Genomic DNA, 113422 nt, shown 5'->3' on the forward strand with positions numbered 1-113422 from the left:
CCCGCTTCGGGGCTTTTCGTTCTGTGTGCCCCGCGCTCTCGCGCCGGGCACTTTTACTACGTTACCTTACCGTCTCGGCCGTGTCAAACCGTGTGTCCCGGTCTGTCATGCTTCGTGCGGCTTGGCGCCGGCGCACTCACTCAGCGGCGAAGCCGCTGAGTCAGGTCGTCGGATTTGGCAGGCCGGCCGCTGCGGTGTCCCACAGTCGCGCCCGGTGCCCTGCCGGTCGTGAACCTTACCCGGTCGGCTTCGCTGCACCAAATCCGCCTCGCGGCCGATTCGGCGAGCCCCGCCCGGACCGTGTCTGGCAGAAGCGAACCCCTGTCTGACCCGGCTGCCAACCCGTTTCGGTGCCTCAGGACTTTCGTCCCGTTTGCCCCGTTCCGCGCTGGCAGAGAGAAAGTTACGCGTCCGCGGGTTTGGTCGTCAAATCCGCAGGACGCGTCCCGCGTCACACTCGCAGCCGAAGCGGTTTCCCCAGGTCAGGGCAATCCCAGGCCAACCTCCGTTGCCGACCACGTCGCCAGCATGAGAGTTGGCGGCCAGATCGCGAGCGTCCAGGCGCGCTGATCCACTCCAGGTCGGCGATGTGGGGGTGTCACGACGGGCGCGATACCGCCTTCTCGCCGACCTGGTGTCGATCACCCGCGCTCCGCCCGCGCCGACCGGCGGATCGGCGGACCAGACGGCGCTGCCAGGACCAGGGAACGACGCTCCCCGCGCGGACAGCCCCGGTCGCGAGGGACGCTCGGCCTGCCGCGAGAGCTGCCGGCACCCGGAATTTCCTCACGGCCGGTCCCGTGCTGCCGGAGTTCCACCGCCGGTCTTGGTGTGAGGTCTGGTCGCGAGGAAGGTCAGGACGCCTGCCGCCGGCGGGCGGCAACCCAGGCCCGGATACCGAGTGCCCCGACGGTGGTACCGATGGCCAGGGACGCGGCAATCAGTAGCGCGTGCACCCACAAGAAGCTGGTTGCCGCACCCTCCGCCACCGTGCCGGAGGCCCAGGACCGCGGGTCCTGCCAGATGGCGACTGCGAACCTCGGCCAGATCACCCAGGTCCAGACCCCGACTCCGACCAGGAATACCGACCACCCTCGCGAAAGCACCATGGCAGCCGAGTATGCCAGCGCGCCCGTTCACCAGAGCCGGTTGCCGACGCACCGTTAACCAGGCCCGACGCACACGCGAACCTGCCCGATGCGGAGACGGACCCGGCCTGGCCGGGGGCCAGATGCGGACCCCAAACCTGCCCGGACACCAAGGGCCGGATACCCACGCCAAACCTGCCCAGACACCAGAGGCCGGACACGCACACCAAACCCGCCTGGTCACCAGCACCGGCGCGGAGCCGAGCCCGCCGGGCGGGCCATCCGACGACGAGGCGACGGCCACCGATCGAGCTGGCCCGACTGGCACCGCTGGTCGTGACCGCCGCCAGCGAGGGCGAACCCGTCGCCGTCGCGCCACAGGCGGACACCGCCCACCAGCCGGAGCCGCCGGCGAGGGCGGCGTCGACGGCCCGGCCGAGGGCCGCGGGTAGCAGCCGCGGGTAGCAACAGTTCGGCGGCCGCGCCGCCGGTCAAGCACGCGAACCGGTCGTCGACGTCGGGACCGGAGCTTCCGTACGGGAGCTGATCTGCGTCGATCTGTTTCCAGTGCCTGCCGGGCGGGCACTGCGAGACAGGACAGCTGAGGACCGTCCCCCGGAGGTGCCGCATGCAACCCTCGATGTTCGATCCCTGGGCTTGGCGTGACCCGTCCGCCCTCGCTGGTGGGTACACACAGACCACCCCGTCGGCCACGCCGCCGGACGGTCCGGACGGTGGCCACGACGCCCCGGATGCTCCCGGACCCGGCACGCCTGTTGACCTGGTCGGCTATCACGTGCAGGCGACCGATGGGCGCATCGGCACCATCGACGAGGCGAGCAACGACGCAGATGCCGGGCACGTGGTCGTGGACACCGGGCCATGGATTTTCGGTCAGAAGGTGCTGCTGCCCGCCGGCACGGTGGCGCACGTGGATCACCAGGAACGCGTCGTGCACGTCGACCGCACTCGGCAGGAGATCAAGGACGCGCCGCCGTTCGATCCGGAGTCAGCCGACGCGGAGTACCGGGAGCGCGTGGGCAACTACTACGCCGACAAGTACCTGCCACCTCCGGGAGCGACGCCGCGGGTAATGTGAGGGCGTGGTCCGGACAGGTGTCTGCACAGCGGAGGCGGCCGACGTGTTTGTCGACCTCCCGCTCGGTGCGGTGCCCGGGGTCCCGACCAGCTCCGCTGATGGCCGTGAGCAACTTCTGAGCGTCCTTCGTGCCGGTGGTCTGCGGTACCGCGCCGGCGCGCGATGGCGGACGGCTTCCTGAGCCGATCCCGCTGACCGACAGGGCTGAATCCGCCCTGCTCGGCGCGCGTCCACGCGTTACCCAACCTTCCGCACGAAAGGCGCATCACCATGTCCGTCGCACGAATGCTCACCGGTGACCGGCCGACCGGCCGCCTGCACCTCGGCCACTACGTCGGCAGCATCGCCAACCGGGTGCGGTTGCACCGGAGCTACGAGAGCTTCTTCATCATCGCCGACCTGCACATGCTCACCACCCGCAACCGCCGCGAGGACATCGACCAGGTCTCCGGCAACGCCCGCGAGATGGTGACCGACATCCTCGCCGCCGGCGTCGACCCGGAGCGGGCCACTTTCTACCTGCAGTCGGCCATCCCTGAGGTCGGCGACCTCAACACTCTGCTACAGAACCTGGTGACCGTTCCCCGGCTGGAGCGGGTGCCGTCACTCAAGGACATGGCCCGTGACGCAGGCAAGGAGGAGATGCCGTACGGGCTGCTGGGGTACCCGGTGCTCCAGGCTGCGGACATCCTCTGCGTCAAGGGGGAGGTGGTCCCGGTCGGGCGGGACAATGCCGCACACGTCGAGGTGACCCGGGAGATCGCCCGGCGGTTCAACCACCTGTACGGCCCGGTCTTCCCGGTTCCCGAGCTGATCTCGGCGGACACGCCGAGCCTGGTGGGCACCGACGGCGCGGCCAAGATGAGCAAGAGCCGCGGCAACACGATCGCGCTCTCCGACGATGCGGCCACGGTGCGTCGCAAGGTGCTCGGCATGTACACCGATCCGAACCGGGTGCGGGCCGATGTGCCGGGCACGGTGGAGGGCAACCCGGTCTTCGCGTACCACGAGGTTTTCAATCCGGACCGGGATGAGGTGGCCGAGCTGGCCCGGCGTTACCGGGCCGGGCGGGTTGGTGACGTGGAGGTCAAGGAGCGGCTGGTCGTCGCGCTGGAGGGGTTCCTGGCGCCGATTCGGGAGCGCCGGGCCGAGATCGAAGCCGACCGGGGGTTGGTCGACCGGCTGATCGTCGAGGGCACTGAACGGACCCGTCAGGAGGTACGCCAGACCCTGGTCGAGGTGCGGCGCGCGATGGGGTTGACCGGCGCGTACCAGCAGGTGCGGCGGCGGGCCGAGCGGAGCCGGCGCCGGACGGACGCCTCGGCCTGAGGCCGGGGCGTCCGGTCGACGACGTGCCGCCGGGTCCGCTGCCGCGCCCACCGCTGGTTTCAGCGGATGCGGACGTCCGCCAGGTCCAGGGTGATCGGTGTCCAGGAGAGGTCCGGAGTGCGGTCCTCCTGGCGGATGTGGATCCGGCGTCGCGTCGGTACGACCAGGCCGTCGACCTCGGTCGTCCCGCTGACGTAGTGCGCGGTCGGGGAGAAGCCGTTCGCCGCGGGCTGGTAGTCCATACGCCGCAGCAGCCCGCATGACCGCCACCGCCGGGCGGGGGGACCCCATGAGCCCGACATGCCCTCGATTGTGGCGCAGAATGCGAGGATGAAGGGGATTTTCGGCGTTCGTCCGGTGCCGGCTGCGGAGACGCACCGGACCACGATGTTCGAGATCTTCTTCGACCTGGTCTTCGTCTTCGCGCTCACCCGGGTCATCACGTTCATGGCGGGCTCGCCGAGCGCGCTCACCCTGGCCCAGGGGCTGCTCCTCCTGCTCCTGCTGCTCTACTCCTGGTCGCCGTACATCTGGGTGGGAAACCTGGTCCGCCCGGACGTCGGCCTGGTCCGCGCGGCCACCCTGGTCGCGATGGCGGCGATCTTCGTGGCCGCGCTGGTGCTGCCGGGTGCGTGGCAGCAGGGTCCGGAACTCTTCGACGCGCCGCTCACCCTCGCCCTCGCGTACGTGGTCGGTCGGGCCGTGCAACTCGTGATCCTGTTCTGGGCGAGCGCGACGGACCCGCCACTGCGCTCGACGCTGCGGTTCTTCACCGTGCCGGTGATGCTGGGGTGGATCCCGCTGGTCATCGGTGCGCTGCTCGGCGGCACTGCCCAGACGGCGCTCTGGACGGTCGCGTTTCTGCTGAATGTCGGCGGTGCCCGGATCGCATCCACGTTCCGGCCGTGGCAACTGCGCAGTGTGGATCACTTCACCGAGCGGTTCGGCCTGGTGCTCATCATCGCGCTGGGCGAGTCGCTGATCTCCGCCGGTGCCGGACCACGGACGATGGCACCGGTCGGCGCCGCGGTGCTGGCCGCGCTGCTCGGCCTCACCAGCACGGTCTGCCTGTGGTGGCTGTACTTCGATCGACTGGCGCCCGCGGCGCGGCGGGCCGTCAGCGACGTGCCGGGTGAGCGGCGGGCCAGCGTGGCAGGTGACGCGTACGGCCTCGGGCACTCCACCCTGATCATCGGCGCGATCTACGTCGCGCTCGGGATCGAGGAGGTGATCGGTCAGCTCACCGAGAAGTCAGCCCATCCCCACGGGCTGGGCTGGGAAGCGGCCACCGCGCTCTACGGCGGCACCACCCTCTACCTGCTCAGCAGGTTGGTCTTTCGCCGGCTGACCATCCGCTCGGTGCACCCGACGCAGGTTGTCGCCGCGCTGCTACCGCTGCCCCTGCTCCCGATCGGCCGATCCCTGCCTCCGTTGGCGGCGCTCGCCCTGCTGACCGTCTTCCTGATCGGGGTGACCTGGTTTGAGCGGCGAGTGGACCGACGCGACGAGCGGACCGCGACGGCGCAGGCACTCCTCCCGTGACCCCGGGCGGGAGAACACCAAGCCCGGGCGGGCCGACAGGAATTTCGGATGCCGTGTCGATATCCCCGGCCTCCGATCGTCGTCATGCTGTACGGCAACCCGCCGCACCGAGAGGAGCCGAAACGTGAAGTACATGCTGCTGTTCATGAGCCCCGCGAACGACGAGGCTGGCAACGGGTGCACCTTCGAGGACTGGATCCGCTACGACCGGGAGATGAAGGATGCCGGGATCTGGGTCTCCGGGCATCCGTTGCAGGACCTGACCACCTGTACGACGGTGCAGGTCGGCCCGGACGGCGAGCGCACGATCACCGACGGGCCGTTCGCCGAGACCCGTGAGGTGCTCGGCGGGTACGACATCATCGACGTGCCGAATCTCGACGTCGCGTTGGACTGGGCGGCTCGCAGCCCCGGCGCCACCGGCAGTGGGTCGGTGCAGGTCCGCCCGGTCGCCGAGATCGAGGTCGAGGTCTGACTGTGCCGGGTCGGGAGGCGGCAGCCGGTTCGGTGGAGGCGGTGTTCCGGGAGGAACACGGCCGGCTGCTCGCCTCGCTCGTGCACCGCTTCGGCGATCTCGACCTGGCCGAGGAGGTCGCGTCCGAGGCGATCGAGGCGGCTCTGGTGCACTGGCCGACCGACGGCGTTCCGAGTCGGCCGGGCGCCTGGCTGCTCACCACGGCCCGCCGCCGTGCCGTCGACCGGCTGCGCCGCGACCGGGTGTTGGCGACGCGGCTCGCCGTACTCCGGGCGGAGGCCGAGCGGGCCGACCCCGCCCCGGCCGCCGACGCGGACCGCGACCTGCCGGACGACCGGCTGGCGCTCTTCTTCACCTGCGCACACCCGGCGCTGGCCGCGCAGGACCGGGGTGCGCTGACCCTGCGGTTTCTCGCCGGCCTCACCACGACCGAGGTCGCGCGTGCCTTCCTGGTGCCACCCGCGACCATGGCCCAGCGACTCGTCCGGGCCAAGCGGAAGATCCGCGACGCTCGCATTCCGTTCCGGGTGCCGGGCGCCGACGAGCTGCCCGAACGCCTGCCCACGGTGCTCCAGGCCGTCTATTCGGTCTTCACCGAGGGGTACGCCGCCAGCTCCGGCCCCGACCTGCAGCGGATCGACCTCGCCGAGGAGGCCATCCGGCTGACCCGGATCCTGCGCCGGCTGCTGCCCGCCGAACGCGAGGTCGCCGGTCTGCTCGGGTTGCTGCTGCTGGTCCACGCTCGGCGGGCCGCCCGTACCGGACCGGACGGCGCGGTGGTCCTCCTCGACGACCAGGACCGCGGACGCTGGGACCACGCGATGATCGACGAGGGGCGTGCGCTGGTGCTCGTGGCGTTGACCGGTCCGGCACCCGGGCCGTACGGGGTGCAGGCCGCCATCGCCGCGCTGCACGACGAGGCCGCCGACGTGACCAGTACCGACTGGCCCCAGGTGGTGGCGCTCTACGACGTGCTGCTCGGCATGGTTCCGTCACCGGTCGTGGCGTTGAACCGGGCCGCCGCCGTGGCGATGCGGGACGGGCCGGACGCGGGGCTCGCGTTGCTGGACGAGTTGGCCGACGATCCGCGTCTGCGTGGCTATCACCTGTATCCGGCCACCAGGGCCGACCTGCTGCGCCGGCTCGGCCGGTTCGACGAGGCCGCCGTGGCGTACCGCAGCGCGTTGGCGCTGGTCGGGACCGAGCCGGAACGGGCGCACCTGCTGCGCCGGTTGGCATCGGTCACTGCCGACTGAGCGGATCCGCCGGTCGCGGGACGCCGCTGTACCCTGCTCGGGTGAGTCTGCCTCTGCCATCCGGTGAGTTCGCGGCGTACCTGTTCGACTGCGACGGCACCATCGTCGACTCGATGCCGCTGCACTACGTGGCCTGGCAGCGGGCCCTGGCCGAGTGGGGTTGCGAGTTCCCGGAGGATCTTTTCTACGCGTGGGGTGGGCGGCCGACCGCCGACATCGTCGTCGCCCTGAACGAGCAGCACGGACTGGCCATGCCGGTGGCGACCGTCGTCGAGCGCCGGGAGAGCTACTACGAGGAGTTGCTGCCGCAACTCGCCGCCGTGCCCGACGTGCTGGCGCACATCCACGACGCGCACCGCCGGGTCCCGTTCGCCGTCGTCTCCGGCAGCACCCGGGCCTCGGTCACCGCCTCCCTCGACACACTCGGTCTGCTGGACCGGTTCGACGTGCTGGTCTGCGCCGACGACTACACCCGTGCCAAGCCCGACCCGGAGGCGTTCCTGCTCGCGGCGCAGCACCTCGGCGTACCCCCGGCTGCCTGCCTGGTCTTCGAGGACACCGACCTGGGCATCCAGGCCGCGACCGCGGCCGGCATGGCATCGGTACGCGTGCCGCAGCAGCGCTCGCGCTGAGTCTCAGCCGACCGTCAGCAGCAGCTTGCCCGCGTAGGACGTCTGCAGGCGCTTGTGCGCCTCCCGCACCTTGCCGAGCGGGAACTTCTCCGCGACGTGCACCACGAACGGGCCCGCCTCGATGAGTTCGTTGAGGCGCTGCAACTGTCGCGGGTTCGATACGCCGTCGTACGCCCGGACCACGACGCCCGGCCGCTCGCGCGGCTCCGGCTGCACGCCGTGGGCGTACGCGACAACGCCGCCGTCGGCCAGCGCCTCGGTGAGCCGGTCCAACGTCTCGCCGGCGGCCATCGCCAGGATGGCGGGCACTCCGGCCGGCGCCGCGTCCCGGATCCGTGCGAGCACGTCGGTCAGGTCGCCGTGGCCGTCGAGGGACACGTCGGCACCGAGGCGGGTCACCAACGCGACGCCGTCCGCGCCCGAGGCAACGGCGATCACGTTCAGCCCCTGCCGCTTGGCCAACTGCACGGCCAGGTGACCCTGACCGCCGCTCGCCCCGAAGATCAGCAGCCAGTCGCCGGCCGACAGGCTGATGGTGTCGAGCCCGGCCAGCGCGGTCAGCGCGTCGGTCGACATGGCACCCGCGTGCTCCGCCGGTACGCCGTCGGGCAGCTTCGCCGCGTACTCCGCCTTGACGGCCGCGTACTCGGCGTAGAAGCCGCCCTTCGGTCGGGCGGTGGCGGAGGCGTAGACAAGGTCGCCCACCACGAGGTCGGTCACCTTCTTGCCGGCCGCGATGACGGTTCCGGCGCCGTCGGAGCCGGGCACGATCGGGAGGGCTGAGCCCTCCGGCACCAGCACACCCTGCCGCTCGTACGCGTCCCACACCCCCACGCCGGCGCTCAGCACCTTGATCAGCACCTCGTCGTCGGCGACCTGCGGAATCGGCAGTTTCCGCAAAGTGATCACCTCCGGCCCACCGAACTCGTCGAAGGCCGCGGCCTGCATCCGCTCTGGCACATCCCCGTCAACCATGTGGATTCCCCCTCCGTGCCGGCGTCACCGTCGCAGCATGCCGGCTCGGGGACCGCCGTGGTCCGGAGCTGAGTGCCGTTCACCCACAAGGGCGACCGCCAACGGCCGCGACCAGCGGCACTGACCGGGCCGCGATCAGGACGTCCGCGGCTCCTGACCACGCAGCGCCTGCTCGACGGCGTCGCGTACGCGGGCGTCCTCGCGCGCCTTGCGCTGCGTCCGGTTGCGGCGTCGGTAGAGGTACGCCCCGACGAGCACGGCGATCAGCACGACGAGCGCCAGCACCAACAGCCAGGGCAGGGCCCAGCCGTGCGCGGTGACCTGGACCGGCTTGAGCGGGGTGGTGGAGCCCGAGGCGTCGGTGAGCAGGGGCGTGAGGGTCGCGGTCGCGGCCAGCGAGACGGTGGGCGCCACACCGTGCAGGGGCACCGTCACGTTCCAGCTCTCACCCGGAAGCAGCTCCGGCGGCGCGGCGATGTCCTTGGCGCGCACCCGCAGCAGCCCGAACGGACCCGAGACCGACACCGCCTGCTGCCCGGACAGAGCGGCGTTGCCGACGTTGTGGATCTTGTAGGTGATGGTGGCGTCACCCTTGCTGAACGGGTTGGAGGGACCGGCGTACTTCACGTGGAGGTCCTCGATCGCGAGGTTCGGCTTCAGGTCGCCGCCCACCCGCATCTTGATCCGGATACCGAGACGCCGGTCCACGTTGATGCCCTCGGCCTGGTCGGCCTGGGTCAGCGTGGTGAGGATGCCGCCGACGTAGTCACCCGGCGTGGCGTTGTCCGGGACGCTGATCTTGAAGGGGACCTGCGCGGTCTTCCCGGGCTGGACCACGACACTGCCGGCATTCGGCTTCACCCAGGCGCCGATCGCGACGGACTTCTTGTCCTTGCTGAGGAGATCGAGCTGGCCCGCGTCGGTCGTGAAGCCGTCGGCGGCGTACACGGACAGGGTCAGCGGCGCCTTGCCGCGGTTGGCCACGACCATGGCGTCCTCGACGGAGCCACCGGGATTGACGTTGTAGCTGTAGCTGGACCGGGCCTCGCCGTAGCTGTTGGAGGCCGTCCGGACCGTCCAGGCGACGTTGCCGTCCGCCGCCAGGGCGGGGCCGGCGCCGACGCCGGCGGCCGCGACGGCGGCGAGCAGGGACAGCGCGGTCGTACGAAGGATTGCGGCGGTCGTGGTCTTCCAGCGAGTTACGGACGGTTGCATTTCAGATCCTTGAGGTGATCTTGAGAGGGGGCAAATGGGTGGCGGGGTAGGCACCCGAAGGTGCCTACCCCGCCCGATGGAGCTGTTCGGTCAGCTGCTCAGCGCAGTGATCGTGAGGGTGGTGCGGTAGCTACCCACCGCGATGCTGTCCGGGATCTTCAGATCCAGGTCAGCACCGAGCCGGGCGCCGCCCCGCGGGTGACCCTGCACGGCCGCGGCGAGGCCGCTGGAGACCGAGAGGCCCTTGCCCTGGTCGTCGAAGGACGACAGGACCGGGGCACCGGCCTCGGCACCCGCGCCGCCGTCGAGCACGTACGGGGTCCAGCCCAGGTAGGAGCCGGCGAACTTCTTGTCGGCGTCCTGGAAGTCGCCGACGTTGGCCGAGATCGACCACGGGGCGAGCGAACGCCGGCTGTCGGTCACCAGGAGCGGGTTGATCTTGCCGGTCGCCTCGAAGGAGGTACCGTTGCGCTCCTGAGCGGTGCCCAGGTTGACCAGGCCGTTGTAGCCGTCGATCGTCCAGCCGAACTCACCCGGAGCCGGGTTCGGCACGTTGACCTGGATGGCCTGACCGTCACCGTGGTACGGGTGGATGGTCGTGCTGTCGACGATCGAGCCGACCGGCTGACCCTCCGGGGTGTTGACGCAGGAGAGGCCCTTCTCGACGGCCGCGTTCGGCGCCGCGCAGGTGCCACTGCGGAGGTTCTCGAGCACCAGCTTGTCGGCCTTGACCGACACCTTGACGTAGCTGCGGACGTGCTCCTGGTTCTCCACCGAGTTGAACCAGTAGTTGCTCGGGTTCAGCGGGTCCGGGCCGAGGCCGTCGGGACCGGTGCCGGTGGTGCCCGGCTTCTTGATGTCGTAGTACTTCGAGCCAGAGGCCGAGTTGGCCGTCACGTAGATGACGCCACCCGGGCCGGGGAACACGTCGGCAGCGCCCGGCTGCTCGGCCGGGTTCTCCTTCTGGCCGTTCTTGATCGAGTAGCTACGGGTGTAGACGTGGTCGTGGCCCTGCAGCACCATGTCGATGCCGAGGTCGGAGAACGCCGTCGTGAAGTCCTTCCGACGGGCCGCGTTGTCCCCGTCGGTGGAGTGGGTCGCCGCCGAGTAGATGGAGTGGTGGTAGACCAGCACCTTCCACTTGGCCTCGGAGCCGTGCTTCTTGACCACGTCGGTGACGTACGAGACGTGCGCCGCATCGCCGCCGGCAGAGCCGTCCGCCGGGTTGGCGTAGCTGTTGCTGTTCAGGTCGATGAACAGCACGTCCTTGTAGATGTACCAGAAGTCGCCGCCGGAGCGGGTCGCCTGGTCCCCGGTGTAGTACTGGGCCGAGCGGTCGGTGTTCGGCGTGAAGTGGTGCTGCTCCCAGGACTTGCCGCCGACATCGTGGTTACCGATGGTGGCACCGAGGGGGTACTGACGCAGCTGGTCGGGGGCCAGGAACGAGTCCCACTGGCTCTCGTCGTTGGCGCTCTCGACGTGGTCACCGGCGGAGACCAGCAGCTCGGTGTTCGGGTTGGCCGCGGTGGCGACCTTCAGGGTCTCCTCCCAGCCGGCCTGGTCCTTCAGCCGGTCACCGGAGGCGCCGATCTGCGGGTCGCCGAAGAAGAGGAAGTCGTAGTCGCCCTCGAAGGACCGCGTCTTGAAGGAGTACGCCGGCGACCAGCTGCCCTCGGCGCCGACCCGGTACGAGTACGTGGTGTTCTCGCGCAGGTCGCTGATCGTGGCGTGCCGGTTGAAGCCGGTGGTGGAGGTGTTCGCCGCGCCAACGGCTTCGAAGCTGACCGCGCTGGCCGGGAACTCGCCGTTGACGATCTCGGCGGTCGGGGCGAGCTGGATCTTCTGCGCGGTGTCTGCAGAGGAGTACCAGGTCACGATGCGCTGGGTCTCGTTGGCACCGACGCCGAGGACCACACCGGTGATCGTGGTGGACTCGGCTGCACTCGCAGTGGCCATGAGACCACTACCGAGGGCCGCGCCCATTCCCAGGAACCCGGCTGCGACCCCGGCGACCAGGCGCCGCCGCACGAGCCCGGGGGCCCGTGTCGAGGTGCTCAATGTCATCGACATTGTTCCCTTTTCAAATAGAGAAATGGATTGTGTCTTCCCCGACGCTGGGGAAGTAAATCCACGCTTTCGCTGCCTGATGAACCAACAATGAACGCGATCTTGCGAAAGCCTGCACTTCGCGAACTACTTAGCCCTACTCAGGACCCGGAAACGCGCTGTACAAACCAGATGAGGCCCATGACGGACACTGCTGCGGAAACAACGCCGGTCGCCCAGAGACCAGCTTTCGGCGCACGACGACGCAGCACGATCAGCAGCGGGAAGACGAGAGCGATAATCGTCAACTGAACGGTCTCGATGCCGACGTTGAACACCAGCAGCGACCACAGCAGGGTCCACGACCAAGCCTCGTCGATGCCCAGCGCGCCCGCGAAGCCCAGCCCGTGCACCAGGCCGAAGCCGAACACCACGCCGAGGCGGATCCAGCCGGCCCGGTCCAGGCTGAAGTGACCCTGCCTCGTCGTCTCCAGGTCGGTCGCGTGCCCACCGCGCCGCCAGATCCCCCAGAGGTGCCAGCCCGCGACCACGGCGATCGACAACGCGATGACCGGCTCCACGATCGCCCCCGGCACCTCGACCAGGCCGAGTGCCGCGAGCATGAACGTCACCGAGTGCGCCAGGGTGAAGCTGGTGGCCGCGAGCACGATCTCGCGAAGACGCCGCGACCCGGCGATGAGCGCCAGCAGGAACAGGATGTGGTCGATCCCGGTCAGCAGGTGCTCGGCGCCCAGGAGGAAGAACTCCCCGAACCGCTCGTACCAGGCCTGCCCGGTCGAGAAGGAGGGGTTGGCGGTGTCGAGCGCCGCGCTGCCCGAACGGCCGTCGATCTCGTAGGTGACGATCGTCTTGGTGCCCTTGACGTAGCCCTCGTCATCAGGGAAGAGACCGCTGCGCACCTCGTGCTCGGCGACCCGCTCGGGGCAGGTCCAGTCCAGCAGCAGAGTCGCGTACGGCACGCCGTCACGCTCGCCCATCGTCGCGTCGCCCACCTGGGTCGGCCGGCAGTCCGCGCTCCGCGCGCGCACCGAGAACCGGTCGGAGACATACGTGAGAACCGTCGACGCATGGCTCTTCAACGCTGCGGCCTGAGCGTCGGCGTCACCCGCCTCAAATGCGGCCGTCCCCGCCTGGAAGAGCGGATCATCGTCACCGGAATCAGCGGCAGACACGATGAGGAGGTCGTATTCGAGCTCCAGCGCCGTGCGGATGTGACCCTCGTCTCCGCCGGATATTTTCGCGTACACGGTCGACGAAAAACCGTGCGCCGACGCCGTTCCGGCGCCCAAAAATGGGATCACCGCCGCAGCGATCCCGACAGCGATGACGATAACGGTACGGCGGACGCGGCCTAACATGCGACTCCCTCGGTTGGCCAGTGCACGTTGCACGTCGCGGGTGAACACCAGCCCCCGCACCGACGAACCGCCGGAAAACAAAGACCCCGCACGACCGCCCACGGCTAATCGGCGGCCGGAATTGAGATAGGAATACAAAGAAGTACGCGGACTCTTCCGCCACCACTCGAAAGGACGACCACCTTGCGTCCCCCGCTTCGGGCCGTCGCCATGCTGGCCGCGACCGCCGCGCTGCTCACCGCCTGCAGCTCCGGCGACGACTGGTCACAGCCGCACCCCACGCCCAGCGCCGTCGGCGCACTCGGCCCCGGGTTCGTCGACCCCTCCACGACGCCCGCCCCGGAGGCGACCATCAGGCCGAAGCCCGGCTCGTGGACCGATGTCCACCCGCCGAAGGACTACCGGGTGGTGCTGCTCACGGTCGGCGACGACAACCCGACGAAGGCGCTCGTGACAGCGGTCAAGGACTGGGCCGACGACGAGCACGTCGACCTCAGGACGATCGTCGTCGGCGACGCGCAGGACCCCCTCCCCAGCATCACCAAGGCGATGGAGATGGGCCCGGACCTCATCGTCAGCGCGGGCAACGACCTCATCGACCCCCTCGCGCTGGTCACCCCGAACCACCTCGACGAGAAGTTCCTCGTGGTGGGCGCGGAGTTGGCCGAGCCCACCCACAACGTCACCTCGGTCGACTGGGACGGCGCGTCGTTCCGCGGGGAAGGGCTCGGCATGTCCTCGACGTACGACCCGAACTCGTTCAGCGCCGAACGCTGCGGGGCGGCGATCAGGGCCGGCGTGGCGGCGGTTCTCAACAACCTGACCGGGATCGTGGTCTGGCTCTGACGATCGGGGGGGGCCGTCCGCCGCGGAGCCGACAGGACCCGGCGCGGAGGCTTTCGACCTCCGCACCGGGCCTGAGGGGTTACGCGGCCGAGCAGGTGGGGGTCACTCCCGCACCGGTGCCGGTGCCCTGGTAGCCGAATTCGGTCGACTGGCCAGCTCCGATGGAGCCGTTGTAGGCGACATTGGTGAACTGGACGGTGCCGGTGGTGCCGCTCCGGTTGGCACTCCAGATGTTGGTGACGCTGGCTCCTGGCGGCAGGGTCATGGTGACCGTCCAGCCGTTGATCGGCGCCGCGCCGGCGGTCACCCGGACCGCGGCGACGAACCCACCCGTCCACTGGTTGACCGACACGGTCGCCGTACACCCACCACCGGTGGGCGGCGGCGTGGTCGGAGGGAGCGTCGTCGGAGGCGGCGTCGTCGGAGGCGGCGTGGTCGGAGGCGGCGTGGTCGGGCCGTCGACGAGGACTGGCGTCTGCCAGTCCCGCCAGTCGGCCAGCCGGCCGAGCGCCTTGCTGTGCATCCGGATCACGCCCGGCTCGTTGCCCGTCTTCAACAGGAACTTCCGGATGTTGTTCTGCAGCGGGGTACGCCACTCGGGGCGGTTGGCGCAGTGGCTGCCGTCCTGGACGTCGGACCAGTAGGTGATGTTGTCGCCCGCGCCGAGCGCCTTGTAGACCTCCGCGCCGCCCAGCGCCGCCACGCTCGCCGACCGGGGGCCGAGGTTGGCGATGTGCGGGTTGTCCATGATGAACAGGCCTCGCGGCGCCACCATGGCGACCATCTCGTGCGTGTCCACCGGGAGTCGGTTCGGGCTGCCGGTGAAGGAGCCGAAGGCGTCACCCAACCAGGGCTGCTCCCCGTACGCGCTGCTCAGGCTCTGGGCGCCCTCCCCGGGGATACCCCGGAAGATGGGAACGCCCGCGCTGCCCGACTCGATCGGCATGGTCAGAGCGATGCGCTGGTCGAACACACCGATCGCGAAGGCGCCCTTGCCGTAGCGCGAGCATCCGGTGACGCCCATCGCGTCGGGCTTGAGGATCGTGTTGCCGGACTGCTCGATGACGTCGATGATCCGGCTCACGCCCCAACCCCAGGCCGCGAGCAGCCCGGTGCCGCTCGATGAGCCATAGATGCTGTAGAACGCGCCCTGCTTGTTGTTTCGGGGTGTGCCCTCGCGACCAACGGCCAGCGGGTCGTAGCTGATGACGGCAGCACCCGCGGCCTTGATGGTGGCCGTGTCCGCACCGAACCCACCCACGACCACGACGGCCGGGAACGGGCCGGTGCCGCTCGGCAACTCGACGCGGGCCGAGAAGGTGGAGTTCCTGCCGTTGTGCGACACGTTCACGGTGATGTTGGTGGTCGAGACCGTCCCCGTGACGGTGGCCGGCTTGGCGGGCTTCTCGCCGAAGACGAATTTCTCCGCCAACTCCTTGATCTCCGCCCGACGACAGCGCCAGTCGGACTTGGCGGTGATGGCCGCGCCGTTCAGCTTCTTGAAGGGATCGGGGAGCTTGGCGTTGGTCGGCAGCGAACCGAGGTCCGGCAGACCGGACACCGCGCAGTCGGCGCCCTCGTCCTCCACGGCTGCGGCCGCCAGGACGCCTGCGGCGGCCTGCGCGGTTGTCGTTCTTGCTACTACCGATACCGATCCGGCGATCGTGAGCGCGGCTACCGCCAGCGCGACGAGCACAGAGCGGGTGCTTGAACGGCCCGAGCGGATGATCACCAGGGCTCTCCTTCCGAGGGTGGTGGTGGGAAGGAACGAAACGCGATCGATGATCACGTATGCCAGCCGTGTCAAGCTTGAGCGTCGACATCGTAAGGTGTCAATGAGATTCCGAAACTTTCGGTGCCACTTGCCGCTACCCGACAAGCAATCGCCTAGGGTGTGCTGCTCGGTGCATGCCGAACACCGCCGAGCAGGCGGCTGGCCTCGCCGCTGGTTTCGGAAATCTTTCGACAATCAGGAAGTGCTGAAGCCGAGCGGGGCATCTGTCAGAGGGCGTTCGGGCCGACCGGCTCCGGAGCGAGTGCCGTCAGCTCCGCCACCTCGGCGTCGGTCAGTCGGATCTGCGCGGCGGCGAGGTTCTCCCGGAGATGGGCGAGGCTGGTCGTACCCGGGATCGGAAGCATTGCCGGGGACCGGTGCAGCAGCCAGGCCAGCGCGATCTGCTGCGGCGTCGCCTCGTACCTGGCCGCGATCGGCGCCAGGGTGCGGGCGACCTCGTCGGCGTTCTCCCCACCATCGCGAAGACTGATGGGGTGCCAGGGCGAGAACACCGCGCCCGACTGCTCCGCGGCCACCAGCAGGTCGGCGCCGGTGCGGTTGCCGACGTTGTACAGGGCAGTCACCGCCGCGATGTCCGTGATCGACCGCGCCGTCTCGTACTGCGCGGCCGTGACGTTGGACAACCCGATGTGCCGGACGTACCCCTCGTCCTGCAACTTCTTCAGCTCACCCACCTGGTCCCCGAACGGGGCATCCGTGGCATAACCGCTGTGCAGGTAGTACAGGTCGATCCGCTCCAGGCCCAGACGGCGCAGGCTCAGCATGGCCGACTGCCGGAGGTACGCCGGGTTACCCACCCAGCCAAGGGTGGAGTAGTCGAATCCGCCCCGGACGAAACCGCCCTTGCTGGCGATGACGACGCCCTCCCGGTAGGGGTGCAGCGCCTCCCGGATGAGCAGCTCGTTCGTGTGCGGCCCGTAGACGTCGGCGGTGTCGATGAAGGTCACCCCCTCGTCCACGACCGCGCGCAACAGCGCCACCCCGCCGTCATGGTCGGGGTACGGCCCCCAGACCTGCTCGCCGGTGAGCTGCATCGCGCCGAAGCCAACGCGACCGACGCGAAGATCCCCGCCGATGCTGATGGTGGGCAGTGCGGACGCGGGTTGCACTTCCATGGTCGTCTCTATTCATCGATAGACGGGAGATCGATCACTTCTTGACGGCGTGGGCCGAGCTTCCTCCAGTCGACCAGAGTGCGGGCGGGGCGCGAGACAGAATCCGAACAGTCCGTACGGCTCAGCGCGGGGCACTTGGACGTGGCGCTTGCCCTGGAAGATCGAGTAGCTGCCGCCCGGAACCTGGTCGATCCGGAAGAGCTGCGTCGCGGCAGCCGGATCGCACACCCGGCCCCGTACGCTGCCCGGCGCGGCGTCGTGCACGACTGTCATACAGACCGCGCTGCCGCCGGAAGGCGCTGGGCCGACGACAGCCGGCGTGTCGACGTCGGCTCGTACCTGCAACAGGGCGCGCCGCCCCGGACTACGGCGGTGACCGAGGACACGGTGCACTGACTCGTCCGGCAGGGTGGAATCAGAGGTGTGCGCAGAGCAGGCATCGGCGAGTGACGTCGTGAAGTTCACCCTGCCGACCGGCGATCCGGGGTTCTCCACCGCTGGCACCGTCTCCGCACCCGACGAACCGGTGCGGGCGACGGCAGCCCATCGGCAGCGCTGGGCGGTGGACACGATGGCTGTCGCACCCGACGACCAGGTGTTGGAGATCGGCTGCGGTCGGGGGGCGGCCGTCTCCCTGGTCGCCAGCCGACTCACGACCGGCCGAATCGTCGCCATCGACCGAGCAGCGACGATGGTGCGGCTCGCGACCGAACGGAACCTGAGCCACATCAACGCCGGCAGAGCCGAGATTCGATGTGCCGGATTCGAGGCGGCCGACCTCCCGGCCCACCGCTTCACCAAGATCTTCGCGGTGAACGTCAGCCTGTTCTGGCTGGGCGACGCCACGCAGCCGATCGACCAGATGCGGAGTCTGCTCGCACCGGGAGGGCGGATCTACGTGTTCGGCGAGCGGCCCACGGCCGCCCACGCCACGGCGAACCTCACCGCGACCGAGCTCCTGCTCGAAGCCCGCGGGTTCACCACGGCCAGGTCGAGCGCCATTCGTGGTCAGGGCCAGGTGCTCACCTGCGTCAGCGGCACACCGATCGGATGATGCTGCGGTCGGGCGGGCCCGGCAGCAAGCCGAGCCCGCCCGTTCAGTTCCGCTCGATCCTGATCTCACCCATTTCGGTGTACGGATCGTCTGACTCGGAGCTGGGTCACGCCTTCATCGTTGCAGGGTCAGCAGACCCGGCCGGTACGGCAGGAGCCCGTAGTCGACGCCGTCGGAGCTGGGGGAACGACCCTGGTAGAGCAACTGCAGGTTGCAGGCGTCGACCGTCATCGTCTGGTCGGCGCTGGTCCGCAGCAGCTCACCGTGGCTGATGTCATTGGTCCAGGTGGCACCGCTGTTGACCTTGCCCGCGAACGGGTTGCTCTGGGAGGCGGCCTGCGGCGTCCACGAACCGTTCAGGCTGGTGGCCGTGAACGAGCGGAAGTAGCGGCCCGTCGAGCCGATCGCCTCGACGATCATGAGGTACTTGTTCAGACCCTGCAGCTTGTAGACCTGCACGGCCTCGAACAGGTTGTTCGTCGAGTCGCTCATGATGGTCGTGTAGCTGCTGCCGAAGTTGCCGGGGAAGTTGCCGATCGGCATGCTGGCCCGGTAGATCTTGCCGTTGTCCCCGGCGAAGAAGAGGTACATGTTCGTACCGTCACCGATGATCGTCTGGTCGATCGGCCCGGTGCCCGAACCCGTGATGCTTCCGGTGAACAGCGGCTGCGCCGCCGACCAGCCATTCGCGTTGGTCGGGTTACTCGAGGTCCGGTAGGAGAAGGCAGTCCCACCCCACTGGTAGGTGAGCACCCAGATGTTCTTCGGCGCGAAGTAGAACAACGACGGCGCGACGGTCCCCGAGTTCATCCCGGTCTGGGTTGCCGAGGCCATCTGCGAGTAGTTCGAGAAGAGGCTGAAGTTCATCGAGCCCCAGCTGCTCCCGAAGTCGTGCGTGGTGGCGTAGACCAACTGCTGGCCGTTGTAGGGGGCCACGGTGAAGTCCTTGAGCGACACCCATCCCGACTTCGGGGTCGCCAACACGCCCGTCGACGACCAGCGGTACGTCGAGGGAAGGTCGCAGGTGCCGCCCGTCGGCGGCGGCGTGGTGGGGTTGCTCCCACCGTCGACGCGGACGAACTGCCACTGCTGGTTGGCGCCGTTCCAGTCGTCGTACTGCACGATGTTGCCGCCGTCGGCGGTCGAGGCGCCCTGCACCTCCATCACCTTGTTGCTGTTGCGGTTGATCAGCCGGACGTAGCCGCTGTCCGAGTCGGCCAACCGGAACTGCTGGTTGGTGCCGTTGGTGTCGGACCACTGCACGATGCTGCCGCCGTTGGCGGTCGAGAAGCCCGAGACATCCAGCACCTTGCCCGACAACCTCGACTTCACCCGGTAGTAGCCACTCCCGGAGTCGACGAACTGCCACTGCTGCTGGTTGCCGTTGTTGCGGGCCCACTGGGTGATCCGGGCGCCGTCATTCGTGGCCAGGTTGTACACGTCCAGGGCCTTGCCACTGTTGCGGTTGATCAACACGTACCACGCGTTCGTGTCGACGGTCGCCGCGGCGGCGGGCGACGACACCACCGCTACGGCAGCACCGCCGACCGCCACCGCCGCGACGCCAGCGGCGAAAACCCGTAGCAACCATCCGCGTCGCCGCGGCGGCGCGATCGATGGAGACCTATCGAGGGCAGACATGATCCTCCTTCAGAGACCAAGAGCCGAACGGTCTGCCCGAGGATGGGCGCACCGCGACGCGTGGCCGGGAGCATGCTTCGAGAACGTTAGCGCTAACAACGCGTCCGCATGCCCTGGCACACGCCTGATTCGAGGTCGACGAAGCAGGCTCGCCCGGTAAGCCAAAGGTGTCGTCGTCCTTAGCCATCGACTGTGAGCGATAACATGGCGTTCGTCAAGTCGTAACGTGCTGGGAACATCAGCCGGTGGCGTACCGCGACCCACGGCACGACCGCTCCGCGCCGGACAACCCGCAGGCCATCACCCCAGCCACCCGCGCGGGACTCCGCCGGGCACTTGAGGACCACGATTCGTTGACGCTAACATCGACGACTGCCCATGACCATCGTCCGGTGCCCGTCGAAAACCCGGCGGGCACCGGGGACGAGGCTGTTACCGCTTCGCGGCCCAGAAGGCGTAGACCGCGCCGTACGGCACGGCAGCCGTCGCACCGTCGGTGCACGCGCCGACCGGAGCGACGCCACCCGAGGTCAGCAGGCGACTGGCGTACGCGACATTGCTGAGAATGCCGGTGCCGGTGCGGCTGTCCACCGTCAGCAGCAGCTCGGGAATCGCCCCCGCCAACCATCCGCCATCGATCTTCGTGATCAGTGCGACCTTTGGGACATGGGTAATGATGATGGTGTAGCAATCGCAGCACCGACGGGGGAAGCACAATGATTCGAGGCATCCGAGACTGCGCCGATCAGCTTCAATCGCCATCCACACCGGACGGTCTGGTGGTGGCGTACCTCGACCGGAGGTCGATGGTGTCGTGGCCGTGCCGGTAGTCCCGCCACCGAATCCGGACGAGGCCCGTAGCACCGCGGAGTTCCTCGCCGCCCTGCGCCGGCTGAGAGCCTGGTCGACGCAGACCTACCGACAACTCGCGCGGCATGCCGAGGCTGCCGGTGACAGCATGCCCGCGAGCACCACGGCGACCATGCTCAGCCGTTCCAGCCTGCCCAGAAGCGAGCTGGTCTCGACGTTCGTCCGGGCGTGCGGGCTCGACGCCACCGCCGCCGCGCGCTGGGTGGCCGTACGTGACGCCCTCGCCTCCACCAGCACCGTCGGTGACGCCGCACCCCCGGCATTGCCGGAAGGCCCGTGGCAGGCGCCTGCCCGCAACCTCGTGCCCGCCATGCTGCCCACGGACATCGCCGACTTCACCGGCCGAGAAGAGCACGTGACGACGCTGTACCAGCACCTGACCGGCCTGGAGCACGGCAACCGGCACCACAATGCGACACCCATCGCGGTCATCAGCGGTATGGGCGGCGTCGGCAAGACGACCCTCGCCGTGCATGTCGCACATCGGCTGGCCGTCGCGTACCCGCACGGCCGGCTGTACGTGAACCTGCGGGGAGCCGAATCGTCACCGCTGCCCTCCAGCGACGTCCTGGCGAGGTTCCTGCGCGCCCTGGGCCTGGACAGCCGGATGATTCCGGCCGACGAGACCGAGCGTGCCGAACTCTTCCGCACCCACCTCGCCGATCGTCGGGTGCTGCTGCTGCTGGACGACGTTGCCAGCGAGGCGCAGGTCAGACCCATCCTTCCGGCAACGGCGACGTGCGCGGTGTTGATTACCAGCCGGTCGCGTCTGACGGGCATCGAGGGAGCCCGCCGCCTCGACCTGGACGTGTTTCCCACCGACACCGCGCTGCGGCTGCTGGCCAGTGTCGCCGGCGCCGACCGGGTCAGGGCCGAGCACCACGAGGCGACACAGATCGTCAACCTGTGTGGCGGCCTACCGCTCGCGCTACGGGTGGCCGGCGCCCGCCTGGCCGGGCGACCAACATGGCGACTCGGACAACTGGCGACGATGCTCGGCGACGAACGCCGACGCCTGGACCATCTCACGGCTGGTGACCTGGCCGTCCGCCCTTCACTCACACTCAGCTACCAGGCGCTCGAGCCGAAAACACGTCGACTTCTCCTCCTACTGAGCGTCTTCGACCTGCCGGACTTCCCGGTTTGGTTCGCCGCGGTCGTGCTCGGGACCACGCTCGACGACGGCATGGCGCACGCCGAAGCACTGGTGGATGCGCAACTACTCACCGCCGTCGGCACCGATGTCTGCGGCCAGCACCGCTACCGGTTTCACGACCTGGTGCGGCTGTTCGCCAGAGAACACGCCACCCTGGAGGAAACTCCGGAGGCGACAGCGGACGCCCTGTGCCGAGGACTCGGGGGCTGGCTCGCCGTCGCCGAGCGGATGGCCAGGTACATGCCGGGGCCCTGTTACGCGGCGATCAGCGGGCCTGCCACGCGTCCGCGGATGGACTGGTCCCATCCGTACCTGTCGGATCCTGACCCGGCGCGATGGTTCGACGCCGAGAAGGCGACGCTGCTCTCGGCAGTCCGGCAGGCCTGCGTACTCGGTTATGACGACCTGGCCTTCGACCTGGCCGGATGCATGGAGAAATACTTCGACGTGCGCGGCATGTACCGCGACTGGGCCGACATCAACACCGCGGTCCTCTCCGTCTGCAGAGCCGCCGGCAACCGTCTTGGTGAGGCCGTCATGCTGCGCGGGCTCATCGATGTGACGACGTGGATCGACGATCGGCCCTCCGGCGACGCCATGTCCCGTCACCACGACGAAGCGCAGCGGTTACTGGCCATGTTCACCAAGCTTCGACACGAACCGGGCATGTCCGACGCCGCCGTGATGTGCGCGTGGGCACTCGCCGCAGCCGGCGACCACTCCGCGGCGGCCGCCTATGCCACTCAGGCTCTGCAACTCGCCGATCGGTCGGATCACCGAGGCGGTCGTATCCGGGCTCGGCTCGCGCTGTCAATCGTCAGTTACGAACAGGGGCGCTTCGCCGACGCCGCGTCACTCATCGAAATGTTGGACGAGGCACGCGCACTGAACAACCCGCGTTGGGTCGCGACCGTGCTGCAGTTCGCCGGCATCGCCCACGCCGACCTCGGTGACTTCGCGCGCAGCCAACAGATGCTGTACGAGTCGATGAGCATCGCCCTACGCCACGGCGACACCTACACCCACGTGTTCACGCTCATCGCGTTGGCCCGCCTGGAAAAGCGACGTGGCGCCTCTACCGCACGGGCGACGGTCGAAGCAGCGGTGATACTCAGCCGCGAGTACAACATGGCCCACCATCTGGCCGAAGCGCTCATGGTGCTGGGCGAGATCGAGTTGGCGGAGGATCGCCCCGCAGACGCGATCGAGCACCTTGAGGAGTCCGTCGCGCTGTGGAGGACACGTGGTTGGCATTCCATGCATGCCGCGGCGCTGGCAAGCCTCAGCCACGCCTACGCACGCACCGATTCGCCGGCCGCCCGACGAGCACTCGAAGAGGCCAACGCGATCTCCGCCCGCCTCGGTGCCATTGCCAAGGCGGCTCCACCACCTGCTCGCCTACCCACAAACGGCCGACATCGATACTTGAGCATCTGAGCCGCATCTGGCCCTGGGATTTCTCAGTGTGCCGGTGGCTCCCACGGGTGGCTTCCCAGTAGCCTCGCGGAATGAATTCAAGCTGGCCGATGGTCAGATGGCCCAGCCTGCTGTGGATTCCCGCAGAGCTGTTCCTGGTGCTGTTCGCGCACGGATCACGTGTCGAGTACCTGCCGATCGAGGCCCTCACCGCCACCGTCTGGGCGGCGCTCCTCGGCCTGGGTGCGATCCTGGCGAGTCGGCTCGCGAGGTCGGGGCACATCACTCCCGTAGCCCTGGTGCTGACCGTCGCATCAGCAGTCTTCATCGCCCCCATGGCGCGGGCGCTGTTCGGACGTCGTCAGGCCAGCCCGGAGCTCGGGCCGGGGCGGGCCTATTCATAACGCCAGGACCGCCACCGCGGAAAGCGCCCCGGACCGGACTTGCGGCCCGGGGCGCTGGTGCGTCAGGCCCGGCGGAGCCAGAAGGTCAGACCGAGCGAATCATCGTTGAACGGCTCGGGGTCCGGCCAGGACGGCTCACCCTCCGCGCAGTCGGCGGCGAGCACCTCCTCCGCGACCACGTTCCGGTGCTCGACCAGGGCGAGCGCGGTGTCCTCCCGCGTGGGGACGTACCGCAGCACGACCCGGTCGGTGACCTCCAGCCCGCTGGACTTCCGGGCCTCCTGGATCTGCCGGATCGCGTCGCGCGCGACGCCGGCCCTGCGCAACTCGGGCGTGAGGTGCAGGTCCAGCGCCAGGGTCGCGCCGGCGTCGCTGGCGACCGTCCAGCCCTCGCGGGGCGTCTCGACGACAACGACCTCGTCCGGGCCCAACAGCACCGGCTCGCCGCCCACCAGGACGGTCGCCGCACCCGATTCCCTGAGCGAGTCCTTCAGCGCGGCGGCGTCGGCCGCCGCGATGGCCGACGCCACCTGCTGCACGGTCTTCCCGAACCGCTTTCCCAGGGTACGGAAGTTGGCCTTCACCGTGGTGTCCACCAGCGAACCGCTCGTGTCGCCAACCGCGCCGACCGAGCCGACGTTCAGCTCGGCCGCGATCTCGGCCAGCAGGTCGGCGGGAAGTTCCCCGAAGCCGCTGGCCGAGACCAGTGCCCGCCGCAGCGGCTGACGTACCTTCACGCCGGAATCCGCCCGCGCCGCTCGGCCCAGCTCGACCAACCGCCGGGTGAGCGCCATCTGACCGGACAGCGCGGGTTCGATCAGCGACTCGTCGGCGGACGGGTACGCGGCCAGGTGCACCGACTGCGCGGCCTCCGGGTCCACCGCGACGACCAGGTCCTGCCAGACCCGCTCGGCGATGAACGGGGTGAGCGGCGCCAGCAGCAAGGTGAGCGTGGAGAGCGCCTCGTGCAGGGTGGCGAGCGCCGCCCGGTCGCCCCGCCAGAAGCGCCTCCGGCTACGTCGGACGTACCAGTTCGACAGGTCGTCGACGAACGCCGCCAGCAGCCGCCCGGCCTGGTGGGTGTCGAACGCGGCCATCGCGGCATCGACCTGCTGCACAAGCATGTTCAGCTCGGAGAGCACCCACCGGTCGAGAACCGGCCGCTCCGCCGGCGCCGGGTCGTCGCCGGACGGCGACCAGCCTGCGGTCCGGCCGTACAGGGTTTGGAAAGCGACGGTGTTCCAGTAGGTCATCAGGACCTTGCGGACCACCTCTTGAAGCGCGCTGTGCCCCACCCGGCGGGCCGCCCACGGCGAGCCGACAGCAGCCATGAACCAGCGGACGGCGTCCGCGCCGTGCTGGTCCATCAGCGGGATCGGTTCCAGGATGTTGCCCAGGTGCTTGGACATCTTCCGACCGTCCTCGGCCAGAATGTGGCCCAGACAGACCACGTTCTCGTAAGGCGAGCGGTCGAAGACCAGCGTGCCGATCGCCATCAGGGTGTAGAACCAGCCGCGCGTTTGGTCGATGGCCTCCGAGATGAACTGAGCCGGATAGCGTTCGGCAAACAGTTCCTGGTTGCGGTGCGGATAGCCGAACTGCGCGAAGGGCATGGAACCGGAGTCGTACCAAGCGTCGATCACGTCCGGCACCCGGCTTGCCGTCGCACCGCAGTGACAGGCGAACGCCACCTCGTCGATGAACGGGCGGTGCGGGTCGAGGCCGCTCAGGTCTTCGCCGGTCAGTTCGCTCAACTCGGTCAGCGAGCCCACGCAGGTCAGGTGCCCGTTCTCGCAACGCCAGATCGGCAGTGGGGTGCCCCAGTAGCGCCGCCGGGAGAGCGCCCAGTCGACGTTGTTGTTCAGCCAGTCGCCGTACCGACCGTGCTTCACCGTGGCGGGTTGCCAGTTGGTGCGCTCGTTCTCGCGCAATAGAGCGTCGCGTACCGCGGTGGTCCGGACGTACCAGGAGGGCTGCGCGTAGTAGATCAGCGCGGTGTGGCAGCGCCAGCAGTGCGGGTAGCTGTGCTCGTACGCGGTGTGACGGAAGAGCAGCCCACGGGCGGTCAGATCCTCCACCAGAGGGCGGTTCGCCTCCTTGAAGAAGAGGCCACCAACGAGGGAGAGCTCCGGGAGGAAGCGGCCGTTGGGCTGCACCGGGTTCACCATCGGCAGGCCGTACGCGCGACAGCTGGCGAGGTCGTCCGCACCGAAGGCCGGCGCCTGGTGGACCAGTCCGGTCCCGCTGTCGGTGGTGACGAACGGCGCGAGGATGACGATGTGCGCGTCGCTGACGTCGAGCAGGTCGAATGGGGCTTGGTAGCCCCACCGCTCGAGCGCCTTGCCCGTGAACGATTCCCCGGTCAGCTCCCAACCATCGCCGAGCGCCTGCGCCAACAGCGGTTCGGCGACGACGACCTGCTCGTTGCCGTCCGTCGCCACCACGTACGTCACATCGGGGTGGACGGCCACCGCGACGTTCGACGGCAAGGTCCACGGCGTGGTGGTCCAGACCAGCAGCGACGCCCGTCCGGCCAATGGGCCGGAGGTGAGCGGGAAGCGGACATACACCGACGGGTCGACGACCGTCTCGTACCCCTGGGCCAACTCGTGGTCGGACAGGGCCGTCTCGTCCTTGGGACACCACGGCGCGACCCGGAAGTCCTCGACCAGCAGCCCCTTGTCGAAGATCTGTTTCAACGACCACCAGACGGACTCGATGTACTCCGGGTCCATCGTCCGGTAGGCGTCGTCCATGTCGACCCAGTAGCCCATTCGCTCGGTGAGCTGGGCGAACGCGTCGGTGTGCCGGGTCACCGACTCGCGGCAACGAGCGTTGAACTCGGCAATGCCGAACTTTTCGATGTCCTGCTTGACGGAAAAGCCCAGCTCCTTCTCGACGGCGAGCTCGACCGGGAGCCCGTGACAGTCCCAGCCCGCCTTCCGGGCGACGTGGAAGCCCTTCATCGTCTTGTAGCGCGGGAACACGTCCTTGAACACCCGCGCCTCGATGTGATGGGCGCCGGGCATCCCATTGGCAGTTGGCGGCCCCTCGTAGAACACCCACTCGGGGCGGCCATGGGACTGCTCCAGGCTGCGCCGGAAGACGCTGTTGGCCTGCCAGAAGTGCAGGATCTCCTGGTCGAGAGCAGGCAGGTCGACCTGTGTCGGTATCGCGCGGTACATGGTTCCTCCGTCGGCCGATGGTGCTCCGGCGGAGGGACGAGGCCGAGGCCCCGCGGTACCACCCTCCTTGACCGCGAACGGCCCTCTCATTTGAACTGCGGTCGGTTCTACTCGGCCTTCGGCCTTTCTTCCGACAGCTCCGGGGTGATCTTCCCGCCGCGCACACCCCCGGGCTTCCACCAACCCCAGGTCGCTTCTGGCTGCGTGCGGCGGTACTCGTCCCCTTCGACGCCTCGCCCGAGGATGCTAACGCAGCCCGCGTCAGGGAGTCGCAGAGCGATGCCTGATGCTGTCGCCTGCGGGTGGTGGTCGCCTCGCCCGGCACGCCACGACTGCTCGTCCCCGTCCGGGATCACCGGACGCTGCTGTCCATGCGGCCCGACTTCGATCGGCTCGCAACCGAGTGCCGCAGACTCGGGTATCTCGGCTGCTTCGGGTTCTACGGGATCAACTCAGCCATGGAAAGCGCCTCGTCCAGCCGACCAGCGGCCAGGTCGTCGTGACGGATCACGAAACCGCCGTCACTGCGGTAATAGAGCTCGTTGTCTACGGGAAAGCGGGCGAGCGACACCCACTCACTCGTCAGCCGGTGCGTCTCCCTCTCCACCTGGGAATACCATTTCGCGACCGGGACGACGATCTCGCCGATCTTCTCGCGCCACGCGAGGGTCTGCTCCGCAAAACTCTTGATTACCTCCCCGTCGGCATACCCGCCGATATAGGCGCTGGCGTACCCGTTGTCAGGCGGCCAGAGATCGTTGGCCAGAGCACAGAGTTCGTCCAGGTGCGGCAGGTCACGCTCGAGGTCACCGGCCAACTGCTGCTGGAAGGGCGACAGGTCGTCCTCGTCCTCGTCCTCGTCCGCCCCGAACCAATCGGGGAACTCGGCGCGCAGCGTGGCGCTGACGTCGTACTGCTCGCCGACGAACGCGTCGTCGGTGGATCCTGTCGCCACCTCGGTATCGGTGCCGGCCGGCACATACACGACTCGCCCGTACCTTCGCTCCCCGGTGGCGGCGGCCTGCTCGTGGTTGAGGAAGAACAGCAGCGAGCCGTCTGCCGGCAGGCCGAAGCCGTCGACTCGTGGCAGCGCCGCACAGTCGATCGAGAAGATGAACGGCAACGGACTGACGCCGTCGGACGGCCAGTCCACGCCCAACGGCAGCCGGGGCAACCCACCGAACTGCCCGACCGGGACACCGCTGGATCTCCCGCTCAACCGGATCGACAAACGGAGGTGCTGGATGAACCGGCTGACCTCGTCGTCCGGGATGCCCAACGCGAGCGCTGCACGACGAAACTGCCCCTGATGATCCATAGCGCACCATGGTGCCACGTGGCGAGCCCGGCGACCGGGGGCCGACGGCGCCCGGCTCCTGCCGCCCCTGGACCTCTGGGGCCCGTCGCGCATCACCTGGCGGAGTTGCGTCGCACATCCACTGTTGGGCGCACTCTGTGATCCGACAACAGATCCGCGGCACTCGTCCGCCAACTGGTGTGCGACAGATCCAGCGACCTAGGGGCGGCAGGTTGGCCGCCGACGAAACGTCCTGTCATGGCCGATGAGCGCGCGTCCTGCGGCTAGCCGTCTTCCTTTTCGATCGCTTCGCGTACGGCCGGGGCGATCTCCCTGGCCCAGCGGCTGAGGGAGACGATGTCCGGCGTGCCGCCGCCTGGTGAGAAGAGCATGAAGCCGGACGCGCCGTGCTCCAGTACGGCCCCGGTCAGCTCCTCGATCCACTGGCCGACGGAACCGCCAATCCAGCGGCCGTCGCCGTCACGGGTGGCGGCCATCGGCCGGTCGGTGATGCGTCCGGGGAAGTTGAAGACCGTCCGGATCTCGCGCGGATCGCGGCCCACGGCCGCCGCCGCCTCGTCGACGACCGGCCGCGACACCTTGTATCGCTCGCTGAGCCAATCCGCGGCGTGGCCAGGGATCCAGCCGTCGGCCACCCGGCCGGTGGCGGCCAGGGATTTCCGGCCGACCGATCCGGTCCACACGGGGGGCGCGGCCACCGGGGCCGGCTCGATCTGGTTCACCTGGTAGTGGCGGCCCCGGTAGGTGACCGGCGGACCGCCACCGGACAGCATCTTGACCAGCACGATCGCCTCCTCGAAGGCGTCCACCGCTTCGGCCGGTGACAGCCGCGGCACTCCCATGTCGGCGATCCGCTCCCACAGCCCGCCTGCGCCCATCCCGAGCACGATGCGGCCGCCGGAGAGCGCCGACAGCGACGTCACCGTCCGCGCCAGCATGGGAGCGGGCCGGGTCGGCAGGTTGGTGACGTTGGCGAAGCCCGAGATGCGCTGCGTACGGCCGAGGATGAATCCGACGGTGGCGTACGCGTCCAGGCGCCCGCCGAGGTAGGGGTGGTCCGACAGCGAGAAGAGATCAAGCCCGTCCCCGTCGGCCTGTTGAGCCATGCGCAGCAGCTCCGGCCCATCGCTGATGTCGCTGTGCGCGCCAAAGCCGAAGACGAGTTCCTGTACAGACAATGCTCTGCCTTTCATTCGAGGGGATGATCACCAGGCGTACGCCTCGGGCGCGGGCTTGGCTCCGTTCGGACCGGGCGGCGGGAACAGTTCGTCCAGCCGGGCCAGCACGGAGTCGTCGAGCCTGATCGTGAGTGCGCGCAGCGAACCGTCGAGCTGCTCGACCGTCCGCGGCCCGATGATGGGTCCGGTCACGCCGTCCTGCGCGAGCAGCCACGCCAGTCCGACGTGGGCCGGGTCCTCGCCGATGTCGGCGCACAGCTTCTCGTACGCCGCAATGGTCTCGCGGTGCTGGGCGAGCACGCCGACCGAGCGGCCCGTGCTGCCGCGCGAGGCGCTGCCCTCCTTCTGCTTCCGCAGGACGCCACCGAGCACACCGCCGTGCAGCGGCCCCCACGGGATCACGCCCAGCCCGTAGTGCCGCGCTGCGGGCAGCACCTCCAACTCGATCCAGCGCGTCATCAAGCTGTACATCGACTGTTCGCTGACCAGCCCGAGGAAGTGCCGCGACCGCGCGGCCTCCTGCGCCTGCGCAATGTGCCAGCCGGCGAAGTTGGATGACCCGAAGTAGAGCACCTTGCCCTGCTGGCGAAGGACGCTGAACGCCTCCCAGATCTCCTCCCACGGCGTGTTCCGGTCGACGTGGTGCATCTGGTACAGGTCGATGTAGTCGGTCTGGAGGTGCTTGAGCGACGCGTCGCACGCGCGCCGGATGTTCAGCGCGGAGAGGAAACCCTCGTTGGGCCAAGCGCCCGTCGGGATGTAGACCTTGGTGGCCAGGACGGTCTTCTCGCGCCGGCCGCCGCCGGAGGCGAACCACCGGCCGATGATCTGTTCGGTGGCGACCTCGCCCGGCCTGGTGCCGTAGACGTTGGCCGTGTCGATGAAGTTGATGCCGTGCTCATGTGCACGATTCATGATCGCGTGACTGTCCGCCTCGGAGGTCTCGGTCCCAAAGTTCATGGTGCCGAGTACGAGCCGGGAAACGGAAAGGCCGCTGCGACCAAGGTGGGCGTACTCCACGGGTTCCAACCTTTCAGGCGGTGCGGCCGAACTGCTCGATGAAGCGGCCGGTGAACAGATCTGCGCCCTTGAACTCGGAGACCATCGCGGTCGGGGCGACGAACGGGCCCTCGGGAGAGGGCAGCTGTCCGACACCGCCGTTCGGACCGAGTGGGAGCAGGATCATGGGGAAGGGCAGGGGCTGGTAGGTGGCCGTGGGCTGCTCACCGTTCAGCCGGGCGGTGATGTTCTTGGCGACCACCTCGGCGTGCTGCATCGCGTACCCGGCCATCTTGGCCTCCGCGACATCCGTGATGTCGCCGACCGCGTAGACGTGGTCGTGCCCCTTGACGTTCAGAAATTCGGTCACGGGAACCTGGCCGTGCGGCGTACGGGTCGTGAGCTTGCCGTCGGCGAGGTAGTCGCTGTTGGTACTCGTCCCGTAGGCGCGGAACCAGATGTCGGCGGTGATCTCGTCACCGCCGGTGGTGGTGACGGTGCAGGTCTCCGCCAATCCGGGCTCGGTCGTCGGGGGCACCCTCAGATCGGTGCCCAGCCGCAGCTGGATGCCCCGTTCGTCGAGCTGCCGGTGCAGGTCCTGGCGCATCTCCGGCTCAAAGCCGGGGAGCAGCTGCTCGGCCGGGTCGACGATCGTCACCTGCTTGTCCGGCCAGACTTCCTTGATTTCCCCGGCCAGTTCCAAACCGACCGGCCCGGCACCGAGGATCAGCACCCGCTCGGCGTCGACCAGTTCCTTGTGGGTCTGGCGCAGATCGTCCAGCGCCTCGCTGGTGCTGGTGGAGTTGGCGTTGGGCTTGGCCGGATAGGCGTAGCTGGAGCCGGTGGCCAGGACCAGATAGTCCGCCTCGACCCGCTGACCTGAGGCCAAGGTGACGCCGCCCGGGTCCGCCGAGACCGCGCGGTCGCGAATCACCGTGCCCCGCGTGAGCAGCGTGTCGAAGGGGAAGAACATGTTGGGCGCCCAGTCTGGCTGGGCCAGCGCCCGCAGCGATCCCGCCGAGTTGACGAACGCGTCCCGGGGATCGATGAGGACGACGTCGGCCTCGGAGCTCAGCGCCTTGGCGACCGCCGACCCTCCGTAACCTCCGCCGATGACCGCGACAGTACGACCCATGATTTCACGCTCCACATACAACCGGGGTTCAGTTCGTTGCACGAACCATATTAGTTCGTGACGCGAACTGCAAGCCCAGTCTCGTGGGTCACGAGATCCCGGTCCTAGTTCTTGCGAGCGGTGGAGGCTCCTTCGTCCGGCTCCAGGAAGACCACCGGAACCTCGTTGTCCAGCACGACACGGCCGAGCAGGCCGGCGAGCGTGGCACGTTCGGCGGCACTGAGTCCCACCGGCAGCTTGTCGATCCGCCGGCAGGTCTCGGCATAGAACTCCTCTGCGAGCCCGTCGCCATGCGGAGTGAGCGCGACCCGCACCGCACGCGCATCCTGCGGGTCTGGTTCGCGCCGGACCAGGCCGTTGCGCACACTGCGGTCCACCAGGCCGGTAAGGCTCGACTTGGCCAGCCCCAGCACCGCACCCAATTCACCCATGCCGTACGGCCGCGCCATCAGCACGCACAGCAACTGCCCCTGCTGCGGCGTCAGGCCGTACTCCTGAGCCGACTCGGCGTACACGGCATTCACCAAGAACGTGGACCGCACCAGCGCGGCCACAACCCCGATCTGGCCATCATCATGCTTACCCACTCAGCCAGGGTACATCAGAGCGCCCTATAATTCGGGAGGCGAACTTTCTGGCTTTGTGCATCCTCAATTGTCGCGATCAGCGCGCTGAGGCGGTCGACGTCGGCGGACGGGAAGATCGAGTCCGGGCCGGAAGGCGCACCATCCCCGGGCAGGGGCGGACGGGCAGCGTCCCAACGGCTGTCTCTGGCCACTCCCCGTCACGGTCAACCAGCGTCAGCCCGGGGCGCGCGCCCATGGGCGCGCGACAAAATACCCCTCCGTCGATGGACGGAGGGGTATTTCCCTGGTAAACCGTTGTGCGCCCGAAGGGACTCGAACCCCTAACCTTCTGATCCGTAGTCAGCAAAAGCCGGTTGGCGTGACCTGCGGCTACGCGATTTGTTCACATACGGCATGTAGCACCATCGACAGAGCGTGACGCTAGGCGACCTTTTCGGCCCCTGACGTGAGCCCATGGGCTCACGCTCGCTTGACGGGTGGCTTTGGCTGTTCAAGTCATTACGCTACGGGCGGCTTTCACCGAATCGAGGATTTGAATTAGGCGGCCCATGTCGAGAGACGGAAAATCGAACCATCCCCACGAGGGCGATGACGCTGCGCGGCGAGCCGGAAGCTTTCGGGCGCGTTGAACCGTACGCTTTCGGACGCGTTGAAGTCGTATTGGGGAGGTGGGCGATGATCAGCCTCACAAGTTGTCGGGCCCAGTAGGAGCGCGGCCGGTCTCGAAATCGCCGCACGCCTCGCATCGGCCTTGCTCCGGAGTCCAATAGAGCGAGCAAACAGCCCGTGGCCCGGGCCTGGTCGACGATGACACCCATAGCAATGAACACGCATCGCTGCCTGCGGCGATGTCAGTCGCGTCAACGGAATCAGGCAGAGGAAATTTCAATCGGTACGGTTACGCCTACTTGTTGGGCGACCGGTGTCCAGATGTCGACATCTTGGTCCGGGGTCTCGATGGATACCACGAGGGCGTAGCGGACACCCAGGTTGCTGCGGTCACAGTTCTTACTATCTTTCCACCAGCCTGTCACAGGATAGACAGCGAGGACACCGCGGTTAGCGAGATCGACGGCCGTGCCTTCCCATATGTCTGCGTGGAGAGAGCCGGGGGTACGTAGTGTGGGGCCGAGAGTCCAGCGGCCTGTGTCGGCGGCGCTGACGGGCCGTTTTTCTTCCCCGTCGAGGGCGCGATCATTCACCCTTTTACGAAAATCGGTCGTTGACTCCGTAGCACGGCGGACGTCAAAACGCAGGATGTGGGAGGCGTAGCTGTATCGGCGCTTCCAGCCGCGGCGGCCAGGGTTGGGTTCGATGAAATACGAAAGGGTGACGCGCATTCGCACAGTAGTGTGGCCAAGGTCGGCGAGGATGTCGGCGGGCCACGGCAGGTCGTGCAGATGCATCTCACGCATCGTTCCGTCGTGGAACGGGTGGATTGTCTCCTGAGCGATCAGGGTAAGCGCGTCGTTGGCACTGCGGGTGGCCCGGCCAAGATCGGGCACGCCCATACCGTAGCGGCGATGGACCGCGCGCAGGTCCACCTTGCTCGTGGTCTGGTCGACATGCTTGCGCATGGCGTCGGTCCACTCAGCAGAGTGCACAATCAACGCACGTACTGTCTCAGGCCACAGCGAGGGATAGTCGGCCATGATCGAGGCAGCGAGGTGTGAGGCCTGTGCCGTTGCGGCGCTGGTAGCACAGGTAACGGTGAGTAGCCGACTATTCGTGAGTGGCGCCTTGGTGGTGAGCAGTTGCAGCTCTTCTGGGGTGTCGAAGCTTGTGCCGGCGGGAGAACGGGCGACGTTGCCGCCTTCAAGCACGACGTCCGGCTTGACTGGCCAGGTGGAGTGACACGCAACGGACGTGCGTGAGTGCGGTGATAACTCGCCACGTACGGCGAGGGGCGTCCAGTCAGCCCAATGGGAACTGGCGGCCGACAGGCTATCCATCTGCGTATAGGCACCTACAGTGAGAGCGTTCCACGCCTGTGCGGGATCCTGGACCGCTTCGAGGTCACTACGCTGCAGGTGGTCGTCTTGGAAATTGGCGGAACTGACGTTTCCAGCGGAGACGACAAACAGTCGGTGCGCGTCACTGTCGGCGTCGTCGAGAAACACAAGTCCGTCTTGATCCGTCGCGATGGCACGACCAGCGGCCAGAGCGTCAATGGCTGCGGACCACGACGTCGGTTGCCCGACCATGATCTCTGAGCTTACCCCGGGACCTGCGTCCGTGTCGTTCGCGGTGATGGCCAGGGAAAAAGCCCGCCGCCGTTGTGGTGCAGTAATTTCCGCCAGGCTGGTGGCGGTAGCGGTTACGGCGCCATACAGCTCCGGCGGATTCGACGCTGGTGGCGGCGGGGCCAGTTTGACTGACTCAAGGCGATGGCCCAAGCGAATCTGACCGCTAGCGAGCAGTGCCTTACCCAAATCGCCGTACAGCGCCAGCCCAGCCATCTCGGTGCCGTGCCCACCGTGATCATGCGGGCCCCAGGTCGGGTCGCAAGCGTGGCAGTCGGCCTGGTCAAGCGAGCCCGCCAGCAGAGGATGGGCTCGGTGGACGCCGGTGTCGAGTACGCAAATCGAGGGCGCATCCGCGTCAGCCGGCTGCATGCGCCTCGCCAGCTGATCTACCCATTCTGCCTGCTCGACTGCGGACTCCAGCGCGACGATTTGTGCCAGTTCGTGTGGTCGCCGCAGTTCAGCCAGGTCGTCTAGCACACCAAGCGCACCGACCAACTGTTCTGCCGTAGCTTGCGCGAGGATGACTGTGCGCTCGCTGAAGCCGAGGGTGCGGGAGCCGAGTCGGACGCCGGTTCGCTGGGCGAATTCTTGGAACCGGCCCACCTCGTTGCCGTCGCGACGCCGCAGCCACACTTCCCACCACACCATTGCTGACGGCTCTGGAAACGCGTCGGGCGGATCGGTCCATAGCGTCTCGATTGTCGCTAGACCGATCGCCCGGATTCGGTCGACGAGGTTACCGTGCCTCGGCTTGTCCTGCTCGGCCGTCTCGGCGTACTGCTGAAGGCGGGACACGAAGTACCCGAGGGTTCCGTCGGGCACGAACACCGTTGCGTATTCCACCACACCGTCGGCGGTGGGGACGTCTTGAACGGACACCAGTTCTGGGTGCACCTGACCGACGCGAGAGTCTAGCGACTCCACGGCTAAGCGGACACCGGGGAAGCTCTCAAACGTGAGGTACGTGCCGTCCACTGCACCTATGACTGCATACTCTCGCTCGGCGCGTTGCTCCGTGGCTGTGCTCTCCGCTCGACGAAGCTGCTCCTGCAGTTGACTCGCGTGTCGCTGCCGATCTGACGGTACCGGTACCTGCTCGCCGTCACCGCCACCCCCGGGACGGCGGTAGGGCTCAGCGATTGCGCCAGCACGCAGGATGAGGTGAGGGCGATTCCGAGCTGGCATGGTTACGAAGTGCTCGGGGCGGCGTTTTGACGTTCCTGCAGAGCCGCAACCAGCGCTGCAGTGGTGATGTGCTGCTGACCGGACAGGATGGCCTCCTTTGCCGCCAACTCACATGCGATCGTGATTTCGGCGTGGCTTAGCCCGGCGGCCGCTTGGTCGACGCGGTCCCAGGCCCATCGCCGTGGGCTCATCGTCGCGAGCCGGCTGCGAACTACTGCGCGTGCGACGTCGGGTGTCGGTAGAGGATAATCCACCACCAGTTCAAACCGGCGGAAGAGGGCACGGTCGAGAAGCTGCGGGTGATTCGACGCTGCAACAAGCAGGCTCGGCGAGTCAGGTTGGTCGAGGAACTGCAGGAACGAGTTGAGCACTCGACGCATCTCGCCGACGTCGTTGCCGATTGCACGCTCACCGGCAAGCGCATCGACCTCGTCGAAGAGATATACGCCGCGGGTTTGCCCGAGCGCGTCGAAGATGACACGCAACTTCGCAGCCGTCTCGCCCATCATTTTCGTGATCAGGCCGTCGAGACGGATGGTGAATAACGGCAGCCGAAGCTCGCCGGCGAGCACGTTGGCAGTCATCGTCTTGCCAGTGCCGGGCGGACCGACGAGCATCAGTCGTCGCAGCGGGTGGAAACCCTTCTCCCGGAGACGGTCCTGCTGGCGCTGTTCGAGCAAGACGCGATCTAGCCGTTGGCGTACACCTGCCTCCAGACATAGGTCTGTCAGGCGGCCGTCGGGGTAGACGACGGTGAGCAGGTCAGCGAGTTCGCCGCGCGGACGAACTACCGGTACCGGTCGACTCGGAAATGCGGCGGCCGCATGTGTGCGGAGACCGTCTACAAGTTCGCGCATCTCTTGCGCGAACTTGCCCTGACCGCTTCGCGCAGCGTGCGCGGCAACTTGCAGCGCCACCGAGTAAAAGCGGGCATCATCGCCCTCGCCATGGCTCTTGACCAGCGCTTTTACTTGATCTGCCGTTGCCAACCGACGTCACCCCCTTCGCCCGCACGGCCCTCTCAGGCTCTGCATACATCGTGCCCCACGTAACGGGTAACGGCTGACCGGGCGACGTTGGGGCGGCTTCTCTCGCCCCGGCGTCTGACTATACCTATGCCAGTAGTAAATCTTGACCGGTAAAATTTTATCACTATCCTGGAAGCTGTGCCAGTAGGGCGCAGCAAAAGAGGTGACAGCCGGTTCCGCGACCAAGCGAACCGGCTGTCGGCGCGGCTTCGCTCGGCGCGCATCGAGCGAGGACTGACTCAGGAGCAACTTGCCGCTCGCGCTCAAGTAGCCGTGTCGACACTGAGAAAGATCGAATCAGGCCAGGTGGTCGAGCCCGGCTATTTCACTGTGCTCTCGCTGGCGTCAGCGTTGGCGCTTGGGTTAGGTGACCTGCAGGACGCCTGCGAACCAACGCCTCCGTACCGTGAAGACGATCATCGCCAGCGGCCACGCTCAAGCAGTGGTCTGCGCAGTTCGACGCCGGCGCGAACCACGCCCACGGGAAAGTAATAGACGGAGCGCCACCGGGATAAGTAGGAGGGTGGGGTGACCGCGCCACTGGGCGGCGAAGGCGGCAGGTTGCTTAGAACCGCCGGGCAGAGCGAGCAGGCCCATTGCGCGTCGCGGCTGGGGCGTGTGGATGGCGGCCAGGATGCACCTCGCCAGCGACAGTGACTCAGAGTAACGGTGCAGTAGTTCCAAGCGGCAGGCGTGAGCCCATGGGCTCACGCAAAACGCCCCCCTAGTCGACGATTATCGATGACCAGAGGGGCGTTGACCTGCTCAAACCCTGTGCGCCCGAAGGGACTCGAACCCCTAACCTTCTGATCCGTAGTCAGATGCTCTATCCATTGAGCTACGGGCGCTCGTGCTCAGCCAGTCTACACACCCGGCTTTCGCGCGGAGACTCCGGGATTCGAACCCGGGAGGGGCTTTAAGACCCCAACCGCATTAGCAGTGCGGCGCCATAGACCAGACTAGGCGAAGTCTCCCAGGTGGCCCGCAGACCACCGCGCCCGAGAATACAGGTCGCTACCCGCCGGGAGCAAAACGACTTCCGGGGTACGCCCACCGTGGCCGCCCGCACCCGTGTTTCGACGCTGTGCGGCAGCGTGATCGGGACTACGCTCCATCGATATGCAGGAGCAGCCGCCCAGCGAGTCGACCCGTCGAGAGCCTGCTGAGAGAGCGCGTCGTCGCTCCCCGCGAGCCACCTTCACGCCGCCGGCCACCGCCGAGCAGCCCACGGAGACGGCGGCACCGCCGGCAGCCGTTCCGGCGAGCCAGCGTCCTCGACGGGCCAAGGCCGCCCCGGCGGTGCTCTTCCAACCACCGGAGCCGGACCGCCCCCTGCCCCGACAGCCGAGCCGCCCGTCGACCGACCCGACCGGCGAGCAGCCAAGCCAGCCGAGCGGCGAGCAACCCAGCCAGCCGAGCGGCGAGCAACCAGACCCGCGGATCGGCGAGCGACCAGGCCCGCCGGCCCGCGACCAGCCAGGCTCACCGACCGCCACCGAGGGCAGCGGCAGCAGCCAGCCGGGCCCGACGGCAGTCCAACCGGCGAAGGCGCGGACCGCCCCCGTTCGTAAGGCCGCTGCCAGGAAGGCAGCCGCCACGTCGGCCGATGTGACCCCGAGCACACCGGCCGCGACGTCGGCGCCATCTCCGCGCAAGCGCGCCCCGAGCCCCACCAAACGGACGACGCCCGCTCGAAAGAGCACGACGCCGAGAGAGCCCGCGCCCGGACCCGTGGCACTGGCAACCCCCGCCACGACGCAGACCGTGCCGGCTCTGGGGCGTACCCAGGAATCGGAGCTGCGGGCGGTCGCCGCCCGCGTGCTCGACCACCCCGGCTTCGCGCCGGAGCTGTTGGCTCTGGCTGCGGTGCGGTCGCTCGGGCCTGGCGCGGCCGAGTGGGCCGAGCGCCTGCGGACCCGGTACCCGGACGCGTCGGCGGACGGCCTGGCCCGGTTGGCCACCCAGCGGTTCGTCCGCTCGGCGGGCGCGGGCGGGGCGACTGCGGCGCTGGCCGGTCTCTTCGCGCCGCTGGCCGAGTTGGCCTCGGTGCTGTGGACGCACGCGAACCTGGTGCTGCACCTGGCTGCGGCGTACGGCAAGGATCCGGCCGATTCCGCCCGGGCCGTCGAGTTGTTGGTGCTCACCCAGGTGCATCCGGACCCGGCGAGCGCGCGGGCGGCCCTGGCTGCCGCAGAGACGGCGGGTGATCCGATCGAGGGGGCCTGGCCGCGGGCGGCAGAGGCAGCCTGGCGGCTGGCCGCGCCGCTCACCGCACAGGCCGGTGGCTGGGTCGCGTTGCGGCTGGTGGCCCGGCTACTACCGGGCGCGGCGGTGTTGGCGGCGGCGCTGGGTGACGCGGCGGCGGCCGACCGGCTCGCGGCCCGGACGGTGGCCGCCTACCGGCCCCGCCGGGCGCTGACCGGTCAGAGCCAGTCGAACCATTCCCGGGGCAGCAGCGCGTAGCCGACGAAGGCGACCACGTCGAGCAGGGTGTGCGCGATGACCAGCGGCAGCACCCGCTTGGTGCGCAGGTAGAAGAGGCTGAACACGACGCCCATCACCGCGTTGCCGACGAACGCGCCGAAGCCCTGGTAGAGGTGGTAGGAGCCGCGGAGCAGCGCGCTGGCCGCGATGATCGCGGCGAGCCGCCACTGGAGCTGACGCAGCCGGGTGACCAGGTAGCCGACCACGATCACCTCCTCCAACACGGCGTTCTGCACGGCGGCGAGGATCAGCACCGGGACCGCCCACCAGACGTCCGGCAGCGCGGCCGGCACGAGCGTGGCGTTGAGGCCAAGCTGAGCCGCCACCCAGACCAGGGCCAGCCCGGGCAGGCCGATCAGCGCGGCCAGGCCAGCGCCGCGGGCCAGATCCTGGCCGGGCCGCCGGGCGTCCAGGCCGAGGGTCCGCGCGGGGTCGCCGGGGTCGCGGGTGAGCAGGTGTACGGCGAGCAGTACCGGCAGCAGCGCGAACACGATGCCGAGCAACTGGTACGTCAGGTCCAGCCATTGTCGGGTCGACGCCGAGGTGTTCAGCGAGGCGGTCTGCTTGGAGAGCGGACCCTCGGCGGTCAGCTTCGCGATGATCGAGACCACCGCGTAGACCGCGGACTGGCCGAGGGAGAGGCCGAGGACCAGCAGCGTCTCGGTGCCCAGCAGTCGGCGGGACACCGGGCGGGTCAGCTCAACGGTCACCGCACCACTCTGCCCGACGGGCGGCGCCGCTGACACGGCTGACCGGCCAGCATGAGCCGATCGCACATTCTGTGCGACCAGTCGACACTCTCCGTGGACATTCTATGGGCGCCCGATCCGCTGCCGACTGGAGGAGGAGCGCCGCATGGACAACCTCGCGCGGTTGCTGAAGGAGAGTTGGACCCTCGTCGAAGACGACCGGGCTCGACTGAGCGGCCACTTCTACGCCCGGCTGTTCCTGCTCGACCCCGCCCTGCGGCAACTCTTTCCGGTACAGATGGCCGACCAGGGCGACCGCCTCCTGGAAGCGATCATCACGGCGGTCCACACCGTGGATGATCCGGAGAACTTCGACGAGTTTCTCCGGGCGCTGGGCCGCGACCACCGCAAGTACCACGTCGACGACCGGCACTACGCGACGATGGGAGTTGCGCTCTTGGATGCGCTGCGCAGCACCGCCGGCGACGGCTGGAACCTGGAGTACGACCAGGCGTGGCGGGAGGCGTACGCGGCGATCGCCGCACTGATGATCGCCGGGGCCGCGAACGACGAGAATCCGCCCTTCTGGCACGCCGAGGTGCTGACCCACCAGCGGCACGGCCCGGACACCGCCGTGCTGACCTGCCGGGCGTTGCAGCATCCGCTGAACTGGCGGGCTGGGCAGTACGTGAGCCTGGAGGTTCCGCGCCACCACCCCCGGGTGTGGCGGAACTACTCGGTGGCGAACGCCCCGAAGGGCGACAACGTGCTGGAGTTCCACGTGCGGTCCCCGGGGGCCGGCTGGGTGTCCGGCGCGCTGGTGCGTCGGGTGCAGCCTGGTGAGTTGCTCCGCCTGGCGGCGCCGATGGGGTCGATGACCCTGGACCGCGCCTCGGAACGGGACATCCTCTGCGTCGCTGGCGGGGTCGGCCTGGCGCCGATCAAGGCTCTGGTGGAGGAGTTGGCCTCCTACAACCGGACCCGGTGGGTGCACGTCTTCTACGGCGCCCGGCATTCGGCGGACCTGTACGGCCTGGCCAGGTTGCAGGAGTTGGTCGCCGTACATCCGTGGTTGTCGGTCACCGCGGCGTGCAGTGACGACCCGGACTTCGACGGTGAGCTGGGCGACATCCCGGACGTGGTGGCCCGGTACGGCCCGTGGACCACGCACGACTGCTACGTCTCCGGCTCGGCCCGGATGGTCCGGTCCACGCTGCGGGTGCTGGCCGCGGACGCGGTGCCGCCGCCGAACATCCGCTACGACACCTTCGGCGACCTCTAGACGTTCCTCCCCCCACACCGGGGCGCGTGCCCCTGCCCCCTGGGGCACGCGCCCCGGTCCCCCCTCTGGTCAGTAGCGCCAGGGGTGCCCGGTCTCGCGGTATTCCTCCACCGGCACCAACGGCACGCCGGGTGTCATCCGGTCGACGTAGAGCTTGCCCTCCAGGTGGTCGATCTCGTGTGCGACCAGCCGAGCCATGCCGAACTCGAACGAGGTGATGATCCGGCTGCCGTCCCACTGGGCATGTTCCACGTCCAGTCGCAGCGGTCGGGGCACCAGACCTCGGTGATCGAAGAAGGACAGGCAGCCCTCGTACTGCTCGTCGGTGTCCGGGTCGGCGTCGACCACCCGTGGGTTGAGCAGCACCACCGGTTCGGCCGAACGGTCGGGGGGCCGCAGCACGGCCGCCGCCCGGCCGACGCCGAGTTGCGGGGCGGCAATGCCCACCCCCTTGCTGAACGGGTGCAGCTCGTCGAGCCGGGTCAGTGCCCTGGTGAGCCGGTCGACCACGTCCCGGGCGATCTGCTCCTCTCCGGGCAGGTCGAACGGGCGGGCGCGCTGGCGCAGCAGGTCGGCACCGCGTTGCACGATGCCGAGGCCGCGCATCCGGTCGCTGGGCCGGACCCGGACACCGCTGGGCACGCTGTCCGGGTTGGTCTCCGGGCGGGCACGGAAGCGCCACTGCATCCGGTAGCGGGCGTTCAGCGGCGGGTCGTCGGTCTGCCAGTCGTAGATTGCCCGGTCACCCTCGTCGTGGCGTTGCGGGGCCGTTCGCAGTGGGCCCTCCTCCGCCGAGAGCGAGGTCTCCTCGCCCCAGACCTGCGGGTCGAGCGCCGCCGGCAAATCGAGGCGTACGGCGAGCTGCCGGGTGGGTAGCCGGACGGCCCGCTGGAACCAGGGACCCCACTTCTCGTGCCCGACGCTGTACGCGTACTCGATGGTGGCCCGGTCGCCGGGGTAGAGCGGGAAGCGCCGCTCTTCGTTCTCGAAGAGCAGCCAGATCTCCTTGAACGCGTCCCGGTCGTGTTTGGCTCGCCAGTGCATCGGTTCCGGGTCGCCGCCGCCGTCGTCTCGGCGGGCCTGTAACTGCAGCTCGGCGAAGGTGAGCTGGTGCTCCCGATGGTGCCGGTTGGAGCGGCCGGGATCGTTCGGGTAACGGTCGACGGCGACCCGGACCAGGTAGCGGGTGACCGGCTCGGTGCCGGCGTTGTACAGCTCCCGGTGGATGACGCAGCGGTAGCCGTCGTCGGTGTGGGTGAGGGTGGCGAGTTCCCGTTCCACGACGAGGCCGGTGCCGGGCGGCAGCCACTGTCCGGGCAGGTACGGCTCGCGGTGCGGCTGACCCGCACGGGCGTGCCGTAGGTCGTCGTACTCCCGGAAGCGCTGCCAGATCGCGCCGCCGGCCTCCAGGACGGCCTCGGCGCGGCGGGCGAAGTCTTCGGTCGGGCGGTGCCGGCGCCCTTCGACGTGGCTCACGTAGGACGGGTCGAACCCCATCAGGACGGCCAGTTGTTTCTTGGACAGCCCTCGCCCGGTCCGTTGTCGGGCGAGCTCGGCCGCGAAGGAGTCGGCAGCCCGTTCGAGGGGTGAGGTCGTCATCAGCTTCCTCGTGGCCGGGGCTATAAGTTTCACGTTCTGTACGCGAGCGCACACGCAACTGGCACCTTTTCGACACACCGCTTGACAAGTCCCCGACGATCACCAATGCTGCCGCCGTTTCTCACCGTTGACGCCGGGTAGTACGCCGAGCACGGTCCGCTGCTTTCGCCGGGAGGCGGGGTGACCTGGACCTCTGGATCGAACCAAGGTGAGGCTTCCCTTAGACCGGACGGCCTGGTTAGGCTAGCCTTAGCTCAGGACGGCGCTTGTCGTCCGCCGGGGCACACTCCTCGGCCACGCGCATGGGGGGACGATCAGGTGACAGCGGTGATGCCCAGGCGGGACACCATCGCCACCCCGCTCGCCCCCGTCACCGCGGCGCTACGGGCCATGTTCGGCACCGACGACGTTCCCGGGCTCGCCCGGGGCCTTCTGGTCGAGGACGAGTTCGGCTGGGCACCCGCCACCACCCTGATCGACGGCAGCCGACTGCCGGAGCTGCTGCGCGGCGCCGCCACCCGCTGGGGCGGCACCCCGCACGCCTGCGCGGCGCTGGCCTGGAAGTCGTACAGCTACTGGACCGCGCTGCCGGTCGTGCTCGGCTGGGCCTCCGCCCGGCGGGTGCCGCTCGTCGATCCGGCCGACGTGCTGATCCACTTCGAGGACCACCGGCAGTTGTTCACCCTGGGCCTGCGCCGTGGCACCACCGTGGCCGTGCTGCCGAGCGACCCACTGGCGCTCGCCAGCCTGCCGGAGGTGCGGGTCGTCGCCGACGAGGCGGAGCTCCTGGCCGCGCTGCGCGCCGCCCTGCTCGACGCCCACCTGGCGCCGCTCATCACGGCGATCCAGTCGGAGGTCCGGGTCGGCACCCGGACGCTGCTCGGCTCGGTCGCCTCCGGCATCGCGCACGGCATCCTGCGGGCTGCCGACGGGCTGCCCGGCTCGACGGTGCAGAGCATCGACACCCTGCTCGGCGCGCTCGACCTGGCCGACCTGATCGAGCTGGTGCCGGGGCCGACCGGTGAGCCGAGCGTGCAGCGGCGCACCTGCTGCCTCGCCTTCACCCTGCCCCGACCGAAGGTCTGCCAGGGCTGCTGCGTCCGCTAGCTGTCCCGCCCTGGGCCTCGCCGCTCAGTCGGTCAACGATCGGACGTCCCACACCCACACACCGCCGGTGAAGACCGGCTGGATCCCGGTCAGCTCCGTCATTCCCCGGCGCAGCGCGGTCTCGTGCTCGTGCGGCCCGAGGACGACCACACCGGCCCGCCAGAATCGCAGGTCGTCGACCGCCTGGACCCGGCCCTGCGGGGTGATCGGCGGCACCGCCCCGGTGCGCCGGATGGTGGCGAAGAAGTTGCTGGTGGGGCGGGGCGGCGCACCGAACAACGCGACCCGTGGGGCCTCGGCGTTCGGGCGGGTGTCCGGGCCGAGGAAGTAGCCACGGGCCAGCGGCATGTCCAGCCGGGTTGCCGCCGACCACCGCAGCGGCTCCGCGTAGGTGCTGTCCGGCAACGGCAGGGCCACCACGCTGCGCCCACCGGCCACGTACGGACGCCAGGCCCCACTTGTCACGAAGGTGGGGACCGGGTTGAGGTGGGCCACGGGCAGCGGAGTGGGGACGATCGGCAACAGGGCCATCGTGAGCACGGTCGCGGTGACGAAGCGGATCTGCCCCCTCGCGTCCGGGTGCGAGCTGGCCAGTTCACGGGCGCGTTCGGCACCGTAGGCGAGCAGCAGCCCGATGATCGGGGTGATCGCCAACGCCCACCGGGTCGGCACCACCGAGTGCAGGATCGGCAGGTTCTCCAGCGCCGCCCAGGGCCCCGGCACACCCGTACCCCGGTTGTCGAAGCGAACCTCCCGGCCCAGCGAGAGCACCGCGAAGAGCAGCCCGAGCGCGCCCAGCGCGAGCACCACGACCGAGCGGCGTAACCACCAGACCAGGGCGATCACCAGGACCGCCAGCGCCCAACCGAAGAAGCTGTTCTCCTCGGTCGGGTTCTTGGCCAGCCCGGCGGCGGTACGCGGGCTACCGGCAAGAGCCTCCCGGGAGTACGCGACGAACGAGGCCAGGTCGCTGGAGTAGCCGCGGATCAACCGGGACAGCCCGGAGTACGCGTCCGGCCCGAAGAACTGCACGTACAGGGGGTACGCCAGCAGCAGCGCGGCGATCCCGGCGGCGACGGCGAGACCGGCGAGGAAGGGCCGGGCCCGTGCGCGCAGATCGGCACGGCCGACGGCGAGCACGGCGATGATCACGCCGAGCCCGATCGCGGTCATCAGCAGGATCTCCAGGTTGAGGAAGGCCTGCCAGACGATCACGAGTGCGAGAAGGACCCCGTTGCGCAGCCAACGGCCCGCCTCACCGAGTCGCAGCGTGCGCCAAATGATCAACGGGACGACGAACTGCGACACGATGTTCGGGTGGCCATTGGCGTGCGACACCATGGCCGGCGCGAACGCGCAGAAGCCGCCGCCCAGCCACGCTGGCCCGCGGGTGCCGATCAGGACCCGGGAGAGAAGGAAATACCAGGCAGTGGCGGTGGCAATCATGCCGGCGGTGAGAAAGACCAGGAATGCCACCCGCGGCCCCAGGAGCAGGGTGACCGGCGTCAGTGGCAATGAAATGGATAATACGGACGTATTGGCCATCAGATTCACGCCGTCCGGAACGTTCATCTGATTGGAATGGAACGGGTACGCAAAATGCGTAACGACTCGCGCACCGTGCGCCATCATCCATTCGAACTGCGACTGATCGGACTGGTTGTCCCGCACGCCACTGCCGGGCTCCAACCAGAGGCGGCCGGTCACCCACAGGCCGAGCACCACGAAGCTCAGCACGGCGGCCAGGTCGACCCACTTCCCCTTGCGGGAAGGCCGAACGCCACCAGAGACCCCCCGCACCGACGACGCAGCGGCCGGACCGTCGCTGTCGCTGGGTTTGTCCGGTTCAGGAGTAGTCATGACAATTCATAGGGTAGTCAGGGCATGGCGCTGCCGTGACATGTTTCGGGGTACTGCCGTACTATGTGCCGGGTTCGCCGACCGCCGATCACGAACCCACCCCCCGACCACAATTCGGCCACCCCCGATGCCCCGATTCTTCTGCCGTCCCAGCGGATGATTCACTCTGTCGGTCCAGGCACGGGTCGAGTTCATATCGTGAGGAATCGACGCATGGCAGAAATCACTGGGGATCAGCGCGTGCAGTCCGAGGTGCTGGAAGGCCTGGCGACCGCTGTCAACCACCGCCGCTGGTTCATCGAACTGGCCCTGCCCTACCTCGGCGACGACCCGATCGAGATCGGCAGCGGTCTCGGTGACTACGCGCTGGAATGGTCGGAGCTGGTGCCCCGGTTCACCGCCACCGAGGCCGACCCGGACCGGCTGGTGCAGCTCAAGGAGCGCCTCGCCGACCGGCCGAACATCGACGTCCGGCAGATGCTGCTGCCGCACAACGACCGGGGCGACTACAGCGCGGCGGTCTCGTACAACGTCCTGGAGCACATCGAGGACCACGTGGGCGCGCTGGGCAGCATGCGCGACCTGGTCCGCCCCGGTGGCAACGTGATCATCATCGTGCCGGCGTTCCAGTTCGCGATGGGCCCGGCCGACATCGCCACCGGGCACGTCCGCCGCTACACGAAGAAGACGCTCAGTGCGGCGATGACGGAGGCCGGCCTGACCGTCGAGAAGATCCACTACGCCAACGCGCTCGGGTTGATCGGCTACTTCATGGCCACCAAGGTCTTTCGGCTGATGCCGAAGGAGGGCCCGATGGTCAAGGTCTACGACACCGTCGTCCTGCCCGCCACCAAGGCCGCCGAGCAGCGCGTCCGCCCCCCGTTCGGCCAGTCGGTCTTCGCCGTGGCCCGCGTCCCGTCCTGAACCCCACCCACCCCGCGATCTTGCACTTTCGGTCGCCCTCTTGTCCCTCATGTCAGGGATGCCGGGACAGCAAGTGCAAGATCGCGAGGGCTGGGGGTTAGCCCTTGATCTGGTACGTCGGGCGGATCACTGCTCGGGCCAGGGTGTGGAACGTGAGGTTGAAGCCGACGTAGGCGGGGCTGGCATCCGGAGTCAGGTCCAGGTGGTCGACATCCACGGCGTGCACCGCGAAGACGTACCGGTGCGGGCGGTCGCCGGGCGGCGGAGCCGCACCGCCGTAGCCCTGCTCGCCGTAGTCGTTGCGGACCGAGAACGCCCCACCGAGGTCGGTCCCCGCCGCGCCACCGGCGCCGCTGGGCAACTGCGTGACCTCGACCGGCACGTTCACGAGCACCCAGTGCCAGAAACCGCTGCCGGTCGGCGCGTCGGGGTCGTAGCAGGTCACCGTGAAGCTCTTCGTCTCGGCGGGAAAGTCCGACCAGGTCAGCTGCGGCGAGACGTTGTCACCCCCGGTGCTGCCATGCGCGTGCCGGGCATCCATCGGCTCGCCGTTCTGCACGTCGTCACTTGTCAGCGTGAACGAGGGCAGCGTCGGCAGCAGCTCGTACGGGTCCGGGGCGATCGGTCGTTCCAGGGTCATCGGGACGTGTCCTTCCGGTGTGCGGAGATACCAGCCTCTTCTTACCCCGTTCGGCGGCGGTCGACGACCGGTTGGCCACTGTCCGGGAGGCACCCGACAAAAGTTATAGTTGTCGCCGCAACGTTCCACGAGGGGAACTCTTTGGCCGGCATCTGGCGCGACTTCCTGATCGCCGCCGTCACCGCCGCACGGAAGCCCGCCGTGCGGAAGCCCGACACTCAGTCGCTCGCCCGGGAACGCCGACGCGCCGTCGAGCGGCTGGCCGAGGAGACGATTCGCGAGCACCGGCTGGCCGCAGACCCGCCGGAGTGACCGGGCGCGCGTGACGATGCTGCTCGGCCGTGATCGACTCCAGGTCACCGACGTGGCGGTATCCCGCGCTGCGGACACCGCAACATCGCCGAAGCGGAGTGGATCAGGGCGGAGGGTGTGGGATTCGAACCCACGAAGACATCGCTGCCTTACCGGTTTTCAAGACCAGCGCCATCGGCCACTAGGCGAACCCTCCCGGACCGCAACCCGCAGGCGTACGGCCACGCATAGTCTGCCACGGCTCGCTCCGGGCGGCCCGGCGTCCCTCCCCGGTACGCCAGCCAGGCGTCCTGCCGCGTCCACAGTGGGCTGGAGGGTGCGCCTGCGGCACCCGACGAGATCGGGAAGACTGAGCTCATGCGAGCCATCACCATTCCGCAGCCCGGTGGACCCGACGCGCTGGTGTGGGCCGAGGTGCCCGACCCCGAGCCGGGGGCCGGCGAGGTGATCGTGGATGTGCGGGCCAGCGCGGTCAACCGCGCTGACCTGCTGCAACGGCAGGGGCACTACCCGCCACCGCCGGGCGCATCCGCGTACCCCGGCTTGGAATGCTCCGGGGTGATCACCGTGGTCGGCTCGGAGGTCGCCGGGTGGGCGGTCGGGCAGCAGGTCTGCGCGCTGCTGGCCGGCGGGGGTTACGCCGAGCGGGTCGCGGTCCCCGCCGAGCAACTGCTGCCGGTGCCGGCGTGCGACCCGGTCGACGCGGCAGCGCTGCCCGAGGTGGCCTGCACGGTCTGGTCGAACCTGGTCATGGGGGCGCGGCTCGGCGCGGGCGAAACGCTGCTCGTGCACGGTGGGGGCAGCGGGATCGGCACCTTCGCGATCCAGCTCGGGACGGCGCTCGGCGCCACCGTCCTGACCACCGCCCGGGAGGCCAAGCACTCCCGGTTGCGCGAGCTGGGCGCGGCACACACGATCGACTACCGGGAGCAGGACTTCGTCGAGGAGGTCCGGCGAGTCACCGATGGTCGTGGCGCCGACGTCATCCTCGACATCATGGGCGCGTCCTACCTGGGCCGGAACGTCTCCGCGCTGGCGACCGGTGGGCGGCTGGTGACGATTGGTCTGCAGGGTGGGCGCACGGCCGAGTTGGATCTCGGCGCGCTGCTGACCAAGCGGGCGAGCATCGCCGCGACGTCGCTACGTTCGCGACCGCTCGCGGAGAAGGCGAAGATCGTCCAGGGCGTACGGGACGAGGTGTGGCCGTTGATCGAGGCCGGCATGATCCGACCGGTCGTGGACCGGCGGCTGCCGATGACCGAAGCCGCGCAGGCGCACCGGCTCGTCGAGTCGAACGATCACTTCGGCAAGGTGCTGCTCATGCGCGTGTGACGCGGGCGGGGTGCCGGCCGTCAGGCGAGTGAGTCCGCCGGGGTCGACTCCTCCGGCGCTCGCGGCAGCATCAGGCGGGCGCCCGGCCCCTCGCCGGCCAGGGTGTCCCCGGGGTTGTTGAGCATGCAGCGCTGCAGGGAGAGGCAGCCACAGCCGATGCAGCCATCCAGGTCGTCGCGGAGTTTGGTGAGCAGGCGGATCTTCTCGTCCAACCGGCCCCGCCATGTCTCGGAGAGCCGCGCCCAGTCCTGCGGGCTGGGCGTACGGGCTTCGGGGAGCGACTCCAACGCGGCCCGGATCTCCTCAAGCGAGACGCCGACCTGCTGGGAGATCCGGATGAAGGCGACCCGCCGCAACTCGGCGCGGGCGTACCGGCGCTGGTTGCCGCCGGTACGGTCGGCGCGGATCAGCCCGAGTCGCTCGTAGTAGCGCAGCGCCGACGGCGCCACGCCGGAGCGGACGGACAGCTCGCCGATCGTCAGTAGATCCTGCATCACCAGGTCCTTGAGTTGAAGTGCACTTCAACTCACACAGTAATGGCAGGGCCACCACACCGACCACCGATCGGTTCCCGGTCTGCGGCGGTCGATCAGAGCGCTTCTGGGATCAGCGCGCGGATGAGGCGGCGGGGCGGCGGCGGGCGCGTTCGCGACCGAGGATCCAGATCGCCTCGACGCCGTCCTTCCAGGTGATCTTCTTGCCCTCTTCCCGGCCGCGCGCCCGGTAACTGATCGGCACCTCGTACGGGCGGATTCGTTGCCGCAGCAGCTTGCCGGTCACCTCGGCCTCCATGCCGAAGCCGCGCGAACGCACGTCGAGCGACCGGTAGAGCGCCACCGGCATCAGCTTGAAGCAGGTCTCAAGGTCGCCAATGTACGAGTTGAACAGCACGTTGGCCGCCATCGTGACGCCCTTGTTGCCCATCACGTACCAGAAGCTGTAGGCGCTGTGGCTGCCGAAGGTGCGATTGCCGTAGACGACCTTGGCTCGCCCGTCGAGCACCGGGGCGAGCAGCTTGGGGATGTCCTGCGGGTCGTACTCCAGGTCGGCGTCGAGGATGACCATGTAGTCGCCTTCGGCGCTGTCGACAGCCGTCTTGATGGCGGCACCCTTGCCGGCGTTGCGCTGGTGGGTGATGACCCGCAGGCGGGCGTCATCAGCGCGACCGAGGACCTCGCCGGTGCCGTCCCGGCTGCCATCGTCGACGACGACCAACTCGATCTCGCACGGATAGTCCACCGCCAATGCCTGCTTGAGGGCATCCGCGATGCGTTCTTCCTCGTTGAAGACCGGCATGAGGATCGAGAGCTTCACGGGAATCTCCACGGTGGCGACGACACGTCGGGCATAGCCTAGCCTGGCTGGTCAGCCCGACGTCTGCCACCACCATCGGGCAGTCGGCGTGGCGGCTCCAGCCCGATGGTGTTTACTTCCCGCCATGTCGGCTGCCGGCTCCCTGCTCGCGGCGGTTCCTGTCGCCGCGGTGCTCCTGCTCACCGTCGCGACGAGGCCGCACGAGGCCGGCGCGGTGGCACCGCTGCGGCTCGCCGTGGTGCGCGCCGCCCTGCTCAGCGGGGTGTACGCGGTGCTCGTCGTGGAGGTGCTCGGCGCGCTGCACGCGCTGACCCGGCCGGCGTTCGCCGTCGCCTGGCTGCTCTTCCTGGCCGCCGCCGCGACAGCAGTCGGGGTGCGGCGGCGACGGGCGACCCTTCTCGCGCAGCCGCGCACCGCCGCATCGCGACCGGTGCCGGTCGGCGCCGTGGTGTCCGGCTCCGAGGCCCCCGAACCGGCCGTCGTCCCCGGCGCGGCCGAGTCCGGCCCCACGCCGACCCAGGCCGGTCGGGCACCCTCCGGCCGGCTCGCTGTGGCGGTCGACGCCTGGCGTACGGCGGGTCGGGGCGAGCGGCTGCTCGCCGGCACGATCGCCGGGCTGGTGCTGGTGGAGTTGCTGGTCGCGCTGCTGGCCGAGCCGAACAACTTCGACTCGCAGACCTACCACCTGCCGAAGGTGGAGCACTGGGTGGCCCAGGGCGACCTGGAATTCTGGCCCACCGCGATCCACCGGCAGGTGACCATCCCGCCCGGAGCCGAGTATCTGCTGCTGCACCTGCGCCTGCTCACCGGCGGCGACCAGTTGTACAACCTGGTGCAGTGGGCGGCCGGGGTGGTCTGCCTGCTGGTGGCCGCACGGATCACCGCACAGCTCGGCGGCGGCCGGAGGGCACAGTTGCTCACCGCGTTCGTGCTGGCGACCACGCCGATGGTGGTGCTCCAGGCGACCAGCACGCAGACCGACCTGGTCTGCGCGGCGTGGGTGGCCTGCGCGGCGACCCTGGTGCTGGACGGGCTGCGTCGGCGGACCGGCTGGGGCACGCTCCTCGGCCTGGGCGCGGCCACCGGGCTGACCGCGGTGACCAAGACCAGCGGCCTGATCGCGGTCGGCCCACTGCTGGTGCTCTGGGGGCTGGCCCAGCTCCGGCTGGCCCAGCTCCGGCTGGCCCTGGCCGAGCGGGCGGCATCGCCCGGCGCGCCATCGCCCGGTGTGGCGACAAGCAGCGCGGCGACGACCGGCGGGGGTCGGCGGCCTCGGCCGGTTGGCGGGCTGGCCCGTACGGTCACCGGCTCGGTGCTGATCATGCTGGTCGCGGCCGTGGTGGTCGGCCCGTTCCTGGCCCGGGTGACCGCCGAGTTCGGGCACCCGCTGGGGCCACCCCGGCTACGCGAATCGATCCCGATGGAGCGGCACGATCCGCCGTCGATCCTGGTCAACGCCCTGCGGATCGGGCACACCGCGTTCGACACGCCGCTGGCACCCCTGCGCCGGGCCGGAGCTGAGGCGATCATCGGCGGCGCTGGCGCGATCGGGGTCGACCCGCAGGACCGCGCGATCACCTTCGGTCGGGAGATCTTTCCGGTGCCGGCCTGGTACCCGGACGAGGATCGGGTGGCGTTCCCCCTGGCCGGGGCGTTGGCGTTGATCGGCGCGATCGTCGCGCTCGCCCGTCCACGCCGGATCGACCCCGAGCGGACCGGGCCGCTGCGCGCGTACGCGGTGGTGGTGCTGGCCGCCGTCCTGCTGCACACCTCGATGATCAAGTGGCAGCCGTGGGGGAACCGGCTGATCCTCTACGCCCTGGTGCTCGCGGTGCCGCTGGCCGGGCTCTGGCTCGACGCGCTCCTGCGCCGCCACGCGTACCCGGGTCGGGTGGGGGCACGGCGGTCGGTGGCCACGCTGGCGGCCGTCACCGTGCTGGCCGCCTCGGCGCTGGCCGGGGTGCTCGCGGTGTCGTACGGCTTTCCCCGACGGTTGGTCGGCACCGGCTCGGTCTTCACCACCTCGGACTGGGACACCCGGTTCGTGCGTCGCCCGGAGTGGGCTGACGAGTTCCGCTGGGCCGCGGCGGCGGTCCGCGACAGTGGTGCCCGTCGGATCGGGTTGGCACAGCAGAACGACAACTGGGAGTACCCGTGGTGGCTGCTGCTGCGGCAGCCGGACGGGCGTTCGCCGGAGCTGGTGTCGCTGCAGTCGGTGCTGCCGGAACGACCGCCGGCGGACCCCGCATCTGTCGACGCGATCGTGTGCACCGGCAGCAAGCCGGCCTGCGCCAAGCTCGTTCCGGCCGGCTGGCGGCTGGAGTTCCGCGGCTACGTCGGCTACGCGCTGCCGCCGGGTCGCTGACCCGGCGAGGCGACGACCGCCCGGCTGGTCCGATCCGGGCGGTTCTGCGGCTACTGACCGAGGCAGGGGCCCCTGCTCGACACAGGGGCCCCTGCTCTCACTTCGTCCGGGGGATGAGGATGAGGCGGGCCACGGACTTGTCGCCGTCCTTCGCACCGGCGACGCCGAGCGTCGCGCCGACCTTCACCTCGCTCGGCTGCACGGTGGCACGGCGCTCGACGACCCGCAGGTCGTCACCGAAGGTCCAGGTCATGGTGAAACCGTCGGTGGACTTGACGGTCATCGAGTCGCCGTCGATCGCGGTCACCTCGCCGCGCTGCACGGCGACGGTCTGCGTACCGCTGTCCTTGGTCTGCACCACCGCCTCGCCGTGCAGGGTGTTCTTGCGCAGCTGCACGCGGGCCTGGCGGCGCTTGCGCCACTCCTCGCCGCGCTTGTCCCGGGCCTTCTCCTTTGCCGTCGGCGAGGCGCCCGGGGTCGGGGTGGCCGGGGCGGCGACGGTCTGCACGTCCAGGTCGTCGGCGTCGAAGCCCATCGCGGCCAGCGCCTGGCCCTCCACCCCCATCGCGGCGGCGACCTCGACCGCGGCCTCCCGGGCGGGTTGGCTGGCCACCTCGGCGGCACCGCAGCCGGTGAGGCCGAGCGTGACCGCCGCGAGCAGTGCCGTGGTGCCGGTGGCGAATCCCCAACGTGGCATGGCTTTCCCTCTCGTCCGTGGAGCCCTGAGCATTCCCTCCGACGACGAGCGGACCGTCAGGCCAATGTTCGGGCCAGGTAAGGATCACCGGGCAGCCGGACCGTGAAGGCGGCACCGCCCTCCGGCGCGTGCCCGGCGGCGATCTCCCCGCCCAGGCGACGGACCAACCCGGCAGCCAGCGCCAACCCCAGTCCGCTGCCCACCTTGCGCACCCCCCGGTAGCGCTCGTGCAGCGCACCGCGTTCGAACGCCACCGCCAGGTCGTCGTCGGTGAAGCCGGGCCCGCCGTCGCGGACCTCCAGCACACCGCCGGAGGCCGGGCCCGCGTCGGCCGGCCGGACCGCGAGCACCACCGGCGACCCCGGGGGTACGACCCGCAGCGCGTTCTCCAGCAGCCCGTCCAGCACCTGCCGGATGCGCCCCGGATCGGTGTACGCGGGCACCGGCTGGCCGGGTGTCTCCACCCGGAACGACACGCCCACCGCCGCGCACCGGCCGGACCAGGTCGGCTCCGCGTCCAGGGCCAGCCGGGTCAGGTCCACCGGCACCGGTTCGAGGGGGAAGTCGGCGGCCTCCAGACGGGCCAACGCCAGCAGGTCGCCGATCAGCCGGTCCAGGTGTTGGGCTTCGGCCAGCACCGTCCGGCTGGTGTCGACCGTGTCGTCCGCGCCGAGCACCCCGTCGGCGAGCGCCTCGGCGTACCCGCGGATCGCGGTCAGCGGGGTGCGCAGCTCGTGCGAGACGGACAGCAGGAACTCCCGTTGCCGCCCCTCACTGGTGGCCAGCGCGGCGGCCAACCCGTTCAACGCCTCGGCCAGGTCGGCGACCTCGTCCGGCGACTCGACCGGCACCCGGACCGCACGGTCGCCGGCGCGCAGCCGGGCGGCGGCGGTGGCCGCGACGCGGATCGGCCGGGCCAACCGCCGGGCCAGCAGCAGCCCGGCCACCACACCGGCGGTCAACCCGGCCAGCAGCGGCAGCCACAGACTAAGCAACACCTTGGCCCACAGCCCGTTCGCCGCCGGACGGGAGAGCACCACCCCGTTGCCGTTGGGGAGGGCCCGACCCTCGACCAGGGCACGTTCGCCGTTGACCGGGCGGCGGACCGACACGTTGCGGCCCTCCTCGATCCGCTGCACCACCCGGGCCGGCAGGCCCGGCCGGTCGACCGTTCCGCGCCGGATCAGGTACGCGTTGATGCCCTGGTTGCGCAGTTGCTGGATGAGCCGTTCCTCGTCGGCGCTGCGACCCCGGTCCAGGCGGGTCCGCAGCACCTCGGCGGCGAGCCGGGCCTGCGCGGCGAGCGCCTCCTGATCGCGGCGCTCCGCGCCACGGATCGCCAACGGCACGGCGACGATCGCGGTGACCAGCACCGACACCAGCGCCACCGCACAGGTGACAAGCACCGCCCGGGCGGTCAGCGTACGGCCGAACCGGCCACGTCGGAGTGCGTTCGGCGGGCCGGTGCCGACCACCGGCAGGGCCACGGTCGGCGAACCGGTGCGCCCGGGGTGATCAGCCATCGACCGCGTACCCCACGCCGCGGTGGGTGCGGATCACACTGGCCGGCCCGAGCTTCGCCCGCACCTGGGCGACGTGCACGTCCACCGTCCGGGTGCCGGCGTGCGCCGCGTAACCCCAGACCCCGGCCAGCAACTCCTCCCGGGTGAAGACCCGACCGGGCCGGGCCATCAGGTGGGCCAGCAGGTCGAACTCGGTGGAGGTGAGCTGAACCGGGGCGCCCGCCACGGTCACCGTCCGGCGAGCCGGGTCGAGCGTCACCGGGCCGACGACGCGCGGCCGGTCCGCGCCCTCCGGGCCACCGGCGGAGCGGCGCAGCACCGCGCGCACCCGGGCAACCAACTCCCGGGGGCTGAACGGTTTGGTGACGTAGTCGTCGGCACCCAACTCCAGGCCGACGATCCGATCCACCTCGTCGTCTCGGGCGGTGAGGAAGATGACCGGGGTCCAGTCACCGGCCTCGCGCAGCCGGCGGCAGATCTCCGTGCCGGGCAGGCCCGGCAGCGCGATGTCCAGGACGCAGGCCACCGGGCGCAGTCGGCGGGCGGCGCTCAGGCCGGCCGCACCGTCCCGTTCCAGGTGGACACCGAACCCGTCACGGCTGAGGTAAAGCCGGACCAGGTCGGCGATGGCCGGCTCGTCCTCGACCACGAGGACGAGCCCGCGGTGCGGCGGTTCGACGGTCACCGGCCCATGATTGCCGACCCGGAGGGCTCGGCGCGATCGACGGGTGTTCGAGTTCGGTAAAGGCGAGGTGAAGCCAGAACGGCGTCAGCTCACCACTGCGGGACGGAACACGCTGGGGCGCGCGGCGGCCGGCGCGTCACCGATGGTGGCGACGATCCGCTCACGGGGCGCCCGCAGGCGGGTGCGGAACGCGTGGTTGAGCAACGCGTCGAGCTGCCACACCCGCTTCGGGTGAGTCGTACGGATCAGGAACCGCTCACGGATCCCGTCGATCGCGGTGGCCGCCAACTCGACCGAGTGCAGCCGCGGGTCCGGGCTCCAGGTCACGTTGCTCAGCTCACGCAACTCGGTGTTGAGGTGCAGACGCAGTCGGTGCAGCAGCCGGGTCTGCTGGGTCACCACCAGCCGGCGGTGGGTGAGCAGGATCAGGTAGTCGCCGGTGACCGGTCGGTCGGGGCGGCTACAACGGGTGACCAGGATGGTGGCGTCACCGGAGCCGACGCAGCGCCGGAAGACCGGCATGTGCCGGCTCACGGTCTGCACGGCCAGGCCAGCCTCGGCGGCGGCCGGAAGGAACGTTCGGGAGAAGACGTCCATGACCTGCCCAACGACCTCCCTTAGCGGGGTGACGTGGGTCACGGGGGATTTTTGGAAGTTCCACGTGGAGGGTCGCACTCCCTGTCCGATTTCCGACTTCGACGGATCATGGTCGGGAGTCGGGCTGGAGCGGACTTGCGGCGAACAGCTCCCCCAGCCAGCCGGGCACCGCGTCGGCGTACTCGGCGCGGGACTCCTCGGCGGTGTCCAGGGCTCGACGCCAGGACAACGACCGGCTCACCGCCCCCAGGTTGATCGCGAGGTCGGCGGCCTCGACGAGGGTCCGGTGGTCATACCTGTCGGTCCACGCCTCCAGGTAGGCGTCGCGCAGCCGAGCCAGCCGGGCGTCGTCGGCTGCCAACTCCTTCACGTACCGGATGGAGCGCAGGGTCACCAGCAGCGTGCCGAACGGGTGCGCCACCGAGGCGTCTCCCCAGTCGAAGTAGCGGCACCCGGCCCGGCCCGCGAAGACGTTGCCGTCGTGCAGGTCGTCATGTTGCACAGTGGCCGCAATGCCGATGTCGGCGAGCCGGCGGCACCGCTGCGCGTACGACGGCAACTCGGCTCGCAGCCGCTCGTACAGGTCCGGGCTGAGCCCGCCCTCGGCACCGATCAGCAGTGACTCGCGGTCGTCGAGCAGCTCGGCGAAGAGCCCAGCCAGCGCCTCGGGGCGGTGGTCCGGCACGCCCAGGGAGACCAACTCGTCGGCACGCGGCGCGGTGGCCAGTTGCAGCGCGGCGTACCCGGGCAGTGCCCGCTCCCAGTGCGCCAGATCGGGGTCGCGCGCCAGCACGTCGCGCAACGACTCGCCGCCGTCGGGCAGCAGCGACCAGCCCTGCTCCGGGTCGACCGCGATCGGTGTCAGCACCCGCTCGGGCGTCAACTGCGCGAGCGTCGCGATCAGGACGGCCTCGTGCACCGTGCCCCGGTTGTTGGCCTTGAACCAGACCGGGCCGTCGTCGGTGGGCACGCGCCACACCAGCGACCAGGGACGCAGCCGGGGCTCCACCAGCCCGGTCACCCGCCGGCCGGCCCGGCTCAGCTGCGCCTCGACCCAGGACCGGGCCCGCGACTGCCACTGCTCACTGGACCAGTCGAGGCCGTGCCCATTCGCGTTCGTCGTCACGCTGGGCACCTTAAGCGGCCCTCCGGCGCCGGGCCATACGTTTCCTGGCCGGGGTCAGACCAGCTCGACGATGGTGGCGTTGGCCATGCCGCCGCCCTCGCACATGGTCTGCAGGCCGTAGCGGATCCCGTTGTCCCGCATGTGCTGGAGCATCGTGGTCATGATCCGGGCACCGGAGCCACCGAGCGGGTGACCGAGGGCGATCGCGCCACCGCGCGGGTTGAGCCGCTCCGGGTCCGCCTCGGTCTCCGCCAGCCAGGCCAGCGGCACCGGGGCGAACGCCTCGTTGACCTCGTACACCCCGATCTCCTCGATGCCCAGCCCCGCGCGGCGCAGCGCCTTCGCGGTCGCCGGGATGGGCGCGGTGAGCATGGTGACCGGGTCGTCGGCGGCAACCACGGCGGTGTGGATCCGGGCAAGCGGCCGCAGGCCGTGCCGGCTGGCCCATTCGGAGGTGGTCACCGCGAGGGCCGCGGCGCCGTCGGAGATCTGGGACGCGGACCCGGCGGTCACCACGCCGTCGGCACGGAACGGCGTGGCCAGCTCGCCGAGCTTGGCCAAGGTCGTGTCCCGGCGGATGCCCTCGTCGGCGGCGAACTTGCCGCCGTCGCCGAGCGGCACCGCTGCCAGCTCCGGGTCGAAGGCGCCAGCGTCCTGTGCGGCGGCTGCCTTCTCGTGGCTGGCCAGCGCGAACTCGTCAAGCTGGGTACGGGAGAGGCGCCACCGCTGGGCGATCAACTCGGCCCCGACGCCCTGGTTGAACGGCAGGGGCGCGTCGTCGGCGAAGCCCTCGACACCCCGGTAACGGTCCCGGAGCTGGTCACTGAACGGCATGCCGTCGGCCACACTGGAGCCCATCGGCACCCGGGTCATCGACTCCACCCCACCGGCGACCACAAGGTCGGCCTGGCCGGAGAGCACCGTCGCGGCGGCGAAGTGCAGCGCCTGCTGGCTGGAACCGCACTGCCGGTCCAGCGTCGTGCCGGGGACCGTCTCGGGCCAACCGGCGGCGAGGACGCCGTTGCGGGCGATGTTCCACGACTGCTCGCCGACCTGGGACACGCAGCCCCAGAAGACGTCGTCGACCTGCACCGGGTCGAGCCCGGTGCGCTCGGCGAGGGCGCGCAGCACGTGCGCCGACAGATCGACCGGGTGGACGCTGGCGAGACTGCCCCTACGCCGCCCGACCGGGGTGCGTACCGCGCCGACGATGACCGCGTCACTCATGTTTACTCCCCGGTAACTTGGGCTGCCCCGATCTTACGTCCTCGACCGACTGACTGCCCCCGGGGCTGCCCTCCCTCTACCGGCACACCGGTGCGCGCCCGCGCCGATGATGCGGGGCGCTCGCGGACCGGGCCGGGACTGCCGGAAGCCGGAAGCCGCTGGCATGCTGAGCGCGTGGATGAGATCTCCCCGGTCCGGCAGTGGCGAGTGCCGGCGAGCCTACCGGCTGCGAAACTGGCCGGTGCCGTCCTGCTGGTCGCGCTCGGGCTGCTCTTCGCCGACGGCGACCCGGTCCGCCTGGTGGTGGCCGTCCTGGCCGCCGTCGCGCTGGCCGCTTGGGCGGTACGCGACCTGATCGCACCGGTCCGACTGGCGGTGGATCCGGCGGGGCTCACCGTCATTCACGGGTTCGCTGGTCGCCGACTGCTGCCCTGGCCGGCGATCGAGGCGATCACCGTGGACCGGCGACCGCGACTGGGGCTCACGTCCGAGGTTCTGGAGATCGACGCGGGCGAGTCACTGCACCTCTTCAGCCGATACGACCTGGGCTCCACCCCGGAAGAGGTCGCCGCCACGCTAAGCGCCGCCCGCCGCTCCTGACACCCGGAGATCTTGGAAGGAAACCGCCCCTCCGGGGGCACCTTCCTTCCAAGATCTCGATCGAGCTGTCAACCGAGCAGGGCGGCGCTGCGGAAGAGAGCCAGCGCGAGCAGGACCAGCACGATGATCGCAGCGCCGGCGACCTGCACCAACGTGCGCCGGCCACGCGGCGCGTACGCGAGCACCAGCGCCATCAGCGCGCCGACCACCAGACCACCAAGGTGCCCGGGGATCGAGATGCCCGGTACGGCCAGCGTGAACACCAGGTTGATCACCAGGACCGGAATGATCTGGGAAATGTCCCGGCCCATCTTGCGCTCGACGATGAGCAGCGCGGCGAAGAGCCCGAAGATCGCCGTCGACGCGCCGACGGTGGACGCGTTCTGAGCGCTGAACAGGTAGGCCGCCACGTTGCCGCCAAAACCCGCGATCAGGTAGAGCGCAGCGAAACGCACCCGCCCGAGGCTGGCCTCCAGCGACCTGCCGAGCACCCACAGGGCCCACATGTTGAGCAGCAGGTGAATCACGCCGTAGTGCAGGAACATCGCGGTGACCAGCCGGTACCACTGACCCTCAGCGATCCCGCCGACCGTGCCATCAGGAAGGAACGCCAGCCCGAGCACCGACCCCCAGTTGGTCAGCGGCGTACTGCCGCCCATCAGGCCGCCGAAGCCAGAGCCACCCACCGCTGCGTCCCCACCCCGGTCGGAGGCGATGGAGAGCAGCATGAGCAGCAGATTCAGAGCGATCAGCGCCTTCGTGACGTAGCCCTGCCGGCCGGCCGTACCACCACCGAAGGCGGTACGCGCCGGCCGGACACTGCGACGTCCCTCGTTGACGCACTCCGGGCACTGGTGCCCGACGGACGCCTCCCGCATGCAGTCCGGGCAGATCGGCCGGTCGCAGCGGGTGCACCGCACGTAGGTCTCCCGGCCGGGGTGCAGGTAGCAGACCGGGGCGGTCGGCGGAGACTCGCTCACCGGGCCGACCCTCCGTCCGCCGCCGCACGAACCACCGGCGCCGGCCGGTGCGGTGCTCCGGAGCGCTCAATCATGCGAGCAAAGGTACCTCGCCGGTCGGTCAGGCAGCAGACCGCTCGATCTCGACCCGCTCGATGACGACGTCCTGCAGCGGACGGTCGCTCGGGCCGGTCGGGGTGTTCGCGATCGAGTCGACGATCTTCACCGACTGCTCGTCGGCAACCTGGCCGAAGATCGTGTGCCGGTTGTTGAGGTGCGGCGTCGGGGACACGGTGATGAAGAACTGCGAACCGTTGGTGCCCGGTCCGGCGTTCGCCATCGCCAGCAGGTAGGGCCGGTCGAACCGCAGCTCCGGGTGGAACTCGTCGGCGAACTTGTAGCCCGGCCCGCCCCGACCGGTGCCGGTCGGGTCGCCCATCTGGACCATGAAGCCGCTGATGACACGGTGCGAGATGGTGCCGTCGTAGTACGGACCACTGCCCGGCTGACCGGTGCGCGGGTCGGTGTACTCCCGGTTGCCCTCGGCCAGGTCGACGAAGTTGCGGACGGTCTTCGGCGCGTGGTTGGGGAAGAGCTCCAGCCGGATCGGGCCGGCGTTGGTGTGCAGGGTGGCGTAGACAGCCTCGGCCACGGGTACTCCTCACTCGATGGTCAGTTCCATGCGGATCCTCCCATGTGCCCGATCTGGCATCGCGGAGGCATCCGAAGGTGGAGGATGACGAAGGAACAACTCCCAGGAGGTAGGACCGTGTTTGGATTCGGGCGGCGTAAGTCCCAGGGGCAGTTGGCCAAGGCCGAGCTGAACCAGAGCATCAGCCACCTGATGCAGGCAGCCAACCACGCGGCGAAGGGCGCCGGTGCGACCGTCGGTCCGCGGGTCCAGGTGGCCCGGGGCTACGTCGGGCCGGCCGCGGCGAAGGTTCGCGACCAGGCGTCGACCGGCTGGGGGACGACACTCACCACGCTGGCACCGCTGGCTGCGGCGGCCCGTGACGGCGCCGCGCAGGCAGGGCCGCTGACCAGGAAGGCCAGGTCGAAGACCATGCGGATCACCGGTAAGAAGAAGCAGCCGCGCCGTCGCGGCTCGATGATGACCGGCCTGCTGGCAGCAGGCGTCGTAGCCGGGCTGGCCGGCGCGGTGGCCATGCGCCGCCGCCGGGAGCAACAGGAGTGGGCCGAGTACGACCCGACCCGCAGCCTCGATCCGATGCGCGACGAGGTCGACTCGATCGAGGTGCGGACGCCGTCCACCGCCAAGGGGACCGACGGGGCCGCCATGACCGGCGCGGCCGGGATGACCGGCGCCGGTAGTTCGGCGGTCGCCGGCGGCACCAGCGCGAGCACCACCGGCACGGCCAAGCAGAGCGGTGTCCGCCCGACCGACAAGGTCCCGTCGGTCGCCGAGGGCGCCACGGACGTCTCCGGTCGGCCGACCGACGACCTCACCAAGGCGCTGAGCAAGGACACGGCCCGCACCAACGGCCGCCGCTGACCCGACGACAGCGCGGCGAGCGCCGACGACGTGGGGTTCACCACCCACTCGTCGGCGCTTCCGCATGCCGGCGCCCCGACGTGCCGGCGTCCGGCTTCGCGTCAGAGCCAGCCGTTGCGGCGGAACCAGCGGTAGAGGGCCAGCGAGACGCCGAGCATGAGGGCCAGGGCGACCGGATAGCCGTACGTCATCTTCAGCTCGGGCATGTTGTCGAAGTTCATGCCCTCCACGCCGGCGATGGAGGTCCAGACCGCCGCGATGGCCGCCCAAGCGGCGATCTTGCGCATGTCGTTGTTCTGGTCGACGGTGACCTGGGCCAACCGCGCCTGGAGGATCGAGTTCAGCAGGTCGTCGTAGGAGTTCACCTGCTCCACGGTGCGGCTCAGGTGATCCTGGACGTCCCGGAAGTAGCGCCGGATCTCCTTGGGCACCTCGCGGTTGACCTGGGAAGTCAGCGTCATCAGCGGCCGCTGCAACGGCACCACCGCCCGCTTGAACTCCACCAGCTCCCGCTTCATCTGGTAGATCCGCTGGATCCGCCCGTGGCCGTGGCGGTCGAAGACCTCAGCCTCCAGCACGTCCAGGTCGTCCTCGATCTGCTCGGCAACCTCCAGATAGAGGTCGACCACCCGGTCGGTCACCCCGTACGCCACCGCCCACGGGCCCTGGAGCAGCAACTCCTGCTTGGTCTCCAGGTCGGCGCGGATCGGGGCGAGCCGGCAGGCGTCACCGTGCCGGACGCTGATCACGAAGTTCGGGCCGATGAAGAGCATCACCTGCCCGGTCTCCACGACCTCGGAGTTCTCGGTCAGCTCGGCGTGCTCGCAGTACCGGGCGGTGCGCAGCACCAGGAAGACGACGTCGCCGAACCGCTCCAGCTTGGGGCGCTGCTCGGCCTTCACCGCGTCCTCGACGGCGAGCTCGTGCAGGCCGTAGGTCTCCGCGATGGCGGTCATCTCGGCCAGCTCCGGCTCGTGCAGACCGATCCAGACGAAGCCGTGCTCCTCGCGACGGGCCGCGGCCAGCGCGTCCGCGTACGTCCAGTCGCCGGGTTGCCGCTTACCGTCGACGTAGAGCGCGCAGTCGACCACCGCGCTGCGGCCGGTGCCGGCGGGGGCCGGCGCGGGCGGCGAGCCGTCGGCGTTGAGCATCCGGGTCATCGCCCGGACCGGGGACGGCCACGCCCGAGGTCGCAGCACCCGACCGGTGGCGGACGGTGCCGTCCGGTCCCGCTCTGTCCGATCCGTCATCGCGCCACCTCCCACGCTCAGCTGCGGCTTGCAGGCTACGCCGACCGCAGTCGAGGACACGTGTGACGGCGGTCGCGTGGGCGTCGCCGGGCAGGCCGGCCAGGCCTTGTGAAACAGGCCCTTGGGGCGGCGCCGGGCGGGCCGGGCCGCATCGGGGGGGGGGTGCGGGGACGACACGGCCCACCCGGCGCCAGTGGGGGCGGGAGGTTGTGCTGCCGCGTCACCCGGGCTGCGGCCGGCCCGAACGTCGGCGGTGATCTCCGCTACGTCTGACGGGTGACGCTCGCAGCATTGTGGGCCGCCGGCCGCCCGGAACGGGAGTCCCGGGACGGCCGGCATCGTCGTTCTGTCGGGAACCCGACAGATGATTCAGCTCCGGACGGCCTCGACGGCCTCCGCGAGCCGACGGACGCCCTCGTCGATCCGGTCGACGGTCACCGCCGAGAAGGCCAGTCGCAGGGCATGTCGCCCACCGTCCAGCACGAAGTCGCTGCCCTTCACCACGGCGACCCCACGCTCGGCCGCCGCCGGGGCGAGCCGGTCGACCAGCACGTCCTCCGGGAACTCCACCCAGAGGAAGTAGCCACCGTCGGGCTCCACGAACCGGGCCTGCGGCAGGTGCCGGCGCAACGACTCGGCGAGCACCCGGGCCCGCTCGCCCAGCGCCGCACGGACGGTCTCGATCGAGCGGTCGATGTCACCGGACACGCAGAACTGGTGCACGATCGCCTGGGACACCATCCCGGGCGAGATGTAGAGGCTCGTCGCGTTCTTGGCGATGTCGGCGACCAGACCCGCCGGGCCGACCAGGTAACCGACCCGCACGCCCGGGCAGACCGTCTTGGTGAAACTCGACGCGTGCACCACCACGTTGCGGGTGTCCAGCGAGAGCATCGACGGCAGCGCCTCACCACGGAAACGGATGTCCGCGTACGGGTCGTCCTCGAAGATCGTGAACTCGTACTCGGCGGCCAGGTCGAGCAACTCCCGACGCTTCTCCAGCGAGAGCGTCATGCCGGCCGGGTTCTGGTAGTTCGGGATGACGTGGGCGAGCCGGGGCCGGACCCCGGACTCCAGCAGCTTGCGCAGCTCGGCGGTGTCCAGGCCATCCGGCTGGACCGAGATGCCGTGCAGCTCACTGCCCATCCGCTGGAGGTTGAGCAGCGTCCGGTCGTACGTCGGGCGTTCCACCACCACCGCGTCGCCCGGACGGACCAGGTGCTCGAAGAGGAACGCGTCGGCCTGAAGCGACCCGTTGGTGACCAGCACCTGGTCGGCCTGGACCCCGTGCTTCTCGGCGATCCACTTCCGCAGCGGAAGGTAGCCGACGGAGGTGCCGTATGCCGTGACCCCTGCGGGGTCGGCGTCGAAGGCGCGGACGGCGGCGGCCTTGAGCCCCTCGACATCGACGATGTCCAGCGAGGGAGCCCCACGGGCAAAGGAGATCAACTGCTCGGCGGTCATGGATGTTGAGCGTACGGGCGGCGGTGGGGGACGCGCCGACGGCACGGCGATGTCCGCATCCTGAGCCACCGGGTCGGGTGACCCGACTCCGCCGGTCGGCGACAGATCAGACCGGAAGGGCGAGCGCGTCGTGCTGCGCTGCGCGGGAAAGTCCCTCCAACTGCACACCGAGCGCGTCGAGGAGCTGGCTCCAGTCGAAGTAGGAACGCCAGGCGACGATCCGGCCCTTGCGAGCCCGGACCACGTCGGCCACCTCCCAGGTCACCGTCCGACCGGTGGGCGCGACGGTGCCGTACGGCGAATGCAGCGTGCCGGTGTGGGTGCCGGTCAGGCGCAGCTCGACCGCCGCACCACCACCCGTGCGGACCGCGCCGACCGGGTCGACCCGTAGGTCTGGAAAAGCGCCGGTCCAGGTGCGCAGGAGCGCGGGCAACTCGATTGGACGGACCGTCACACCCGGCATGGCGTAGAACGCCTCCGGGGCGTAGAGATCCGGTAGACGGGCCACGTCCCGACTCAGGAGCATGGCGTACTGCTGCTCGACCAGGCGCTCCGCGTCACGCATCGGGCCCTCCCGCGCGGGCCACGGCACCTCCGCGCCCGCAGGGGATGTCTACCCATCGATCCGGCCCGGCACACCACCCCCGGTCAGCTCGTGGCGACCGCCTGGCTCTCCGCCCAGACCCGCATGATGTCCCGAACGGAGATCACCCCCGCCACCTCCCGGCCGTCCAGCACCACCAGGTGCCGGAACCCGCCCCGGGCCATCGCGGCGGCCGCCTCGGCCACCGTCCATTCCGGGCCCGCGTAGACCACGTCCCAGGTCAGGTGGGCGCCGGTGCGTTCCACGTCGCAGTCGAGGCCAGCGCCGATCGCCTTCAACACGTCGCGTTCGGTCATGATCCCGACCCCCTCGGAATCCGGGTCGATCACGACCGCCGACCCGACACCGCGGGCCGACATCATCCGGGCCGCCTGGCGAAGCGTGTGCTCCGGACCGACGACGAGGACCTCGCTGGACATCGCATCGCGTACCTGCATCACCCATCACTCCTTCGGGACGGCGGCATTCGGTACGGACATCGTGGTCCGTGGATGTTTCCGGGACAAGTGCGGCATCGCAGTTGCAGCGGGCGCTCGCTACTGTCGGACGGGTGTCCACCGAGCCTCTGCGCTGCGCCGGCGCGCTGATCGCCGACCACGACGGTCGCATCTTCTTCCAGCGCCGCTCACCGCACCGACGCCTCTTCCCCGACTGCTGGGACATCGTCGGTGGCCACCTCGAACCGGGCGAGGACATCGACGAGGCACTGCGCCGGGAGATCACCGAGGAGACCGGCTGGGTCCTCTCGCACGTCCTGGGCCAGGTGGGCGAGTACAGCTACGTCGGTGCCGACGGCCTGGCCCGGACCGAGTACGACTTCCTGGTCCGGGTCGACGGTGACCTGGACCGCCCGACGCTGGAGGCCGGCAAGCACACCGAGTTCCGCTGGCTGGCCGAGCACGAGGTGGCCATGCTGGACGAGCACCGCGACGTCGACGACGGGCTGATCCGACGGATCGCGGAGGAGGGCTTCGCCGTCCTGCGGTCGATCGGTCGGTGAACACCGTCGAGTTGGCACCGCACCGCGTCGCCGGGCTGCTCGCCCCGGCCGTGGACCGGGTCTTCCGCGCCGGCATGCTGGCCGGCCGCGACGGCGGAGGCGCCGAACTGAGCCAACGCTACGGCGGAGTGACGGCGACCGGTTTCCTGGTCGACCTGCGTACCCGGCTGGCCGCACCCGGTGGCACTGTCGACGGGCCTGGGTTCGCGGCGATCACCCGCTACCAGGACCCGGTCGCCTGCCGGCGGACCGTCGACAAGCAGGTGGCGCACGGAATGCTCCACCGCCGCCCGGACGGCGCGCTCTCCGCCACCGAGCGGGGCGCGGCCTTCCTCACCGAGCTGTACCAGGTGCACGCCGAGGTCACCGAGGAACTGTGGGCCGGGCAGGACGAGCGGGTGCTACGGCTGGTGGCGGCGCTCGGCCGGGTGCTGGCGTACGCCCTGGTGTTGGCCGACGAGGAGGGCGACCAGACGGGCTCCGCGTTCGCCGCGCTGGCGCCCCCGTACGAGCCGGACGGCGCCGCAGCGGGCGTGCTGCTGCTCAACCGGCTCGGCACGCTGCGCTACCACCGGGCCGACGCGCACGCCGCTGCCTGGACCGCCGCCGGGCACACCGCGTCGAGCATCGCCGCCCTACCGCCCGGCCCCGAACGGGTCGCCATCGAGTTGGAGACCGACCGTCGGGCCGCCGGACCGTACGCCGCGCTCGGCGCGGACGAGCGGCTGACCATGCTCGCCGACCTGGCCGCCCTTCCCGGCTGACCCGGTTGACCGGAGCGGCCCGGCCAACCGGCGCTATCCTCCAGCGGTGACGGGGAGCAGGACTAGGGAGGATGTCGCGATGATCGGAATGGTGCTCGCGGCCGGAGCGGGACGCCGGCTGCGCCCGTACACCGACACCCTGCCGAAGGCGTTGGTGCCGGTGGACGGCGAGACCACGATCCTGGACATCGCGCTGGGCAACCTCGCCGAGGTCGGGCTCACCGACATCGTGATCGTGGTCGGCTACGCGGCGGACGCGGTCCGCGAGCGGCAGGCCGACCTGGAGAAGAAGTACGGGGTCACGCTCACCCTGGTGCACAACGACAAGGCCGAGGAGTGGAACAACGCCTACTCCCTCTGGCTGGCCCGGGAGTACTTCGCACGCGGGGTGCTGCTGGTCAACGGGGACACCGTGCACCCGGTGAGCATCGAGAAGACCCTCCTCGCCGAGCGCGGCCCGGGCATCCTGCTCGCGGTGGACACCCTCAAGCCGCTGGCCGAGGAGGAGATGAAGACCACCTTCGACGCCGCCGGCCAGCTCACCCGGATCACCAAGATCATGGACCCGGGCGAGGCGTACGGGGAGTACATCGGCGCCACGCTTATCGAGCCGCAGGTCGCCGACGCCCTCGCCGACGCGTTGGAGGCGACGTGGCGGCGGGACCCGAACCTCTACTACGAGGACGGCTACCAGGAGTTCGCCGACCGGGGCGGGGAGGTGCGGGCGGCACCGATCGGTGACGTCCCGTGGGTCGAGGTCGACAACCACGCCGACCTGGCCCGCGCGCGGGAGATCGCGTGCCGCTACTAGCTCGGAGCGTCCTCACCCCGCTGCACATCGACGTGCGACGGGGGGCGGTGGCCGACCTGGCGGCGATCCTGGCCGACGGGCGAATCTCCTCCGGCGGTGACGTCGCGGTGGTGGTCGGCCCAGGTCAGGGTGCCCAGATCGCCGAGCTGATCCGACCGTCACTGCGAACTGCCGACGTGTTCACCGTCTCCGGGGGGACTCTGGACGCCGCCGACGACCTCGGCGGCAAGCTCCGCGCCCGGTCGTACGACGCGGTGGTCGGCATCGGCGGCGGCAAGACCATCGACGTGGCCAAGTACGCGGCGACCCGCCGAGGGCTTCCGATGGTGTCGGTGGCGACCAGCCTCGCCAACGACGGGATCGCCTCCCCGGTGGCCAGCCTCATCACCGACGGGATCAAGGGCTCCTACGGGGTGCACATCCCGATCGCGGTGATCGTCGATCTGGACTTCGTGGAGAGCGGCCCGGACCGGCACAACCGGGCCGGCATCGGCGACGTGATCAGCAACATCAGCGCGCTGGCCGATTGGGAGTTGGCCCGCCAGGTACGCGTCGAACCGTTCGACGGGCTCGCCGCCTCCCTGTCCCGGGCAGGCGCCGAAGCGGTGCTCAACCACCCGGGCGACATGGCCGACGACGCCTTCGTCACCGTGCTGGCCGAAGCGTTGATCTCCAGCGGCCTGGCCATGGCCATCGAGGGCACCAGCCGCCCGTGCAGTGGCGGATGCCACGAGATCATGCACGCCATCGACGCGCTCTTCCCCGGCACCGCCTCGCACGGTGAACTCGCCGGGTTGGGCGCGCTGTTCTGCACCTGGCTGCGCGGGGACCTGCGCCGCTTCAGGGAGATGTCGGCCTGCCTGACCCGGCACGGTCTGCCCCGACTCCCCGCCGAGGTGGCGCTCACCGACGACCAGTTCGTGGAGGCGGTGCAGTTCGCGCCGCGTACCCGACCGGACCGGTACACGATCCTCGAACACCTGGCACTGTCGCCTACCGAGACCCGGGAGCGGCTGGCAGACTACGCCGGTGCAATCCGCGACCAGCTTGGCTGACCCCCGTCCCACCGTCGCCGACTTTCACCGGGTGAACCGGGGCGGCGGCCTGTTCAGCGAGTCGATCAGCCAGTGGCTGGGTGCCGTCTTCGCGTTTGTCGCCCAGCGCCTCGGGTTGCGCCCGACGGCGCTGACCATCACCAACCTGGTGCTCGGCCTGGCCACCTCGGTCACCGTGGTGGCACTCGCCGGTCCGGTCGCCGACGGCGACGTACCGGCCTGGATGGTCGGCCTGCTCGCGCTGATCGGCTGGCAGGTGGCGTACTCCCTGGACTGCGCCGACGGGCAGCTCGCCCGGGTGACCGGCCAGGGCAGCGCGGCCGGGGCCCGGGTCGACGTGCTCTGCGACGTGGCCGCGCAGATCGCCCTGGTCGCCGCGTTGGCCGCCACCGCCGTGGCGCAGGAACCGTCCACCCCGACCTGGCTGGTGGCGACGTTCGCGGGCACCTGGATGGTCAACCTGGTCACCTCGGTGATGCAGGCCGGCCCGAACGCCGCCAGCATGGTCACCTCGACCGCACTGCCGGTCCGCCTGGTCAAGCTGATCCGCGACTACGGCGCGGTGATCTTCGTGGCCGCCGTGGTGCTGGCCGTGGCCCCCGCGCTGGTCCTCTGGGTGATTGTCGCCTTCACGATCGTCAACGGTGGCTTCCTGCTGGCCAGCATCGCCTTCTCCGCCCGCGCCTCGCTCCGCTGACGCCGCGCCCCGCGCCCCGCGCAGCCGACGGTCACTCGAGCCCCACCCTGCTCGCCCACACCGCCCCGCTGCGCCTCGCAAGATCCACACAACTTCCCCGATGTTGCTGCTTCCGAGAGCCGGGAGGCAGCAACATCGCTGATGTTGTGTGGATCTTGCCGGGCAGATCCGCCGCGCCGGTCCGTACCTTTGCCCTGCCGCGACAGCCGCCGCCAAGATCGCGCTCGATCCACGAAGTAGGGCCATCCCGCTACCGCGAGACCGCTACATCCTGGATCGAGCGCGATCTTGGCGGCACGGCACGGGCACGGCGCGGCACGGGCGCGGGCGCGGCACGGACGCGGGCGCGGCGCGGCGCGGCGCGGGCGCGGCGCGGCGCGGGCGGTTCAGGTGTGGCTGGGGGTGCGGGCCACGCCTGCGTAGATGTCGATGAGCTGCTTGGTGACGACGTCGGGGTGGAACATGCGCTCGTAGCGGGCGCGGGCGGCCAGAGCCAGCCCGGCCGCACCAGCGCGGGCGACCGGCAGGGCGGCCGCGAGCGCGGCGGGCTCGGGCGCGACCACCCATCCGGCCTCGCCCAGGCCGATCCCCGCCGGCATGGGAGACCCGCCACCCCCGGCGACCGCGGATGCGACCTCGGCCGGGCCGGTGCCGGCCGGTTCGTGCGGGGCATCCGCCCCGACCAGGTACGGAATGCCGCCCAACGCCGTGCCGAGCACCGGCCGGCCGCTCGCCAGCGCCTCGATGATCGCGGTCGGCAGCACGTCGTGCCACATGGAGGCGACGATCACCACCGCGCTCGCCTCGACCGCGGCCCGCACGCCGGCCCGGTCGAGCTGACCGAGGTAGACCACGTCGGGTCGCTCGGCGGCGACCGCCTCCACGAGTGGGCGCAGCTCGCCGTCGCCCGCCACGCGTAGCGTGCCCAGCGCACCCACCGGGTGTCGACGCCAGGCGTCCAGCAGCAGGTCGACGCCCTTCTCCGGGGAGAGCCGGGCCAGGTAGAGGAACCCGTCACCGAGCGGGGTCGGCCGACCCGGGTCGGGCACGGAATTCGGCTTCACCACGACCCGTTCGTCCGGAATGCCGTAATCGTGGAGGTGGTCGGCGATGGCCGAGGTGAGTGCGATGTACCGATCCACCGAGCGCCAGGTGCCCCGGTGCACGGCCAGGGTGGTCGCCATCAACGCGCTCTGCGCCGCCGAGTCGCGGTAGCAGCGGTGCTTGATCGCCGGCACACCCAGCGCCCGGCCCTTGCAGTCCTGACAGATCACGCCGTCCCGGAAGTAGATCCCCGACGAACAGACCTGCCGGTAGTTGTGCACCGTCTGCACCACCGGCACGCCGTGGCGGTGCGCGGTCCGAACCACCCAGGGCGACAGCAGAGGGTACGGATTGTGCAGGTGCAGAACGTCCGGTCGATGCTCGGTGAGCAGCCGGCTCAGGTCGTGCTGGGCGCGCGGCGCCCAGATCGGCGAGATCGGCAGCAGCGCCTTCGCCACCTTCGACATCGACGGGATCTCGTCGGAACTCCGGAGGAAGGGCAGCACCTCGACGCCGGCGGCGGTGAGCTGGGCGATCTCCGCGTCGACGATGATGTTCTCGCCGGAGGGCTGAGCTTCCCGGTACCGGTTGTGCGCCACCACGATTCTCACGGGAAAGAAGGCTACCGTTGGCTGGTGCCCGAACTACCGGAGGTTGAGGCGCTCGCGGGTTACCTGCGCCAGCGCGCGGTGGGGCGGCGCGTCGATCGGCTGGAGATCGCCGCGATCAGCGCCCTGAAGACGTACGAACCGGCACCCACCGCAGTCGCCGGTCGGGCCGTGGTCGACGCCAGCCGACACGGCAAGTTCCTCGACGTGCTCTTCGAGGGCGACCTGCACCTGGTGGTGCACCTGGCCCGGGCGGGCTGGCTGCACTACCGGGAGGCGTTCCCGGCCACCACCCCGCTGCGTCCCGGCAAGGGCCCGATCGCGGTGCGCGTACGCCTGGACGACGGCTCCGGCTTCGACCTCACCGAGGCCGGCACCCAGAAGAAACTGGCCGCGTACCTGGTCACCGACCTGGCGGCGGTGCCCGGAGTGGCCAAGCTGGGCCCGGACGCGCTCGCGGCCGACCTACCCACGTTCGCCGAGCGGCTGCGTAGCCGGCGGGGGCAGGTCAAGGGGGTGCTGACCGATCAGTCGGTGCTGTCCGGGGTGGGCAACGCGTACTCCGATGAGATCTTGCACTCCGCGAAGCTGTCCCCGTTCGCGATCACCGATCGGCTCACCGACGCCCAGATGGCCACCCTGCACGCGGCCACGCGGCAGGTCCTCGGCGACGCCGTCGAGCGGTCCCTGGGTCAGCGGGCGGCTGAGCTGAAGGGCGAGAAGCGCTCCGGGTTGAAGGTGCACGCCCGCACGGGGCTGCCCTGCCTGGTCTGCGGAGACACGGTGCGCGAGGTCTCGTTCGCCGATTCCAGCCTCCAGTACTGCCCCACGTGTCAAACCGGTGGAAAGCCCCTCGCTGACCGACGGTTGTCCCGCCTCGTACGGTGAGTAATTCCACTCGGTGACTACGGAGCGGAATCGTCCCGAGTGAGCGGAAGCTCCGGTCCGCCGCTCTCGCCTCTCGCGCATCCATCGGTATAGTGGCCCGGTCCCCGGCTTCTGAAATGGTGCGGAGCCGGCCAGATCCCGCCGGCACCATCGGTCGCCAATCTCCTTCGGGCGGCGACTGGTCGGAGCCCGCGTGGGAGACTGGGACGGTGGGCGACCCGGGCCCTCACGCCGAGTGAGCGGCCCGTGTCATGCGGGAGGACATGGGTGAGGTGACGGCAAGCCTCCAGCGCCCGGTAACCGACGAAGGCCGGAGCAAACTCGTGCGGCACGTGGACAGCTTCGAGATCCAGCCGCCGACGCCGCCGTCGCACAACGGCGTTCCTCGGTCGGCGTGGACCAGGGCGCGACGACGTGTCTCCCGCTGGCACCGGCCCTACATCGCGACCCTGCTGCTGCTCGACTTCGCCGCGGCGGCGTTCGCCAGCTGGATCGCGATCCAGCTCTTCGACCAGGCGCCCTCCGGCTTCTCCGGCACGCACAAGGACCTCACCTGGTTCCACACCGTCTCCTACCTGCTGCTCCCGCTCGGGTGGGTGGTCATCCTCTGGAGCAACCGGGCCTACGACCGGCGCTACCTGGGCCTCGGGCCTGACGAGTTCAAACGCGTGATCCGGGGCGCGGTGACAGTCACCGCCACCCTCTCCTTCCTCGTCTTCTCCACCAAGACCGCGCCGTCCCGGTGGACGGTGGGCACGGCGCTACTCGGGGCGCTTCTGCTGATTCTCTGGTGCCGGTTCGTGGCTCGTTGGGCGCTGCACTACATCCGTCGGCGGGCCGGTCAGGCCGCGCATCGGATGGTGCTGGTTGGCACCCTGCCGGAGTGCCTGGAGGTCTACGCGGCGGTCACCCGCAACCCGAATGCCGGGCTGGTGCCTGTCGCCATCCACATCACCGACGGCTACGCGGCGGCGCGGGGAATGCCGACCCCGGTGCCGGTGTACGCCGGGCGGGACGTCCTGGCCCTGGTCCGCGAGGTCGGCGGGGACACCATCGCCGTCTGTGGGTCGGCCAGCGCCGAGCCCGGCGAGCTGCGCCGGCTGGCCTGGCAACTCGAAGGCTCCGGCGTCGACCTGGTGGTCGCCCCGCAGCTCACCGACATCGCCGGCCCCCGGGTGCACATCCGGCCGATCGAGGGCCTGCCACTGCTGTACGTCGAGGAGCCGACCCTCTCCGGGCCGGCGCTGCTGGCCAAGAACCTGATGGACCGGGTCGCCGCCGGCCTGGGCCTGCTGCTGCTGATCCCACTCTTCGTGATCATCGCCGTGGCGATCCGGATCTCCGACCGTGGGCCGGTCTTCTTCCGCCAGCCCCGCGTGGGGCACGAGGGGCGCACGTTCCGGGTGTGGAAGTTCCGGACGATGTACGTCGACGCCGAAGATCGACTGGCCAGCCTGGTCGACCGGAACGAGACCGACGGCATGCTGTTCAAGATGAAGCAGGACCCCCGGGTCTTCCCGGTGGGCGGCTTCCTGCGGGCCTCGTCGCTGGACGAACTGCCGCAGCTGATCAACGTGCTCTGGGGTGAGATGTCGCTGGTCGGGCCACGTCCGCTGCCCGCCGACGACGGCGACTTCCTCGGTGACGTGCGCCGTCGGCTGCTCGTCCGCCCCGGCATGACCGGCCTGTGGCAGGTCTCCGGCCGCTCCGACCTGTCCTGGGACGAGTCCGTCCGCCTGGACCTCTACTACGTCGACAACTGGTCGTTGGCGTACGACCTGAGCATCCTGTGGCGCACCGTCGGGGTGGTGCTCGCCCGCAAGGGCGCGTACTAGGGGGTTGGCGCGCTGGCTCGCAGCGGCAAGGATCGCTGCGTGGGTGCCAACCTCTCCGCCGTGGTCGGCGTCGTCTCCCTCGTCACCGCGCTGACCGCTGCCCTGTTGGCGGTGCTGCGGCTACGGGCCCGCCGTGGCATCGCCACCGCCACCCAGCGGGCCACCTACGAGGTGCTGCACACCGCCGGCCTGGCCGCCGAGCCGCTGCGGGCGGGGCTGAGCGAGGCGGGGGCGGCGAAGGCCGTACGTCATCTGCGGGCCCTGGTGGGCGCGGCCGGGCTGGCGCTCACCGACGCCGACCGGGTGCTGGCCCTCGATGGGCGCGGCACCCACCACGGTGAGCAACTACTCTCGGCCGCCCGACGGACGGTGGACACCGGCCGTTCGACGGTGCTCGGCGAGCAGGAACTGCACTGCGACCGGGTGGACTGCCCGGTTCGAGGGGCGGTGGTCGCGCCGCTGCAGGGGGCGGACGGCCGGGTGGTTGGCGCGCTCGTGGCCATCGCCGACAGCCCGCCGGCTCCGGGCCTGGTGCAGGCCACCCTGGAGACCGCGCACTGGGCCGGCAACCAGCTCGCCCTGGCCGAGTTGGACTCGTCGCGGGAACGGCTGGCCCGAGCCGAGGTCCGGGCGTTGCGGGCGCAGATCAGCCCGCACTTCATCTACAACGCGCTGACCGCGATCGGCTCGTTCGTCCGCACCGATCCGGAGCGGGCCCGGGAGCTGATCCTGGAGTTCGCGGAGTTCACCCGGTACTCGTTCCGGGCGCACGGGGAGTTCACCACCCTCGCCGAGGAGCTGCGGTCGATCGACCGCTACCTGACCATCGAACGGGCCCGGTTCGGCGACCGGTTGCAGGTGCGGTTGCAGATCGCCCCGGAGGTGCTGCCGGTGATGCTGCCGTTCCTCTGCCTGCAGCCACTGGTGGAGAACGCCGTCCGCCACGGGTTGTCCCGCAAGCCGGGCACGGGCATGGTGAGCATCGAGGCCCGGGACGCGGGCGCCGAATGCCACATCACGGTGGAGGACGACGGAGTGGGAATGGACCCGACCACGCTGACCGCCGGCATCGCCGAGCTGGCCAGCGGCACCGGCGACCCTGGTGACGACACGGGCCAGCATGTCGGCCTCTCCAACGTCGACGAGCGGCTGCGGTCGGTTTTCGGGGATCGGTTCGGCCTGGTCGTGGAGACCGGGCTGGGCTCGGGTACGAAGGTGAGCATGCGGATCCCGAAGTTCCACGCTGGCGTGCGGGCAGGGTCGTGAGCGGGCGCGGGGCGGCGCGGTGAATGCGTCCGGTTTTCTCCGGGTGTTGGCGGTGGACGATGAGCCGCCCGCGCTCGACGAGTTGGCGTACCACCTGCGGGCCGACCCCCGGGTGGCTCGGCTGAACACCGCCGGGGACGCGACCGAGGCGCTGCGGCTGCTCCGCGACGGTGACGTGGACGTGGTCTTCCTGGACATCCGGATGCCCGGGCTGGACGGGATGGAGCTGGCCCGGGTGCTGCGGCGGTTCGCCCGGCCACCGGCGATCGTCTTCGTCACCGCGTACGACGACGGCGCGGTGGACGCCTTCGATCTGGGCGCCACCGACTACGTACGCAAACCGGTCCGCGCCGACCGGCTGGCCGAGTCGTTGCGCCGGGTGATCGGTTCCCGGGTGGTGCCGTCGCACCCGGCGGCGCTGGCCCGCGCGGAGGAGGACCCGACCATCCCCATCGAGTTGGCTGGCACCACCCGGATGCTGCCGCGCTCGGCGGTGCGGTGGGTGGAGGCGCAGGGGGACTACGCCCGGTTGCACACGGCGGAGGGGTCACATCTGGTGCGGGTCTCGCTGGCCACGCTGGCGGAGCGGTGGGCTGATGCCGGTTTCGTCCGGGTGCACCGGTCGTACCTGGTGCAGTTGAAGCTGATAGCGGAGCTGCGGCTGGTCAACTCCGGCTATGTCGTGGTGATCGACGGTACCGAGCTGCCGGTGAGTCGGCGACACACCCGGGAGCTGAAGGACAAGCTGGTCAGGGCCGCGAAGCAGGACTGGAGTCGCTAAGCCGGAAATGGGCCGGGCGCGCCACCGTACGTCGTACGCTAGTCCGTACGACTTCCGGGAGGCCGCCATGACCGTCACTCCGTTCGACGCCGAGACCGAGTTCGACCGCCAACTCGACCGACTGGTGCAACTGGGTTACCCGGCCCTGGCCGGGCTGCCCGAGACCGCGTTCCGCGACCTGGTCGCACCCCTGCGGGCCAGGGCGGTCGAGGGCGCCGCAGGCCTCCCCGCCCCGACCGACGCCCGGGTGCCATTCCTGCTGGTCATCACCCGGGACCTGATCGGGGTGGTGGAGCGGCTAAAGCTCACCACCATGGCCGGCAAGCGCAAGCCCGGCATCCTGGACCGCAACTACGCCGAGGCAGACCTGCCAAGCTTCGACCCGATCAAGGAGTTGGAGGCCCCGACCGGGCCGGCGTACCTGCTCTTCGACGTCGACCGGGGCGAGGAGTTCCGCAACCTACCGCCGATCACCGCCATGGAAGGGATGACCACCCAGGGGCGGCTGCCGATCAGCATCGACGAGGGGCTCGCCTTCATCACGCTGCACCCGGCCGCGCTGGCGAGCAACAGGTGCTTCTCGCTTGTCGGTTCCCGATGCGGCGACAGACGGGTGCCGGCGCTCTGGATCAGCCAGGGCGCACCGAAGCTGGGTTGGTGCTGGTACGGCAATCCGCACACCTGGCTCGGCTCCGCCGCGGCCCGGCCGGAGCGCGTCGGCCTGGAGTGACCGCCGGACCGACCAGATCCACCTGGTGACCCAACCGGACGGCACCCGCAAGTTGCCGTTCCGGCCAGCGGCAGCATGTCCGTGGAGCTGGTCGTACCGACCAGCTGACGGTTCGGCACAGCGGGGCCGGTGGCGCTGCCGCCGGCCCCGCTTCGTGTTCTCCGGTCAGCAGATGTCAGAAGAGCGGGCGTGTCCGCTGGGAGCGTGAACGCGTCCGGCTGACAGAGGCGGGCCGGGCGCGTTCTGCCGGAGGATCGGACCATCCAATCCGCGGCGTCGCCGCCTTTTTCAGGAGGTCCTCATGATCATCGCGATCATCGACTTCAGGACTGCTGCCACCGACCGGCCCGCTGCCCTCGCCCAGTTGGACGGGGAGGGTGATCGGGTACGCGCCATGCCGGGCAACATCGCTTTCCGGGTCTACGCCGCGCGTGAGGACGACACCGCAGTCGCCGTGATCCACGAGTGGGAGGACGAGGCTTCGCTCGCCGGCTACCTGAGGTCGGACTCCTTCGCACGATTCGGCGAGGTAATCCGGCCGATGATGATCGGAGCGCCGGTGAGCCGGCGCTTTCGCGCCGACCTGCTGGAGACGGTGGCCTGACCGGCGTCGCGACGGACTTCTAGGATCGGCCGGTGCGAGGCCATCGATGACCCGCAGGGCGTACAGCTTCGTCCGCACAGTCGCGCCGGAGTTCGCTCGCGACCTGTGTGTGGACCGCCACTACCTGCTCTGCGCCTCCGCCGGGACCCTCCGGCTGGAGGCGCAGGGTCAGGCGTGGTTGCTGCCACCGGCGCGGGCCGCCCTGATCGAGGCAGGCCGGCCGATCCGGGTGAGCATCCCGCGGCCGGTCACTACCGCGTCGGTGCTGTTCGATACCGGATTCACTCCGGCCCCGCCAGCGCCCTTGACCGTATTCGACCTCAACCCGCTGGCACGCGCACTGCTGACCGAGTGCCGCACGTGGATCGAGTGCGACGAACCCCTCACGGCGTACGCCGAGACGCTGTTCGCCGCGCTCGCGGCGGTGACCTGGCGGCTCGCGCAGCAGCCGAGCCCGGTCGTCGTGCCGGCGGGGCGATCACCGGAGCTGCGCCGGGCCCTTGAGCTGACCGAGCAGCGGCTCGGCGGTGAGGTCCGCTTCGAGGACGTGGCAGTCGACGTTGGCCTCGCGCCACGGTCGCTGGCACGGCGCTTCGCGGAGGAGACCGGCATGACCTGGCGGGCAGTCCTGCGCCGAATGCGGGTGTTGGGCGCGATCGAGGAACTCGCCGCGGGTGACACCCCGGTAACCAAGATCGCATTCATGGTCGGGTACACCTCACTGTCGGCGTTCAACGCCGCATTCAGGGAGCTGACTGGCCGCACGCCGACGGAGTACCGGGCCAGCTTTCGGCCCTGAGCGGATCAGCTGACGGTTCGGCACAGCGGGGCCGATGGCGCTGCCATCGGCCCCGCCCTCGATCGGCGTGCCCGCGACGTCAATCCGGAAGCGGGAAGCGGGTCCAGGTCTTTCCGTCACTGGTCAGCAACACGTGGTCCGGCCCAAGCACCGTCATGTCGTCACGGCCGTAGAGCCAGGCGAGCCCAGGGGCGGCACCCACCCCTCCGTCATTTCGCCGGTACGCCTGCTCCACGGTGAAGTGCCGCCCATCGTCCCGACTCGTCCACAGCCGCGAGGTGTTGGTTGGCGGTGGATCGGTCTCGAGGGCGAAATTGCCCGACTCGGCGACCAGCAAACTGCCGTCCGCGCCCACGGTGATCTCCAGCGTCTCCTGCGTGTCGGGCAGATCGGTGCCGACGTCCGCCCAGCTCCTCCCGCCGTCGGTGGTCCGCAGCAGCTGGACCGGCCCGACCACCGTCATCGGTGGGGCCCCTGGCGGTGGCGGAGGATCGATCAGCAGGTACGCCTCCTGCTCGCTCAGCCCTACCACTGCTCGCACATCCGCGCCCTTGGGCGGCCGCCAGGTGTTCCAGGTGGCACCCCGGTCCACGCTCCGAGCGACAACCATGACGTCGAGGTCACCCGGCCAGTAGGTCACCCAGATCGTTCCGTCCGCGCTCTCGTAGATGCTGTGCGGCGGAACAGGTGACGTCGGTTTGCCACGGAGCTGGTACACCGTCCCTGTCGACGGGTCCACGGCGAGCGGCCGCTGGATCGCAGAGCAGCCATCCTGGCAGGACACGGCGCGGGCCTTTTCCGGGAAGGCGGGCACCGCCACCATCGCCTGCGCCGCGTCTCGCCAGGTCCGGCCGTAGTCGGTGGAGAGTCTCGTCAGATCGCCGTCCCGGATCAGATAGGAGCGGTCCCCGAGGACGGAGATTCTTAGGTCGGCGTATCCCACGCCATAAGCCCGGCACGACGTGGCCTGGTAGCGGGCCGCGTCGTAGTCGCTCCATCTCCGTCCTCCGTCGTCGGTGTATGTGAAGCGGATCGTGCAACTGTCGATCTCCACACCCACACCGGAGTTCGGACCTGTCATGAAGAGTTGGGTGGCGCGGTCTCGTGCCTGCGGAATGGGGGTCGGCTCGGCCCAGCCATCACCACCGGTAGGGGCAACCAGCGGTAGCGCCGCCATGCCAGCGAAGACGACCACGAGGGCCAGTGCCACCCCGCCGATCCGCCGCCGCCGACGCGACCGAGCAGCCGAGCGCAGGTCATCGAGGGGCGGCTGACGGACGACCTCGCTTATGGTGTCGGCGTCGAAGCCTGAGAAGTCACGATCGGACACTGATCCTCCCGGTGCTCGTGCTATCGGTGACGTCACGGTCAGTGAGGAGCGCCGCGAGCGTCTGCCGCCCTCGGGACATGCGGGACTTGACCGTGCCGACGGAGACGCCGAGGGTTGCCGCGACCTCCTCGACGGGCAGGTCAACGAGGTAGTGCAGAGCTAACGCGTTCCGCTGCCCGTCAGGCAGACCGCGCAGCGCGGCTAGCAGCGCCAGGTGCTCGGGTGAGCGGTCGGCGACTGCGGGCGGCGGGCCGATCCGGCGCAGCAGCCCGTCGAGCACCCGCCGTCGTCGATGTCGGCTCCGGGCGACGTTTACCGCGACCCGGCGCAGCCATGCCTCCGGGTTGTCCAGGCGGGTAAGCCGACCGGGTGCGGCCAGGGCACGGGTGAACGCCTCCTGGACCGCCTCCTGCGCCTCGTTCAGGTCTCCGGTCACCGCGTAGAGCTGGACCACAAGTCGTCGGAAACAGCCCGCGTAAAGCTCGGCAATCAGATCAGCGTCGAACACCCTCACCACCCCTCTTCACCTGTCCCACTCCTGGGCGGAGGGAAAGGTTCCGGGCGACGGTCAGAAGATGTCGGCGAGCGTCAGGGCGAGGGGGAACGGCTGCTCGGTGCGGTAGACCTCGCCGACCGGGAGCAGTGCCTGCTCGCGGTAACCGCCCGCGCCGTTCGCCAACACGGTCAGGGTCTGCTTCCGCGGCTCCACCAGCCAGTAGAGGGGGATGCCGGCGGCCGCGTACTCGTGGCGTTTGAGCACCAGGTCGCGGCCGGCGTTGCTCGGCGAGATCACCTCGACGACGAGGAGCACGTCGGCCGGGTCGAGCGCCGCACCGCCCCGATCCACTGCGCTCTCGCGGGCGACGAAGAGATCCGGCACGAAGTAGGAGGAGCGTTTGGCGCTCACCCCGATGTCCTGACCGACGAGCACGCCAGTGGGGGCCTGCCGGTCGAGGAGCCGGCGGAGGCGGTTGGCGACCGCGCCGTGGAAGACGTCCGCGTGGGGGGACACGAGCAGGCTCCCGTCGAAGATCTCGTAGACCTGGTCGTCCTCCGGAAGACTCTGGAGGTCGTCCACCGTCCAAGCGGCCCCGTGGTCGGGCCGAGCAGGATTGGTCACCGTCACACCTCCTCTCTACCGGACCACCCTGACACCTCCGTCGATCGTCCACAACGAGTCACGGGTCTTCGCACAGGCCAGCCAGCACGTCTGCCGAGTTATCCACAGGCGTGAACGGTTCTCCACAGGTTATTCACAACGCGACCCAATGATCTCCACGGCGGCTCCCTACTGTCAGGACCATGAAGGAACGCCGGGTACTGGTGGTCGAGGACGAACGGACCATTGCCGAGTCCATCGCCGCCCGATTGAGGGCAGAGGGTTTCACCGTGCAGATCGCGGCGGACGGGCCGAGCGCGGTCGCGCAGTTCCACGCCGGGCAGCCGGATCTCGTCGTACTCGATGTGATGCTGCCGGGCTTCGACGGCCTGGAGGTGTGCCGCCGGATCCAGGCCGAACGGCCGGTGCCGGTGCTGATGCTCACGGCCCGCGACGACGAGAACGACCTGCTGGTGGGGCTCGCGGTTGGCGCGGACGACTACCTCACCAAGCCGTTCTCGATGCGGGAGTTGGCGGCTCGGGTGCACGTCCTGCTGCGACGGGTGGAGCGGGCCGTCACTCCGACGCCGCCCGCCATCCGCCTCGGTGACATCGAGATCAACGAGGCCGAGCGGCGGGTCCGCCGGGACGGCACGGACGTGCATCTCACGCCGACCGAGTTCGACCTGCTGGTCCACCTCGCCGGGCGACCGCGCACGGTGCTCCCCCGGGAACGGCTGCTCGCCGACGTGTGGGGATGGGCCGACAGGAGCGGCACCCGCACGGTGGACAGCCACATCAAGGCGCTGCGCCGCAAGTTGGGTGCGGGCCTCATCCGTACCGTGCACGGTGTCGGCTACGCCCTGGAGCTGCCGTCATGACCGCCACCGTGCTCGCCCGGCTGGACCGGGTGCTGGAGCTGCTGCGCGTCTGCGCGCTGGGTCAGATCGCCGCCGAGTTGCCCCACGACGGCCTCTGGGCGACGAACGTCGGCCGGGAGCGGGCCCGCCGGAAGCTCGAGACGGTCCCGCTGACCGGCAGTGCGACGGACTGTCTCGGTCTGCGGGGCTGGTGAGCGGGAACGCTTGACAATCCCGCACGGCGGGCAAGACTGCCGGGGTGGCCAAGCAACTCCCTGACGTGGGGTCGGGCGGTACGGTACCGCCGCCCCGGCGGGCCCGGATCGTGCTGGCCGAGATCACCCGGCAGGACACGCGCGCCGAGCGGACCCGCGCCGAGTTGGCCCAGCAGACGCAGGTGGGCGAGGCGCTGGTCCGTGGCCTGGTCCGGGCTCAACTCGCGCTGGCGCTGCGGCTGTCCCTGGTGGTGGTCATCGGGTTGGGCGGGCTGCCCTGGCTGTTCGCCATCGCACCGTCGCTCGGCCGGACCACCGTGGCCGGCGTCAACCTGCCGTGGCTGCTGCTCGGGGTGGCGTCCTTCCCGTTCCTGATCGCCGTGGGCTGGGCGTACGTGCGGTTGGCCGAGCGCAACGAACAGGACTTCACCGATCTGGTGCAGCGGCCGGAGCGCTGAGGTGGGCAACGACTTCGTGGTCCCGGCCATTGTCGCGGTCACCCTGGTCACCGTCGGGATCGGCTTCTACGGGCTGCGGCTGGCCCGGACCACGTCTGACTTCCTGGTCGCGTCCCGGGCGATCAGCCCGACGTGGAACGCCGCCGCGATCGGCGGGGAGTACCTGTCGGCGGCGAGCTTCCTCGGCATCGCCGGGCTGGTCCTCAAGTACGGCGTGGACGTGCTCTGGTATCCGGTCGGGTTCGCCGCCGGCTACCTGGCTCTGCTGCTCTTCGTGGCGGCGCCGCTGCGCCGCTCCGGCGCGTTCACCCTGCCCGACTTCTGTGAGTTGCGGCTGGGGTCCCGCCGGCTGCGCATCCTGGCCACCGCCTTCGTGATCTTCATCGGTTGGCTGTACCTGGTGCCGCAGCTCCAGGGCGCCGGGCTCACCCTGGCCACGGTGGCCGGCTCCCCGTACCCGCTCGGTGCCCTCCTGGTGGCCACCGTGGTCACCGCGAACGTGGCGCTGGGCGGGATGCGGGCCATCACCTTCGTGCAGGCGTTCCAGTACTGGCTCAAGTTGACCGCGCTCGCCGTACCGGTGATCTTCCTGGCGCTGCAGTGGCAGGCCGACGGCCGCCCGGCGGTGACCCCGCCCGACGGGCCGACGTTCCGGGCCGCGACCACCGTCGTGGTCGAGCACCGCGCGACCCTCACCCTGCCCGACGGCGACATCCAGGAGGTACGCCCCGGCGACGAATTGACCTTCGCCGCCGGTGATCCGGTGCCGGAGGTGTCCGGAGTGGCCACCGACGCCAGCGACTGGCTGCTGCCCAGCGCCGCGGGCAACGACGACCGGGGGCTGTTCGCCACGTACTCGCTGATCCTGGCCACGTTCCTGGGCACCATGGGCCTGCCGCACGTGCTGGTCCGCTTCTACACCAACCCGGACGGCGCGGCGGCCCGCCGGACCACCCTGGTCGTGCTGGCCCTGGTCGGGGTCTTCTACCTGCTACCCACCCTGTACGGGGTGCTCGGCCGGATCTACACGCCACAACTGCTGGTCAGCGGGCAGACCGACGCGGTGGTGGTGCTGCTGCCCGGCGCGGCCCTCGGCGACGGGACACGTGGGCGACTGCTCGCGGCGCTGGTCTCGGCGGGCGCGTTCGCGGCCTTCCTCTCCACCTCGTCCGGACTGCTGACCAGTGTCGCCGGCGTGATCTCGACGGATGTGCTCGGCCGGGGCTCGGTACGCGGCTTCCGGTTCGCCACGGTGATCGCCGGAGCTGTGCCGACGGTGCTGGCGCTGCACGTCTCCGGACTGGACGTCTCGCAGGTCGTCGGTTTGGCCTTCGCGGTTGCCGCGTCGAGTTTCTGCCCGCTGCTGGTGCTCGGTATCTGGTGGCGTGGGCTGACCGACGTGGGCGCCGCCGCCGGCGTGGTGGTCGGCGGCGGTGCGGCGATCGGGGCCGTACTGGTCACCGTGCTCGGGCCACCGCTGTCCGGGTGGCCGGCCACGCTCACCTCGCAGCCGGCCGCCTGGACGGTGCCACTGGCCTTCACCGTGATGGTCGCGGTGTCGGTCGCCACCCGCCGCCGCGCGCCCGCCGACGTCGCGGCCACCATGCTCCGCCTGCACACCCCCGAGGCCCTGCGCCTGTAGCTGGTTCGGGGCTGAGCCGCCGGGCCGTCCGCCTTGGGGATGATCGCGAATCCACCCGCTGCCGGACGGCGCAACCGGCGACCGCCGGTTACCGTCGGCGCATGACTGTTGAGCACTCCGCGCTCGCACTGCGTGGCCTGGCCAAGCGGTTCGACGGCACGATCGCGGTGGCCGGCGTCGACCTCGACGTTCCCGCCGGTTCCTTCTACGGCCTGCTCGGCCCGAACGGTGCCGGCAAGACCACCACCCTGTCGATGGCGGTCGGGCTGCTGCGGCCGGACGCCGGTTCGGCCTGGGTGCTCGGGCACGACGTCTGGCAGGACCCGCTCACCGCGAAGCGACTGCTCGGTGTGATGCCGGACGGCGTCCGGCTGTTCGACCGGCTGACCGGGGCGGAACTGCTGGCGTACAACGGGTTGTTGCGCGGGATGGACCCGGCGGTGGTCGACCAGCGGGCCGCGGAGCTGCTCGACGTGCTGGCGCTCGGCGACGCCGGACGGACGCTGGTGGTGGACTACTCGGCCGGCATGAAGAAGAAGATCGGCCTGGCCTGTGCGCTGCTGCACGGTCCCCGACTGTTGGTGCTGGACGAGCCGTTCGAGGCGGTCGACCCGGTCTCCGCCGCGCTGATCCGGGACATCCTCACCCGCTACGCGGCAGGCGGCGGCACGGTGGTCTTCTCCAGTCACGTGATGGAGGTCGTCGAACGCCTCTGCTCACACGTGGCGATCCTCGCCGGAGGCACCATCAAGCGGTTCGGCACTCTGGACGAGGTACGCGGGGAACGCTCGCTGGAGCAGGTCTTCGTCGAGGTGGTCGGCGGGCGCACCGCAACCGGTGAGGAGCTGTCGTGGCTCTCCCAGTGAGCGCGGACGCCGCGCCCGACGCGCCGGCACGCGCCGTCACCGCTGGGCACTTCGTGCGGCTCAAGCTGCGGGTGATGGGCAACAGTTTCCGGGGCCAGGGCCGGCGGATCGCCATGTTCATCGGTGGCGTGCTGCTTGGGCTCTGGTTCGCCGTCAGTGGTTTCTTCCTCTTCGCCGCGCCCGGTCTGGCGGGCGACGGCCAGTACGCCGTGCTGGTCGCCGCGGCCGGCGGTGGGCTGCTGGTGCTCGCCTGGCTGCTGCTGCCGCTGGTCTTCTTCGGGGTGGACGAGACCCTGGATCCGGCCCGGTTCGCGCTGCTGCCGCTGTCCCGGCGCACCCTGGTCACCGGTCTGTTCGCCGCGGCCCTGATCAGCGTGCCCGCGCTGGCGGTGCTGGTCGCGTCGTTCGGGCTGGTGCTCACCGCCGGGGCGTTGGGCGGTTGGACCGCCGGCCTGGTGGCCGTCGTCGGCGTGGTGGGCGGGGTGCTGCTCTGCGTGGCCACGAGTCGGGCGGTGACCAGCGCTTTCGCCACCATGCTGCGCTCCCGCCGGGTGCGTGACCTGGCGGCCGTGCTGCTGGCGGTGACCGCCGCGCTGCTCGGGCCGTTGCAGGTGTTCGGCCTCGCCGCGCTACGGGAGGCGGACTGGGACCGACTGGCCGGGGTGGCGACGGTGCTCGGTTGGACACCGCTCGGCGCTCCGTGGACCGCCGGCATCGACGTGGCGCAGGGGCGGGTCTGGGCTGCGCCGGTCAAGCTGCTGATCACGGTTGCGTCGCTCGGCGTCCTGTTGGCGTGGTGGTCGCGGTCGCTGGAATCGGCGATGGTGGGCGCGGTGAGTGCCGGTAAGGCTCCGGTGCAGCGCGGTGCCACCGGCGGCGCGGTCAGCCAACTGTTTCCCCGGATCGCCGGCTGGGCCCGTCGGGACCGGTTCGGCACGTTGGTCGCTCGGGAGGCCCGCTACTGGTGGCGGGACGCCCGCCGCCGGGCGAATCTGATCACGATCGCGGTGGTCGGCATCTTCGTGCCGGTGATGGTCAACCTTGGCGGCTCGGGCTTCGCGTCGACGGCCGGAGAGGGCTTCACGACGGGCACCGGCGGCAGCTCACCGGTGTTGGTCACCATCTCGATGCTCTTCGTGGGCGTGCTCGCCGCCGTCACCCTGGCCAATCAGTTCGGCTTCGACGGCAGCGCGTACGCCGCGAACGTGGTGGCCGGTGTGCCGGGCCGGGTCGAGTTGCGTGCGCGGATGACGGCCTTCTCGCTGTATGTGCTGCCGATGCTGGCGATCGTCGCGGTGGTGCTGTCGGTGCTGCTCGGTCGGCCCGAATGGATCGGGCTGACGGCGGGCAGCCTCGCCGCCACCTACGGCGCGGGGTTGGCGGTGAACAGCTTCGTCTCGGTGCTCGGGGCGTACTCGCTGCCGGAGACGAGCAACCCGTTCGCGATGAACAGCGGCGCCGGCATGGCGAAGGGGCTGCTCACCATCCTGTCCATGGTCATCTCCGCGGTCGTCGCGGTGCCGATGGTGGTGGCGGCGGCCCTGCTCGGCGACGCCTGGCTCTGGCTGGCCCTGCCGGTGGGCATCGCGTACGGGCTGGGCACGGCTCTGCTGGGCGCGTACCTGGCCGGTGACGTGCTGGACCGGCGTCAGCCGGAGCTGCTGGCCACGGTCACGCCGCGCCGTTAGCCGGCGAGCTGACCGGGGGCCTGGGCCGCCGGTGGCGAGGGCCTCGATGGTGGCGACACCTGCGACCCGGGTTGATCGCGGTGGGACCCCAGTGTCCCCATGAGTGATATGACTCAGAGTCATAAATATACCTCTGAGTCATATCACTCAATCTGAAGTTGCCGGCCGACGCGGCCCATCAAATCGCCCGGCTCAACGGGCGCCCCGCCGGCCTGCACGAGCGCTTCCTTGGTTGGGCGAGGGTCCGGGGCGGCACAATGTTTCACGTGAATCATGAGCCGGGCGCCGAGATCCATTCCACCGACCCGTTCGCGGTGCCGAGCGGGCAGCGGTCGCCGGTACGCCGACTGCGCGGTCGGCTGGCCGCCCCGGTGACTCTCTGGACGGCGCCCGGCCCCGCCGGGCTGACGGTGTCGTCCACGCTGGTCGCCGAGGGGGAGCCGGACCGGCTGCTCGGGCTGATCGACGCGGAGTCCGATCTCTGGGCGGCAGTGGAGGAGGCGGGCCGGTTCGCGGTCGCGCCGCTCGGTCCGCCGCACCGGCAGCTCGCCGATCGGTTTGCGGGCCTCTTTCCCGCCCCGGGCGGGCTGTTCGCCGCCGGGGAGTGGATCGAAACGCCGTACGGGCCGGTCCCGGCGGACGCCGGCGGCTGGGCCGGGTGCCGACTGGACAGCGCCCGGGAGTACGGCTGGGGCCTGCTCGTGGAGGCCACCATCGAGACGGTCGACCTGGCCAAGGAGTCCTCTCCGCTGCTGCACTATCGCGGTCGGTACCACGAGCTGCCGTCCTGAGCGGACGCCTCACCCAGACCGACCGATCACCGCAGTGACCTGAGTCACTTGGCGCAGCCAACCAACCGCTCGGCGCACTCGCCGACCGGCATCGATCTCGGCCTTCCCTGTCGGGGAGTGCGCTCTTTACGGTGCGCGAAACTCCTCTGACGCCTGTGAAGGTGGTGATCCACAGATGTCCACGGACACACCCGCTCCGGCCGCTTCCCAGTCGGACAAGTACCTGGCCGTACAACGGTCGGACGAGTTCGCCGGGCTGCGGCGTGCGCTGCGCGGCTTCGTCTTCCCGATGACCGTCGCGTTCTTCCTGTGGTATGCGCTCTACGTCATTCTCTCCGCGTACGCCCGGGACTTCATGGGCACGAAGCTGTTCGGCAGCAACATCAACGTCGCGCTCGTCTTCGGCCTGCTCCAGTTCGTCTCCACGTTCCTGATCGCCTGGCTCTACTCCCGGTACGCGGATCGGAAGATCGACCCGATCGCCGACCGGATCCGCGAAGAGATCGGGGAGGTGACCCATGAGCAAGGTCCACGCGGTTGAGACGTTCCTGGCGGCTGAGGCGGGCAACCACACCGCCCGCAACCTGACCATCACGCTCTTCCTGGTCTTCGTGGCGGTGACCCTGGCCATCACGATCTGGGCCAGCCGGCAGACCAAGACGGCAACCGACTTCTACGCGGGCGGCCGGTCCTTCTCCGGCTTCCAGAACGGCATGGCGATCGGCGGCGACTACATGTCGGCCGCCTCGTTCCTCGGCATCGCCGGCATCATCGCCCTCTACGGCTACGACGGCTTCCTCTACTCGATCGGCTTCCTGGTCGCGTGGCTGGTGGCCCTGCTGCTGGTCGCGGAACTGCTGCGCAACTCGGGCCGGTACACGATGGCCGACGTGCTGGCCTTCCGGATGCGGCAGCGTCCGGTGCGTACGGCGGCGGCGGTCTCCACCATCACGGTGTCGATCTTCTACCTGTTGGCGCAGATGGTGGGTGCCGGTGCGCTCGTCGCGCTGCTGCTCGGCATCCGGCCGGGGACGACCTTCCTCGGCATGGACGCGGCGACCGCCAAGGTGGCGACCATCATCATGGTCGGCGCCCTGATGATCATTTACGTGACCGTGGGTGGCATGAAGGGCACCACGTACGTGCAGATCGTCAAGGCGTTCCTGCTGATGAGCGGCGCGCTGCTGATGACCGTGCTGGTGCTGGCGAAGTACAACTTCAACCTGTCGGAGCTGCTCGGCGCCGCCGCCGCGGCCTCCGGCAAGGGCGACGCCCTCCTGAACCCGGGCTTGCGGTACGGCGTGGAGGTCGCCGGGAACGCCACGCAGACCTTCTACAACAAGATGGATCTGCTCTCGCTCGGCATCGCCCTGGTGCTCGGCACGGCCGGCCTGCCGCACATCCTGATCCGCTTCTACACCGTGCCGACGGCCAAGGCGGCCCGCAAGAGCGTGCTCTGGGCCATCGGCATCATCGGCACCTTCTACCTGCTCACGCTGGCCCTCGGCTTCGGCGCGGCGGCGCTGGTGGGCAGCGAGGCCATCACCGCACAGGACAAGGCAGGCAACACCGCCGCACCACAGCTGGCGGAGGCGCTCGGCCTGGAGTTCTTCGGCGGCGAGCTGGGCGGCGCGGCCCTGCTGGCGATCATCGCGGCGGTCGCCTTCGCCACCATCCTGGCGGTGGTCGCCGGGTTGACCCTGGCTTCCTCGTCCAGCCTGGCGCATGACTTCTACGCGAACGTCATGAAGAAGGGGGAGGCGTCGGAGCGTCAGGAGGTGAAGGTCGCCCGGATCTCCGCCCTGGTGATCGGCGCGATCTCCATCCTGCTGTCGATCTACGCGCAGAACCTCAACGTGGCGTTCCTGGTGGCGCTGGCCTTCGCGGTCGCCGCCTCGGGCAACCTGCCGGCGATCCTCTACAGCCTGTTCTGGAGGCGGTTCAACACCTCCGGCGCGGTCTGGGCGATCTACGGCGGCCTGCTCTCGGCCGTACTGCTGGTGTTCTTCTCGCCAGTGGTCTCCGGCGCGGCGACGTCGATGTTCCCGGATCACGACTGGCAGTGGTTCCCGCTGTCCAACCCGGGCATCCTCTCCATCCCGTTCGGTTTCCTGTGCGGGTGGATCGGCACGGTCATCTCCAAGGAGCACGACGAGGACAAGTACGCGGAGCTGGAGGTGCGCGCCCTGACCGGCGCTGGCGCCCACTGATCCAGGCACCGGGCCCCCTGCAGACGCCACGCGTCTGCGGGGGGCCTCTCGCCGTAATCGGGGATCGGTAGGCTGACCAGCATGAAGGTTGCTGAGCGCTTCGGGTCCGGTCACCGCGTCCTCGTCACCGGCGGCGCTGGTTTCGTCCCGTCGCACCTGGTGGACGTCCTGATCGCCCGCGGTTGCACGGTGGTGGCGCTGGACAACTTCGTCACCGGCTCCAAGGAGAACGTCACTCACCTGCTGGACCAGCCAACCTTCACGCTGGTCGAGGCGGACATCTCCGACGGCCTGCCGGCCCACCACCCAGCGCTGGCCGAGCGGTTCGACGCGATCCTGCACATGGCCTCACCGGCCAGCCCCACCGACTTCGCCCAACTGCCGGTGGAGATCCTCCGGGTCGGCTCGGTCGGCACCCTGCACCTGTTGGAGCGCGCGGCCGCCGACGGCGCCCGGTTCCTGATGGCCTCCACCTCCGAGGCGTACGGGGACCCGAAGGAGCACCCGCAGCGCGAGACCTACTGGGGCAACGTCAACCCGATCGGGGTCCGCAGCGTCTACGACGAGGCGAAGCGGTTCTCCGAGGCGGCCACCATGGCGTACCACCGTTACCGCGGGCTCGACGCGGCGATCGTCCGGATCTTCAACACGTACGGCCCGCGGATGCGCCCGGACGACGGCCGCGCCATCCCCACCTTCATCTCCCAGGCGCTGCGCGGCGAGCCGATCACCGTGCACGGCACCGGCAACCAGACCCGATCCATCTGTTTCGTCGAGGACCTGGTGCGGGGCATCCTGCTGCTGCTCGACTCGACCGAGACGGGCCCGGTCAACTGCGGCACCGAGCACGAGCTGTCCATGCGGCAACTCGCTGAGTTGATCGTGTCGCTCTCCGACAGCAACTCGCAGGTGACCTACGTCACCCGCAGCTCCGACGATCCGGAGATGCGTCGGCCCGATCTCACTCTCGCCCGCGAACTGCTCGGCTACGAGCCGACGGTGGCGCCCGAAGATGGCCTGCGACGCACGATTGACTACTTCCGGGCGCGGCTAGGGTAACCGGTTCGTTGGGCATCGGCTGTCTCTGAGTGTCGCCTGAAGGCGGCGGTGGCTTCCGCTACGTACCCTGAGTTACATGTCAGCGACTTCGCCTGCCGGCGTCCCGCGTCCGCATCTGCACCGCAGCGCCGGGCGCGCGTCGGTTCCCGGCCCTGATCGGGGTGCCTCCGGGCGTGCCCGACCGACCGAGGCGCGCTTCTACCCGTCGTACGACGAGGAGCAGCCCGGGCCCGGCGGCCCGGCGGGGCCGCGAGGGCCTGGTGGGCCGGGTGGGGCCGGCGGGTCGGGGCGGCGTGGCCCGCGACCGCGCTGGGGTCGGATCGCTCTCGTGGCCGGGGTCGCGGTGCTGGTGTTGGCGCTGCTCGGCAGCGTGGGCGCCTGGCTGTACGCCCGCAACCTCAACGGCGACCTGGCCCGCACCGATCCGTTCGCGGAGATCACCGGTGGCCGCCCGACCAAGACCGTCGACGGGGCGCTGAACATCCTGTTGGTCGGTAGCGACTCGCGGGACCCGGACGCCCCGGTCGACACCAAGAGTCAGTGGCGGGCCGACACGATCATCGTGATGCACATCCCGGCCGATCATCAGGAGGCGTACCTGGTCTCCATCCCGCGGGACCTCTACGTGCCGATTCCGGAGAGCGCCGGCGCGGACTGCGACTCCGGCAAGCGCGCGAAGATCAACGCGGCGTTCGCGTTCGGCGGGCTGCCGCTGGCGGTACGCACGGTGGAGTGCTTCAGCGACGTCCGGATCGACCACGTGATGGCGATCGACTTCGGCGGTTTCAAGGAGGTCACCGACGCTCTCGACGGGGTGGACCTCAAGGTGGAGCGGACCATCACCTCGATCCACAAGCCGTACCGGACGTTCACCAAGGGCACCAACCACATGGACGGCGCGGAGGCGCTGGACTGGATCCGTCAGCGCAAGCAGTTCCCGGACGGAGACTTCGCCCGGATGCGGCACCAGCAGGAGTTCCTCCGGGCGTTGATGGACAAGGCGGCGAGCACCGGCACGCTGGCAAACCTGTCGAAGCTCAACAATTTCCTCCAATCGGTCACTGCGGCCGTAACCGTCGACCAAGGTTTCTCGGTTACAGACATGGCGCTGCAGTTCCGCAACCTGCGCGGCCAGAACCTCACTTTCGTAACCAGCCCGAACACGGGCAGTGACACGATCAACGGCGAGTCGGTGGTGGTCTCCGACCGGGAGAAGGCGCTCGCCATGTACCGGGCCATGTCGGCGGACACCATGGCGGACTGGGTCAAGGCCAACCCGCCGAAGAGCAAGGACGGCGGCTGACCGCAGCAGGAGCGGCTGTCGGCGGCCCGACGACCACCCCGCCGTTCGGGTCATCGAGCGGCGACGATCGACTGAGTACGAGAAAACAGACGTCCGGATGATCCGGGATGAACTCGCCAAGTCGAATCGATGTACGTACAGTGGTGCCGCCCCCTCCTGATCACGAGCTGGAGCACGCATGCCGGTTCAGGCCAGTCGTCGCCCTTCGTCCCCCGGGTCCGCCGCCCCCAGCGGCCGTGTCGCCGCAGCCATACCCGTGCAGACGCGCCCCTCGCGCGGCGGGCCGGGCGGTCGCCCGCCCGGCGGCGGCGATGGCGGCCGGGTGGGTGGCGGTGGGTCGGCGAAGAAGCGGACCAAGCGCAAGGACCCGCTCTGGGCCCGGCTGACCGTGGTGTTCGGGGCGGTGCTGATGCTCAGCAGCGGGGCCGTCGTCGTCGGCAGCAAGGTGATGATCGGTCAGGCGACCGGTGACATCGCCCAGCGCAATCTGCTGGGTGGGGCCGGCAAGTCCGACGCCGAGGGCGGGGCGAGCCTGGACGGGCCGATCGACATGCTGCTGCTCGGCGTGGACGCACGGGAGCGCTGGGCAGCCGACAACGTCCGCTCGGACAGCATCATCATCCTGCACATCCCGGCCACGCACGACCAGGCCTACCTGATCTCCATCCCTCGGGACACCGAGGCGCAGATCCCGGCATTCCAGAAGAGCGGTTGGGCCGGCGGCACCGGGAAGATCAATTCAGCCTTCGAGGCCGGCGCCCGCAACGGCGGTAACTGGGAGGGCGGCGCACAGCTGATGGCCGAGACGATCAAAAGACTCACCGGCATCAGCTTCGACGGCGCGGCGATCATCAACTTCGGCGGTTTCAAGAACGTCATCGACACCCTCGGCACGGTGAAGATCTGCGTGAGCCACGAGGTCAAGTCGAAGCACATGTCGTACGTCGACGGCAAGCCGATGTGGAACGCCGACGCCAAGAAGACCGGCAAGAAGATGACCCCGGTGCTGCACAAGAAGGGTTGCCAGGAGATGGAGGGCTGGGCGGCCCTGGACTACTCCCGGCAGCGCTACGGACTGCCCGGCGGCGACTACGACCGGCAGCAGAACCAGCAGCAGCTGATCAAGGCGATGGCCCGGAAGGCGACCGACGGCGGCATGCTGACCAAGCCCGCCAAGCTCCAGCAGCTGGTCAAGACGGCGGGTAAGGCGCTCGTGCTGGACACCGGCGGCGTGCCGATCGAGAACTTCATCTTCACCATGCGCGGGGTCACCGCGAACGAGCTGACCATGCTCAAGACCAACAACGGCACCTTCAACGGCAACGGCAACGGCAACGAGGCGTTGAGCGAAGAGACGCTTGCCATGTTCCGCGCCGTGAAGCAGGACAAGCTCGCCGAATTCGTCTTCACCCACCCCGAGGTGATCTCCACTCGTAAGTGAGGGCAGCGGCCGGAAGTCCCGAAACCCGGCGGCGGCACCGTCACCGCCCGTAGCCTTACGTGAGCAGGTTTCACGTATCGGCCGCGGGGAGGCTGTCACGTCCAGGTCGGGACGGAACACGGCGGGCCGGGCCGGAGTGCCCCCAACCGCCCGACCACGCCGCGCCCGTGGGTCGCGGATCCTGCTCGGCATCGGCCTGGCCCTCGTCCTGCTGGCCGGCCTCGCCCTGGTCGGGCTCAAGACGCTCAGCCACCGGTACGACCGCACGGTGACCAAGGAGCAACTGCTCGACCCCGACGCCCGCACCGACCGGACCGACCTGGACGGGCCACTCAACTATCTCCTGGTCGGCTCCGACCGGCGCCCCGGCGACAGCGGCCCGGACCAACGCTCGGACACCATCCTCATCGTGCACGTGCCCGCCGGCCAGCGGGAGGCCTACCTGGTCTCCATCCCGCGCGACCTGCTGGTCGCCATCCCACCCGGGAACGGCTTCGGTGGCGGGCAGGACAAGATCAATGCGGCGTACGAGCACGGCGGTGGCGGGCAGGCCGGAGCCCAACTGCTCTCCGCCACCCTGAACCGGCTCACCGGAATCCGGTTCGACGGCGCCGCGCTGATCGACTTCTCCGGCTTCCGGAAGGTCATCGACCTGCTCGGCGGGGTGCAGATGTGCGTGGACACCGAGGTCCGCTCGATCCACACCAACCGGGTCTTCCCCACCGGATGCCAACAGATGGACGGGGCGCAGGCGCTCGACTACGTACGACAGCGCTATGACCTGCCCGGGGGCGACTACGACCGGCAGCACCACCAGCAGCAGTTGCTCCGGGCGATGCTGGACAGCGCCGGCAAGGCGGACCTGCGGAGCAACCCGGTCAAGTTGGACCAGGTGCTCCGGGCGGTCGGCGGCTCGTTGACCATGGACACCAACGGCGTACCCCTGGAGGATCTGCTCCTCGCGCTGCGCGCGCTGCCGCCCGACGGAATGCGTGGCGTCCAGGTGCCGTCGTCCCCACAGACCATCGACGAGGTCTCGTACGTGGTGCTGGACAACGGGGGCAACGGGCTGTTCGAGGCGGTTCGCGGCCGAGCGATGCCGGCCTGGGCCCAGGCCAACCCGCGTTGGGTGACCCGGTTGTGACGGTGCCGACGGCCAGGTCGGTGCCGAACCGGTCGATGAGGATCTAGTGTTGGTTCCTGTGTTCGGACCCCAGGTTCCCACCGTGCCCGTGACCGAGATCGCCGACGAGACCTACCTGCTGGATGTGCGGGAGGACGACGAATGGGCGGCCGGCCACGCTCCCCATGCCCACCACCTGCCGATGATGGAGCTGCCAGCGCGGCTCGCGGAGGTGCCCACCGACCGTGACGTGGCGGTCGTCTGCCGCTCCGGGGGGCGTTCCGCCCAGGTCGTCGCCTACCTGATCAACAACGGGTGGGAGCAGGTGCGTAACGCCGACGGCGGGATGCGCCAGTGGGCTGCGGTCGGCCGACCGGTGGTCGACGCGAACGGGCAGCCCGGCCAGGTCATCTGAGGCGGCCGGGATGGCTGGGCCACTGGTCTTCGCGCACCGCGGAGCCTCGTACGACCTTCCCGAGCACACCCTCGCCGCGTACCTGCGCGCGCTCGACGAGGGCGCCGACGGCCTGGAGTGCGACGTCCGGCTGACCCGGGACGGGCACCTGGTCTGCGTGCACGACCGACGACTCGACCGCACCAGCAACGGTCGCGGTCTGGTCAGCGCGCGTACGCTCGCCGAGCTGGACGCGCTGGACTTCGGCTCGTGGCATCCGGGCAGCGCGCCGAACGGGGACCTACCGCCGGACGAGTCGCACACCCGGCTGCTGACCCTGGCCCGGCTGCTGGACGCGGTGCTCGCCGCCGGCCGGCCGGTCCGGCTGCTGGTGGAGACGAAACATCCGTCCCGCTACGGCTCGAACGTGGAACGGCGACTGGTCACTCTGCTGCGCCGGTACGGGCTGGCCGACCCGGCGCCGGACGACCCGGTGCAGGTCACCGTCATGTCGTTCTCCCCGCTGGCGGTCCGTCGGGTACGCGAGCTCGCTCCGAAGCTGCCGACGGTGCTGTTGCTGGAGGTGTTGCCGCCCTGGCTGCGGCTGGGTCGGCTGCCGTTCGGCACCCGTATCGCGGCGCCGGGCATCGGCCTGGTCCGGGCCCGTCCGAAACTGCTGCCCGCACTTCGGACGGCCGGCAACCAGGTGTACGTCTGGACGGTCAACGAACCGACCGACCTGGAGCTGGTGCTGGCCGCCGGGGCGGACGGGATCATCACTGACCGGCCGGCGTACGCCCTCGCCCGGCTGGACCGCTGACCGGGCGGGGGTGCCCAAAACCTCATCGGCGGGGCAGACTCGGCACATGCCGGAGCGTATCGATTTTCCCGCTCTCCTCGCTGGCCACACCATCATGATCGAGATGATCAATTCGGGGGAGGCGGGCCTTCCGGTCCTCACCCAACTGCTCCGAATGGTCCAGCCAGCCCTCGGTGCGACAGGTATGGCGTTCGTCGAGTTCGGTCCGACCGGCGGTCGCGTGATCGCCGCGACCGGCGCGGCGGAGTGGGCGCTCGGCCGTCCGCTGGCGGTCGACGACCCGGACACCGTCTGCCTGCTCGCCGGCCCACGGGTGCAACAGGTGCCGGTGGGCCACCTCAACGGCAAGCTGGCCGGCGAACTGGCCGGCAGTGGCCTGCGCCAGATGGTGGTCGCCCGGGCCGAGATCGGCGGCCACACCGTCGGCAGTCTGCACGCCCTCTATTCGAGCGACGATGAGCCGGGCGCCGATCGGCAGGGGGTGGTCGCCTACCTCGCGTCCTGCGTCGGGCACATGTACGGCGACCAGACCGGCCTACCCGTACACGGCGACGGGCCGGTGGTGGCGGCACTCGCCGACGGGCTGGCCGTCGTCGACCGGGACGGGCACGTCCGACTCTGGAACCCGGCCGCCGCCCAGGTCACCGGCCGATCGGTCGAGCAGGCGCTGAGCCGTCCACTGCCGTTTCCGCTGCCGCCCTCCGGCCAGGTTCGCGACCACCGGATGCCGGACGGTCGCTGGCTGCGGATCACCTCCGGCGACCTACCCGGCCCGGGCACGCTGCGGGTGGTCACCTTCCGCGACATCACCGACCAGCAGCGCCGCGACCACGACCGGGAGCTGTTCGTCGCGGTGACCAGTCACGAGCTGCGCACCCCGGTCACCGTGATCAAGGGGTACGCGGACACCCTCACCGACCACTGGGAGTCGCTGACCGAGGTCGACCGACGGCAGGCTGCCCGGGTGATCGGGCAACGCGCCAACGAGTTGGCCCGCCTGGTCGACCGTCTCCTCAGCTCGGCGGCCGAGGCGGGGCCGGGGGACGAACCACCCACCCTGTTCGACCTCTGCGACGCGCTGCGTTCCGCGGTCGTGGACCTGCCGGCGGAGTTGCGTCGCCGGCTGACGATCCTCCTCCCGGCCGACCTGCCCAAGGTGCTCGGCCACCGGCCCAGCCTGGCCACCGTGCTGACCGAGCTGACGACCAACGCCGGCAAGTACTCCGCACCGGACACTCCGATCGAGATCACCGCCTCGGTCGACGGTCAACTGGTGGCGTTCCGGGTCAGCGACCGGGGCATCGGCATCCGCCCGGAGCACGTGGAGCGGGCGTTCGACCGGTTCTGGCAGGGCGAGTCCGGCGACCGGCGCGGCTACCCGGGGGCGGGGCTCGGCCTCTATCTCGTCCGTCGAATCGTTGAACAGCAGAATGGATGGGTATCCCTACGTCCGAGGACCGGCGGCGGTACGGTCGCAGAGGTGCGGCTACCGCGCGGTTGACCGACGGTGACGCGACGTGGAGGCGACGGTGGCAGCGGCAGCGGCAGCGAGGGATCGGGCGTGGTGCGTGGTGGTTCCCCACCACCCGGCCGGGGCACGGCTGGCCCGGCACCGGCTCGCGGGTGAGCTGGCGGACGTCGTACCCCCGACGCTCTTGGCGGATCTGATCGCGGTACTCGCGGAGCTGGTGGGCAACGCGGTGCGGCACGCCCGACCGCTGCCCGGCGGAGTGGTCCGGGTGGCCTGGCGGTTGCGACCCTCGGCGGAGGGCGCAGTGATCCAACTGGGGGTCACCGACGGCGGCGCGAGCACCGGGCCTCGGCTCCGGACGGCCAGCACCGACGCCGCGGACGGGCGAGGGCTGCACATCGTGGCCGGTCTGGCCACCCGCTGGGGCGTCGAGCGGGACGGCATGGGCCAGCGCGTCTGGGCCGAGTTCGACCCGGCGCCGACACACCTACCGGACCTGGTGCCAGCGGCCTGAGTACGGCTCGGGCCGGTCCAGCCCACGAACGCGGTCGATCCGCTGTGGCGTGGGTCACAGAGGTTGAACCTCTCCGGTGGTGGCCGATACTCACCAGCGATGGACGAGTCGGACGCGGCGTTGCTCGCTCGTACCGCTCTGGGTGAGGAGCGGGCGTTCGAGTTGCTCTACGCGCGCCACGCGACGCCACTGATCGCTTACGCACAGTCAATTCTCGGCGAGCGCGGGCTGGCCGAGGAGACGTTGCAGGACACCTTCGTCGCGGTCTGGCGTGGTGCTGGTGGCTTCGAGCACCGGTCAGCGGTGCGCACCTGGCTGTTCGGGATCTGCCGCCGTCAGGCACTCAAGCGGCTCCGTGGCCGCCAGCCCCAGACGGCGCCCGCCGAGTGGGCCGAGGGCGTGCCGAGCACCGATCCGTCGCCGGAGGCGGTCGTGATCGCGCGGGCCGACGCCGCCGCGGTCGCGGGTGCGCTGGTGACGTTGTCGGTCCAGCATCGCGAGGTGCTCGACCTCGCGTTCGGGGCACGCCTGTCGCAGACCGATATCGCCGAGGTGCTCGGTGTGCCGCTCGGCACCGTCAAGAGCCGGCTCTTCCACGCCCGTGCCGTGCTGGCCAGGGCGTTGCCGGCAGAGGTCGAGAGGACAGCGGGATGATCCACCCCACCGAATCCCTGTCGGCCTATGTCGCCGGCACCCTCGCCGAGGGCGCGGCCGAACCGGTCCGTGCCCACCTGGACGTCTGTGCGACCTGCCGCGACGACGCCCTGGTGTGGACCCGGCTCGCCGAGGGCGTCCAGAGCGCGACGGCGCAGGTCGCGCCGCCGGCACCGGCACTGTTCGACCGAATCAGGCGCAGGATCAAACCACCCATTCCACGGTACGGAAAGAGCCTCGGCGCGGCACCGTTGCGGCGGGCGGCCGGCATCCTCGCCCACCAGTGGCGCCTGGTGACGTGGCAGGTGTGGGCGGTCTCGGCCGTCGCACTGGTCGCCGGGGCGCTGCTCGCCGCGTTCGTGCCGGCCGAACAGTCTCGGGGTGTTCTCGGGTCCGTGGTCCCGCTCGCCGCCGCGTTCCTCGTCGCGGCGTCCTGTGGCACCGGGCCAGCCGACGAGATCGTCCGCGCCACGCTGACCTCTCCCCGGGCGGTCCTCCTCGGCCGACTCACCGTCGTGATGGCCACCGTCACGGCCGGCGGGGTGCTGGCCACTCTCGGCTTCGCCGCGCTCGACGGCACCGGAGGCGGCGGCACCGCCTCCGGTGTGCCTGAGCTGCTGTTCGCGTGGCTCGGCCCGCTGGTTCCCTTGTGCGCGCTGAGTTTTGCCCTGTCGGTGCTGTGGCGGCCGGCGGTTGGGTTCGGCTTCGCCACGGGTCTGTGGGTGCTGCGGAATGTCACCGGAATCGGTCTCGCGGACCGCTGGGTCTCCGCGGTGGCCGAGCACATGTGGGCACCGGGGGCGGCCGTGTTCGCCGGCGCCGCCGCGGTCGTCGCCGTCACCGTCTTCTTCGCGCCCCGCCGAATCCCCGGATCGGGCTGAACCTTTCCGGCCGGCGCGGTACCCAGTGACGTGAAAGTTCAGACGCTCCGGCAACGGAGACCTCCGATGAGCCGTCAGGCTCGCAGCGAGTTGTGGCGGCATGACTTCCGCCGGGCCGGTTGGGCGGCGTGGGTGGCCCCGTTGGGCGCGCTGGTGGCGACGCTGGCCATGACGACGTTGGCCGTCGGGGGCGGTGCCGGTCGGCAGCAGGTGCGGGATCTGCTCCTCACCGGGCTCGAGGCCATCGTGCCGCTTGCCGTGGCGATGGCGGCCGTGACGGCGATCGCCGGTGACCGCAGTCGTGAGCTGCAACTGTCGCTGCCGGCGAACTACGTGGCGACGCTGGGCCGGCGGGTCGGCTCGCTGGTCGGGGCGGCGTTCGCCGTGTGCGTCGTCTTCTCCGTCGGCGTCCTCGCCGCCGGTTGTTGGTCCGGGCCCCGTTTCGTCGCCTCACCGCTGGTCTGGGCGCCACCGACGATCGCGCTGGTCGGCCTCGGCGTGTTCATCGCCGTGTTGACCCGCAGCGTCGTGCTCGCCACGAGTGGTCTGGCCGCGTTGTGGCTCACCCAGCAGATCTACGCCAGCGCGATCGGGGCGGTCGATTGGGCCCGGCCGTTCCTGTTGTTCCAGACGACCCGGGTGGGAGTCACCGACGGGTGGGCCCTCGACCGGACGCTGCTCGCCGTCGTCGGCGTGGCGTTGGTGGCCGCCGCCGCGGCGCTGCTGCGCCGCCCCGACCGGCTCCTGACAGAGGAGGAAGCATGATCCGCTACGAGTTCCTGATGCAGATCCGCAAACGGTCGCTGTGGATCACCACCGCGATCCTGGCCGTCGTCATGCCGCTCCTGCAGGGCAACCGGGGCCCGAGCTCGCTTCCGGACGATATGTCGGCCCGAGCGGTCATGGGCACCTGGGCGTTCCTGTTCTCGATCCTGCTGCCGATCGGGTTCGGGACGGTGCTGGCCGACCGACTCGTCCGCGACCGGCGGTTGGGGATCGTGGGACTGCTCGACAGCCTCCCCGTCGGCCCGGGCGCGCGGGTGCTGCGCCGCTACGTCGGCAGCGTCGCCGCCACCGCCGTACCGGGTCTCGCGATCATGATGGCCGCCGCGGTCTTCGAGCTCGCGACGGGACGCCACGACCCGGCCCTGCTGCTCTGGGCGCCGATCGCGTTCGCGCTGGTGATGCTTCCCGGCCTGGCGTTCATCGCCGCGTTCGCACTGGTGGCACCGCTGGTGGTGACCGCGCCGCTGTTCCGGGTGCTGTTCGTCGGCTACTGGTTCTGGGGCAACATGCTGCCCACGAACTTCCTTCCGTCGCTGACCGGCTCGTTGATCGCACCGATCGGCGACTACCCGGCAAGTTGGCTGACCGGCGAACGGATGCTCTGGGCCGGCGACGACGGCTGGCTCGGCTTCCTGCGGCCCGACGTGACCGGTGCGACAGCCGCGCTCAGCATCGCCCTTCTCCTCCTCGTCGCGCTCGTTCCCCTCGCGGCGAGCGGGCCACTGCTGGCCCGCCGCCGGGTCGCCGGCTGACGCCCGTACCCCCTCTGTTTGGAAGGTTTTGACGTGGATCTGAAGATCAGTGACCTGCGGCGCAGGTTCGGCAAGGTCGAGGCGTTGCGCGGGGTGGACCTGGAGATTCCCGGCGGCATGTTCGGGCTACTCGGAGCGAACGGCGCGGGCAAGACGACGCTGATGCGCATCATCGCCGGTGTCCTGCCACCGACCAGTGGACTGGCCATCGTCGGCGGCAACGATCTGAGCACCCGCGAAGGGCGGGTGGCGGTACAGCGGCGGCTGGGTTACCTGCCGCAGGACGTCGGGCTCTACCCGGACCTGACACCGGTGGAGTTCCTGGACTACGTCGGACTTCTCAAGGGGCTCGACGACAAACCGGCGCGGACCCGCCAGATCGGTGAGCTGCTGGAGATGGTCGGGCTCTCCGATGTGGGCCGACGCAAGCTGAAAGGCTTCTCGGGTGGGATGCGCCGTCGGGTCGGGATCGCGCAGGCGCTGCTCGGTGACCCGTCGATCGTGGTCGTCGACGAGCCGACCGCGGGGCTCGACCCCGAGGAGCGGATCCGTTTCCGCACGGTGCTCGCGTCGCTGGCCGGACATCGCACCGTCATCCTGAGCACGCACGTGGTCGAGGACGTGGCGCAGACCTGCCGGGAAACGGCGGTCATGGCCGGCGGACGGGTGATGTTCACCGGGCCGGTGACCGATCTGGTCCGGCACGCCGAGGGTGCGACGTGGGAGGTCACGACATCGGGGCCGGCACCGACCGGAGGCGTGGTGGTCTCGGCGGTGGGCCGGGCCGACGGCACCCACTACCGGGTGGTGAGCCCGAGCCGCCCCGACCCGGAGGCGACACCGGTCGCACCGACGTTGGAGGAGGGCTACGTCGCTTTCATGCAGACCGTCTCGGCCGGCGCCGAGAGAGTCGGCTCGTCCTAGCGGCCCGGCCCGTGCGCGGCACCGATCAGTCGGTGTGGCCCTCGCCGCCGCTCTGACCGGTGAGGTAGACGTGCTGGTGCCCGAGGCCGGCGTCGACGTTGATCTGGTCCAGTTGGTCCGCCGCCACCGACCACGCGGCCGCGGCGGCGGTCCGGGACCGCTTCACGATCTCGATCAGGCGAGGGCGCTGCGCCTCCGGGCCGGCCAGCGCGGCGGCGAACAGGTCGACGGTGACCGCGAAGTCGTTGATCGCGCCACGGAATGCGCCGCGGGCCACATTGGTCGCGGTCGTCCCGGACGGGCTCTCGGCGTGCTTGGCGACGAGTTGTGTGATCGTCGTCTGCCAGCCCTGGACCGTGGCGGCGTCGGCGGGCTGGCCCTTCTCCAGTGCCCCGTCGAACGCGGTCAGCAGGGTGTCGAGCGCCTTCTGCGAATCGCCGACGACGGCGGTCAGCTCCTGAATCTGCTGCTTGTCGCGCACGGCCTCCTGGGCCCGCAACCCGTCGACCGCACGAGTGGTGCTGTCGGGCCGGCCGATGAGGAAGCCGCTGAGGCCACCGGCGAGCACGGCCACGACGACGAGCACGATGACGACGGTCAGCGGTATCCGGCGGGTCTGCTCCGCCTGGGCCTGACGCACGTACGAGGGCTTCCCGGTCTTGCGCGACACCGGCACTCCATGCGAATCCGTCGATAAGGAGGCTGACCTTATTACGGGCGGGCCCACCCCTTCAAGGGCACCGTGCTCTGCCTGGTCGGCCGGCTTCGCCGATCCGGTCCGTTCCAACCCCCGAAGAACCGACGCGGCACTGCACTAGGCTGTGACGCCGTGAGTAAGCGTCGAAAGAGCCAGCGCCCCGCCGCCGACACCGCCCCTCGCCGAGACAAGGTGCGCGACGTCTTCGTGCCGCGTCCGTTCGACGGGCTGGTCGACGAGCCCGAGTGGATCGCGCTGCGCGAGTTGGTGCCCGCCGCGTCCGCGCCGCTGCGGCTGGCGCCCGCCCTCATCGAGGAGTTCGGGGACCGGCCGGCGACGCTCGCCACGGTGCTGCCGATGGCCGCCCCGGCGATCACCAAGCCGGACGGCCGGGTGCTCATCGGTCTCCAGCGCCACCAGCAGTCCGGTGACGTCTCCCGGGACCTGGCCGAGGCGCTGCTCAGCGCACTGCGGACCGAGCCGGGCGGCCAGGTGGCCGTGCCGCCGTTGCCCGGCCCCGGCCCTCGCCTGCAGGACATCCTCGTCGACGGCCCGCTGGAGATCAGCATGCACGACGGGTTCGAGTTCTGGCTCGACCCCGGGGCCGCCGACGATCCGACCGTCCAGGCGTCGCTGGAACGGGCGAACGCGGCCATCTACCCGACGGTGCGGCTGACCGCGGCGAAGGCCGCGTACTGGTGCCAGGTCCCGGAGAAGGCACACGTGCGCTGGGTGCTGCCGGACGACGAGGACGCCGCCCTGGACGCGCTGGCCCGCCTCGGTGCGGCCGGCCTGCTGCCGCTCGGCGAGCAGACGCGGTTCGCCGGCATGTTCCGCGCACACGGTCGGCTGGTGCCGGTCTGGGACCTGCCGGAGGAGACTCCGGCGTCCGAGTGGGAGGAGCCGGTGGCGCAGTTCGCCAAGCGGTACGCCGAGGCGCTCAGCTCCACCGACCCGCTCGACGCCGCCGGCCGGCGCTCCCGCCAGGGTCTGCTCGGCCGCCAACTCACCCTTCGCTGAGCCGCGTTTGGGCGCCTTCTCCCGGAGAAGGCGCCCATTCTCACAACGGGTCGCGGGTGATCGGGCAGGACATGCAGCGCGGCCCGCCGCGGCCGGAGCCCAACTCGGAGCCGGCAATCGGGATCACCTCGATGCCGGCTCGCTCCAACTGGGCGTTGGTTTCGGTGTTGCGCTCGTAGCCGACGCAGAGCCGGGGCGCCAGCGCGAGGGTGTTGTTGCCGTCGTCCCACTGCTCGCGTTCCGCGGTGACCGGGTCCAGCCCGGTGTCGATGACCCGGAGCAGGTCCAGGTCCATCGCGTCGGCTGCCGCCCGCAGGAACGGCGCGGGCCCGTCCACGCGCGGGTCCTCGCCGTCCGCGCCGGCGATCACCGTGTACGCGGACAGCGTGCTCGCGATGTTGGGATACATCAGTACGGCGTCGACGTCGACCATCGTGCAGACCGTGTCGAGGTGCATGGTGGCGCGCTTCTGGGCGATCGGCACCACCAGGATGGTGTGGGCCAGTCCGGCGGCGAAGACCTGCCGGCCGAGGCGTTCGGCACCGGCCGGTGTCGTCCGCTCGCCCACCCCGACCGCCAGCACCCCGGGTGCGAGCAGCAGCACGTCCCCGCCCTCCAGGTGCTCAAGGTTCGGGCGGTAGACGAACTCGGTGCCGGCGAAGCGTGGGTGGTGGCGGTAGATGGCGTCGGTCAGGGTGGTCTCGCGGCTGCGGGCCGGCATGGCCAGGCTGGTCACACCGACCCGATCGCCGATCCACAGCGACGAGTCTCGGGTGAACAGCAGGTTGGGCAGCGGGTCGATGACGAAGTCGTGTCGGTCCATCAGGGTGTAGACCAGCCCGCCCGGCCGCTCTGAGCTGATCCGCAGTTCCTCGTGGGCCAGCCCGGCGGTGAGCACGTCGGCGAGGGCGGCCGGGTCCAGGTAGGAGAGGTGGTCGGCGACGCGGGCCCGCAGGGTGTCGCCGAGCCGCCGGGAGCGCAGCACCTCCTCGGTGAGTTCGGCTCGGGCCTCCGCGACGGCGAGCGTCTCGGTCAGCAGGGTGGCCAGGTAGAGCACCTCGACCCCGCGCTCGCGCAGTGCGGCGGCGAACGCGTCGTGCTCCTCCTGGGCACGCCCCACCCAGGGGATCGCGTCGAACAGGAGCGAGTCGTTGTTGCGCGGGGTGAGCCGGGCCAGTTCGGGGCCGGGCCGGTGCAGCAGTACGGTGCCGAGCCGGCCGACTTCGCTGTCGACGTAGTGGGTCACTACCGCAGCGTAGGGCAGGGTTTGGCGGCATCCGAGAAAAGAACTGTGGATGAATATGGCATTCATCCACAGTCACTCCGGCGCTCCGGCTTGCAGAACACCGGTAGTAGCAACGTAGGGTAGTGAGGACATAACTTCGAGGGACCTTTTGCCGGAGGTCGCGATGACTGTCTTTCCCGCACGACGAGCCGTACCGTCCGCTCGGGCACTGCCGCCCGTCGCGGTGCCACACCCCCGCGTCGAGTCGCCGGGGGTTCTTGAGCCGGCCCGTCCGACACCGCTCGAATGGGCCCGCCGCCGTCGTGCCGAGCGAGGTGCGCGCCGACTGGAGGCGGCCGGGGCGCGGGCGCTGGGTCAACTCGACCACCTCGGGCCCGCCTGGCACGTCATCGAGTGGCCACGCACAGACGTGACCGACGTTCTGGACCGCGGTCAGGACGAACGCGCCGGGTTCCTCGCCATCGGGCCGAGCGGCCTCTTCGCCGTGACCATCGCCGACCACGGCCGGGCGAGGGTGCTCGTCGCCGGGGACGTCGTGCAGATCAACGGCAAGCGTCCACCGTACGTGGCCGAGTCTCGCCGGGACGCCAAGCGGGCCAGCAAGGCCCTCTCCGACGCGGTGGGGCTGACCGTTCCGGTGACACCGGTGCTGACCTTCGTCGGCTCCGGCGTGATCAGCGTCTACGGCCTTCCAAAGGACTGCCTGATGGCCACCCACCGGGAGTTGGACCGGCTCCTCGTGGCCGGGGGCAGCCGGATCAGCCCTGCTACCGCCGAGAAGCTTTCCCGGGTCGCCCAGCACCCTGGGACCTGGCTGAACGGCACGTACCGTCCAACTGCCGACTACCGGTGGTATGACGAGGGCCGAATGGCCGCTGACAAGCCGGCTCACCGCCGGTAACGTCACCAACGACGCCACGCGGCTCCGGTCCCCCCGTCCACCTCACCGGTTCTCGCGCCGTCACCGGCCGCCTCGCTTCAGGCTGCGCGGCTCGGTGACCCGGTGCGCTCGGTGATTCCGTCGGCGACCCGCTAGCGTGGACAGTCGATCGGTGCACATAGGAGGCGCGGTGGCCCACGTCGAACTTTCGCTCTCGGAAGCGTTCGTGCCGGCGGCACGGGCCTCGACAGAGCCGGAGTCCGGCAATGTCGGCCAATGGTCCTCGACGGTGTCCCGAGCCGATGAGCCCTGCGTGCTGATCGATGCCGACACCCGGGTCGTGGCGATCTCCACGGCCGGCTGCGAGCTGCTCTGTCTGGGCGAGCCGGACGGCCTGATCGGGCGACCGCTGCTCGACGGAGGGCTACGCCTCCTCGACTTCACCGCCAACCGGGGCGAGTTGACCGAGGCCGAGATCGACAAGATTCCGCCCCTGCTGGCGCTCTCCTCCGGCCGACTCGCCCGCGGGCTGCTCCGTGTCCAGGCCGCCTCGGCGAACAGCTCCGACGCCACCGTCGACGCGATCTCCACCCCGGTGCTCACCGACGGCAACGTCGCCGGTTCACTCACCTTCTTCTCCGAGGTCTGACCTGCGGCGCAGCCGCACGAGGTCTGACCTGCGGCGCAGCCGCACACGGCGTTGCCGGGGTGGGCCCACCACGCAGGCCGTAGGGTGCCCTCATGCTCGATATCGCTCTGCTGCCAGGGGAATACGCTGTGTGGCGGCTGCCCGCTGGCGCCGCCCTGCCGTACGCGCTGTCGAGCGGGCTGAGGGGCGCCGACGTGGTGACGGTGAGCTGGACCTCCGACGGGATCTCCGTGATCTGCCCAGCGGACCGGGCCCCGGTGCAGGCCGTGGCGGAGACCGCTTGGCGCTGTCTACGGGTCACCGCGTCGGTGGAGTTGGCCGACACGGGCAGCCTGGCCGCACTCGTCGACCCGCTCGCCGAGGCACGGGTCAGCGTGGTCACGTTCTCCACCTTCGACACCGACTATCTGCTGGTCCCGACCGTCCGGCTGACCGAGGGCACGGCCGCGTTGCAGCGCGCCGGGCATCGCGTCACCGGCTGAGCTTCACCCGATCGGCCGCTCACCCTACGATGGGCTCGGCCGACCCGGCCGCGACGAATTCTCCGATGTCCCGAGGATCGGCCCGTGCCGTTCACCCCACCCCGCCCCGCGTCTTCCCCACCGCGGGCGACGGTCCACATCCCACCGGCGACCGGCGACCGGGCGGCCGACCGCGTCCCTGCCCGGACGGCGTCCCGGATCCTGCCGGTAGCCCTCGCGACGCTCACCGTCGCGGCGTTGGCCGGCTGCGGCGCCCCACCCGGGTTGCGGGATCCGGCCGACGTGCCCACCCACACCGCAGCCCCGACGACACCCGCCGCGAGCACCGCACCTGCCACCCCACCGGCCACCGCACCGTCACTCGGTGGGGTCACACCCACTCCGGACGCCGGGCTGGTCGCGACGGCCTGCCGGAACGGGCCGACCGCTGCGCGGGTGGTGCAACTGCTGCACGGCCGGACAGGAGTGCTCCCGCCCAACGTCCGGGTCCAGGTCCGCACCGGGCCACTCTGCGCCGCTGACTGGCAGTTCACCCTGGTCGAGGTGACCGGGCACGAGGAACTTCAGGTGGTCACCCGGGGCCAGCCCGCCGCACCGGCGCTGATCACCGCCGGCACCGACGTCTGCACCATCGAGGTACGCGCCACCGCCCCGGCCGGAATTCGCGCCCTCGCCTGCGACGCGGGTCCGGTCACCCGGCCGAGTGCGTAGGCTGACCGGCATGCCGGGAACACCGCCGACACGCTTCGTCTACCTCGGACCCGAGGGCACCTTCGCCGAACAGGCACTGCGCTCCGTCCCCGCCGCCGAGCGCGGCGCCCGCACGCCGGCCCGCAGTGTCGGGGAGGCCCTGGACAGCGTCCGGGTCGGGGATGCCGACGCCGCGCTGGTGCCGCTGGAAAACTCGATCGGCGGCGCGGTGGGCGTCACGCTGGACGAGATGGCCGAGGGGGACCCGTTGGTGATCACCCGGGAGGTGATCCTGCCGGTGGAGTTCGTGCTCGGTGCCCGACCCAACACCCCGCTGACCTCGATCCGCACCGTGGCGGCCCACCCGCAGGCGTCCACCCAGTGCCGGGGTTGGCTGCGTGACCATCTGCCCGACGCCGTGGTGGTCGACGTGCTCTCCAACGGCGCGGCCGCCGCCGGTGCCGGTGCCGGCGAGTACGACGCCGCCATCTGCGCGCCGATCGGGGCGACCCGGCACCGGCTCGCGACACTCGCCGAGAAGATCGCCGATCATCCGGACGCGGTGACCCGGTTCGTGCTGGTGTCCCGCCCCGGGCCGCCCCCGCCGGCGACCGGCGACGACCTGACCTCGCTCGCGGTCTACATCGCCCACGACCGGGTGGGAGCGCTGCTGTCCGTGCTCATGGAGTTGGCCGTCCGTGGGGTCAACCTGACCCGGATCGAGTCCCGCCCGACCGGCGAGGCGCTGGGCCGGTACGTCTTCTTTCTGGACTGCACCGGGCACGTGGCCGACGTACGGATGGGTGAGGCGTTGCAGGGGCTGCGCCGGGTCTGCGCCGACGTCCGTTTCCTGGGCTCGTACCCCCGGCACCGGTGGGCCGAGTCGGCGGGCGAGCGGCCGGTGCCCGCGCCGGCGGGTCTCTCCGACGCCGATTACGTCGACGCGGCGGCCTGGCTGACCCGACTGCGCACGGGTGAGTTGACCTGACCGGGCGGGGCGCCCCCAAAGATCGGGAGCGCCCGCGCCCGCTCCAGATCAACTCAACAGACCGGGAGCGCCCGCGCCCGCTCCAGATCAACTCAACAGACCGGGAGCGCCCGCGCCCGCTCCAGATCAACTCAACAGACCGGGAGCGCCCGCGCCGAGGTGGTCAGCTCAGCAGACCGCCGAGCAGACCGCCCTCCTGCTGCTGCTGGCCACTGCCCATGACCGGCGGCTCCTCGGACGGCTGCACCACCACGAACCCCTGGCCGGCGAAGCTCATCGTGAACGACTCACCGGTCCGCCGACCCAACAGCGTGCCGAGACCCAACTGCTCGGCCCGGTGGTAGCCGGTCTGGAGGTTGGCCGACCAGCAGACCGCGGCCTGCGGGTCGACGTACGTCGGGGCGTCCACGTTGAGCACGACCGGGGTGCCCTTGGTGGTGATGGCGATCCGTCCGTGGCCGCTGAAGACACAGTTGAACAGGCCGGACGAGGAGGCCATCCCGGCACCGCCGACCATCCTGATGTCGTACTGGAGGGTCGAGTCGAAGGCGAGCACGCTGGAGCCGTTGATGGAGAGCGCGTCACCCGGCTCCAGGTCGATGATGTGCACGTCCTTGGCCAGCTCGGCGAGGAAGACGTCACCCTGGCCGGAGACCTTCATCAGCGGGACACCCTCGCCGGTGAGCTTCTGCTTGAGGAACTTGCCGAGCCCGCCCGAGCCCAGCGCCTGGAACTGCACATTCCCCTGGTAGGCGACCATCGACCCGACCCGGGCCATCGCCTCGCCGTTCAGCTCGATCTTCAACATCTTGGAGTTCTGCAGCCGCATGCCGGGCTGCGCGGACTCCTTCTCCAAATTCTCCGAGGAGAACAGCTCACTGCGCATGAAAGGGTGCCTCCTGACAGGGTTTTGCGGTCGCTGCACCGACGGTAGGCGACCACGGCAACCACGGTCCATCGGCCGGGGGCGTGCCGTGGTCTGGCCGGCGGCTGCCGGTGGTGCTCAGCCCCAGCCCAGCGAGTGCAGCCGCTCGTCGTCGATGCCGAAGTGGTGGGCGATCTCGTGCACGACGGTCACCGCGACCTCATCGACGACATCGTCGTCGTTGTCGCAGATCCGCAGGATCGGGTGCCGGTAGATGAAGATCCGGTCCGGCAGCACGCCCGAGTAGTCCCAGCCACGGGTGGTGAGCGCATGGCCTTCGTAGAGGCCGAGCAGGTCGGGCTCGCCCTGCGGCGGGTCGTCCTCGACGAGGATCACCACATTGCTCATCAGGCCGAGCAGTTCCTCGGGCACCTCGTCGAGGGCATCGGCGACCAGCTCCTCGAAGCGCTCGCGGGTCATCTCCACCGGCACCTCGCCCATTGTGCCCGATGTCGGATCGGTTGACCCGGCCGAAGCGTGCGGCCGACCAGATCCGCAGGCCCGGTCACCGCGTGCCGTCGAGCGGGCCCGTGGGCCTGCCGCCGCGTGCCGTCGAGCGGATCCGCGGGTTCACGGAGAGAGTGACCGCCCAGGGGCGGGCGGAGACTCTGTCCGTGAACGAGCGGTTGTGGGTCGACCGGCTCAGGAGGCCAGACGCGCGCTGAGGGTGATCTCGGCGCCCGGCGAGAGCAGGCGGGAGATCGGGCAGTTGGCCTTGGCTGCCTCGGCGAGCTTCTGGAACTCGGCGTCGTCGATCCCGGGGACCTGGCCAACGGTCTCCAGGTCGATCCGGGTCACGGTCATCCCGGCGTCGGTCTTGTCCAGGTGGACCTTGGCGGTGGTCTCGACCGAGGTGGCCGTCGAGCCGGCGTCGGCGAGCGCCTTCGAGAACGCCATCGAGAAGCAGCCCGCGTGCGCGGCGGCGATCAGCTCCTCGGGGTTGGTGCCCTCGCCCTCCTCGAAGCGCGACTTGAAGGAGTAGTTGCCCGACAGGCCGCCCTTACCGGTGCGGACCGTGCCGGCGCCCTCGGTGAGATTGCCCTGCCATTGTGCTGAAGCGGTACGGATAGGCATGAGGAGAACGCTAGCGGAAAGGTGACCGCCGAGCGACCGACCGGCACGGACGCCCGCCCTGCGATCCCCGTCACTAACAGGTGACTGTGCCATGATGCGAGCCAGGTCCGTGACCGGCGGAAGGATGGCCGATGTCCGACGAGCTTCCAGTCCCACGGCAGACTGACCGGTCCGAGGGGCCGGCCGTGATCGAGTGGGGTGCGGTCGACCCGGCTCCGCGGCACCGCTTCGGCTTGTCCCTGGCCGGTCTCACCCAGGACCCTCGGCTGCCCCTGCTGCTCGCCGGTCTGGGCGCGGTGGCCGGGATCGCCTCGCTGGTCGGTGAGTGGCTGGTGATGATCCTGCCGCACGGCGGGCCCGAGGGACAGGGCACGCTCGAGGTGCCCGCCGGGGTGTCCGACGTCGGGGGCTTCGGGGTCGGCTACCTGGTCGGGCTGCTCGGCCTCGTCTGTGCCGTGTCGCTGGCGCTGCGGGGCACGGCGGCCGTGCGGCCGAACGCCCGACTGGCCGGTCTCACGCTGGCCGGCGCGCTGTTGGGGCTGCTGGTCGCCGCCACGGCCACCCTCAACGACCCTGGTCAGCGAAACTTCTTCTACTCGCCGGAGGACGGCGTCCAAGCCGAGTACGGCCGCGGACTGGTGATGGCGTTCGTCGCCTGCGTGCTGCTCGGCGCGGCTCTGCGGCTGGCCCCGGCCGTGCCGCCCGGCGCACTGGTCGGGCCACCCGAGGACGACGGGCCTGGGGGTGTGCCAGCACCTCGGCTGTGGCGCCGGCACCGGGACCCGGTCCAGGAGGACGGCCTGCCCGCGCCGGCCGACCTGACCGTCACCCCGGCCGCCCCGTTCGCCCGCCCCGACCACCCCGCCTGAGCGGCACGCCCGCCCGCTGCGCCGATCTTGCGCCTGCTGTCCCGACATAAGGCGCATCCCACACATGCTGGCGACCGAAAGTGCAAGATCGCGCGGGAGAGTTGGGGGCACCGCTTGTTGGCGTCCGATTCGCCTGGAAGCCATGGATGCGACCCGTTCCGCGAGGTACGGTTGCTGCCCGCCGTCACTCCGGGACTCGGTTTCATTGACCCTGGCGGTGCGACGGCGGCGGGCGAAGGAGGAACGATGACCCGCCCGGGACTACCCAAGCTGATCGCGACCGACCTCGACGGGACGCTGGTCCGCAGCGATGACACCGTCTCCGCGTACACCCATGGGGTGCTCGACCGGGTGCGGGCCGCCGGAATCCCGGTGGTCGGCGCGACCGGTCGCGGCCCTCGGCTCACCGAGTTGACCCGCAACGACATCCGCGCCGCCGATTTCCTGGTGCTGGCCGGCGGCGGACGGGTGGTCGACCAGAGCGACCCGAGCGGCCCGCTGGTGCTCCGCGACGAGCGGCTGCCCGCCGAGGTGCTGGCCCGGCTGCTCGCCGACCTGGAGGCCGAAGTCGGCCCGCTGACCGTGATGGTCGAGGCGTCCGACGAGCACGACGCCCCGCTCTGGGGCGACTACCACGAGAGCTGGCCCTACCAGGACCGGTTCGAGGCGCGCAGCCGCGCGGAGTGCCTCTCCTGCGACGTGATCAAGGCGTTCGCCCGGACCGCCGACCACCACGTGGACGAGCTGCTGGCGGTGGCCCGCCGGATCGTCCCGCCGCAGGTCGCCACCCTCACCCAGGCCGGGCTCGGCTTCATCGAGATCTGCCCGCCGGGGGTGGACAAGGCGACCGGACTGGCGGTGGTGGCGCAGAGCCTCGGGGTGGACCCGGCCGACGTCCTGGTCTTCGGTGACATGCCCAACGACCTGCCGATGTTCGAGTGGGCCGGCTGGTCCCGGGTGGCGGTGGCCAACGCGCACCCCGCCCTGCGGGCCGTCGCCGACGAGATCACCCTGCGCAACGACGACGACGGCGTGGCGGTGTATCTGGACCGGCTACTGTCCCGGTGATGGGAGAGACGCCCCGCCTGATCGCCACCGACATCGACGGCACGCTGATCCGCGACGACCACACCGTCAGCCCGCGCACCGCCGACGTGCTCGCGCGGATCTCCGCGCGAGGCACGCCGGTCGTCCTGGTCACCGGCCGTCCGGTCCGCTGGCTCAAGATGGTGTACGAGCAACTGGCCGAGCCACTGCCGGCCGTCTGCGCCAACGGGGCGGTGGTCTACGACCCGGTCGACGATGAGGTGCTGCGGGCCGACCCGCTCGCGCCACACCACCTGGCCGAGGTGGCCCGGAGGCTGCGTGCCGAGGTGCCCGGCATCAGCTTCGCCGTGGAGATCCTGGACAGCCGGGAGATGCGGCACGAGGCGCACTACCCGCTGCGCTGGGACGTCGACCCCGCCGGCATCCGACCGATCGAGACGCCGGAGGAGTTGCTCTCGGTGCCGGCGGTGAAGCTACTCGCGCGGGCCGGCGAGCAGGACCCGGATGCCTTCGTCGAGCTGATCGCCGCAGCGGTGGTGGGGCTGGCCGAGGCCACGCACTCGTCCTCCTCCGGTCTGGTGGAGATCTCCGCGGCCGGAGTGACCAAAGCCGCCGGGCTGGACTGGTACTGCGACCGGCTCGGGGTCAGCGCGGCGGACGTGCTGGCCTTCGGCGACATGCCCAACGACGTGCCGATGCTGAGCTGGGCCGGGCGCGGTGTGGCGGTGGCCAACGCGCACCCCGCCGTCCTGGCGGTCGCCGACGAGGTGACGACGACGAACTCCGAGGACGGCGTGGCGGCGTACCTGGAGAAGGTTTTCGGGGTGGACTGAGCCGACGGTCAGAGGTATTGACCGGTGCTGTGGCCCTCACCAGCGCCCGGCTGGCCGATGCCCGGCATCCCGGGCACCATCCCACCGGGACCGCTGGGCAGCGCCTGCCGGCCACCGCGCATCTGCTCCAGCTGGACCCGGGCGGCCATCTGCTGGGCCACCAGGGCCGCCTGGATGCCGTGGAACAGGCCCTCCAGCCAACCGACGAGCTGGGCGTGCGCGATCCGCAACTCGCTCTCGCTGGGGGCCTTGTCCTCGGCGAAGGGCAGCGAGATGCGCTCCAGCTCGTCACGCAGCTCGGGGGCGAGGCCTTCCTTGAGCTCGACGATCGACCGCTCGTGGATCTCGCGCATCCGGTTACGGCTGGCGTCGTCGAGGGGCGCGGCCTTCACCTCCTCCAGCAACTGCTTGATCATGCTGCCGATCCGCATCACCTTCGCCGGCTGTTCGACCAGGCGAGTCGGGTCCTCACCCTGACCCTCGTCGGTCTGCATCGTCCCGATCGGCCGGCCGTCCGGGCCGACCACCACAACGGTGCCGGGGTGGCCGGAGTCGTCGGAGCCGGGCTCGTCGGTCTGTCCAGCTGAGCGCGCGTCGGTCATGAGGTCCATTTTTACTCAGCGGGCTCGACCCGCGGCGCCCGGGACCGGCTACCGGGCCAAAACACCCGGGCGGGGCGCGCTACCGTCGCGCCATGTCTGCCGACCCGCGCGCCGTGTTGACCCGGCCCGCACCGGAGCCCGATCGGACCGTGGCGTACGGCGACCACCCGGATCAGGTGGCCGACCTGCGGTTCCCGGCGGGAGTCGGCCCGGCGCGGCCACTGGTCGTCGTCCTGCACGGTGGTTTCTGGCGGTTCGAGTACGACCGGCGGCACACCGGCCCGCTGGCTGCCGCGCTCGCCGCCGGTGGCTACCCGGTGGCGCAGGTGGAATACCGGCGGACCGGCCAACCGGGAGGTGGTTGGCCGGGCACGTTGACCGACGTGCTGACCGGGGTGGCCGAGCTGCCCGTGCTGGCCGCCGAGGCGCTGCCCGACCGGGTGACCCTGGCCCCGCCGATTCTGATCGGGCATTCCGCCGGCGGCCATCTGGCGCTGTACGTGGCGGCCACCGCCCCGGCGACGGTGGGCGGAGTGCTCGCTCTGGCCCCGGTGGCGGACCTGGGTGAGGCGTACCGGCGGAATCTGGACTCCGGTGCGGTGGCCGCGCTGCTCGGCGGCGGCCCGGCCGAGGTCCCGGATCGGTACGCGGCAGCGGATCCACGATCATTGGTACCCATCCGGACACGGACAGTAGTTTTACACGGCTCCGAGGATCAACAGGTTCCGGCGGAGATGAGCCGGGACTTCGTCGCTGCGGCGACTACCGCAGGTTCCGATATTTCCCTTGTTGAGCTGCCCGGATGTGAGCATTTCGGGCTGATCGACCCGGAGTCTGCCGCCTGGCCTCAAGTCCTGCAGGCGTTGCGGTCCTTGCACGATCATCACTAGCCGTTGACGCAGCGTCGCGG

General features: G+C 70.1%; 110 protein-coding genes and 4 tRNA genes. 64 read left to right on the forward strand and 50 right to left on the reverse strand.

Annotated elements, in window-relative coordinates:
* Positions 1-854 precede the first annotated feature (854 nt).
* A complete protein-coding gene (locus tag C7C45_RS17220; protein ID WP_110564690.1) occupies positions 855-1109 on the reverse strand; it encodes an SCO4848 family membrane protein in 255 nt (84 codons plus the stop codon).
* 607 nt (positions 1110-1716) lie between these two features.
* Between C7C45_RS17220 and C7C45_RS17230 the strand changes: the two genes are divergently transcribed.
* Complete coding sequence (locus C7C45_RS17230; protein ID WP_110564691.1) at positions 1717-2187, forward strand: PRC-barrel domain-containing protein; 471 nt, start codon at positions 1717-1719, stop codon at positions 2185-2187.
* A 270-nt stretch (positions 2188-2457) separates the two neighbouring features.
* Entirely contained in the window at positions 2458-3516 is a 1059-nt protein-coding gene (trpS, locus tag C7C45_RS17235; protein WP_110564692.1) for a tryptophan--tRNA ligase, read from the forward strand.
* Between the two features lie 59 nt (positions 3517-3575).
* Here the strand turns inward: trpS and C7C45_RS17240 are convergent, their stop codons facing one another.
* The gene (locus C7C45_RS17240; RefSeq protein ID WP_208641199.1) at positions 3576-3818 is read right to left on the reverse strand and encodes a hypothetical protein; all 243 of its coding nucleotides are present in this window, start codon (positions 3816-3818) and stop codon (positions 3576-3578) included.
* A gap of 28 nt (positions 3819-3846) precedes the next feature.
* Between C7C45_RS17240 and C7C45_RS17245 the strand changes: the two genes are divergently transcribed.
* The 4 genes from C7C45_RS17245 to C7C45_RS17260 all read left to right on the forward strand — a co-directional run bounded on the left by C7C45_RS17245 (position 3847) and on the right by C7C45_RS17260 (position 7421).
* Positions 3847-5058: a low temperature requirement protein A gene (locus C7C45_RS17245; protein WP_167454741.1), complete on the forward strand. Its 1212-nt coding sequence runs from the start codon at positions 3847-3849 to the stop codon at positions 5056-5058.
* A gap of 133 nt (positions 5059-5191) precedes the next feature.
* Positions 5192-5533, forward strand: coding sequence for a YciI family protein (locus tag C7C45_RS17250; RefSeq protein WP_244200433.1), 342 nt, complete (start codon positions 5192-5194; stop codon positions 5531-5533).
* A gap of 2 nt (positions 5534-5535) precedes the next feature.
* A complete protein-coding gene (locus C7C45_RS17255; RefSeq protein ID WP_110564696.1) occupies positions 5536-6789 on the forward strand; it encodes an RNA polymerase sigma factor in 1254 nt (417 codons plus the stop codon).
* Positions 6790-6830: 41 nt separating this feature from the next.
* Entirely contained in the window at positions 6831-7421 is a 591-nt protein-coding gene (locus C7C45_RS17260) for an HAD family hydrolase (RefSeq protein WP_110564697.1), read from the forward strand.
* Positions 7422-7424: 3 nt separating this feature from the next.
* Here C7C45_RS17260 and C7C45_RS17265 read toward each other — a convergent pair whose 3' ends face one another.
* The 4 genes from C7C45_RS17265 to C7C45_RS17280 all read right to left on the reverse strand — a co-directional run bounded on the left by C7C45_RS17265 (position 7425) and on the right by C7C45_RS17280 (position 13174).
* Positions 7425-8396: a quinone oxidoreductase family protein gene (locus C7C45_RS17265; protein WP_208641200.1), complete on the reverse strand. Its 972-nt coding sequence runs from the start codon at positions 8394-8396 to the stop codon at positions 7425-7427.
* Positions 8397-8531: 135 nt separating this feature from the next.
* Entirely contained in the window at positions 8532-9611 is a 1080-nt protein-coding gene (locus C7C45_RS17270) for a WxL protein peptidoglycan domain-containing protein (RefSeq protein WP_110564699.1), read from the reverse strand.
* Between the two features lie 90 nt (positions 9612-9701).
* Entirely contained in the window at positions 9702-11567 is a 1866-nt protein-coding gene (locus C7C45_RS17275) for a purple acid phosphatase family protein (RefSeq protein ID WP_244200421.1), read from the reverse strand.
* Positions 11568-11818: 251 nt separating this feature from the next.
* On the reverse strand, positions 11819-13174 hold the full coding sequence (locus C7C45_RS17280) for a HupE/UreJ family protein (RefSeq protein WP_244200422.1): 1356 nt from the start codon (positions 13172-13174) through the stop codon (positions 11819-11821).
* 45 nt (positions 13175-13219) lie between these two features.
* Here C7C45_RS17280 and C7C45_RS17285 point away from each other — a divergent pair, with 45 nt between their 5' ends.
* A complete protein-coding gene (locus C7C45_RS17285; protein ID WP_110564701.1) occupies positions 13220-13882 on the forward strand; it encodes a type 1 periplasmic-binding domain-containing protein in 663 nt (220 codons plus the stop codon).
* A 79-nt stretch (positions 13883-13961) separates the two neighbouring features.
* Here C7C45_RS17285 and C7C45_RS35060 read toward each other — a convergent pair whose 3' ends face one another.
* Together C7C45_RS35060 and C7C45_RS17295 are read right to left on the reverse strand one after the other, a co-directional pair.
* Positions 13962-15614 (reverse strand): glucuronyl esterase domain-containing protein, encoded by a 1653-nt coding sequence (locus C7C45_RS35060; protein ID WP_244200423.1) that lies wholly within the window; start codon positions 15612-15614, stop codon positions 13962-13964.
* A 269-nt stretch (positions 15615-15883) separates the two neighbouring features.
* The gene (locus C7C45_RS17295; RefSeq protein WP_110564702.1) at positions 15884-16792 is read right to left on the reverse strand and encodes an aldo/keto reductase; all 909 of its coding nucleotides are present in this window, start codon (positions 16790-16792) and stop codon (positions 15884-15886) included.
* A gap of 454 nt (positions 16793-17246) precedes the next feature.
* Here C7C45_RS17295 and C7C45_RS17300 point away from each other — a divergent pair, with 454 nt between their 5' ends.
* Positions 17247-17846: a class I SAM-dependent methyltransferase gene (locus C7C45_RS17300; protein ID WP_110564703.1), complete on the forward strand. Its 600-nt coding sequence runs from the start codon at positions 17247-17249 to the stop codon at positions 17844-17846.
* Positions 17847-17960: 114 nt separating this feature from the next.
* Here the strand turns inward: C7C45_RS17300 and C7C45_RS17305 are convergent, their stop codons facing one another.
* Positions 17961-19487, reverse strand: a complete 1527-nt coding sequence (locus tag C7C45_RS17305) for a non-reducing end alpha-L-arabinofuranosidase family hydrolase (protein WP_110564704.1) — start codon at positions 19485-19487, stop codon at positions 17961-17963.
* 432 nt (positions 19488-19919) lie between these two features.
* The gene (locus C7C45_RS17310; protein WP_110564883.1) at positions 19920-20249 is read right to left on the reverse strand and encodes a DUF3455 domain-containing protein; all 330 of its coding nucleotides are present in this window, start codon (positions 20247-20249) and stop codon (positions 19920-19922) included.
* A 58-nt stretch (positions 20250-20307) separates the two neighbouring features.
* Here C7C45_RS17310 and C7C45_RS17315 point away from each other — a divergent pair, with 58 nt between their 5' ends.
* Positions 20308-22950 carry an ATP-binding protein gene (locus tag C7C45_RS17315; protein WP_146247341.1) on the forward strand — a complete coding sequence of 881 codons (2643 nt, stop codon included), beginning with the start codon at positions 20308-20310 and terminating at the stop codon, positions 22948-22950.
* A 71-nt stretch (positions 22951-23021) separates the two neighbouring features.
* Positions 23022-23333 (forward strand): hypothetical protein, encoded by a 312-nt coding sequence (locus C7C45_RS17320; protein ID WP_146247342.1) that lies wholly within the window; start codon positions 23022-23024, stop codon positions 23331-23333.
* A gap of 62 nt (positions 23334-23395) precedes the next feature.
* Here the strand turns inward: C7C45_RS17320 and ileS are convergent, their stop codons facing one another.
* The 9 genes from ileS to C7C45_RS17365 all read right to left on the reverse strand — a co-directional run bounded on the left by ileS (position 23396) and on the right by C7C45_RS17365 (position 36155).
* Positions 23396-26518, reverse strand: coding sequence for an isoleucine--tRNA ligase (ileS, locus tag C7C45_RS17325; protein WP_110564707.1), 3123 nt, complete (start codon positions 26516-26518; stop codon positions 23396-23398).
* Between the two features lie 439 nt (positions 26519-26957).
* Entirely contained in the window at positions 26958-27836 is an 879-nt protein-coding gene (locus C7C45_RS17335) for a DUF1963 domain-containing protein (protein WP_110564708.1), read from the reverse strand.
* A gap of 263 nt (positions 27837-28099) precedes the next feature.
* Positions 28100-29029, reverse strand: a complete 930-nt coding sequence (locus C7C45_RS17340) for an LLM class flavin-dependent oxidoreductase (protein WP_208641201.1) — start codon at positions 29027-29029, stop codon at positions 28100-28102.
* A 12-nt stretch (positions 29030-29041) separates the two neighbouring features.
* Positions 29042-30034 carry an aldo/keto reductase gene (locus C7C45_RS17345; RefSeq protein ID WP_110564710.1) on the reverse strand — a complete coding sequence of 331 codons (993 nt, stop codon included), beginning with the start codon at positions 30032-30034 and terminating at the stop codon, positions 29042-29044.
* 13 nt (positions 30035-30047) lie between these two features.
* Positions 30048-31148, reverse strand: a complete 1101-nt coding sequence (locus C7C45_RS17350; protein WP_110564711.1) for an NAD(P)/FAD-dependent oxidoreductase — start codon at positions 31146-31148, stop codon at positions 30048-30050.
* 104 nt (positions 31149-31252) lie between these two features.
* A complete protein-coding gene (locus tag C7C45_RS17355; RefSeq protein ID WP_208641202.1) occupies positions 31253-31735 on the reverse strand; it encodes a MarR family winged helix-turn-helix transcriptional regulator in 483 nt (160 codons plus the stop codon).
* Between the two features lie 297 nt (positions 31736-32032).
* A tRNA-Ser gene (locus C7C45_RS34115) sits at positions 32033-32110 on the reverse strand.
* Between the two features lie 494 nt (positions 32111-32604).
* Complete coding sequence (locus C7C45_RS17360) at positions 32605-34875, reverse strand: S8 family peptidase (protein ID WP_244200425.1); 2271 nt, start codon at positions 34873-34875, stop codon at positions 32605-32607.
* Between the two features lie 293 nt (positions 34876-35168).
* A complete protein-coding gene (locus C7C45_RS17365; protein ID WP_110564713.1) occupies positions 35169-36155 on the reverse strand; it encodes an AAA family ATPase in 987 nt (328 codons plus the stop codon).
* Positions 36156-36332: 177 nt separating this feature from the next.
* Here C7C45_RS17365 and C7C45_RS17370 point away from each other — a divergent pair, with 177 nt between their 5' ends.
* On the forward strand, positions 36333-36686 hold the full coding sequence (locus C7C45_RS17370) for a helix-turn-helix domain-containing protein (protein ID WP_167454742.1): 354 nt from the start codon (positions 36333-36335) through the stop codon (positions 36684-36686).
* A gap of 283 nt (positions 36687-36969) precedes the next feature.
* Here the strand turns inward: C7C45_RS17370 and C7C45_RS17375 are convergent.
* Positions 36970-37042: transfer RNA gene (locus tag C7C45_RS17375), tRNA-Arg, on the reverse strand.
* A gap of 35 nt (positions 37043-37077) precedes the next feature.
* Positions 37078-37168 (reverse strand) — tRNA-Ser (locus C7C45_RS17380).
* A gap of 790 nt (positions 37169-37958) precedes the next feature.
* On the opposite strand from C7C45_RS17380, the gene C7C45_RS17385 reads away from it, so the two are divergent.
* On the forward strand, positions 37959-38657 hold the full coding sequence (locus C7C45_RS17385) for a hypothetical protein (RefSeq protein WP_244200426.1): 699 nt from the start codon (positions 37959-37961) through the stop codon (positions 38655-38657).
* Here C7C45_RS17385 and C7C45_RS17390 read toward each other — a convergent pair.
* On the reverse strand, positions 38618-39388 hold the full coding sequence (locus C7C45_RS17390) for a CPBP family intramembrane glutamic endopeptidase (protein WP_110564715.1): 771 nt from the start codon (positions 39386-39388) through the stop codon (positions 38618-38620). The two genes, C7C45_RS17385 and C7C45_RS17390, sit on opposite strands and share 40 nt — an antisense overlap.
* Before the next feature lie 145 nt (positions 39389-39533).
* Between C7C45_RS17390 and C7C45_RS17395 the strand changes: the two genes are divergently transcribed.
* Positions 39534-40649: a globin domain-containing protein gene (locus tag C7C45_RS17395; RefSeq protein WP_110564716.1), complete on the forward strand. Its 1116-nt coding sequence runs from the start codon at positions 39534-39536 to the stop codon at positions 40647-40649.
* Positions 40650-40718: 69 nt separating this feature from the next.
* On the opposite strand, the gene C7C45_RS17400 is transcribed toward C7C45_RS17395, so the two are convergent.
* Entirely contained in the window at positions 40719-42248 is a 1530-nt protein-coding gene (locus tag C7C45_RS17400; protein WP_110564717.1) for a peptide deformylase, read from the reverse strand.
* Between the two features lie 330 nt (positions 42249-42578).
* Between C7C45_RS17400 and C7C45_RS17405 the strand changes: the two genes are divergently transcribed.
* Positions 42579-43355 carry an IucA/IucC family C-terminal-domain containing protein gene (locus C7C45_RS17405; protein ID WP_110564718.1) on the forward strand — a complete coding sequence of 259 codons (777 nt, stop codon included), beginning with the start codon at positions 42579-42581 and terminating at the stop codon, positions 43353-43355.
* Between the two features lie 24 nt (positions 43356-43379).
* Here C7C45_RS17405 and C7C45_RS17410 read toward each other — a convergent pair whose 3' ends face one another.
* Entirely contained in the window at positions 43380-45215 is a 1836-nt protein-coding gene (locus C7C45_RS17410) for a DUF6311 domain-containing protein (RefSeq protein ID WP_208641203.1), read from the reverse strand.
* 213 nt (positions 45216-45428) lie between these two features.
* Here C7C45_RS17410 and C7C45_RS17415 point away from each other — a divergent pair, with 213 nt between their 5' ends.
* A complete protein-coding gene (locus C7C45_RS17415; RefSeq protein ID WP_110564720.1) occupies positions 45429-46139 on the forward strand; it encodes a class I SAM-dependent methyltransferase in 711 nt (236 codons plus the stop codon).
* Between the two features lie 97 nt (positions 46140-46236).
* Here the strand turns inward: C7C45_RS17415 and C7C45_RS17420 are convergent, their stop codons facing one another.
* Positions 46237-46779, reverse strand: a complete 543-nt coding sequence (locus C7C45_RS17420; protein WP_110564721.1) for a YbhB/YbcL family Raf kinase inhibitor-like protein — start codon at positions 46777-46779, stop codon at positions 46237-46239.
* A 141-nt stretch (positions 46780-46920) separates the two neighbouring features.
* Here C7C45_RS17420 and C7C45_RS34120 point away from each other — a divergent pair, with 141 nt between their 5' ends.
* Positions 46921-47091 carry a hypothetical protein gene (locus C7C45_RS34120; protein ID WP_167454743.1) on the forward strand — a complete coding sequence of 57 codons (171 nt, stop codon included), beginning with the start codon at positions 46921-46923 and terminating at the stop codon, positions 47089-47091.
* Positions 47092-47200: 109 nt separating this feature from the next.
* On the opposite strand, the gene C7C45_RS17425 is transcribed toward C7C45_RS34120, so the two are convergent.
* Positions 47201-47287: transfer RNA gene (locus C7C45_RS17425), tRNA-Ser, on the reverse strand.
* A gap of 161 nt (positions 47288-47448) precedes the next feature.
* On the opposite strand from C7C45_RS17425, the gene C7C45_RS17430 reads away from it, so the two are divergent.
* Positions 47449-48423, forward strand: a complete 975-nt coding sequence (locus C7C45_RS17430) for an NAD(P)H-quinone oxidoreductase (protein ID WP_110564722.1) — start codon at positions 47449-47451, stop codon at positions 48421-48423.
* Positions 48424-48443: 20 nt separating this feature from the next.
* On the opposite strand, the gene soxR is transcribed toward C7C45_RS17430, so the two are convergent.
* Positions 48444-48917, reverse strand: coding sequence for a redox-sensitive transcriptional activator SoxR (gene soxR / locus C7C45_RS17435; protein WP_110564723.1), 474 nt, complete (start codon positions 48915-48917; stop codon positions 48444-48446).
* Between the two features lie 112 nt (positions 48918-49029).
* Positions 49030-49737, reverse strand: a complete 708-nt coding sequence (locus tag C7C45_RS17440) for a glycosyltransferase family 2 protein (protein WP_110564886.1) — start codon at positions 49735-49737, stop codon at positions 49030-49032.
* A 124-nt stretch (positions 49738-49861) separates the two neighbouring features.
* Between C7C45_RS17440 and C7C45_RS17445 the strand changes: the two genes are divergently transcribed.
* Positions 49862-52102, forward strand: coding sequence for a glycosyltransferase family 39 protein (locus tag C7C45_RS17445; protein WP_167454744.1), 2241 nt, complete (start codon positions 49862-49864; stop codon positions 52100-52102).
* 97 nt (positions 52103-52199) lie between these two features.
* Here C7C45_RS17445 and C7C45_RS17450 read toward each other — a convergent pair whose 3' ends face one another.
* The 6 genes from C7C45_RS17450 to C7C45_RS17475 all read right to left on the reverse strand — a co-directional run bounded on the left by C7C45_RS17450 (position 52200) and on the right by C7C45_RS17475 (position 57957).
* The gene (locus tag C7C45_RS17450; protein WP_110564724.1) at positions 52200-52799 is read right to left on the reverse strand and encodes a hypothetical protein; all 600 of its coding nucleotides are present in this window, start codon (positions 52797-52799) and stop codon (positions 52200-52202) included.
* 56 nt (positions 52800-52855) lie between these two features.
* Positions 52856-54322, reverse strand: a complete 1467-nt coding sequence (locus C7C45_RS17455) for a sensor histidine kinase (protein ID WP_110564725.1) — start codon at positions 54320-54322, stop codon at positions 52856-52858.
* Entirely contained in the window at positions 54315-55007 is a 693-nt protein-coding gene (locus tag C7C45_RS17460; RefSeq protein WP_110564726.1) for a response regulator transcription factor, read from the reverse strand. Before C7C45_RS17460 ends, C7C45_RS17455 begins: the two co-directional genes overlap by 8 nt.
* A gap of 84 nt (positions 55008-55091) precedes the next feature.
* Positions 55092-55604 carry a hypothetical protein gene (locus tag C7C45_RS17465; protein WP_110564727.1) on the reverse strand — a complete coding sequence of 171 codons (513 nt, stop codon included), beginning with the start codon at positions 55602-55604 and terminating at the stop codon, positions 55092-55094.
* 106 nt (positions 55605-55710) lie between these two features.
* The gene (locus C7C45_RS17470) at positions 55711-56730 is read right to left on the reverse strand and encodes a phosphotransferase family protein (protein WP_110564888.1); all 1020 of its coding nucleotides are present in this window, start codon (positions 56728-56730) and stop codon (positions 55711-55713) included.
* Positions 56731-56784: 54 nt separating this feature from the next.
* Positions 56785-57957, reverse strand: a complete 1173-nt coding sequence (locus tag C7C45_RS17475; protein ID WP_110564728.1) for a thiolase family protein — start codon at positions 57955-57957, stop codon at positions 56785-56787.
* Between the two features lie 174 nt (positions 57958-58131).
* On the opposite strand from C7C45_RS17475, the gene C7C45_RS17480 reads away from it, so the two are divergent.
* A complete protein-coding gene (locus C7C45_RS17480; RefSeq protein WP_110564729.1) occupies positions 58132-58557 on the forward strand; it encodes a PH domain-containing protein in 426 nt (141 codons plus the stop codon).
* A gap of 68 nt (positions 58558-58625) precedes the next feature.
* Here C7C45_RS17480 and C7C45_RS17485 read toward each other — a convergent pair whose 3' ends face one another.
* Positions 58626-59537 carry a rhomboid family intramembrane serine protease gene (locus tag C7C45_RS17485; protein ID WP_110564730.1) on the reverse strand — a complete coding sequence of 304 codons (912 nt, stop codon included), beginning with the start codon at positions 59535-59537 and terminating at the stop codon, positions 58626-58628.
* A 100-nt stretch (positions 59538-59637) separates the two neighbouring features.
* Complete coding sequence (locus tag C7C45_RS17490; RefSeq protein ID WP_110564731.1) at positions 59638-60168, reverse strand: peptidylprolyl isomerase; 531 nt, start codon at positions 60166-60168, stop codon at positions 59638-59640.
* 84 nt (positions 60169-60252) lie between these two features.
* On the opposite strand from C7C45_RS17490, the gene C7C45_RS17495 reads away from it, so the two are divergent.
* Complete coding sequence (locus C7C45_RS17495) at positions 60253-61029, forward strand: hypothetical protein (RefSeq protein ID WP_110564732.1); 777 nt, start codon at positions 60253-60255, stop codon at positions 61027-61029.
* A gap of 101 nt (positions 61030-61130) precedes the next feature.
* On the opposite strand, the gene corA is transcribed toward C7C45_RS17495, so the two are convergent.
* The 4 genes from corA to C7C45_RS17515 form a co-directional block, all read right to left on the reverse strand.
* Positions 61131-62279 (reverse strand): magnesium/cobalt transporter CorA, encoded by a 1149-nt coding sequence (gene corA / locus C7C45_RS17500; protein ID WP_110564889.1) that lies wholly within the window; start codon positions 62277-62279, stop codon positions 61131-61133.
* Positions 62280-62648: 369 nt separating this feature from the next.
* Positions 62649-63743: an aminotransferase-like domain-containing protein gene (locus C7C45_RS17505; RefSeq protein WP_110564733.1), complete on the reverse strand. Its 1095-nt coding sequence runs from the start codon at positions 63741-63743 to the stop codon at positions 62649-62651.
* A gap of 106 nt (positions 63744-63849) precedes the next feature.
* On the reverse strand, positions 63850-64308 hold the full coding sequence (locus C7C45_RS17510; protein ID WP_110564890.1) for an ester cyclase: 459 nt from the start codon (positions 64306-64308) through the stop codon (positions 63850-63852).
* Between the two features lie 83 nt (positions 64309-64391).
* Positions 64392-64784, reverse strand: coding sequence for a CBS domain-containing protein (locus C7C45_RS17515; RefSeq protein ID WP_110564734.1), 393 nt, complete (start codon positions 64782-64784; stop codon positions 64392-64394).
* Positions 64785-64897: 113 nt separating this feature from the next.
* Between C7C45_RS17515 and C7C45_RS17520 the strand changes: the two genes are divergently transcribed.
* The 5 genes from C7C45_RS17520 to C7C45_RS17540 all read left to right on the forward strand — a co-directional run bounded on the left by C7C45_RS17520 (position 64898) and on the right by C7C45_RS17540 (position 68674).
* Positions 64898-65347: an NUDIX hydrolase gene (locus C7C45_RS17520; RefSeq protein ID WP_208641204.1), complete on the forward strand. Its 450-nt coding sequence runs from the start codon at positions 64898-64900 to the stop codon at positions 65345-65347.
* Positions 65344-66111 carry a hypothetical protein gene (locus C7C45_RS17525; RefSeq protein WP_110564736.1) on the forward strand — a complete coding sequence of 256 codons (768 nt, stop codon included), beginning with the start codon at positions 65344-65346 and terminating at the stop codon, positions 66109-66111. The genes C7C45_RS17520 and C7C45_RS17525 overlap by 4 nt, the downstream gene beginning before the upstream one ends.
* A gap of 79 nt (positions 66112-66190) precedes the next feature.
* Positions 66191-66922 (forward strand): phosphocholine cytidylyltransferase family protein, encoded by a 732-nt coding sequence (locus C7C45_RS17530; protein WP_007453659.1) that lies wholly within the window; start codon positions 66191-66193, stop codon positions 66920-66922.
* A complete protein-coding gene (locus C7C45_RS17535) occupies positions 66910-67977 on the forward strand; it encodes an iron-containing alcohol dehydrogenase family protein (protein ID WP_110564737.1) in 1068 nt (355 codons plus the stop codon). Before C7C45_RS17530 ends, C7C45_RS17535 begins: the two co-directional genes overlap by 13 nt.
* The gene (locus tag C7C45_RS17540) at positions 67952-68674 is read left to right on the forward strand and encodes a CDP-alcohol phosphatidyltransferase family protein (protein WP_110564738.1); all 723 of its coding nucleotides are present in this window, start codon (positions 67952-67954) and stop codon (positions 68672-68674) included. Before C7C45_RS17535 ends, C7C45_RS17540 begins: the two co-directional genes overlap by 26 nt.
* 386 nt (positions 68675-69060) lie before the next feature.
* Here C7C45_RS17540 and C7C45_RS17545 read toward each other — a convergent pair whose 3' ends face one another.
* On the reverse strand, positions 69061-70329 hold the full coding sequence (locus C7C45_RS17545) for a glycosyltransferase family 4 protein (protein ID WP_110564739.1): 1269 nt from the start codon (positions 70327-70329) through the stop codon (positions 69061-69063).
* Positions 70330-70353: 24 nt separating this feature from the next.
* Between C7C45_RS17545 and C7C45_RS17550 the strand changes: the two genes are divergently transcribed.
* The 7 genes from C7C45_RS17550 (at position 70354) to C7C45_RS17580 (ending at position 77229) form a co-directional block, all read left to right on the forward strand.
* A complete protein-coding gene (locus C7C45_RS17550) occupies positions 70354-71214 on the forward strand; it encodes an Fpg/Nei family DNA glycosylase (RefSeq protein ID WP_110564740.1) in 861 nt (286 codons plus the stop codon).
* Between the two features lie 263 nt (positions 71215-71477).
* Entirely contained in the window at positions 71478-73049 is a 1572-nt protein-coding gene (locus C7C45_RS17555; RefSeq protein WP_167454747.1) for a sugar transferase, read from the forward strand.
* A 39-nt stretch (positions 73050-73088) separates the two neighbouring features.
* Entirely contained in the window at positions 73089-74315 is a 1227-nt protein-coding gene (locus C7C45_RS17560) for a sensor histidine kinase (protein WP_110564742.1), read from the forward strand.
* Between the two features lie 19 nt (positions 74316-74334).
* Positions 74335-75096 (forward strand): LytR/AlgR family response regulator transcription factor, encoded by a 762-nt coding sequence (locus C7C45_RS17565; protein WP_110564743.1) that lies wholly within the window; start codon positions 74335-74337, stop codon positions 75094-75096.
* 67 nt (positions 75097-75163) lie between these two features.
* On the forward strand, positions 75164-75826 hold the full coding sequence (locus tag C7C45_RS17570) for a DUF5701 family protein (protein ID WP_110564744.1): 663 nt from the start codon (positions 75164-75166) through the stop codon (positions 75824-75826).
* A 301-nt stretch (positions 75827-76127) separates the two neighbouring features.
* Positions 76128-76430, forward strand: a complete 303-nt coding sequence (locus C7C45_RS17575; RefSeq protein ID WP_110564745.1) for a putative quinol monooxygenase — start codon at positions 76128-76130, stop codon at positions 76428-76430.
* Between the two features lie 46 nt (positions 76431-76476).
* Positions 76477-77229 carry an AraC family transcriptional regulator gene (locus tag C7C45_RS17580; protein ID WP_110564746.1) on the forward strand — a complete coding sequence of 251 codons (753 nt, stop codon included), beginning with the start codon at positions 76477-76479 and terminating at the stop codon, positions 77227-77229.
* Positions 77230-77308: 79 nt separating this feature from the next.
* Here C7C45_RS17580 and C7C45_RS17585 read toward each other — a convergent pair whose 3' ends face one another.
* Genes C7C45_RS17585 through C7C45_RS17595 form a run of 3 tightly spaced genes read right to left on the reverse strand, consistent with a single transcriptional unit; the run spans position 77309 to position 79679 of the window.
* The gene (locus tag C7C45_RS17585; RefSeq protein ID WP_110564747.1) at positions 77309-78559 is read right to left on the reverse strand and encodes a WD40/YVTN/BNR-like repeat-containing protein; all 1251 of its coding nucleotides are present in this window, start codon (positions 78557-78559) and stop codon (positions 77309-77311) included.
* Positions 78546-79067, reverse strand: coding sequence for an RNA polymerase sigma factor (locus C7C45_RS17590; RefSeq protein ID WP_208641205.1), 522 nt, complete (start codon positions 79065-79067; stop codon positions 78546-78548). The genes C7C45_RS17585 and C7C45_RS17590 overlap by 14 nt, the downstream gene beginning before the upstream one ends.
* Before the next feature lie 60 nt (positions 79068-79127).
* Entirely contained in the window at positions 79128-79679 is a 552-nt protein-coding gene (locus C7C45_RS17595; RefSeq protein WP_167454745.1) for a Uma2 family endonuclease, read from the reverse strand.
* 182 nt (positions 79680-79861) lie between these two features.
* Between C7C45_RS17595 and C7C45_RS17600 the strand changes: the two genes are divergently transcribed.
* From C7C45_RS17600 to C7C45_RS17705, 22 genes are all read left to right on the forward strand, one after another.
* Positions 79862-80539, forward strand: a complete 678-nt coding sequence (locus C7C45_RS17600; protein ID WP_110564749.1) for a response regulator transcription factor — start codon at positions 79862-79864, stop codon at positions 80537-80539.
* A complete protein-coding gene (locus C7C45_RS17605; RefSeq protein ID WP_110564750.1) occupies positions 80536-80733 on the forward strand; it encodes a hypothetical protein in 198 nt (65 codons plus the stop codon). The genes C7C45_RS17600 and C7C45_RS17605 overlap by 4 nt, the downstream gene beginning before the upstream one ends.
* A gap of 44 nt (positions 80734-80777) precedes the next feature.
* On the forward strand, positions 80778-81191 hold the full coding sequence (locus tag C7C45_RS17610; RefSeq protein WP_244200427.1) for a DUF485 domain-containing protein: 414 nt from the start codon (positions 80778-80780) through the stop codon (positions 81189-81191).
* Between the two features lies 1 nt (position 81192).
* Positions 81193-82833, forward strand: a complete 1641-nt coding sequence (locus tag C7C45_RS17615; protein ID WP_110564751.1) for a sodium/solute symporter — start codon at positions 81193-81195, stop codon at positions 82831-82833.
* Between the two features lie 101 nt (positions 82834-82934).
* Positions 82935-83699 carry an ABC transporter ATP-binding protein gene (locus C7C45_RS17620; RefSeq protein WP_110564752.1) on the forward strand — a complete coding sequence of 255 codons (765 nt, stop codon included), beginning with the start codon at positions 82935-82937 and terminating at the stop codon, positions 83697-83699.
* A complete protein-coding gene (locus C7C45_RS17625; protein ID WP_110564753.1) occupies positions 83684-85387 on the forward strand; it encodes an ABC transporter permease in 1704 nt (567 codons plus the stop codon). The genes C7C45_RS17620 and C7C45_RS17625 overlap by 16 nt, the downstream gene beginning before the upstream one ends.
* A 140-nt stretch (positions 85388-85527) precedes the next feature.
* Positions 85528-86178, forward strand: coding sequence for a flavin reductase family protein (locus tag C7C45_RS17630; protein WP_110564754.1), 651 nt, complete (start codon positions 85528-85530; stop codon positions 86176-86178).
* 175 nt (positions 86179-86353) lie between these two features.
* Positions 86354-86719: a DUF485 domain-containing protein gene (locus C7C45_RS17635; RefSeq protein WP_110564755.1), complete on the forward strand. Its 366-nt coding sequence runs from the start codon at positions 86354-86356 to the stop codon at positions 86717-86719.
* Positions 86697-88388: a solute symporter family protein gene (locus tag C7C45_RS17640; protein ID WP_110564756.1), complete on the forward strand. Its 1692-nt coding sequence runs from the start codon at positions 86697-86699 to the stop codon at positions 88386-88388. Before C7C45_RS17635 ends, C7C45_RS17640 begins: the two co-directional genes overlap by 23 nt.
* Positions 88389-88469: 81 nt before the next feature.
* Positions 88470-89447 carry an NAD-dependent epimerase/dehydratase family protein gene (locus C7C45_RS17645; RefSeq protein WP_110564757.1) on the forward strand — a complete coding sequence of 326 codons (978 nt, stop codon included), beginning with the start codon at positions 88470-88472 and terminating at the stop codon, positions 89445-89447.
* Between the two features lie 76 nt (positions 89448-89523).
* Entirely contained in the window at positions 89524-90750 is a 1227-nt protein-coding gene (locus tag C7C45_RS17650) for an LCP family protein (RefSeq protein ID WP_110564758.1), read from the forward strand.
* A 178-nt stretch (positions 90751-90928) separates the two neighbouring features.
* Complete coding sequence (locus C7C45_RS17655; RefSeq protein ID WP_110564759.1) at positions 90929-92191, forward strand: LCP family protein; 1263 nt, start codon at positions 90929-90931, stop codon at positions 92189-92191.
* Between the two features lie 136 nt (positions 92192-92327).
* The gene (locus C7C45_RS17660) at positions 92328-93335 is read left to right on the forward strand and encodes an LCP family protein (protein WP_482805342.1); all 1008 of its coding nucleotides are present in this window, start codon (positions 92328-92330) and stop codon (positions 93333-93335) included.
* A 58-nt stretch (positions 93336-93393) separates the two neighbouring features.
* Positions 93394-93729 carry a rhodanese-like domain-containing protein gene (locus C7C45_RS17665; protein WP_110564760.1) on the forward strand — a complete coding sequence of 112 codons (336 nt, stop codon included), beginning with the start codon at positions 93394-93396 and terminating at the stop codon, positions 93727-93729.
* 10 nt (positions 93730-93739) lie between these two features.
* Positions 93740-94528, forward strand: a complete 789-nt coding sequence (locus tag C7C45_RS17670; protein WP_110564761.1) for a glycerophosphodiester phosphodiesterase — start codon at positions 93740-93742, stop codon at positions 94526-94528.
* A 46-nt stretch (positions 94529-94574) separates the two neighbouring features.
* The gene (locus tag C7C45_RS17675) at positions 94575-96029 is read left to right on the forward strand and encodes a PAS domain-containing sensor histidine kinase (protein ID WP_110564762.1); all 1455 of its coding nucleotides are present in this window, start codon (positions 94575-94577) and stop codon (positions 96027-96029) included.
* A gap of 67 nt (positions 96030-96096) precedes the next feature.
* The gene (locus C7C45_RS17680) at positions 96097-96513 is read left to right on the forward strand and encodes an ATP-binding protein (protein ID WP_110564763.1); all 417 of its coding nucleotides are present in this window, start codon (positions 96097-96099) and stop codon (positions 96511-96513) included.
* 99 nt (positions 96514-96612) lie between these two features.
* Positions 96613-97167: an RNA polymerase sigma factor gene (locus C7C45_RS17685; RefSeq protein WP_110564764.1), complete on the forward strand. Its 555-nt coding sequence runs from the start codon at positions 96613-96615 to the stop codon at positions 97165-97167.
* Positions 97164-98048, forward strand: a complete 885-nt coding sequence (locus C7C45_RS17690) for an anti-sigma factor family protein (protein WP_110564765.1) — start codon at positions 97164-97166, stop codon at positions 98046-98048. Before C7C45_RS17685 ends, C7C45_RS17690 begins: the two co-directional genes overlap by 4 nt.
* A 66-nt stretch (positions 98049-98114) precedes the next feature.
* Positions 98115-98813 carry a hypothetical protein gene (locus C7C45_RS17695; RefSeq protein WP_110564766.1) on the forward strand — a complete coding sequence of 233 codons (699 nt, stop codon included), beginning with the start codon at positions 98115-98117 and terminating at the stop codon, positions 98811-98813.
* Entirely contained in the window at positions 98810-99586 is a 777-nt protein-coding gene (locus C7C45_RS17700) for a hypothetical protein (RefSeq protein WP_110564767.1), read from the forward strand. Before C7C45_RS17695 ends, C7C45_RS17700 begins: the two co-directional genes overlap by 4 nt.
* Positions 99587-99619: 33 nt before the next feature.
* Complete coding sequence (locus C7C45_RS17705; protein ID WP_208641206.1) at positions 99620-100510, forward strand: ABC transporter ATP-binding protein; 891 nt, start codon at positions 99620-99622, stop codon at positions 100508-100510.
* Positions 100511-100535: 25 nt separating this feature from the next.
* Here C7C45_RS17705 and C7C45_RS17710 read toward each other — a convergent pair whose 3' ends face one another.
* Positions 100536-101180, reverse strand: coding sequence for a hypothetical protein (locus tag C7C45_RS17710; RefSeq protein ID WP_146247343.1), 645 nt, complete (start codon positions 101178-101180; stop codon positions 100536-100538).
* 159 nt (positions 101181-101339) lie between these two features.
* Between C7C45_RS17710 and C7C45_RS17715 the strand changes: the two genes are divergently transcribed.
* Positions 101340-102227, forward strand: a complete 888-nt coding sequence (locus tag C7C45_RS17715; RefSeq protein ID WP_110564769.1) for a DUF5926 family protein — start codon at positions 101340-101342, stop codon at positions 102225-102227.
* 40 nt (positions 102228-102267) lie between these two features.
* Here the strand turns inward: C7C45_RS17715 and C7C45_RS17720 are convergent, their stop codons facing one another.
* Positions 102268-103473: an arginine deiminase gene (locus tag C7C45_RS17720; protein WP_110564770.1), complete on the reverse strand. Its 1206-nt coding sequence runs from the start codon at positions 103471-103473 to the stop codon at positions 102268-102270.
* 163 nt (positions 103474-103636) lie between these two features.
* On the opposite strand from C7C45_RS17720, the gene C7C45_RS17725 reads away from it, so the two are divergent.
* The 5 genes from C7C45_RS17725 (at position 103637) to pheA (ending at position 107162) form a co-directional block, all read left to right on the forward strand.
* The gene (locus C7C45_RS17725; protein WP_110564771.1) at positions 103637-104374 is read left to right on the forward strand and encodes a hypothetical protein; all 738 of its coding nucleotides are present in this window, start codon (positions 103637-103639) and stop codon (positions 104372-104374) included.
* Positions 104375-104543: 169 nt separating this feature from the next.
* Positions 104544-105002, forward strand: coding sequence for a hypothetical protein (locus C7C45_RS17730; protein ID WP_110564772.1), 459 nt, complete (start codon positions 104544-104546; stop codon positions 105000-105002).
* A 92-nt stretch (positions 105003-105094) separates the two neighbouring features.
* Complete coding sequence (locus tag C7C45_RS17735) at positions 105095-105484, forward strand: ACT domain-containing protein (RefSeq protein ID WP_110564773.1); 390 nt, start codon at positions 105095-105097, stop codon at positions 105482-105484.
* Positions 105485-105568: 84 nt separating this feature from the next.
* Complete coding sequence (locus tag C7C45_RS17740; RefSeq protein ID WP_341866495.1) at positions 105569-106195, forward strand: hypothetical protein; 627 nt, start codon at positions 105569-105571, stop codon at positions 106193-106195.
* Between the two features lie 10 nt (positions 106196-106205).
* Positions 106206-107162, forward strand: a complete 957-nt coding sequence (gene pheA / locus C7C45_RS17745) for a prephenate dehydratase (protein WP_110564774.1) — start codon at positions 106206-106208, stop codon at positions 107160-107162.
* Between the two features lie 163 nt (positions 107163-107325).
* Here pheA and C7C45_RS17750 read toward each other — a convergent pair whose 3' ends face one another.
* From C7C45_RS17750 to C7C45_RS17765, 3 genes are all read right to left on the reverse strand, one after another.
* Positions 107326-108048, reverse strand: coding sequence for an AIM24 family protein (locus C7C45_RS17750; RefSeq protein ID WP_110564775.1), 723 nt, complete (start codon positions 108046-108048; stop codon positions 107326-107328).
* A 117-nt stretch (positions 108049-108165) separates the two neighbouring features.
* On the reverse strand, positions 108166-108513 hold the full coding sequence (locus C7C45_RS17755) for a metallopeptidase family protein (RefSeq protein WP_208641211.1): 348 nt from the start codon (positions 108511-108513) through the stop codon (positions 108166-108168).
* Between the two features lie 216 nt (positions 108514-108729).
* Positions 108730-109161: an OsmC family protein gene (locus tag C7C45_RS17765; RefSeq protein ID WP_110564777.1), complete on the reverse strand. Its 432-nt coding sequence runs from the start codon at positions 109159-109161 to the stop codon at positions 108730-108732.
* 131 nt (positions 109162-109292) lie between these two features.
* Here C7C45_RS17765 and C7C45_RS17770 point away from each other — a divergent pair, with 131 nt between their 5' ends.
* From C7C45_RS17770 to C7C45_RS17780, 3 genes are all read left to right on the forward strand, one after another.
* A complete protein-coding gene (locus C7C45_RS17770) occupies positions 109293-110030 on the forward strand; it encodes a hypothetical protein (RefSeq protein WP_110564778.1) in 738 nt (245 codons plus the stop codon).
* Between the two features lie 246 nt (positions 110031-110276).
* Positions 110277-111098, forward strand: coding sequence for an HAD family hydrolase (locus C7C45_RS17775; protein ID WP_110564779.1), 822 nt, complete (start codon positions 110277-110279; stop codon positions 111096-111098).
* The gene (locus C7C45_RS17780; RefSeq protein ID WP_110564780.1) at positions 111098-111910 is read left to right on the forward strand and encodes a Cof-type HAD-IIB family hydrolase; all 813 of its coding nucleotides are present in this window, start codon (positions 111098-111100) and stop codon (positions 111908-111910) included. The genes C7C45_RS17775 and C7C45_RS17780 overlap by 1 nt, the downstream gene beginning before the upstream one ends.
* Before the next feature lie 8 nt (positions 111911-111918).
* Here C7C45_RS17780 and C7C45_RS17785 read toward each other — a convergent pair whose 3' ends face one another.
* A complete protein-coding gene (locus C7C45_RS17785) occupies positions 111919-112521 on the reverse strand; it encodes a bacterial proteasome activator family protein (protein ID WP_110564781.1) in 603 nt (200 codons plus the stop codon).
* 83 nt (positions 112522-112604) lie between these two features.
* Between C7C45_RS17785 and C7C45_RS17790 the strand changes: the two genes are divergently transcribed.
* The gene (locus tag C7C45_RS17790) at positions 112605-113402 is read left to right on the forward strand and encodes an alpha/beta hydrolase family protein (RefSeq protein ID WP_110564782.1); all 798 of its coding nucleotides are present in this window, start codon (positions 112605-112607) and stop codon (positions 113400-113402) included.
* The last annotated feature ends 20 nt before the right edge of the window (positions 113403-113422 follow it).

Source organism: Micromonospora arborensis (assembly GCF_003205615.1).
Lineage (GTDB): Bacteria > Actinomycetota > Actinomycetes > Mycobacteriales > Micromonosporaceae > Micromonospora > Micromonospora arborensis.

Bases quoted from the DNA above. Each gene is read 5' to 3' on its own strand.
- C7C45_RS17495 (WP_110564732.1), top strand. From the start codon at position 60,253: ATGACGAAGGAACAACTCCCAGGAGGTAGGACCGTGTTTGGATTCGGG.
- C7C45_RS17575 (WP_110564745.1), top strand. From the start codon at position 76,128: ATGATCATCGCGATCATCGACTTCAGGACTGCTGCCACCGACCGGCCC.
- C7C45_RS17620 (WP_110564752.1), top strand. From the start codon at position 82,935: ATGACTGTTGAGCACTCCGCGCTCGCACTGCGTGGCCTGGCCAAGCGG.
- C7C45_RS17455 (WP_110564725.1), bottom strand. From the start codon at position 54,322: ATGGCTGATCACCCCGGGCGCACCGGTTCGCCGACCGTGGCCCTGCCG.
- C7C45_RS17270 (WP_110564699.1), bottom strand. From the start codon at position 9,611: ATGCAACCGTCCGTAACTCGCTGGAAGACCACGACCGCCGCAATCCTT.
- C7C45_RS17405 (WP_110564718.1), top strand. From the start codon at position 42,579: ATGCCCAGGCGGGACACCATCGCCACCCCGCTCGCCCCCGTCACCGCG.
- C7C45_RS17465 (WP_110564727.1), bottom strand. From the start codon at position 55,604: ATGGACGTCTTCTCCCGAACGTTCCTTCCGGCCGCCGCCGAGGCTGGC.
- C7C45_RS17685 (WP_110564764.1), top strand. From the start codon at position 96,613: ATGGACGAGTCGGACGCGGCGTTGCTCGCTCGTACCGCTCTGGGTGAG.
- corA (WP_110564889.1), bottom strand. From the start codon at position 62,279: ATGACGGATCGGACAGAGCGGGACCGGACGGCACCGTCCGCCACCGGT.
- soxR (WP_110564723.1), bottom strand. From the start codon at position 48,917: ATGCAGGATCTACTGACGATCGGCGAGCTGTCCGTCCGCTCCGGCGTG.
- C7C45_RS17275 (WP_244200421.1), bottom strand. From the start codon at position 11,567: ATGGCCACTGCGAGTGCAGCCGAGTCCACCACGATCACCGGTGTGGTC.
- C7C45_RS17555 (WP_167454747.1), top strand. From the start codon at position 71,478: ATGGGTGAGGTGACGGCAAGCCTCCAGCGCCCGGTAACCGACGAAGGC.
- C7C45_RS17415 (WP_110564720.1), top strand. From the start codon at position 45,429: ATGGCAGAAATCACTGGGGATCAGCGCGTGCAGTCCGAGGTGCTGGAA.
- trpS (WP_110564692.1), top strand. From the start codon at position 2,458: ATGTCCGTCGCACGAATGCTCACCGGTGACCGGCCGACCGGCCGCCTG.
- C7C45_RS17675 (WP_110564762.1), top strand. From the start codon at position 94,575: ATGCCGGAGCGTATCGATTTTCCCGCTCTCCTCGCTGGCCACACCATC.
- C7C45_RS17430 (WP_110564722.1), top strand. From the start codon at position 47,449: ATGCGAGCCATCACCATTCCGCAGCCCGGTGGACCCGACGCGCTGGTG.
- C7C45_RS17320 (WP_146247342.1), top strand. From the start codon at position 23,022: ATGAATTCAAGCTGGCCGATGGTCAGATGGCCCAGCCTGCTGTGGATT.
- C7C45_RS17530 (WP_007453659.1), top strand. From the start codon at position 66,191: ATGATCGGAATGGTGCTCGCGGCCGGAGCGGGACGCCGGCTGCGCCCG.
- C7C45_RS17505 (WP_110564733.1), bottom strand. From the start codon at position 63,743: ATGACCGCCGAGCAGTTGATCTCCTTTGCCCGTGGGGCTCCCTCGCTG.
- C7C45_RS17775 (WP_110564779.1), top strand. From the start codon at position 110,277: ATGACCCGCCCGGGACTACCCAAGCTGATCGCGACCGACCTCGACGGG.
- C7C45_RS17635 (WP_110564755.1), top strand. From the start codon at position 86,354: ATGTCCACGGACACACCCGCTCCGGCCGCTTCCCAGTCGGACAAGTAC.
- C7C45_RS17605 (WP_110564750.1), top strand. From the start codon at position 80,536: ATGACCGCCACCGTGCTCGCCCGGCTGGACCGGGTGCTGGAGCTGCTG.
- C7C45_RS17445 (WP_167454744.1), top strand. From the start codon at position 49,862: ATGTCGGCTGCCGGCTCCCTGCTCGCGGCGGTTCCTGTCGCCGCGGTG.
- C7C45_RS17410 (WP_208641203.1), bottom strand. From the start codon at position 45,215: ATGACTACTCCTGAACCGGACAAACCCAGCGACAGCGACGGTCCGGCC.
- C7C45_RS17295 (WP_110564702.1), bottom strand. From the start codon at position 16,792: ATGGAAGTGCAACCCGCGTCCGCACTGCCCACCATCAGCATCGGCGGG.
- C7C45_RS17350 (WP_110564711.1), bottom strand. From the start codon at position 31,148: ATGGGTCGTACTGTCGCGGTCATCGGCGGAGGTTACGGAGGGTCGGCG.
- C7C45_RS17750 (WP_110564775.1), bottom strand. From the start codon at position 108,048: ATGCGCAGTGAGCTGTTCTCCTCGGAGAATTTGGAGAAGGAGTCCGCG.
- C7C45_RS17725 (WP_110564771.1), top strand. From the start codon at position 103,637: ATGACTGTCTTTCCCGCACGACGAGCCGTACCGTCCGCTCGGGCACTG.
- ileS (WP_110564707.1), bottom strand. From the start codon at position 26,518: ATGTACCGCGCGATACCGACACAGGTCGACCTGCCTGCTCTCGACCAG.
- C7C45_RS17515 (WP_110564734.1), bottom strand. From the start codon at position 64,784: ATGCAGGTACGCGATGCGATGTCCAGCGAGGTCCTCGTCGTCGGTCCG.
- C7C45_RS17230 (WP_110564691.1), top strand. From the start codon at position 1,717: ATGCAACCCTCGATGTTCGATCCCTGGGCTTGGCGTGACCCGTCCGCC.
- C7C45_RS17400 (WP_110564717.1), bottom strand. From the start codon at position 42,248: ATGACGACCTCACCCCTCGAACGGGCTGCCGACTCCTTCGCGGCCGAG.
- C7C45_RS17395 (WP_110564716.1), top strand. From the start codon at position 39,534: ATGGACAACCTCGCGCGGTTGCTGAAGGAGAGTTGGACCCTCGTCGAA.
- C7C45_RS17240 (WP_208641199.1), bottom strand. From the start codon at position 3,818: ATGTCGGGCTCATGGGGTCCCCCCGCCCGGCGGTGGCGGTCATGCGGG.
- C7C45_RS17570 (WP_110564744.1), top strand. From the start codon at position 75,164: ATGACCGTCACTCCGTTCGACGCCGAGACCGAGTTCGACCGCCAACTC.
- C7C45_RS17475 (WP_110564728.1), bottom strand. From the start codon at position 57,957: ATGAGTGACGCGGTCATCGTCGGCGCGGTACGCACCCCGGTCGGGCGG.
- C7C45_RS17770 (WP_110564778.1), top strand. From the start codon at position 109,293: ATGTCCGACGAGCTTCCAGTCCCACGGCAGACTGACCGGTCCGAGGGG.
- C7C45_RS17670 (WP_110564761.1), top strand. From the start codon at position 93,740: ATGGCTGGGCCACTGGTCTTCGCGCACCGCGGAGCCTCGTACGACCTT.
- C7C45_RS17790 (WP_110564782.1), top strand. From the start codon at position 112,605: ATGTCTGCCGACCCGCGCGCCGTGTTGACCCGGCCCGCACCGGAGCCC.
- C7C45_RS17580 (WP_110564746.1), top strand. From the start codon at position 76,477: ATGACCCGCAGGGCGTACAGCTTCGTCCGCACAGTCGCGCCGGAGTTC.
- C7C45_RS17335 (WP_110564708.1), bottom strand. From the start codon at position 27,836: ATGGATCATCAGGGGCAGTTTCGTCGTGCAGCGCTCGCGTTGGGCATC.
- C7C45_RS17245 (WP_167454741.1), top strand. From the start codon at position 3,847: ATGAAGGGGATTTTCGGCGTTCGTCCGGTGCCGGCTGCGGAGACGCAC.
- C7C45_RS17655 (WP_110564759.1), top strand. From the start codon at position 90,929: ATGCCGGTTCAGGCCAGTCGTCGCCCTTCGTCCCCCGGGTCCGCCGCC.
- C7C45_RS17700 (WP_110564767.1), top strand. From the start codon at position 98,810: ATGATCCGCTACGAGTTCCTGATGCAGATCCGCAAACGGTCGCTGTGG.
- C7C45_RS17265 (WP_208641200.1), bottom strand. From the start codon at position 8,396: ATGGTTGACGGGGATGTGCCAGAGCGGATGCAGGCCGCGGCCTTCGAC.
- C7C45_RS17250 (WP_244200433.1), top strand. From the start codon at position 5,192: ATGCTGCTGTTCATGAGCCCCGCGAACGACGAGGCTGGCAACGGGTGC.
- pheA (WP_110564774.1), top strand. From the start codon at position 106,206: ATGCCGGGAACACCGCCGACACGCTTCGTCTACCTCGGACCCGAGGGC.
- C7C45_RS17640 (WP_110564756.1), top strand. From the start codon at position 86,697: ATGAGCAAGGTCCACGCGGTTGAGACGTTCCTGGCGGCTGAGGCGGGC.
- C7C45_RS17645 (WP_110564757.1), top strand. From the start codon at position 88,470: ATGAAGGTTGCTGAGCGCTTCGGGTCCGGTCACCGCGTCCTCGTCACC.
- C7C45_RS17765 (WP_110564777.1), bottom strand. From the start codon at position 109,161: ATGCCTATCCGTACCGCTTCAGCACAATGGCAGGGCAATCTCACCGAG.
- C7C45_RS17780 (WP_110564780.1), top strand. From the start codon at position 111,098: ATGGGAGAGACGCCCCGCCTGATCGCCACCGACATCGACGGCACGCTG.
- C7C45_RS17735 (WP_110564773.1), top strand. From the start codon at position 105,095: ATGCTCGATATCGCTCTGCTGCCAGGGGAATACGCTGTGTGGCGGCTG.
- C7C45_RS17690 (WP_110564765.1), top strand. From the start codon at position 97,164: ATGATCCACCCCACCGAATCCCTGTCGGCCTATGTCGCCGGCACCCTC.
- C7C45_RS17450 (WP_110564724.1), bottom strand. From the start codon at position 52,799: ATGCCACGTTGGGGATTCGCCACCGGCACCACGGCACTGCTCGCGGCG.
- C7C45_RS17340 (WP_208641201.1), bottom strand. From the start codon at position 29,029: ATGAAAGGCAGAGCATTGTCTGTACAGGAACTCGTCTTCGGCTTTGGC.
- C7C45_RS17305 (WP_110564704.1), bottom strand. From the start codon at position 19,487: ATGTCTGCCCTCGATAGGTCTCCATCGATCGCGCCGCCGCGGCGACGC.
- C7C45_RS17785 (WP_110564781.1), bottom strand. From the start codon at position 112,521: ATGGACCTCATGACCGACGCGCGCTCAGCTGGACAGACCGACGAGCCC.
- C7C45_RS17310 (WP_110564883.1), bottom strand. From the start codon at position 20,249: ATGGCGATTGAAGCTGATCGGCGCAGTCTCGGATGCCTCGAATCATTG.
- C7C45_RS17510 (WP_110564890.1), bottom strand. From the start codon at position 64,308: ATGCGTGACGCGGAGCGCCTGGTCGAGCAGCAGTACGCCATGCTCCTG.
- C7C45_RS17220 (WP_110564690.1), bottom strand. From the start codon at position 1,109: ATGGTGCTTTCGCGAGGGTGGTCGGTATTCCTGGTCGGAGTCGGGGTC.
- C7C45_RS17695 (WP_110564766.1), top strand. From the start codon at position 98,115: ATGAGCCGTCAGGCTCGCAGCGAGTTGTGGCGGCATGACTTCCGCCGG.
- C7C45_RS17420 (WP_110564721.1), bottom strand. From the start codon at position 46,779: ATGACCCTGGAACGACCGATCGCCCCGGACCCGTACGAGCTGCTGCCG.
- C7C45_RS17600 (WP_110564749.1), top strand. From the start codon at position 79,862: ATGAAGGAACGCCGGGTACTGGTGGTCGAGGACGAACGGACCATTGCC.
- C7C45_RS17650 (WP_110564758.1), top strand. From the start codon at position 89,524: ATGTCAGCGACTTCGCCTGCCGGCGTCCCGCGTCCGCATCTGCACCGC.